This is a genomic window from Citrobacter sp. Cf118 (assembly GCF_030334095.1).
GTDB lineage: Bacteria > Pseudomonadota > Gammaproteobacteria > Enterobacterales > Enterobacteriaceae > Citrobacter > Citrobacter freundii.
The window spans coordinates 1-115,343 of sequence record NZ_JAOWES010000080.1; the positions used below are offsets into that span (position 1 = coordinate 1).

The 115,343-nt window shown below is 52.6% G+C and carries 105 protein-coding genes, 1 tRNA gene and 1 riboswitch (1 of these 107 running past the window's edge); of the genes, 54 read left to right on the forward strand and 52 right to left on the reverse strand.

Features of this window, described 5'->3' with window-relative positions; genetic code table 11:
* Positions 1 to 55 precede the first annotated feature (55 nt).
* Positions 56 to 1,153 carry a glycerol dehydrogenase gene (locus OGX67_RS09025; protein ID WP_003024745.1) on the forward strand — a complete coding sequence of 366 codons (1,098 nt, stop codon included), beginning with the start codon at positions 56 to 58 and terminating at the stop codon, positions 1,151 to 1,153.
* Between the two features lie 91 nt (positions 1,154 to 1,244).
* Positions 1,245 to 3,170, forward strand: a complete 1,926-nt coding sequence (gene dhaR / locus OGX67_RS09030; protein ID WP_193863309.1) for a dihydroxyacetone kinase operon transcriptional regulator DhaR — start codon at positions 1,245 to 1,247, stop codon at positions 3,168 to 3,170.
* On the opposite strand, the gene OGX67_RS09035 is transcribed toward dhaR, so the two are convergent.
* From OGX67_RS09035 to OGX67_RS09050, 4 genes are read right to left on the reverse strand one after another with little or no spacing between them, the layout of a single operon-like run.
* Positions 3,148 to 3,678 (reverse strand): cob(I)yrinic acid a,c-diamide adenosyltransferase, encoded by a 531-nt coding sequence (locus OGX67_RS09035; RefSeq protein WP_003841452.1) that lies wholly within the window; start codon positions 3,676 to 3,678, stop codon positions 3,148 to 3,150. The two genes, dhaR and OGX67_RS09035, sit on opposite strands and share 23 nt — an antisense overlap.
* Complete coding sequence (locus OGX67_RS09040; protein ID WP_032950260.1) at positions 3,679 to 4,032, reverse strand: glycerol dehydratase reactivase beta/small subunit family protein; 354 nt, start codon at positions 4,030 to 4,032, stop codon at positions 3,679 to 3,681.
* Positions 4,033 to 4,048: 16 nt separating this feature from the next.
* A complete protein-coding gene (gene dhaT, locus OGX67_RS09045; protein WP_003024734.1) occupies positions 4,049 to 5,212 on the reverse strand; it encodes a 1,3-propanediol dehydrogenase in 1,164 nt (387 codons plus the stop codon).
* Positions 5,213 to 5,234: 22 nt separating this feature from the next.
* Complete coding sequence (locus OGX67_RS09050) at positions 5,235 to 5,663, reverse strand: GlcG/HbpS family heme-binding protein (protein ID WP_257651750.1); 429 nt, start codon at positions 5,661 to 5,663, stop codon at positions 5,235 to 5,237.
* Between the two features lie 392 nt (positions 5,664 to 6,055).
* Here OGX67_RS09050 and OGX67_RS09055 point away from each other — a divergent pair, with 392 nt between their 5' ends.
* The 5 genes from OGX67_RS09055 to OGX67_RS09075 all read left to right on the forward strand — a co-directional run bounded on the left by OGX67_RS09055 (position 6,056) and on the right by OGX67_RS09075 (position 11,007).
* Positions 6,056 to 7,723: a propanediol/glycerol family dehydratase large subunit gene (locus OGX67_RS09055; RefSeq protein ID WP_048217121.1), complete on the forward strand. Its 1,668-nt coding sequence runs from the start codon at positions 6,056 to 6,058 to the stop codon at positions 7,721 to 7,723.
* 11 nt (positions 7,724 to 7,734) lie between these two features.
* A complete protein-coding gene (locus tag OGX67_RS09060) occupies positions 7,735 to 8,319 on the forward strand; it encodes a propanediol/glycerol family dehydratase medium subunit (RefSeq protein WP_003024724.1) in 585 nt (194 codons plus the stop codon).
* A gap of 2 nt (positions 8,320 to 8,321) precedes the next feature.
* Entirely contained in the window at positions 8,322 to 8,750 is a 429-nt protein-coding gene (locus OGX67_RS09065) for a diol dehydratase small subunit (RefSeq protein ID WP_257651749.1), read from the forward strand.
* Between the two features lie 10 nt (positions 8,751 to 8,760).
* A complete protein-coding gene (locus OGX67_RS09070; protein ID WP_257651748.1) occupies positions 8,761 to 10,602 on the forward strand; it encodes a diol dehydratase reactivase subunit alpha in 1,842 nt (613 codons plus the stop codon).
* An 81-nt stretch (positions 10,603 to 10,683) separates the two neighbouring features.
* Positions 10,684 to 11,007, forward strand: a complete 324-nt coding sequence (locus tag OGX67_RS09075; RefSeq protein ID WP_110249007.1) for a DUF1889 family protein — start codon at positions 10,684 to 10,686, stop codon at positions 11,005 to 11,007.
* Between the two features lie 220 nt (positions 11,008 to 11,227).
* Here OGX67_RS09075 and OGX67_RS09080 read toward each other — a convergent pair.
* Positions 11,228 to 11,303: transfer RNA gene (locus OGX67_RS09080), tRNA-Ile, on the reverse strand.
* A gap of 125 nt (positions 11,304 to 11,428) precedes the next feature.
* Between OGX67_RS09080 and mug the strand changes: the two genes are divergently transcribed.
* Positions 11,429 to 11,935: a G/U mismatch-specific DNA glycosylase gene (mug, locus tag OGX67_RS09085; protein ID WP_048218614.1), complete on the forward strand. Its 507-nt coding sequence runs from the start codon at positions 11,429 to 11,431 to the stop codon at positions 11,933 to 11,935.
* A 30-nt stretch (positions 11,936 to 11,965) separates the two neighbouring features.
* Here the strand turns inward: mug and OGX67_RS09090 are convergent, their stop codons facing one another.
* The 5 genes from OGX67_RS09090 to rpsU form a co-directional block, all read right to left on the reverse strand.
* Positions 11,966 to 13,963 carry a TonB-dependent receptor domain-containing protein gene (locus tag OGX67_RS09090; RefSeq protein ID WP_106875579.1) on the reverse strand — a complete coding sequence of 666 codons (1,998 nt, stop codon included), beginning with the start codon at positions 13,961 to 13,963 and terminating at the stop codon, positions 11,966 to 11,968.
* Positions 13,964 to 13,973: 10 nt separating this feature from the next.
* Positions 13,974 to 15,023, reverse strand: a complete 1,050-nt coding sequence (yncE, locus tag OGX67_RS09095; RefSeq protein WP_071696308.1) for a 7-bladed beta-propeller protein YncE — start codon at positions 15,021 to 15,023, stop codon at positions 13,974 to 13,976.
* Positions 15,024 to 15,184: 161 nt separating this feature from the next.
* The gene (gene rpoD / locus OGX67_RS09100; protein WP_286526355.1) at positions 15,185 to 17,044 is read right to left on the reverse strand and encodes an RNA polymerase sigma factor RpoD; all 1,860 of its coding nucleotides are present in this window, start codon (positions 17,042 to 17,044) and stop codon (positions 15,185 to 15,187) included.
* A gap of 243 nt (positions 17,045 to 17,287) precedes the next feature.
* Positions 17,288 to 19,033: a DNA primase gene (gene dnaG / locus OGX67_RS09105; RefSeq protein WP_003024697.1), complete on the reverse strand. Its 1,746-nt coding sequence runs from the start codon at positions 19,031 to 19,033 to the stop codon at positions 17,288 to 17,290.
* Positions 19,034 to 19,270: 237 nt separating this feature from the next.
* Positions 19,271 to 19,486: a 30S ribosomal protein S21 gene (gene rpsU, locus OGX67_RS09110; RefSeq protein WP_001144069.1), complete on the reverse strand. Its 216-nt coding sequence runs from the start codon at positions 19,484 to 19,486 to the stop codon at positions 19,271 to 19,273.
* A gap of 236 nt (positions 19,487 to 19,722) precedes the next feature.
* On the opposite strand from rpsU, the gene tsaD reads away from it, so the two are divergent.
* Complete coding sequence (gene tsaD, locus OGX67_RS09115) at positions 19,723 to 20,736, forward strand: tRNA (adenosine(37)-N6)-threonylcarbamoyltransferase complex transferase subunit TsaD (RefSeq protein ID WP_003024694.1); 1,014 nt, start codon at positions 19,723 to 19,725, stop codon at positions 20,734 to 20,736.
* A 37-nt stretch (positions 20,737 to 20,773) separates the two neighbouring features.
* On the opposite strand, the gene ureG is transcribed toward tsaD, so the two are convergent.
* The 10 genes from ureG to ttdA all read right to left on the reverse strand — a co-directional run bounded on the left by ureG (position 20,774) and on the right by ttdA (position 28,845).
* Positions 20,774 to 21,391 carry an urease accessory protein UreG gene (ureG, locus tag OGX67_RS09120; protein ID WP_003024692.1) on the reverse strand — a complete coding sequence of 206 codons (618 nt, stop codon included), beginning with the start codon at positions 21,389 to 21,391 and terminating at the stop codon, positions 20,774 to 20,776.
* A gap of 9 nt (positions 21,392 to 21,400) precedes the next feature.
* Positions 21,401 to 22,072, reverse strand: a complete 672-nt coding sequence (locus OGX67_RS09125) for an urease accessory protein UreF (protein WP_257651788.1) — start codon at positions 22,070 to 22,072, stop codon at positions 21,401 to 21,403.
* Complete coding sequence (ureE, locus tag OGX67_RS09130; RefSeq protein WP_257651789.1) at positions 22,072 to 22,530, reverse strand: urease accessory protein UreE; 459 nt, start codon at positions 22,528 to 22,530, stop codon at positions 22,072 to 22,074. Before ureE ends, OGX67_RS09125 begins: the two co-directional genes overlap by 1 nt.
* Before the next feature lie 8 nt (positions 22,531 to 22,538).
* The gene (gene ureC, locus OGX67_RS09135; protein WP_257651790.1) at positions 22,539 to 24,242 is read right to left on the reverse strand and encodes an urease subunit alpha; all 1,704 of its coding nucleotides are present in this window, start codon (positions 24,240 to 24,242) and stop codon (positions 22,539 to 22,541) included.
* Entirely contained in the window at positions 24,235 to 24,555 is a 321-nt protein-coding gene (locus OGX67_RS09140; RefSeq protein ID WP_003024680.1) for an urease subunit beta, read from the reverse strand. The genes ureC and OGX67_RS09140 overlap by 8 nt, the downstream gene beginning before the upstream one ends.
* Before the next feature lie 9 nt (positions 24,556 to 24,564).
* Positions 24,565 to 24,867 (reverse strand): urease subunit gamma, encoded by a 303-nt coding sequence (locus OGX67_RS09145; RefSeq protein ID WP_003024678.1) that lies wholly within the window; start codon positions 24,865 to 24,867, stop codon positions 24,565 to 24,567.
* Positions 24,868 to 24,877: 10 nt separating this feature from the next.
* Positions 24,878 to 25,702, reverse strand: a complete 825-nt coding sequence (locus OGX67_RS09150; protein ID WP_257651825.1) for an urease accessory protein UreD — start codon at positions 25,700 to 25,702, stop codon at positions 24,878 to 24,880.
* Between the two features lie 121 nt (positions 25,703 to 25,823).
* A complete protein-coding gene (locus OGX67_RS09155; RefSeq protein WP_032950139.1) occupies positions 25,824 to 27,287 on the reverse strand; it encodes an anion permease in 1,464 nt (487 codons plus the stop codon).
* Between the two features lie 47 nt (positions 27,288 to 27,334).
* The gene (gene ttdB, locus OGX67_RS09160) at positions 27,335 to 27,940 is read right to left on the reverse strand and encodes a L(+)-tartrate dehydratase subunit beta (RefSeq protein WP_032937359.1); all 606 of its coding nucleotides are present in this window, start codon (positions 27,938 to 27,940) and stop codon (positions 27,335 to 27,337) included.
* Positions 27,937 to 28,845, reverse strand: coding sequence for a L(+)-tartrate dehydratase subunit alpha (gene ttdA / locus OGX67_RS09165; RefSeq protein WP_016150995.1), 909 nt, complete (start codon positions 28,843 to 28,845; stop codon positions 27,937 to 27,939). Before ttdA ends, ttdB begins: the two co-directional genes overlap by 4 nt.
* A gap of 212 nt (positions 28,846 to 29,057) precedes the next feature.
* Between ttdA and ttdR the strand changes: the two genes are divergently transcribed.
* Positions 29,058 to 29,999, forward strand: coding sequence for an L-tartrate utilization transcriptional activator TtdR (gene ttdR, locus OGX67_RS09170; protein ID WP_032950138.1), 942 nt, complete (start codon positions 29,058 to 29,060; stop codon positions 29,997 to 29,999).
* Positions 30,000 to 30,030: 31 nt separating this feature from the next.
* On the opposite strand, the gene plsY is transcribed toward ttdR, so the two are convergent.
* Positions 30,031 to 30,648, reverse strand: coding sequence for a glycerol-3-phosphate 1-O-acyltransferase PlsY (gene plsY, locus OGX67_RS09175; protein WP_003024662.1), 618 nt, complete (start codon positions 30,646 to 30,648; stop codon positions 30,031 to 30,033).
* A gap of 106 nt (positions 30,649 to 30,754) precedes the next feature.
* Here plsY and folB point away from each other — a divergent pair, with 106 nt between their 5' ends.
* Together folB and bacA are read left to right on the forward strand one after the other, a co-directional pair.
* On the forward strand, positions 30,755 to 31,123 hold the full coding sequence (folB, locus tag OGX67_RS09180; RefSeq protein WP_003838117.1) for a bifunctional dihydroneopterin aldolase/7,8-dihydroneopterin epimerase: 369 nt from the start codon (positions 30,755 to 30,757) through the stop codon (positions 31,121 to 31,123).
* 86 nt (positions 31,124 to 31,209) lie between these two features.
* Positions 31,210 to 32,028 (forward strand): undecaprenyl-diphosphate phosphatase, encoded by an 819-nt coding sequence (bacA, locus tag OGX67_RS09185; RefSeq protein WP_049015216.1) that lies wholly within the window; start codon positions 31,210 to 31,212, stop codon positions 32,026 to 32,028.
* Between the two features lie 61 nt (positions 32,029 to 32,089).
* Here bacA and OGX67_RS09190 read toward each other — a convergent pair whose 3' ends face one another.
* Both OGX67_RS09190 and OGX67_RS09195 read right to left on the reverse strand, forming a co-directional pair.
* The gene (locus OGX67_RS09190; protein WP_003024653.1) at positions 32,090 to 33,331 is read right to left on the reverse strand and encodes a multifunctional CCA addition/repair protein; all 1,242 of its coding nucleotides are present in this window, start codon (positions 33,329 to 33,331) and stop codon (positions 32,090 to 32,092) included.
* Between the two features lie 61 nt (positions 33,332 to 33,392).
* The gene (locus OGX67_RS09195) at positions 33,393 to 34,013 is read right to left on the reverse strand and encodes a TIGR04211 family SH3 domain-containing protein (protein ID WP_003024650.1); all 621 of its coding nucleotides are present in this window, start codon (positions 34,011 to 34,013) and stop codon (positions 33,393 to 33,395) included.
* A 241-nt stretch (positions 34,014 to 34,254) separates the two neighbouring features.
* Here OGX67_RS09195 and OGX67_RS09200 point away from each other — a divergent pair, with 241 nt between their 5' ends.
* The 3 genes from OGX67_RS09200 to hldE all read left to right on the forward strand — a co-directional run bounded on the left by OGX67_RS09200 (position 34,255) and on the right by hldE (position 40,015).
* Complete coding sequence (locus OGX67_RS09200; protein WP_003838121.1) at positions 34,255 to 35,556, forward strand: CYTH domain-containing protein; 1,302 nt, start codon at positions 34,255 to 34,257, stop codon at positions 35,554 to 35,556.
* Between the two features lie 125 nt (positions 35,557 to 35,681).
* On the forward strand, positions 35,682 to 38,522 hold the full coding sequence (gene glnE / locus OGX67_RS09205; RefSeq protein ID WP_003846303.1) for a bifunctional [glutamate--ammonia ligase]-adenylyl-L-tyrosine phosphorylase/[glutamate--ammonia-ligase] adenylyltransferase: 2,841 nt from the start codon (positions 35,682 to 35,684) through the stop codon (positions 38,520 to 38,522).
* 59 nt (positions 38,523 to 38,581) lie between these two features.
* A complete protein-coding gene (gene hldE / locus OGX67_RS09210) occupies positions 38,582 to 40,015 on the forward strand; it encodes a bifunctional D-glycero-beta-D-manno-heptose-7-phosphate kinase/D-glycero-beta-D-manno-heptose 1-phosphate adenylyltransferase HldE (RefSeq protein WP_003838125.1) in 1,434 nt (477 codons plus the stop codon).
* A gap of 92 nt (positions 40,016 to 40,107) precedes the next feature.
* Here hldE and OGX67_RS09215 read toward each other — a convergent pair whose 3' ends face one another.
* Together OGX67_RS09215 and OGX67_RS09220 are read right to left on the reverse strand one after the other, a co-directional pair.
* Positions 40,108 to 41,775 (reverse strand): flotillin family protein, encoded by a 1,668-nt coding sequence (locus tag OGX67_RS09215; RefSeq protein ID WP_071696301.1) that lies wholly within the window; start codon positions 41,773 to 41,775, stop codon positions 40,108 to 40,110.
* 24 nt (positions 41,776 to 41,799) lie between these two features.
* Positions 41,800 to 42,429 carry an OB-fold-containig protein gene (locus OGX67_RS09220; RefSeq protein WP_257651791.1) on the reverse strand — a complete coding sequence of 210 codons (630 nt, stop codon included), beginning with the start codon at positions 42,427 to 42,429 and terminating at the stop codon, positions 41,800 to 41,802.
* A gap of 260 nt (positions 42,430 to 42,689) precedes the next feature.
* Between OGX67_RS09220 and glgS the strand changes: the two genes are divergently transcribed.
* Positions 42,690 to 42,896 carry a cell surface composition regulator GlgS gene (gene glgS / locus OGX67_RS09225; protein WP_019077704.1) on the forward strand — a complete coding sequence of 69 codons (207 nt, stop codon included), beginning with the start codon at positions 42,690 to 42,692 and terminating at the stop codon, positions 42,894 to 42,896.
* Positions 42,897 to 42,928: 32 nt separating this feature from the next.
* Here the strand turns inward: glgS and ubiK are convergent, their stop codons facing one another.
* The gene (gene ubiK / locus OGX67_RS09230; RefSeq protein WP_003024618.1) at positions 42,929 to 43,225 is read right to left on the reverse strand and encodes a ubiquinone biosynthesis accessory factor UbiK; all 297 of its coding nucleotides are present in this window, start codon (positions 43,223 to 43,225) and stop codon (positions 42,929 to 42,931) included.
* Between the two features lie 132 nt (positions 43,226 to 43,357).
* Positions 43,358 to 43,507, forward strand: a riboswitch (FMN riboswitch).
* Between the two features lie 107 nt (positions 43,508 to 43,614).
* On the opposite strand from ubiK, the gene ribB reads away from it, so the two are divergent.
* Positions 43,615 to 44,268, forward strand: coding sequence for a 3,4-dihydroxy-2-butanone-4-phosphate synthase (ribB, locus tag OGX67_RS09235; RefSeq protein WP_003828424.1), 654 nt, complete (start codon positions 43,615 to 43,617; stop codon positions 44,266 to 44,268).
* Between the two features lie 55 nt (positions 44,269 to 44,323).
* On the opposite strand, the gene OGX67_RS09240 is transcribed toward ribB, so the two are convergent.
* The 8 genes from OGX67_RS09240 to zupT all read right to left on the reverse strand — a co-directional run bounded on the left by OGX67_RS09240 (position 44,324) and on the right by zupT (position 54,232).
* Positions 44,324 to 45,397 (reverse strand): fimbrial protein, encoded by a 1,074-nt coding sequence (locus OGX67_RS09240; RefSeq protein WP_071684667.1) that lies wholly within the window; start codon positions 45,395 to 45,397, stop codon positions 44,324 to 44,326.
* Entirely contained in the window at positions 45,394 to 46,125 is a 732-nt protein-coding gene (locus tag OGX67_RS09245; protein WP_071696299.1) for a fimbrial biogenesis chaperone, read from the reverse strand. Before OGX67_RS09245 ends, OGX67_RS09240 begins: the two co-directional genes overlap by 4 nt.
* 13 nt (positions 46,126 to 46,138) lie before the next feature.
* On the reverse strand, positions 46,139 to 48,586 hold the full coding sequence (locus OGX67_RS09250) for a fimbria/pilus outer membrane usher protein (protein WP_286526362.1): 2,448 nt from the start codon (positions 48,584 to 48,586) through the stop codon (positions 46,139 to 46,141).
* A 67-nt stretch (positions 48,587 to 48,653) separates the two neighbouring features.
* Entirely contained in the window at positions 48,654 to 49,217 is a 564-nt protein-coding gene (locus OGX67_RS09255) for a fimbrial protein (protein ID WP_049015230.1), read from the reverse strand.
* 427 nt (positions 49,218 to 49,644) lie between these two features.
* Positions 49,645 to 50,316, reverse strand: coding sequence for a protein-disulfide oxidoreductase DsbI (dsbI, locus tag OGX67_RS09260; protein WP_204583273.1), 672 nt, complete (start codon positions 50,314 to 50,316; stop codon positions 49,645 to 49,647).
* Positions 50,317 to 50,330: 14 nt separating this feature from the next.
* Entirely contained in the window at positions 50,331 to 50,999 is a 669-nt protein-coding gene (locus tag OGX67_RS09265; RefSeq protein WP_003024608.1) for a thiol:disulfide interchange protein DsbA/DsbL, read from the reverse strand.
* Positions 51,000 to 51,022: 23 nt separating this feature from the next.
* Positions 51,023 to 52,819 (reverse strand): arylsulfate sulfotransferase AssT, encoded by a 1,797-nt coding sequence (gene assT, locus OGX67_RS09270; RefSeq protein WP_204583274.1) that lies wholly within the window; start codon positions 52,817 to 52,819, stop codon positions 51,023 to 51,025.
* Between the two features lie 639 nt (positions 52,820 to 53,458).
* Positions 53,459 to 54,232 (reverse strand): zinc transporter ZupT, encoded by a 774-nt coding sequence (gene zupT / locus OGX67_RS09280; RefSeq protein ID WP_003024600.1) that lies wholly within the window; start codon positions 54,230 to 54,232, stop codon positions 53,459 to 53,461.
* A gap of 147 nt (positions 54,233 to 54,379) precedes the next feature.
* On the opposite strand from zupT, the gene ygiD reads away from it, so the two are divergent.
* Positions 54,380 to 55,168: a 4,5-DOPA-extradiol-dioxygenase gene (gene ygiD, locus OGX67_RS09285; RefSeq protein ID WP_003846311.1), complete on the forward strand. Its 789-nt coding sequence runs from the start codon at positions 54,380 to 54,382 to the stop codon at positions 55,166 to 55,168.
* An 85-nt stretch (positions 55,169 to 55,253) separates the two neighbouring features.
* Here the strand turns inward: ygiD and OGX67_RS09290 are convergent, their stop codons facing one another.
* From OGX67_RS09290 to tolC, 3 genes are all read right to left on the reverse strand, one after another.
* Positions 55,254 to 56,414: a glutathionylspermidine synthase family protein gene (locus OGX67_RS09290; protein WP_003024594.1), complete on the reverse strand. Its 1,161-nt coding sequence runs from the start codon at positions 56,412 to 56,414 to the stop codon at positions 55,254 to 55,256.
* A 5-nt stretch (positions 56,415 to 56,419) separates the two neighbouring features.
* Positions 56,420 to 57,097: a DUF1190 family protein gene (locus OGX67_RS09295; RefSeq protein WP_003024591.1), complete on the reverse strand. Its 678-nt coding sequence runs from the start codon at positions 57,095 to 57,097 to the stop codon at positions 56,420 to 56,422.
* Between the two features lie 157 nt (positions 57,098 to 57,254).
* Positions 57,255 to 58,733, reverse strand: a complete 1,479-nt coding sequence (gene tolC, locus OGX67_RS09300; protein ID WP_085951568.1) for an outer membrane channel protein TolC — start codon at positions 58,731 to 58,733, stop codon at positions 57,255 to 57,257.
* Between the two features lie 199 nt (positions 58,734 to 58,932).
* Here tolC and nudF point away from each other — a divergent pair, with 199 nt between their 5' ends.
* The 5 genes from nudF to parE are packed head-to-tail and all read left to right on the forward strand — an operon-like array spanning position 58,933 to position 63,338.
* A complete protein-coding gene (gene nudF, locus OGX67_RS09305; protein ID WP_003024585.1) occupies positions 58,933 to 59,565 on the forward strand; it encodes an ADP-ribose diphosphatase in 633 nt (210 codons plus the stop codon).
* Positions 59,562 to 59,984 carry a DUF1249 family protein gene (locus OGX67_RS09310; RefSeq protein ID WP_003024582.1) on the forward strand — a complete coding sequence of 141 codons (423 nt, stop codon included), beginning with the start codon at positions 59,562 to 59,564 and terminating at the stop codon, positions 59,982 to 59,984. Before nudF ends, OGX67_RS09310 begins: the two co-directional genes overlap by 4 nt.
* A 24-nt stretch (positions 59,985 to 60,008) precedes the next feature.
* Positions 60,009 to 60,836: a 3',5'-cyclic-AMP phosphodiesterase gene (gene cpdA / locus OGX67_RS09315; RefSeq protein WP_003838143.1), complete on the forward strand. Its 828-nt coding sequence runs from the start codon at positions 60,009 to 60,011 to the stop codon at positions 60,834 to 60,836.
* Positions 60,836 to 61,417: an esterase YqiA gene (gene yqiA / locus OGX67_RS09320; RefSeq protein WP_003024575.1), complete on the forward strand. Its 582-nt coding sequence runs from the start codon at positions 60,836 to 60,838 to the stop codon at positions 61,415 to 61,417. The genes cpdA and yqiA overlap by 1 nt, the downstream gene beginning before the upstream one ends.
* 28 nt (positions 61,418 to 61,445) lie before the next feature.
* Entirely contained in the window at positions 61,446 to 63,338 is a 1,893-nt protein-coding gene (gene parE, locus OGX67_RS09325; protein WP_003024571.1) for a DNA topoisomerase IV subunit B, read from the forward strand.
* Between the two features lie 107 nt (positions 63,339 to 63,445).
* On the opposite strand, the gene OGX67_RS09330 is transcribed toward parE, so the two are convergent.
* The 4 genes from OGX67_RS09330 to qseB form a co-directional block, all read right to left on the reverse strand.
* Complete coding sequence (locus OGX67_RS09330; protein ID WP_003024557.1) at positions 63,446 to 63,760, reverse strand: putative quinol monooxygenase; 315 nt, start codon at positions 63,758 to 63,760, stop codon at positions 63,446 to 63,448.
* Positions 63,761 to 63,790: 30 nt separating this feature from the next.
* Complete coding sequence (locus OGX67_RS09335) at positions 63,791 to 64,372, reverse strand: NAD(P)H-dependent oxidoreductase (RefSeq protein WP_071696292.1); 582 nt, start codon at positions 64,370 to 64,372, stop codon at positions 63,791 to 63,793.
* 109 nt (positions 64,373 to 64,481) lie between these two features.
* Positions 64,482 to 65,831: a quorum sensing histidine kinase QseC gene (gene qseC, locus OGX67_RS09340; RefSeq protein WP_204583275.1), complete on the reverse strand. Its 1,350-nt coding sequence runs from the start codon at positions 65,829 to 65,831 to the stop codon at positions 64,482 to 64,484.
* Positions 65,828 to 66,487: a quorum sensing response regulator transcription factor QseB gene (gene qseB, locus OGX67_RS09345; protein WP_003024547.1), complete on the reverse strand. Its 660-nt coding sequence runs from the start codon at positions 66,485 to 66,487 to the stop codon at positions 65,828 to 65,830. The genes qseC and qseB overlap by 4 nt, the downstream gene beginning before the upstream one ends.
* Positions 66,488 to 66,637: 150 nt before the next feature.
* Here qseB and OGX67_RS09350 point away from each other — a divergent pair, with 150 nt between their 5' ends.
* The 4 genes from OGX67_RS09350 to ftsP all read left to right on the forward strand — a co-directional run bounded on the left by OGX67_RS09350 (position 66,638) and on the right by ftsP (position 71,830).
* Positions 66,638 to 67,036, forward strand: coding sequence for a YgiW/YdeI family stress tolerance OB fold protein (locus OGX67_RS09350; RefSeq protein WP_003024544.1), 399 nt, complete (start codon positions 66,638 to 66,640; stop codon positions 67,034 to 67,036).
* Positions 67,037 to 67,154: 118 nt separating this feature from the next.
* The gene (gene parC / locus OGX67_RS09355) at positions 67,155 to 69,413 is read left to right on the forward strand and encodes a DNA topoisomerase IV subunit A (RefSeq protein WP_286526366.1); all 2,259 of its coding nucleotides are present in this window, start codon (positions 67,155 to 67,157) and stop codon (positions 69,411 to 69,413) included.
* A gap of 195 nt (positions 69,414 to 69,608) precedes the next feature.
* Complete coding sequence (gene plsC, locus OGX67_RS09360) at positions 69,609 to 70,346, forward strand: 1-acylglycerol-3-phosphate O-acyltransferase (protein ID WP_003024540.1); 738 nt, start codon at positions 69,609 to 69,611, stop codon at positions 70,344 to 70,346.
* Positions 70,347 to 70,417: 71 nt separating this feature from the next.
* On the forward strand, positions 70,418 to 71,830 hold the full coding sequence (ftsP, locus tag OGX67_RS09365) for a cell division protein FtsP (RefSeq protein ID WP_003024538.1): 1,413 nt from the start codon (positions 70,418 to 70,420) through the stop codon (positions 71,828 to 71,830).
* Positions 71,831 to 71,846: 16 nt separating this feature from the next.
* On the opposite strand, the gene OGX67_RS09370 is transcribed toward ftsP, so the two are convergent.
* Positions 71,847 to 73,322: a TrkH family potassium uptake protein gene (locus OGX67_RS09370; RefSeq protein ID WP_003024535.1), complete on the reverse strand. Its 1,476-nt coding sequence runs from the start codon at positions 73,320 to 73,322 to the stop codon at positions 71,847 to 71,849.
* Between the two features lie 199 nt (positions 73,323 to 73,521).
* Between OGX67_RS09370 and OGX67_RS09375 the strand changes: the two genes are divergently transcribed.
* Positions 73,522 to 75,693: a YgiQ family radical SAM protein gene (locus OGX67_RS09375; RefSeq protein WP_003024532.1), complete on the forward strand. Its 2,172-nt coding sequence runs from the start codon at positions 73,522 to 73,524 to the stop codon at positions 75,691 to 75,693.
* A gap of 103 nt (positions 75,694 to 75,796) precedes the next feature.
* Here OGX67_RS09375 and OGX67_RS09380 read toward each other — a convergent pair whose 3' ends face one another.
* The 4 genes from OGX67_RS09380 to yqhD form a co-directional block, all read right to left on the reverse strand.
* Positions 75,797 to 76,252 (reverse strand): HIT family protein, encoded by a 456-nt coding sequence (locus OGX67_RS09380; RefSeq protein ID WP_071696290.1) that lies wholly within the window; start codon positions 76,250 to 76,252, stop codon positions 75,797 to 75,799.
* Between the two features lie 44 nt (positions 76,253 to 76,296).
* Complete coding sequence (locus tag OGX67_RS09385; protein ID WP_048218597.1) at positions 76,297 to 77,751, reverse strand: DASS family sodium-coupled anion symporter; 1,455 nt, start codon at positions 77,749 to 77,751, stop codon at positions 76,297 to 76,299.
* Between the two features lie 188 nt (positions 77,752 to 77,939).
* Positions 77,940 to 78,767 carry a 2,5-didehydrogluconate reductase DkgA gene (gene dkgA / locus OGX67_RS09390; RefSeq protein ID WP_257651797.1) on the reverse strand — a complete coding sequence of 276 codons (828 nt, stop codon included), beginning with the start codon at positions 78,765 to 78,767 and terminating at the stop codon, positions 77,940 to 77,942.
* A gap of 104 nt (positions 78,768 to 78,871) precedes the next feature.
* Positions 78,872 to 80,035, reverse strand: a complete 1,164-nt coding sequence (gene yqhD / locus OGX67_RS09395; RefSeq protein ID WP_071696288.1) for an alcohol dehydrogenase — start codon at positions 80,033 to 80,035, stop codon at positions 78,872 to 78,874.
* Positions 80,036 to 80,229: 194 nt separating this feature from the next.
* Between yqhD and OGX67_RS09400 the strand changes: the two genes are divergently transcribed.
* Positions 80,230 to 81,129 (forward strand): AraC family transcriptional regulator, encoded by a 900-nt coding sequence (locus OGX67_RS09400; protein WP_003024513.1) that lies wholly within the window; start codon positions 80,230 to 80,232, stop codon positions 81,127 to 81,129.
* 69 nt (positions 81,130 to 81,198) lie between these two features.
* Here OGX67_RS09400 and yghB read toward each other — a convergent pair whose 3' ends face one another.
* Positions 81,199 to 81,858 (reverse strand): DedA family general envelope maintenance protein YghB, encoded by a 660-nt coding sequence (yghB, locus tag OGX67_RS09405; RefSeq protein ID WP_003024510.1) that lies wholly within the window; start codon positions 81,856 to 81,858, stop codon positions 81,199 to 81,201.
* Between the two features lie 131 nt (positions 81,859 to 81,989).
* Positions 81,990 to 83,177, reverse strand: a complete 1,188-nt coding sequence (gene metC / locus OGX67_RS09410; protein WP_257651798.1) for a cystathionine beta-lyase — start codon at positions 83,175 to 83,177, stop codon at positions 81,990 to 81,992.
* A 250-nt stretch (positions 83,178 to 83,427) separates the two neighbouring features.
* Between metC and exbB the strand changes: the two genes are divergently transcribed.
* Positions 83,428 to 84,162: a tol-pal system-associated acyl-CoA thioesterase gene (gene exbB, locus OGX67_RS09415; RefSeq protein ID WP_003024507.1), complete on the forward strand. Its 735-nt coding sequence runs from the start codon at positions 83,428 to 83,430 to the stop codon at positions 84,160 to 84,162.
* 6 nt (positions 84,163 to 84,168) lie between these two features.
* Entirely contained in the window at positions 84,169 to 84,594 is a 426-nt protein-coding gene (exbD, locus tag OGX67_RS09420) for a TonB system transport protein ExbD (protein ID WP_003024505.1), read from the forward strand.
* Between the two features lie 77 nt (positions 84,595 to 84,671).
* Here exbD and OGX67_RS09425 read toward each other — a convergent pair whose 3' ends face one another.
* Positions 84,672 to 85,079 carry a cytoplasmic protein gene (locus OGX67_RS09425; protein ID WP_071696287.1) on the reverse strand — a complete coding sequence of 136 codons (408 nt, stop codon included), beginning with the start codon at positions 85,077 to 85,079 and terminating at the stop codon, positions 84,672 to 84,674.
* Position 85,080: 1 nt separating this feature from the next.
* On the reverse strand, positions 85,081 to 85,485 hold the full coding sequence (locus OGX67_RS09430; RefSeq protein WP_257651799.1) for a hypothetical protein: 405 nt from the start codon (positions 85,483 to 85,485) through the stop codon (positions 85,081 to 85,083).
* Positions 85,486 to 85,589: 104 nt separating this feature from the next.
* On the opposite strand from OGX67_RS09430, the gene OGX67_RS09435 reads away from it, so the two are divergent.
* A complete protein-coding gene (locus OGX67_RS09435) occupies positions 85,590 to 86,093 on the forward strand; it encodes an ESA_00282 family adhesion-associated protein (protein WP_003024499.1) in 504 nt (167 codons plus the stop codon).
* A 70-nt stretch (positions 86,094 to 86,163) separates the two neighbouring features.
* Here the strand turns inward: OGX67_RS09435 and OGX67_RS09440 are convergent, their stop codons facing one another.
* Positions 86,164 to 87,204: an aldo/keto reductase gene (locus tag OGX67_RS09440; protein ID WP_003024497.1), complete on the reverse strand. Its 1,041-nt coding sequence runs from the start codon at positions 87,202 to 87,204 to the stop codon at positions 86,164 to 86,166.
* A gap of 155 nt (positions 87,205 to 87,359) precedes the next feature.
* Here OGX67_RS09440 and yghX point away from each other — a divergent pair, with 155 nt between their 5' ends.
* The 11 genes from yghX to hybG all read left to right on the forward strand — a co-directional run bounded on the left by yghX (position 87,360) and on the right by hybG (position 97,228).
* Positions 87,360 to 88,247 (forward strand): YghX family hydrolase, encoded by an 888-nt coding sequence (yghX, locus tag OGX67_RS09445; RefSeq protein WP_257651826.1) that lies wholly within the window; start codon positions 87,360 to 87,362, stop codon positions 88,245 to 88,247.
* 215 nt (positions 88,248 to 88,462) lie between these two features.
* Positions 88,463 to 90,103, forward strand: coding sequence for a methyl-accepting chemotaxis protein (locus OGX67_RS09450; protein WP_003024493.1), 1,641 nt, complete (start codon positions 88,463 to 88,465; stop codon positions 90,101 to 90,103).
* A gap of 84 nt (positions 90,104 to 90,187) precedes the next feature.
* A complete protein-coding gene (locus OGX67_RS09455) occupies positions 90,188 to 90,475 on the forward strand; it encodes a DUF2623 family protein (protein ID WP_003024490.1) in 288 nt (95 codons plus the stop codon).
* A 189-nt stretch (positions 90,476 to 90,664) separates the two neighbouring features.
* Complete coding sequence (gene hybO / locus OGX67_RS09460; RefSeq protein ID WP_003024486.1) at positions 90,665 to 91,783, forward strand: hydrogenase 2 small subunit; 1,119 nt, start codon at positions 90,665 to 90,667, stop codon at positions 91,781 to 91,783.
* Positions 91,784 to 91,785: 2 nt separating this feature from the next.
* Complete coding sequence (gene hybA / locus OGX67_RS09465; RefSeq protein WP_003828357.1) at positions 91,786 to 92,772, forward strand: hydrogenase 2 operon protein HybA; 987 nt, start codon at positions 91,786 to 91,788, stop codon at positions 92,770 to 92,772.
* Entirely contained in the window at positions 92,762 to 93,940 is a 1,179-nt protein-coding gene (gene hybB, locus OGX67_RS09470) for a Ni/Fe-hydrogenase cytochrome b subunit (protein WP_003024479.1), read from the forward strand. The genes hybA and hybB overlap by 11 nt, the downstream gene beginning before the upstream one ends.
* Positions 93,937 to 95,640, forward strand: coding sequence for a hydrogenase 2 large subunit (gene hybC / locus OGX67_RS09475; RefSeq protein ID WP_003024476.1), 1,704 nt, complete (start codon positions 93,937 to 93,939; stop codon positions 95,638 to 95,640). Before hybB ends, hybC begins: the two co-directional genes overlap by 4 nt.
* On the forward strand, positions 95,640 to 96,134 hold the full coding sequence (locus tag OGX67_RS09480; protein WP_257651801.1) for a HyaD/HybD family hydrogenase maturation endopeptidase: 495 nt from the start codon (positions 95,640 to 95,642) through the stop codon (positions 96,132 to 96,134). The genes hybC and OGX67_RS09480 overlap by 1 nt, the downstream gene beginning before the upstream one ends.
* Positions 96,127 to 96,615: a hydrogenase-2 assembly chaperone gene (hybE, locus tag OGX67_RS09485; protein WP_003846342.1), complete on the forward strand. Its 489-nt coding sequence runs from the start codon at positions 96,127 to 96,129 to the stop codon at positions 96,613 to 96,615. The genes OGX67_RS09480 and hybE overlap by 8 nt, the downstream gene beginning before the upstream one ends.
* Positions 96,608 to 96,949, forward strand: coding sequence for a hydrogenase maturation nickel metallochaperone HypA (hypA, locus tag OGX67_RS09490; protein WP_003024462.1), 342 nt, complete (start codon positions 96,608 to 96,610; stop codon positions 96,947 to 96,949). The genes hybE and hypA overlap by 8 nt, the downstream gene beginning before the upstream one ends.
* Positions 96,950 to 96,979: 30 nt before the next feature.
* Entirely contained in the window at positions 96,980 to 97,228 is a 249-nt protein-coding gene (gene hybG, locus OGX67_RS09495) for a hydrogenase maturation factor HybG (protein WP_003024459.1), read from the forward strand.
* Between the two features lie 88 nt (positions 97,229 to 97,316).
* On the opposite strand, the gene yghU is transcribed toward hybG, so the two are convergent.
* Positions 97,317 to 98,183: a glutathione-dependent disulfide-bond oxidoreductase gene (gene yghU, locus OGX67_RS09500; RefSeq protein ID WP_137349766.1), complete on the reverse strand. Its 867-nt coding sequence runs from the start codon at positions 98,181 to 98,183 to the stop codon at positions 97,317 to 97,319.
* Between the two features lie 217 nt (positions 98,184 to 98,400).
* Here yghU and OGX67_RS09505 point away from each other — a divergent pair, with 217 nt between their 5' ends.
* From OGX67_RS09505 to OGX67_RS09555, 11 genes are all read left to right on the forward strand, one after another.
* A complete protein-coding gene (locus OGX67_RS09505) occupies positions 98,401 to 100,689 on the forward strand; it encodes an FdhF/YdeP family oxidoreductase (protein WP_268046642.1) in 2,289 nt (762 codons plus the stop codon).
* Positions 100,690 to 100,842: 153 nt separating this feature from the next.
* Positions 100,843 to 102,705 carry a bifunctional glutathionylspermidine amidase/synthase gene (gene gss / locus OGX67_RS09510; protein WP_103856756.1) on the forward strand — a complete coding sequence of 621 codons (1,863 nt, stop codon included), beginning with the start codon at positions 100,843 to 100,845 and terminating at the stop codon, positions 102,703 to 102,705.
* 466 nt (positions 102,706 to 103,171) lie between these two features.
* Entirely contained in the window at positions 103,172 to 103,669 is a 498-nt protein-coding gene (gene tssB, locus OGX67_RS09515; protein ID WP_257651803.1) for a type VI secretion system contractile sheath small subunit, read from the forward strand.
* 65 nt (positions 103,670 to 103,734) lie between these two features.
* On the forward strand, positions 103,735 to 105,264 hold the full coding sequence (tssC, locus tag OGX67_RS09520; protein ID WP_268046644.1) for a type VI secretion system contractile sheath large subunit: 1,530 nt from the start codon (positions 103,735 to 103,737) through the stop codon (positions 105,262 to 105,264).
* A gap of 23 nt (positions 105,265 to 105,287) precedes the next feature.
* On the forward strand, positions 105,288 to 106,625 hold the full coding sequence (gene tssK, locus OGX67_RS09525; RefSeq protein ID WP_268046646.1) for a type VI secretion system baseplate subunit TssK: 1,338 nt from the start codon (positions 105,288 to 105,290) through the stop codon (positions 106,623 to 106,625).
* 5 nt (positions 106,626 to 106,630) lie between these two features.
* Positions 106,631 to 107,272, forward strand: a complete 642-nt coding sequence (gene tssL, locus OGX67_RS09530; RefSeq protein WP_003024441.1) for a type VI secretion system protein TssL, short form — start codon at positions 106,631 to 106,633, stop codon at positions 107,270 to 107,272.
* Between the two features lie 3 nt (positions 107,273 to 107,275).
* On the forward strand, positions 107,276 to 108,931 hold the full coding sequence (locus tag OGX67_RS09535; RefSeq protein WP_268046649.1) for an OmpA family protein: 1,656 nt from the start codon (positions 107,276 to 107,278) through the stop codon (positions 108,929 to 108,931).
* Between the two features lie 16 nt (positions 108,932 to 108,947).
* Positions 108,948 to 109,439: a type VI secretion system tube protein TssD gene (gene tssD, locus OGX67_RS09540; protein ID WP_003024437.1), complete on the forward strand. Its 492-nt coding sequence runs from the start codon at positions 108,948 to 108,950 to the stop codon at positions 109,437 to 109,439.
* A 162-nt stretch (positions 109,440 to 109,601) separates the two neighbouring features.
* Positions 109,602 to 112,226 carry a type VI secretion system ATPase TssH gene (gene tssH, locus OGX67_RS09545; protein ID WP_257651805.1) on the forward strand — a complete coding sequence of 875 codons (2,625 nt, stop codon included), beginning with the start codon at positions 109,602 to 109,604 and terminating at the stop codon, positions 112,224 to 112,226.
* Between the two features lie 76 nt (positions 112,227 to 112,302).
* The gene (locus tag OGX67_RS09550) at positions 112,303 to 112,950 is read left to right on the forward strand and encodes an Ssp6 family T6SS pore-forming effector (RefSeq protein WP_003024432.1); all 648 of its coding nucleotides are present in this window, start codon (positions 112,303 to 112,305) and stop codon (positions 112,948 to 112,950) included.
* Positions 112,951 to 113,245: 295 nt separating this feature from the next.
* A protein-coding gene (locus OGX67_RS09555; RefSeq protein ID WP_286526379.1) for a type VI secretion system Vgr family protein crosses the window boundary here: on the forward strand, positions 113,246 to 115,343 show its 5' portion. Its footprint extends 410 nt past the window's final position; the window shows 2,098 of its 2,508 coding nt (coding positions 1-2,098); the start codon lies at positions 113,246 to 113,248; its stop codon lies off the right edge, out of view.

Genomic DNA, 115,343 nt, shown 5'->3' on the forward strand with positions numbered 1-115,343 from the left:
GGTTAACGCCAGGGCTCACCATGTAAAAACATGTACTTATTTGAGGATGAAAGGAATGCTAAAAGTTATTCAATCTCCAGCCAAATATCTCCAGGGTCCTGACGCTTCCACCTTGTTTGGTCAATACGCTAAAAATCTGGCGGACAGCTTTTTTGTGATTGCGGATGACTTCGTGATGAAGCTGGCGGGAGAGAAAGTACTCAACGGCCTGCACAGCCACGACATTAGCTGCCATGCGGAACGCTTTAACGGTGAATGTAGCCATGTTGAAATTAATCGACTGATTGCCATTCTGAAACAGCACGGTTGTCGCGGCGTGGTTGGGATTGGCGGCGGGAAAACGCTGGATACTGCCAAAGCGATTGGTTACTACCAGAAGCTGCCGGTGGTGGTGATCCCGACTATCGCGTCTACCGATGCGCCAACCAGCGCGCTGTCCGTTATCTATACCGAAGCCGGTGAGTTTGAAGAGTATCTGATCTACCCGAAAAACCCGGATATGGTGGTGATGGACACTGCGATCATTGCCAAAGCGCCGGTACGTCTGCTGGTGGCCGGGATGGGCGATGCGCTCTCGACCTGGTTTGAAGCGAAAGCCTGTTATGACGCCAGAGCGACCAGCATGGCGGGCGGACAGTCCACCGTGGCGGCGCTGAGCCTGGCGCGCTTGTGCTATGATACCCTGCTGGCGGAAGGCGAGAAGGCACGCTTTGCTGCGCAGGCTGGCGTGGTGACCGATGCGCTGGAGCGTATTGTCGAAGCTAACACTTACCTCAGCGGCATCGGCTTTGAAAGCAGCGGTCTTGCAGGGGCGCATGCGATCCACAACGGCTTTACGATTCTGGAAGAGTGCCACCATTTGTACCACGGTGAAAAAGTCGCCTTTGGTACGCTGGCGCAACTGGTGCTGCAAAACAGCCCGATGGAAGAGATCGAAACCGTGCTGAATTTCTGTCAGAAAGTCGGCCTGCCGGTAACGTTAGCGGAAATGGGCGTGAAAGAAGACGTTGACGGCAAGATCATGGCCGTGGCGAAAGCGACCTGCGCAGAAGGTGAAACCATCCACAATATGCCGTTCCCGGTAACGCCTGAAAGCGTACATGCCGCTATCTTGACGGCAGATCTGCTGGGACAGCAGTGGCTGGCGCGTTAATCAGTCGTCGGTAGGTTTTTATCCGGCATCTTCTCCCCCTCTGACAGTTTCTGCCGGAGGGGTTGTCTATGGTTAAACAGCGGAAAGGGATATGACGGCGCACACGCATAGCATCGGGAAGGAAGTCTCTTCAGTCATTGCCCAGTCATGGCATCGTTGCAGCAAGTTTATGCAGCGGGAAACCTGGCAGGCGCCGCATCAGGCGCAGGGACTGACCTTTGAGTCGATTTGTCGTCGCAAGACGGCGTTGCTGACGATTGCTCAGGCTGCGCTGGAAGATGCCTGGGAGTTTATGGACGGCCGCCCGTGCGCGCTGCTGATTCTGGATGAATCAGCCTGTATTCTCAGCCGTTGCGGCGATCCGCAGACGGTAGAACAGCTGGCGGAGCTTGGGTTTCGTGACGGCAGCTACTGTGCAGAAAGCATCATTGGCAGTTGTGCCCTGTCGCTGGCGACGATGCCGGGCCAGCCGACAAAAACCTCTGGCGAGCAGCATTTTAAACAGGCGCTGCATCCGTGGTCGTTCTGCTCGACGCCGGTCTTCGATAACCATGGTCGACTGTTCGGCTCCATCTCGCTATGTTGTCTGGTGGAGCATGAGTGCGTTTCTGATTTATCCCTGACGCTGGCGATTGCCAGAGAAGTCGGCAACTCTTTGCTGACCGACAGCCTGCTGGCTGAATCCAACCGCCATCTGAACCAGATGTACGGGCTGCTGGAGAGTATGGATGATGGTGTGATGGCCTGGAACGAACAGGGCGTATTGCAGTTCATCAATGCGCGAGCGGCGCTGCTTTTGCATCTCGATGCGCAGGCCAGTCAGGGGAAAAACATTCACGATCTGCTCAATCTCCCCATGCTGCTGCGCCGGGCGATCAAACATGCCCGCGGTCTGAATCACGTCGAAGTTACCTTTGAAAGCCAGCATCAGTTTGTTGATGCCGTCATTACCCTGAAGCCGATTGTTGAGGAGCAGGGCAACAGCTTTATTCTGCTGCTGCATCCAGTGGAACAAATGCGCCAACTGATGACCAGCCAGCTCGGCAAGGTGAGCCACACCTTTGAGCAGATGTCGACTGACGATCCGGAAACCCGCCGCTTGATCCATTTTGGACGCCAGGCAGCGAGGGGGAGTTTCCCGATCCTGCTGTGTGGGGAAGAGGGTGTTGGTAAAGAACTGCTGAGTCAGGCCATTCACAATGAAAGCGAGCGCGCCAGCGGGCCGTATATCGCCGTGAACTGTCAGTTGTATGCCAACAGCGTACTGGGGCAGGATTTTATGGGCAGTGCGCCCACCGACGATGAAAATGGCCGGTTGAGCCGTCTTGAACTGGCGAACGGCGGCACGCTGTTTCTGGAAAAAATTGAATATCTGGCACCGGAGCTGCAATCCGCGCTGTTACAGGTGATCAAACAGGGGGTGTTAACCCGCCTGGATGCCCGTCGGCTGATTCCGGTGGATGTCAAAGTGATCGCCACCACCACGGTTGATCTCGCCAATCTGGTGGAGCAAAACCGCTTTAGCCGTCAGCTGTATTATGCGCTGCACTCTTTTGAGATAGTGATCCCACCGCTGCGGGCGCGGCGCAGTAGTATTCCCTCGCTGATTTATACGCGGCTGAATAGCCTGAAAAAACGCTTTTCATACAGTTTGAAGATCGACGACGACGCGCTGGCGCAACTGGTGGCCTATTCGTGGCCGGGCAATGACTTTGAGCTGAACAGCATTATCGAAAACATCGCCATCAGCAGTGATAACGGCCATATTCGGCTGAGCAATCTACCGGATTATTTGTTTGCCGAACGTCCAGGTCTGGAGACGGCGTCTTCACTGCTGCCTGCTAGTCTGACGTTTACCGCTATCGAAAAAGAGGCGATTATCCATGCTGCCCGCGTCACCAGCGGGCGCGTGCAGGAGATGTCGCAACTGTTGAATATCGGTCGCACTACCTTGTGGCGCAAGATGAAGCAGTACGACATTGATGCCAGCCAGTTTAAGCGCAAGCATCTGGACTAGTTTCTTCAATTCTCGCCATCGAGAACAGCGCGTCTGACAGTCGGTTGATATAACGCCTGGGTTCATCGCGTAACGTTAGCGATCTGCTCATCGCGATGAGGACCCGCTCCAGTCGGCGCGTCAGGGTTCGCGCAACGTGTAGCTGTGCCGATGCGAGATTTTTCCCCGGAATAACAAACTCTTTGAGCGGGCCGCTTTGCGCCATATTACGGTCAATAAGCTGCTCCAGCGCCTGAGTATCCTCTTCACCAATACGCTGTTGTAAGCGAGCGAGTCCTTTCTCATCGCTGGCGAGTTCCGCACCCAGAACAAACAGCATTTTCTGTATGGCGTGCAGATCCTGGCGTAGCCCGGCCTGACGCGTGCTGGCATAGCAGACGCCAAGTTGGGAAATCAGTTCATCCACCGTGCCATAGGCCTCAACGCGGATGTCGTCTTTGTCGATACGGCTGCCGCCAAACAGTGCGGTCGTGCCTTTATCGCCGGTTCGGGTGTAGATGCGGTACATTTATTTTATCTCGCTGAAGGGAAGCACTTTGACCAGTTGACCAGCATTAGCACCGAGGACGCGGAGCCGGGCTGCACCGGCGCGGATATGACCACGGATCAGCGCCCGATCCTCGGGCAACTGGGCGTGGGTTAACGCAATATCACCCGTGGCGTTAAGACCCAGACCGACACGTAGCGTTGAGCTTTTGGCCGCAAGTTTGCTCAATGCCAGCGCGCAGTCATGCTCGTCGCAACAGATTGCCCGGCAAGGGACGCCTTGCTCTTCCAGCCCCCAGCACAGCTCATCAAGCACGCGGGTATCCTGCCAGCGCGAGTGATAAAACAGATGTACGCCCGGTGATGAAAGTGACATTGCGCCCCCTGTACTATCAGAATGCCTGACGGAAGATCTCGGCAATTTCTTTCTCGTTCCCTTTGCGCGGGTTAGAGAAGGCGTTGCCGTCCTTCAGCGCCATTTCCGCCATGTACGGGAAATCGGCTTCTTTAACGCCCAGATCGCGCAGATGCTGCGGAATGCCGATGTCAGCGGAGAGACGGGCAATGGCGTGGATGGCCAGTTCGGCGGCATCCATGGTGGAAAGTCCGTCAGTATTTTCGCCCATAAACTCTGCAATGTCGGCAAATTTTTCCGGGTTAGCGATCAGGTTATAGCGCGCCACGTGCGGCAGCAGTACGGCATTCGCCACGCCGTGCGGCATGTCGTACAGACCGCCAAGCTGATGCGCCATCGCGTGAACGTAGCCGAGGTTGGCGTTGTTGAAAGCCATACCCGCCAGCAGAGAGGCGTAGGCCATGTTCTCGCGAGCTTTCAGGTTGCTGCCCAGCGCTACGGCCTGACGCAAGTTGCGTGCGATCAGGCGAATAGCCTGAATAGCGGCAGCGTCGGTGACCGGGTTGGCATCTTTGGAAATATAGGCTTCCACGGCGTGGGTCAGGGCGTCCATACCGGTCGCGGCGGTCAGCGGGGCGGGTTTGCCGAGCATCAGCAGCGGATCGTTAATGGAGACCGACGGCAGGTTGCGCCAACTGACAATCACAAACTTCACTTTAGTCTTGGTATTGGTCAGCACGCAGTGGCGGGTGACTTCGCTGGCGGTACCGGCAGTGGTATTCACCGCAACGATCGGCGGCAGCGGGTTGGTCAGGGTTTCAATCCCGGCATAGCTGTAGAGATCGCCTTCGTGAGTTGCCGCGATACCGATGCCTTTACCGCAGTCATGCGGGCTACCGCCACCGACGGTAACGATGATATCGCAATGCTCTTTGCGAAAGACTTCGAGACCGTCACGCACGTTGGTGTCTTTGGGGTTAGGTTCAACGCCATCAAAAACCACCACGTCAATGCCCGCTTCACGTAAATGGGCGAGGGTTTTATCTACCGCGCCGTCTTTAATGGCCCGCAGACCTTTATCAGTAACCAGCAGCGCTTTTTTACCGCCTAACAGTTTGCAGCGTTCGCCGACAACGGAAATAGCATTGGGGCCAAAGAAGTTCACATTTGGCACCAGGTAATCAAACATACGATAGCTCATAATATACCTTCTTAGATTTAAATTATAATTCAGAGAAACAATTCAGTGCGGTTTCTGCTAATAATCTGTCTTGTTCCACGGTGCCGCCACTAACGCCAACGGCACCAATTAATTTACCGTTTAATATGACAGGTAAACCGCCGCCGAAAATAACAATGCGCTGTTGGTTGGTAAGCTGCAAACCATATAGCGAAGCACCAGGTTGTACCGCATCGGTAATTTCATGGGTACCCTGGCGCAGGCAGCAGGCGGTATACGCTTTATTAAGAGAGATATCACAGCTGGTGACAAACGCATCGTCCATGCGTTGCATTAGCAGCGTATTCCCACCGCGATCCACCACGGAAAAGACCACCGGAACGCTGATCTCAAGCGCTTTAGCCTCAACGGCCTGCGCCATTTTTTTTGCAGACGCCAGCGTAATGGTGGCAATTTGTTGGCTCTTATTCACAGTTTCTCCTGAAAATGTTGTAGGGCTGAGGTCACGAAACATATCGCGCAACAGCTATTTTTATCATTGGCTTTACCTTATTTTCTCGCCGCACGTTATTAAGTCAATAGGGCGAAAATTTCAAAGATATTAAATTCACCTTCCCGGTTTTGCGTTTATTGATAATGATCATTTAACCTCGTCACAATTCACGATGGATATTCCTGAATTGCGTTTCAATATGAAACGATGCGTTTTTATTAGGTACCAAATTGGAACGAAATTAATTTTATTTTTTTATTGTTCTGCTCATTTAGAGTTCGACCATTGCTGATGAAAGGCGAATGACGGGTGTTGTGTCCCCGGCAATGCGGCCCGGCGTCCCTATTTTTTATCTTTTGAGTCAATAAATCATGAGAAGATCAAAACGATTCGAAGTACTTGCGAAGCGGCCTGTAAATCAGGATGGGCTGATTGGCGAATGGCCTGAAGAGGGGCTGATCGCCATGGAAAGCCCCTACGATCCAGCGTCGTCGGTGAAGGTGGAAAATGGTCGTATTGTTGAGCTGGACGGTAAGAGCCGCGCCGAGTTCGACATGATCGACCGTTTCATTGCCGACTACGCCATTAACGTGGCTGAGGCCGAGCACGCCATGCAGCTCGACGCGCTGGAGATCGCCAGAATGCTGGTGGATATCCACGTCAGTCGGGAAGATATTATTGCCATTACCACTGCCATCACCCCGGCGAAAGCGGTGGAAGTGATGGCGCAAATGAACGTGGTGGAGATGATGATGGCGCTGCAAAAAATGCGTGCCAGACGCACGCCCTCCAACCAGTGCCACGTGACCAACCTGAAAGATAACCCGGTACAGATTGCCGCCGACGCTGCTGAAGCGGGGATCCGTGGCTTTTCCGAGCAGGAAACGACGGTTGGCATCGCCCGCTACGCGCCGTTTAACGCCCTGGCGCTGCTGGTGGGTTCCCAGTGCGGTCGTCCTGGTGTGCTGACGCAATGTTCTGTTGAAGAGGCCACGGAGCTGGAGCTGGGCATGCGTGGGCTAACCAGTTATGCCGAAACGGTGTCGGTGTATGGTACAGAATCGGTGTTTACCGACGGTGATGACACGCCGTGGTCCAAAGCGTTTCTCGCCTCGGCTTATGCATCGCGTGGCTTGAAGATGCGCTACACCTCCGGCACTGGCTCGGAAGCGCTGATGGGCTATTCCGAAAGTAAATCGATGCTATATCTGGAGTCGCGCTGCATTTTTATCACTAAAGGCGCGGGCGTACAGGGGCTGCAAAACGGTGCGGTCAGCTGCATCGGCATGACCGGCGCTGTGCCTTCGGGGATCCGCGCGGTGCTGGCGGAAAACCTGATTGCCTCAATGCTCGACCTTGAAGTGGCCTCCGCCAATGACCAGACCTTTTCTCATTCCGATATTCGCCGTACTGCCCGCACCCTGATGCAGATGCTGCCGGGTACCGACTTTATCTTCTCCGGTTACAGCGCGGTACCCAACTACGACAACATGTTTGCCGGGTCGAACTTCGACGCTGAAGACTTCGATGATTACAACATCCTGCAACGCGATCTGATGGTTGACGGCGGTCTGCGTCCGGTGACTGAAGAAGAAACCATCGCTATACGCAATAAGGCTGCACGCGCCATTCAGGCGGTGTTCCGCGAACTGGGCCTGCCGCTGATTAGCGATGAAGAAGTGGAAGCCGCTACTTATGCTCACGGCAGCAAAGATATGCCTGCGCGCAATGTAGTGGAGGATCTGGCGGCCGTGGAAGAGATGATGAAGCGTAATATCACCGGGCTGGATATCGTCGGCGCGTTGAGTTGCAGCGGTTTTGAAGATATCGCCAGCAATATCCTCAATATGCTGAGACAGCGTGTTACTGGTGATTACCTGCAAACGTCGGCCATTCTGGATCGCCAGTTCGACGTCGTCAGCGCCGTCAACGACATCAATGATTATCAGGGACCTGGTACCGGCTATCGCATCAGTGCCGAACGCTGGGCGGAAATTAAAAATATTGCGGGCGTGGTTCAGCCCGGCTCGATCGAATAAGGCGGAACACTGTGGAATGCACAACTGAACGTAAGCCGGTTTTCACCTTACAAGTGAGCGAAGGCGAGGCGGCTAACGCGGATGAACGCGTGGATGAAGTGGTGATTGGCGTCGGCCCGGCCTTTGGCAAGCACCAGCATAAAACCCTGATTGATATGCCTCACAACGCGATTCTGAAAGAGCTGGTTGCTGGCATCGAAGAAGAGGGATTACATGCGCGGGTAGTGAGGATCCTGCGCACCTCGGATGTTTCTTTTATGGCATGGGATGCGGCAAACCTCAGCGGCTCAGGCATCGGGATTGGCATCCAGTCGAAAGGAACCACGGTGATTCATCAGCGCGATCTGCTGCCGTTAAGCAACCTCGAGCTGTTCTCTCAGGCTCCGCTGCTGACGCTGGAAACCTATCGTCAGATTGGTAAAAACGCCGCGCGATATGCACGCAAAGAGTCGCCTTCGCCGGTGCCAGTGGTCAATGACCAGATGGTGCGCCCTAAATTTATGGCCAAGGCCGCGCTGTTTCATATCAAAGAAACCAAACACGTGGTGCAGGATGCTGCGCCTGTCACGTTGCATATTGCACTGGTAAGGGAATGACCATGAACGACAACATCATGACTGCGCAGGATTACCCATTAGCGACCCGCTGCCCGGAGAAAATCCAGACGCCTACCGGCAAGCCGCTAACCGACATTACTCTTGAGAATGTGCTGGCGGGCCGCGTAGGACCGCAGGATGTGCGTATTTCTCAGCAAACGCTGGAGTACCAGGCGCAGATTGCCGAGCAGATGCAGCGTCATGCCGTGGCGCGCAATTTTCGTCGTGCGGCAGAACTGATTGCGATTCCGGATGCCCGCATTCTGGAGATCTACAACGCGCTGCGGCCGTTTCGTTCTTCGTTCGCCGAGTTGCAGGCCATTGCCGATGAACTGGAACACACATGGCATGCCACGGTGAACGCCGGGTTTGTCCGCGAATCGGCAGAGATATACCAGCAGAGAAATAAGCTGCGTAAAGGCAGCCAGTGACGGAGGCAGCATGCCGTTAATTGCAGGGATCGATATCGGCAACGCCACCACCGAGGTGGCGTTGGCGCAGGATGGCCGGTTTATCGGCAGCGGGATTGTCGCCACGACCGGTATGAAAGGCACGCGGGATAATATCGCCGGGGTAGTCGCGTCCCTGCAGCAGGCGCTGAATAACACGCCGTGGTCGCTGCAGGACGTAGCAAAAATTTGCATCAACGAGGCCGCACCGGTGATTGGCGATGTGGCGATGGAAACCATCACTGAAACCATCATTACCGAATCGACGATGATTGGTCATAACCCGCAAACGCCCGGTGGCGTTGGCGTGGGCATGGGAACCACCATCGCCGTGGAGAAGTTGGCGGCGTTGAGCGAGGATCGATTTGCCCAGGGCTGGATCCCGTTGGTAGGTGAGGAGATGGATTTCCTTGAGGCGGTTTGGTTTATCAATGAAGCGCTGGATCGCGGCGTCAATGTGGTGGCGGCCATCCTGAAAAAAGATGATGGCGTGCTGGTGAATAATCGCCTGCATCGGCCAATGCCGGTGGTTGATGAAGTCACTCTGCTGGAGAAGGTGCCGGAAGGTGTTCTGGCGGCGGTGGAAGTGGCGGCCCCAGGACAGGTGGTGCGGGTGCTGTCGAACCCTTACGGCATTGCGACCTTCTTTGCCCTGACGCCCGAGGAAACGCAAACTATCGTCCCCATCGCCAGAGCGCTGATTGGCAACCGTTCCGCCGTGGTGCTGAAAACCCCGCAGGGCGATGTGCAATCAAGAGTGATCCCGGCGGGTAAGATCTTTATCCGTGGTGAAAAGCGTGGCGGTGAAGCCGACGTAGCGCAAGGCGCGCAGGCCATTATGCAGGCGATGAGCGCCTGCGCGCCCGTGCGCGATATTGCTGGGGAAGCTGGTACGCACGCAGGCGGCATGCTGGAGCGGGTGCGAAAGGTGATGGCCTCGCTGACCGGTCATGACATGAACACGGTGCATATTCAGGATCTGTTGGCGGTCGATACATTTATTCCGCGTAAGGTGCAGGGCGGCATCGCCGGAGAGTGTTCAATGGAGAACGCCGTGGGCATTGCGGCGATGGTGAAAGCCGATCGCTTACAGATGCAGGCCATCGCCAGTGAGCTGAGCGCCCGGTTAAACACTCTGGTTGAGGTTGGTGGCGTGGAGGCCAACATGGCTGTAGCGGGGGCGTTAACAACGCCTGGATGCGCTGCGCCGCTGGCAATCCTCGATTTAGGCGCAGGATCTACCGATGCAGCCGTCATCAATAGCGATGGCGTAGTGAAAGCGGTACATCTGGCCGGGGCGGGGAATATGGTCAGCCTGTTGATTCAAACAGAGCTGGGCTTAAGCGATGCATTTCTGGCGGAGGAAATTAAAAAATACCCGCTGGCAAAAGTGGAGAGCCTGTTCAGCATTCGCCATGAGAACGGCGCGGTAGAGTTTTTCCGCGAACCGCTCAGCCCGTCGGTGTTTGCCAAAGTTGTGTATTTGAAAGAGGGCGAGCTGATCCCGGTAGATAACCAGACCTCGCTGGAAAAAATACGTCTGGTGCGCCGACAGGCCAAAGAGAAGGTTTTTGTGACCAACTGCCTGCGCGCGTTACGCCAGGTGTCACCCGGTGGATCTATTCGCGATATGACTTTTGTGGTGCTGGTAGGCGGTTCTTCTCTGGATTTCGAAATCCCGCAGATGATCACCGATGCGCTGGCGCATTACGGCGTTGTCGCCGGGCAGGGCAATATTCGAGGTACCGAAGGGCCGCGTAATGCGGTGGCAACCGGACTGGTTTTAGCCGGAGATGCAAAAAATAGCGCAGAAAACAGTCGCGCAAGCGTTTAGCTGCGGGGTAAGTCAAATAAAGGCGATGTTCTCTTTGATATCCCGGCGGAGTTGGGTACATAGTATAAATGTGTCTCTCACGTGGTTAATTTTAAGGATAAGAGCATGCCAACAGCAATTGAGAAAGCATTGGATTTTATTGGTGGTATGAACACTTCGGCGTCAGTACCCCATTCAATGGATGAAAGCACCGCTAAGGGAATCTTAAAGTATTTGAATGATTTAGGTGTGCCAGCGAGTCCGGAAGTTGTGATGGCACGGGGTGAGCAGGAGGGATGGAATCCCGAGTTCACGAAAAAAGTGGCCGGATGGGCAGAAAAAGTTGCCTCCGGTAACCGCATCCTTATCAAGAACCCAGAGTATTTTTCAACCTATATGCAGGAGCAGCTCAAAGAGCTAGTGTGAGCTGACTATCGAATAAAACTCTAACGGACGTTTCCATCTCTGGATGGCGGCGTCCAAATGGAATGCCAGCGATATGGGCTGGCGTATCGCATGATATATCCTTATTCCCTCGCCATCCCCCGCTACGCATTCAGAGCCATCCAATTATTGGCTTTGCCAACAATTGCATATATTTCCAATAACAAAAAGGACCTGCGATTTCTCGCAAGTCCTTGAAGTCTGGTGGCCCCTGCTGGACTTGAACCAGCGACCAAGCGATTATGAGTCGCCTGCTCTAACCACTGAGCTAAGGGGCCGTGGCGGTGGATTATAAAGTAACTCCGCGTTGCAATCCAGACATAAGCGTACGGATGCTGTTTTTATAAACAATGTATTTTCAGTCCGTTATACTTGTTCCTCTGATGTATTGTTCGGAGTAATTATGGTTAAGGACATACTGGCACCGGGGCTGCGGGTGGTGTTTTGCGGCATCAATCCGGGGTTATCTTCCGCAGGTACAGGATTCCCCTTTGCACACCCCGCTAATCGCTTCTGGAAGGTTATCCATCAGGCGGGGTTTACCGATCGCCAGCTTAAACCTGAAGAGGCACAGCATCTGCTGGACTTCCGCTGCGGCGTGACTAAGTTTGTCGACAGACCAACGGTGCAAGCCAATGAGGTAAAGCTACAAGAGATGCGTAGCGGCGGTCGTCTGCTTATTGAGAAAATAGAAGAGTATCAGCCAGCCGCGCTCGCTATCCTCGGGAAGCAGGCATTTGAGCAGGGGCTTAGCCAGCGTGGGGCGCAGTGGGGAAAACAGACGCTGACCATTGGCGCGACGCAAATATGGGTATTGCCGAATCCCAGCGGGTTAAGCCGGATCACGCTGGATAAACTGGTAGAGGCGTATCGGGAAGTGAATGTGGCGTTGAAGGCGCGCGGCCTGTAACTGCCGGAGCCTTAGGCTCCGGCGTCACTGTCAGAACTCGAAGCGTGCGCCCATGTTGTAGCGGCGTCCTTCCACGATGGAAGACTGGTTATAGGACGTTTTGTAGATTGGGTTCACGTCGAACAGGTTATAAACCCCCGCCATCAATGTGATGCTCTTGTTGAGATGGTAGCGTGCCCCTAAATCGACCAGCGCATAGGCGTCGGTTGACGTTGATTTGCCGATGTCAGGCGTATTGCTGCGCCAGCTGGCTTTGCTCCACAGTTCAAGATCGTTAAGTGCATTCCATGTCAGAGACAGGTTGGCCATGCTCGTCGGGAACTCGTTCAGTGCCTCTCCTTTGTACTGACCGCTCTTTTGCTCGCTGTGGGTATAGGTGTAGTTCGCGTTCGCTTTCAGCGCGGTAGTGACCTGCCAGTCGCCGTTCAGCTCCAGGCCATAGATTTCCGCGTCGCTGACGTTGAAATACTGCGAGACTTCTTCCGCTTCATACCCGTTGTAAATGCACTTCTGCGTGGCCGTTGCGGTACAGATGGTGTAGTCGCTGATCTTGTCCTTGAATTTGGTGAAGAACACGGTTGCATCCAGTGCCAGTGTGTCCTGTTGCCAGTAGACGCCCAGCTCGGTGTTGACGCTCTGCTCAGGTTTCAGGTCATCGTTACCGATCCCAATGAAGGAATACGGATACGAACCGTAGACGCTGGTGAAACCTTCATTGTTCTCACGCAGGTCCGGTTTTTTATAGCCCGCCGATACGCCGCCCTTCAGCGCCCAGCTTTCGTCAATCGTCCAGTTACCGTAGAGTTTTGGCGTGACGTGGTAGCCAAAGTAGCTGTCGTGATCGAGACGCGCCGAGGTGGTGAGGGTGAAGTCCGGAACCATCATCCAGGCATCTTCCGCGAAGATGGCCCAGCCGTCACGGGTGATCTTGCTGACCGGCGTTATGCCCGGCACTTCTTTGTTTTCGATGCCGAAAGTGTCGTCCAGCTCATTACGAGTGAAGTTGATCCCCAGCGTCAGCTTGTGGTCGCCCAGCGTAAAGGTGTTCGCGCTGTTGGCTTCATAGTTTTTCTGCTTAATGAACTGCGAACTCATGCCCGGCACACGATACTCGGTTTTAGCGTTTTCGTAGCTGATGAAGTTCTTCACTTCCAGCAGATCGTCGCCGTACCAGGCATGCTGCGCAAGTGAAGCGGCATCGCGGTCAAAGTCCCATTGCCAGGCTTTATCATTGTGTGATTTTACCTGATGCCCTTTGACGACGTTCAAATCCCACAGTTGGGTGTCGGTCGGCGACATGTTGATGGTGGCATCCAGATTGCCAGCCTGGTGCTTCACAAAGCGCTCATCGGAGATGCTGTCGTCATCACGGCGATCAAGATAATCCGCCGCTACGCTCACTCCGAGCTTGCTGGGGATAATTGGCCCCATCAGGAAGACATTAGTCTGGTTGGTGTTACCGTACTCGCTCTTCTCTTGCAGGAAGTAGTTATCTTCCAGCACACCCGTCCATTTATCGAGGTTGTAGCCTTTTTTGGTGATGACATTGACCACGCCGCCGATGGAGTCAGAGCCATACAGTGAGGACATCGGTCCGCGAATCACCTCGATTCGCTCGATAGCAGCAAGCGGCGGTAAAAAGGCAGCCTCTGTCCCGATATGGTGTCCGTAAGGACGCGATTCGCGGGTGCCTTGTTTGATGCCGTTGACCATGTAGGAGGTATAGGTCGAGTCCATGCCGCGCATCTGCACATCGCCTGTGGCAAGGCTACCGTTGCCATTACCCACCAATACGCCGGGCATCTCGCGAAGGGCTTCGGTGACGTTCTGGTTAGAGCGGGTGTTCAGTTCTTTCTCGCCGACGACGGAGATGGTCGCCGGTGCCTCACGGCGTTCCTGTGCGAAACCGGTGGCGGTGACCACCAGTTGATCTTCATTATCTGGTGTGGTTTCTTCGGCGAAAACAGTCGCCGGGAGGCTGGCAAGGGCGAGCGAAATCGCCAGCGCGGTACGAGTCTGGTTAATCACAACGCATTCCTCAGAACTGGGTTAAATCGAGCTTGAGTACATAGTCAGCCTTGTTGGCTTTTTCATCCTGCTTCACGCTAACGAAGAGCGTTTTGCTGTCAGGAGAAAGCACCATGCTGTTTGGCATTGCTGCCGTTTTGATGGTGTGCTTCAGGCTGTAAGTGTTGGCATCGATAACGCTAATCTGACGGGCATTGCGATGGGTAACATACACTTCGTTGCGGGCAGGGTTATAGACTGCAGCGATAGAGTTTGGCGTGGGAACGCGGTGAACAATTTTACCGCTGCCCAGTTGGACTACCAGCACGTCGGCGGTGTTGGTATCGGCGATAAATCCGACGCCTTTGGCCGTGTTCAACGCGATGTTCAGGAAGTAATGCTTCGGCTCGGAGGGGTCAACCTTCACACGCGACAGAACCTGCGACGTTTTGCCATCCAGGGTAACAAGTTCGCCTTTGCCAGTGACGGCGTAAACTTTATCGCCAGCTTCATCAACGGCGAAACCGACCGGATCCATCCCTTTGAGGGCGTGTAATAGTTTCTGGTTATGCGTGTCGACAACCCACAGCACACCTTTATTTTCACTGCCAATACCGGAGACATACAGACGGTGGTGCTTCTTGTCGAGCACCACTTCACGAACGTGGGCTTTATTTTCTTCGTCTGCAAGCTGAAGCATTTTCACTTCTTTATGGGTGCGGGTATCCAGCAGGGTCAGTGAGCCATCCAGCGCATTACCTAGCCAGAGAATGTGGTTAGGTTCATCCAGTGAGACCGCAAAAGGACGGCGTTCGGTGGCGATCCGCTCATCGACTTTTAATGATTCAGTTGAAAACAGGAACACTTCACCGGCGGTTTTATCTTTGTCGAAAGAGGGGGCAGAGGCTGCATAGATAGCCTGTTGTCCGGCGTCATAAGCCAGTTCGTAAACGCCATGACCAAGCGTCTGAGAGGCGAACTGATCCTCAGTAAAGTCTTTTGCCAGGGCTGAACCGGTATAAAGTGCCAGTGAAATCGCAAGCGCGCAGAGGGACTGATTTTTTAATGTTTTTAAATTCATGTCATTTTTCTTTACAGTTGTTTACGAAAAGAAAAATGATAATGAAAATAAATATCATTTACAATTGCATGTATGGGCAATGCCCCCTACCAATTTTTGTACACTGCGGAAAATCCCAAAAAAAAAGCTCCCCGGAGGGAGCTTCTTAATAACAGAAACGATTAATCGTCGAGGAAGCTACGCAGTACTTCAGAGCGGCTCGGGTGGCGCAGTTTACGCAGCGCTTTCGCTTCGATCTGACGGATACGTTCACGGGTAACGTCGAACTGTTTACCGACTTCTTCCAGCGTGTGGTCGGTGTTCATATCGATACCGAAACGCATACGCAGAACTTTCGCTTCACGGGCGGTCAGGCCAGCCAGAACGTCGTGCGTTGCGGCACGCAGGCTCTCGGTGGTCGCAGAGTCCAGCGGCAGCTCGAGGGTGGTATCCTCGATGAAATCACCCAGATGCGAATCTTCATCGTCGCCGATCGGCGTTTCCATGGAGATAGGCTCTTTAGCGATCTTCAGCACTTTACGGATCTTGTCTTCCGGCATCAGCATACGTTCAGCCAGTTCTTCCGGCGTAGGCTCGCGGCCCATCTCTTGCAGCATCTGACGGGAGATACGGTTGAGCTTGTTGATAGTCTCAATCATATGTACCGGGATACGGATGGTACGCGCCTGATCCGCGATCGAACGGGTGATCGCCTGACGGATCCACCAGGTTGCATAGGTGGAGAACTTGTAACCACGACGGTATTCAAACTTATCAACCGCTTTCATCAGACCGATGTTACCTTCCTGAATCAGATCCAGGAACTGCAAGCCACGGTTGGTGTATTTTTTAGCGATAGAGATAACCAGACGTAAGTTCGCTTCAACCATCTCTTTTTTCGCACGGCGGGCTTTCGCTTCACCGATGGACATGCGACGGTTGATATCTTTAACCTGCTCGATGGTCAGGCCGGTTTCTTCTTCAATCTGCTGCAGTTTCTGCAGGCCGCGGTGAACGTCATCTGCCACATCGTGCAGTTTTTCAGACCACGGTTTGTTCATCGCGATTGCCGCGTTGAACCAGGTTTCGCTGGTTTCGTTGCCAGTGAACAGGGTGATGAAGTTTTTCTTCGGCATTTTGCACTGCTCAACGCAGAGCTTCATGATCAGACGTTCCTGAGTACGCACGCGGTCCATCATGACGCGCATGCTGTTTACCAGGTAGTCGAACTGCTTCGGCACCAGGCGGAACTGTTTGAACACTTCGGACAGCTTCTGAATTTCTTCCTGCGCGGCAGCATGGCTGCGGCCTTTCGCTTTGATGGTGTCGCGAGTGATTTCGTACTGAGTACGCAGTTCACCGAATTTTTCACGCGCTAACTCAGGGTCGATGCTGTTGTCATCATCGCTGCTGTCGTCGTCGCCATCTTCTTCATCTTCGTCTTCATCTTCGTCTTCATCGTCATCCATCTCTTCCTGAGAGAGTTCAGAACCGACGTGGGTCGCCGTTGGCGCCATGTCTTCTTCCGCGTTTGGATCGACAAAGCCAGTGATCAGATCGGAAAGACGTGCTTCTTCAGCTTCTACGCGATCGTACTGCTCAAGCAGGTAGGTGATAGCTTCCGGGTATTCGGCAACGGAGCATTGAACCTGGTTAATCCCGTCTTCGATGCGTTTAGCGATGTCGATTTCGCCTTCGCGGGTTAACAGTTCAACGGTACCCATTTCACGCATGTACATGCGGACCGGGTCAGTTGTACGACCGATTTCGGACTCAACGCTGGACAGAACCTGGGCAGCCGCTTCTTCCGCGTCTTCATCGGTGCTGTTGGAGGTTTCAGCAAGCAGCAGATCATCGGCATCAGGTGCTTCTTCCATCACCTGAATACCCATGTCATTGATCATTTGGATGATGTCTTCGATTTGATCTGAATCGACGATATCTTCCGGCAGATGGTCATTGACCTCGGCATAGGTCAGATAGCCTTGCTCCTTACCACGTTGGACAAGAAGCTTCAGCTGTGACTGCGGGTTTTGCTCCATAAGACGGTATCCACACTTAATTCGTTTGATTGGTGTTGGGCGGTAAAACCGCCAACGGCAAAACGAGGGCATACTTATATTTTGCCGCTGCCTCTCCGTGCGGCTGTCGGGGGCTTCCCGATCGATATTCGGCAGTTAAGCCGTTAAATACTTCATCTTTCACGTTGTCTCTGCGTTAGCTGCGTTCGTTTACTTGCTGCCTTGATACAACGCGAATGATTTTGTCTTTGTTTTGTCTTTCTCTTATTTCTTGGCCAGTTCCTGGTTCAGCGTCCAGAGTTCCCGGCGTTCTTCGCTGCTTAAACCGTGTGTGCGCTCACGAGCTATCAACTCTTCCTGGCGCAGTTCAAGCATCGAATCAAACATATGGTTGAGTGAGTCGGTGAAGGTTTTTTCTGCGATATCTTTATCTGCTATATCGTCCCACATCGACAGTTTTTCAAGGGTCGCAGCATCATTTGTGCCACGATAGTGTTCTAAAAGTTGCCCGGTGGTCAGACCTGGCTGAGCCAGACAAGTGTTGACCAGTTCTCTGAATAAGCCAAGTCCAGGCAGCTTATTGCTATCCAGTGCGCCTAACGGTGGAACCAGCGGGGCGAGCTCCGGGTTCTGCACCAGCAACCCTATAAGTATACGCATGGTCGTACGTTTTAGCTGTGGAACAGGGCGGGAAGCCCCATTTTCTGCCAGTTTTGGCATTAAACGTTCAAGCTGGCTGTCATCCAGAATGCCGAGCTTGTTTCCCAACTCCTGTCGCAGGTAAATGCGCAACGTTTCGCCTGGTACCTGAGTAATCAGCGGTAATGCCAGCGTGCTGAGCTGTGCGCGTCCGTCTGGGGTACTCAAATCCACCTGCGGCAACAGGCTGTTAAATAAAAACGCAGAGAGCGGCAGCGCCTGCTCCATCCGCGCTTCAAAGGCCTCTTTCCCTTCTTTGCGCACCAGCGTATCGGGATCTTCGCCGTCAGGTAAAAACATAAAGCGTAGCTGGCGTCCGTCTGTCATATAGGGCAGTGCGGTTTCCAGCGCGCGCCATGCTGCGTCGCGTCCGGCACGGTCGCCGTCGTAACAGCAAATTACGTTGTTCGTTGCGCGGAACAACAGTTGGATGTGATCGGCGGTGGTTGACGTCCCAAGGGATGCCACGGCGTAATTAATGCCGTATTGCGCCAGCGCCACCACATCCATATAGCCTTCTACCACTAACAGGCGCTGTGGATCGGCGTTATCCTGCTGGGCTTCATAAAGACCATACAGCTGGCGACCTTTATGGAAAATATCGGTTTCCGGGGAGTTCAGATACTTCGGCAGGGCATCGCCCAGCACGCGTCCACCAAAACCAATGACCCGACCACGTTTGTCGCGGATGGGGAACATCACCCGTTCGCGGAAGCGATCGTAACTGCGTCCCTGATCGTTGGTGACCAACATCCCCGCATCAACCAGCGATTTGCGATTTTCAGCATTGCCGCCAAACCGTTTCAGGACGTTGTCCCAGCCGGGGGGCGCAAAACCAATAGCAAAACGGGTGATAACGTCGCTACTTAATCCTCGCTTTTCCAGGTACTGGCGCGCAGGGGTAGCGGCGGGTTGCATCAAAGACTGTTGATAAAAAGTGTTCAGGCCATCCATCAATTGATAAAGGCTTTGCCGTTGATGGCGCTCTATCTGACTGGGGCCACTGCCTGCTTCATAGGGCACTTCAAGGTTGTGCATTGCGGCCAGTTCTTCGACGGTTTCCACAAACTCGAGCTTGTCGTAGTTCATGAGAAAGTCGACGGCGTTGCCATGCGCGCCACACCCAAAGCAGTGATAAAACTGTTTTTCACCGTTTACGGTGAAAGAGGGGGTTTTTTCGTTATGAAACGGACAGCACGCGTGATAATTTTTGCCCTGCTTTTTCAGCTTTACCCGCGCGTCGATGAGATCGACGATGTCGGTTCTTGCCAGCAGGTCATTGATAAAAACGCGAGGAATTCGTCCAGCCATAAGCCCCTGTTTTTTGATGACTCATATACACAAAATCATTCAGGATGCATCAAGGCGGCAAGGAAGCGAATCCTCAGGAGCGTACATCAGTACGTGACTGGGGTGAGCGACTGCAGCCAACACTGAGGCAGCTTGAATGATGACGTGTATAAACGAAAATAAGCCGCGCATTCCTTCCGGAAGCACGGCCTTACAACTACAACTCAGTCTGAATTGAGAGCTTTGGCTCTCAATGGATTAGTACAGACGAGTACGGCGTGCGTTTTCGCGAGCCAGTTTCTTCGCGTGACGTTTCACAGCAGAAGCTTTAGCGCGCTTACGTTCGGTAGTCGGTTTTTCATAGAACTCACGACGACGAACTTCCGCCAGAACACCTGCTTTTTCGCATGAACGCTTGAAGCGACGCAGTGCTACGTCGAACGGCTCGTTTTCACGTACTTTAATTACCGGCATGTAACTCTCACCTTTAATAAATTCGGTTTGCCGCTGGCATCAACGCCAGCTTATTTCAAAATGGTGCGGAATTTTACTGCAATTGCTGCTGCTTTGTAAAGCACCGACGCGATTTTGAAAGGGACTTTTATAAGGACAAGGAGTATACACGAGCGGAACTCCTGGGGCGAACAAAGTTTTACATCAACCCGCATTGGTCCTACACTGCGCGGTAATAGAGCGAGGTAAAACAAGTCATGCGTGTACTGGGTATTGAAACATCCTGCGATGAAACCGGCATCGCCATTTACGACGATGAAAAAGGTCTTTTAGCCAACCAATTGTATAGTCAGGTGAAATTACACGCTGACTACGGCGGCGTAGTGCCAGAACTGGCCTCGCGCGATCACGTACGTAAAACCGTACCGCTGATCCAGGCCGCGCTGAAAGAGGCGGGACTGACGGCAAAAGAGATCGATGCGGTGGCGTATACCGCAGGTCCTGGTCTGGTTGGCGCGCTGCTGGTTGGCGCAACCGTAGGACGTTCGCTGGCGTTCGCCTGGGGCGTACCGGCAATTCCTGTGCACCACATGGAAGGGCATCTGCTGGCGCCAATGCTGGAAGATAATCCCCCTGCGTTCCCGTTCGTCGCGCTGCTGGTTTCTGGCGGGCACACGCAGCTGATCAGCGTCACCGGTATCGGTCAGTATGAATTACTCGGCGAATCGATTGATGATGCTGCTGGCGAAGCGTTCGACAAAACCGCCAAGCTGCTGGGGCTGGATTATCCTGGCGGTCCAATGTTGTCAAAGCTGGCCTCGCAAGGCGTTGAAAAACGTTTTGTCTTCCCGCGCCCGATGACCGATCGTCCGGGGCTGGATTTCAGCTTCTCCGGGCTGAAAACCTTTGCCGCGAATACTATTCGTAATAACGAAAATGACGATCAGACGCGCGCAGATATTGCTCGTGCCTTTGAAGATGCGGTAGTTGATACGCTGATGATCAAGTGCAAACGCGCGCTGGATCAAACCGGTTTTAAACGTCTGGTGATGGCGGGGGGCGTGAGCGCGAACCGTACGCTGCGCGCAAAACTGGCCGAGATGATGCAAAAACGTCGTGGCGAAGTATTTTACGCGCGTCCGGAATTTTGTACCGACAACGGGGCGATGATCGCCTACGCGGGCATGGTACGTTTTAAAGCAGGCGCAACGGCGGATCTTGGCGTAACCGTGCGCCCACGCTGGCCATTGGCGGAATTACCGGCGGCGTGATTTTTTGCCCGGTGGCGTAATGTTACCGGGCAAGACGCTACATCCGCAGCATTCCTTTCTCTTCCAGAAACGCGATAATTTTTTCCAGACCCTCTCCGGATTTTAAATTGCTGAACGTCCACGGACGCTCGCCGCGCATACGCAGGGTATCGCGTTCCATCACCTCCAGCGAGGCGCCGACGTAAGGGGCCAGATCGGTTTTATTGATAACCAGAAAATCGGATTTAGTGATCCCTGGACCGCCTTTACGCGGGATCTTCTCGCCTTCGGCAACGTCGATCACATAGATCGTCAGATCCGCTAATTCCGGACTGAAGGTGGCGCTCAGGTTATCGCCACCGCTTTCCACAAAAATCAGATCCAGATTGCCGAATTTCTCGCTCAGCGCCTCTACGGCAGCCAGATTCATCGACGCATCTTCGCGGATAGCAGTATGCGGGCAGCCGCCGGTTTCCACACCGACGATCCTGTCTGGCTCCAGTGCGCCCGCCTCGGTGAGAATGCGCTGATCTTCTTTGGTGTAGATATCGTTGGTCACCACCGCCAGTTGATAGCTGCTGCGCATGGATTTGCATAACGCTTCCAGCAGCGCCGTTTTGCCGGAACCGACCGGGCCGCCAACGCCCACACGCAGGGGATGCTTGTAGTTACTCATTTTTTCTCCTCAGGAGCGGAATAATCGGGAATATTGGGTTTCATGCCGGGCAGACGCGATAGCGGCCAACGGCGTTGCGGAGCCGAGACTGGCGTCAGGCGTCGCCAGCGCCTGTGCCAGACCCTGCGCATAGCGATCGCAGAGCGCAATAATCAAACGCTGGGCCGCCTGTTGTCCAAAAGGAACCAGCTTGACGCCAGCCATCACAGCGCTCTCAATCCAGCTGTAGCCGAGGCTTAACGCCAGTTCGGTCAGGGGAATTCTCCACTGCACGGCCAGCCAGGCCATGCCGCAGAGTTGGCTGTCGGCGAAGAGAGTGCGCCACTCTCGCGAGCAATCCGCCTCCCAGTCGGTGACCAGCCGCGTAAACGCCGCGCCCCGACTGCGTTCTTCATCCCGCAGTTCGCGGGTTTCCCGGCAGGCCAACAGGTAAGCGCTCCAGCGGCGTGCGGCGTCGAGATCGTCCTGCTCGCAGGCGCGATACAGTCTCGCCAGCAGCGGTAGGTCGACGGTAAAAAAGTTCTGCTCCATCTGCTGAATTTGCCAGGCAGAGAAGTCATCGATGCTTTTCACCCAGCCAATCTCCACCGCCCACTCCAGACCCTGGGACCAGGTAAACGACCCCACCGGGAGTGCGCTGCTGGCGAGCTGCATCAGACGCAGTTGTTGGGTGTTATGCATCAGTGCGCATGGCCGTGATGATGCCCGTGTGATTCACTGGCATAAGCGCCTGCTTCCGGTTCAAACGGCAACTGGGCGAACGTCACCTCGAGGTTGAACTGGCGCAGCATGGCGTCCAGCACATGATCGTGGTGGTAGCGCAGCTCATCGGGCAGAATTTGCAACGGAACGTGGCGATTGCCGAGGTGATAACAGGCTTTGGCGAGCAGGAAAGGATCGGCGCAGCGCACCACGGAAACCAACTCCGGCGCGGCGATCACTTCGATCACCTCGCTGCCATCGTCGGTGGTCAGCAGGTCGCCACCGCGTAACAGCAAACCGCGCGGTAGCATCAGCCCGGCTTCGCGACCGTCGTTCAGCGCCACTCTGGCACGACTTTTTACCCGCATATCAATGGGTAGCGTGACGCTTGCGGTGACGTGGTGAGCGTGGTCAAGGCGTTGGGTCAGGTAGATCATCGTCACTCCTAAAACAGAAAATAGCGTTGTGCCATCGGCAAAACGTTTGCCGGTTCGCTGGTAATCAGTTCGCCATCAATACGCACCTCGTAGGTCTGAGCATCGACGGTGATATTGGGTTGCAGGTCGTTGTGGATCATGTTGGCCTTTTTCACTGTTCTGCAGCCTTTAACGACGGCGATGGCGCTTTGCAGGTTGAGCTGCTGCGCGATGTTTTGCGCATCAGCGGCCTGCGAAATAAAGGTCAGCCGGGTGTGATGCCGCGCTGCGCCAAGTGCGCCGAACATCATGCGGTAATGCACCGGCTGTGGGGTGGGAATCGAGGCATTGATGTCGCCCATCGGCGCACAGACGATCATCCCGCCTTTAACGATCGTCGCTGGTTTTACGCCAAAGAAGGCCGGTGACCACAGCACCAGATCGGCCAGTTTGCCGGGCTCAACGGAGCCGACTTCATGGGCGATACCGTGGGTTAGCGCCGGATTGATGGTGTATTTGGCGACGTAGCGTTTAACGCGCAGGTTGTCGTTGTCGCCGGTTTCTTTTGCCAAAGGTCCACGCTGCGCCTTCATACGGTGTGCCACCTGCCAGGTGCGCAGGATCACTTCGCCCACGCGCCCCATTGCCTGTGAATCGGACGAGGTCAGGGAAAAGGCGCCAATGTCATGCAGCACATCTTCGGCAGCGATCGTTTCCCGGCGAATGCGCGATTCGGCAAAGGCCACGTCTTCGGAGATATCCGGATCGAGATGGTGGCAAACCATCAGCATGTCGAGATGCTCGTCGATGGTGTTGATGGTATAGGGCAGCGTCGGGTTCGTAGAGGAGGGCAGGATATTCGGATGCGCGCAGGCGGTGATGATATCCGGCGCATGACCGCCGCCCGCGCCTTCGGTGTGAAAAGTATGAATGGTGCGATCGCCAATCGCCGCCAGCGTATCTTCCACGAAACCGGACTCATTGAGCGTGTCACTGTGCAGCGCGACCTGGATGTCCATCTCGTCGGCCACGGTCAGTGCGCAGTCAATAGCGGCGGGCGTGGCACCCCAGTCTTCATGGATTTTCAGGCCAATTGCGCCCGCGGTGATTTGCTCGCGCAAGGCGTCAGGATTTGAGCCGTTACCTTTGCCCAGTAAACCGATGTTAACTGGTAACGTGTCTGCCGCCTGCAGCATGCGTGCGATGTACCACGGACCCGGCGTACAGGTGGTGGCGTGAGTGCCCGCGGCCGGACCGGTGCCGCCGCCGATCATCGTCGTCACGCCGGAAACCAGCGCCTCTTGCGCTTGCTGTGGGCAGATCCAGTGAATATGCGTATCCACACCGCCTGCGGTGACGATCTTGCCTTCCCCGGCGATGACTTCAGTTCCCACGCCTATCGGGATCGTAACGTTGGGCTGAATATCGGGATTACCTGCCTTGCCGATGGCGAAGATCCTGCCGGCTTTGATACCAATATCCGCTTTCACGATCCCCCAGTGATCGACGATCAGCGCGTTGGTTATCACCAGATCCACACATGCATCGGCGCGCATTTGCCCCTGGCCCATGCCGTCGCGGATCACTTTTCCGCCGCCGAATTTGACCTCTTCACCGTAGGTGGTGAAGTCTTTTTCCACTTCGATCCACAGGTCGGTATCCGCCAGGCGCACTTTATCGCCGGTGGTTGGGCCAAACATGTCGGCGTACGCCTGCCGGGAAATGTCACTCATTATCTGCCTCCAGCGCGCCCATCACTTCGCTGCGAAAACCCACGATCCTTTGTGCGCCAGCAACGCGCACCAGTTCGACTTCGCGTTTTTGTCCTGGCTCAAAACGCACCGCTGTGCCCGCAGCAATGTTCAGACGAAAGCCGCGTGCGGCCAGCCTGTCAAAGTGCAGCGCCGGGTTCACTTCGAAAAAGTGATAGTGCGATCCCACCTGGATGGGCCTGTCGCCATGATTTTCCACCACGATCGTGCAGATCTCTCGCCCCTGATTAAGTGCGATACTGCCTTTTGCGATCTGATATTCACCTGGGATCATTGCCGCTCCTTAGACGATCGGATTGTGGACAGTGACCAGCTTCGATCCGTCCGGAAAGGTGGCTTCAACCTGAATATCCGGGATCATTTCCGGTACGCCTTCCATCACCTGATCGCGGCGCAGCACGTGACGCCCGTCCTCCATCAGTGCGGCCACGGTTTGCCCGTCGCGCGCCCCTTCCATGATGAAAGCGCTAATCAGCGCCACCGATTCCGGGTAGTTCAGCTTCAGCCCGCGGGCCAGGCGACGTTCCGCCACCAGCGCGGCGGTAAACAGCAACAACTTATCTTTTTCTCTGGGGGTCAGTTCCATAAGGGTTCTCTTAGGTTTGCCAGATTCGCGGGAGTACAGGCGTTTTATGTGTCAGCAGCGGGCGCAAAAATTGCCAGATGTCACGCATAACGCGCTGAACAACCAGGTTGTCGTTAGCAAGAAAACGGATTGTCAGCAGCGAGTCGTTAAGCGTTGCCCCGGCGTAATCGCCAAGCGCCATAAGCCGCTCCCGCGTGCCCTCCAGCATGTGTTCGTTGGCCGGATAACACAGCAACGTGCCGACCCAAGGATGATGCGCGACGCCGCTCAGATTCCCCTCCTGCAATATCAAGCGTTCTATCAGCAGCGGCAGCCCATCTCGCCACACTTCCAGGCGATTTTGCAGCATGCCGTGGCTGAAAGTTTCCTGCATAACCGGTCGGCCAAGACACAGCAGATCCCAGGCCAGCAGGCGGCTTGCGGATGTCAGATGAAAGACGGTCTGAATAGCGGCGTTGGCGCCGGGAAAGAGGATCGTATCCTGCGGCAGCCACTCCAGCGTGGCGTGCGAGGCGAGGGTAAAATGCTGGCGCAGCAATGCCTGCGGCCCTCGGCTGCGATAAAACTTGCCCGCGCCGGGCTGGGTGATTAACGCATGGCTGTTTTCGTCGAGTGTGACGGCAATATGAAGCTCATCCCCGCCAACGATCCCCGCAGGTGGATGCAGCAAATAGAGGTGGCAGACGTCTTCTTCCGGGTAAAACGGGCGCTGAACCGTCAATGGACCATGATGACGCGCCGAGGCGAGCACCGTTTTGTGCCCGGAGCAGGAAAAATGCAGTTCCAGTTCGGCCTGCCAGCCCCGTGTGAGTGTCTCGTGCGCAACCGTGTCCAGAGCGTTTCCCCTATCAGCATGAGGGTGTTTGCATACAAAAAAGTATGCCTCAGCGCATCGGGAAATCGATCATATGAGAAGCTTATGGATAAAGGGGCGACAATACGCCGCCCAAGGGAGATTACAGCAAAACGAGGGGCATCCAGACCAGACCGGTGATCACCAGCAGCACGAGGAAAATCAGGCCAAAAATAGCGCCGAGCCGCCAGTAATCCACCGTTGGCAAATAACCGCTGCCGTAGTAGATAGGGCTAGGACCGGTGGCGTACGGGGTCAGAATGCTGCCCAGACCAATGGCGGCGCCGACCATCAGGCAGAAGACCGGTAGCGGGATTTCCGGCATTGCCAGCGCGGCGGCAATCATCATCGGCGCGAGGGCAGAGGTATACGCCGTGGCGCTGGCAAAGAAGTAGCGCAGCAGATAGAACACCACGATCAGCGCCACCATCACCATCATCGGCGAATAGCCGCTCAGTCCTCCCGCCAGCAGTTTGCCGAACCAGGTGATAAAACCGGTGTTATTGAGCCCAGTGGCGAGCGTTATCAGCGAGGCCAGCCAGAAAAAGACGTTCCATGCGGCTTTATTGCTGACGATGTCATCCCAGCTAATGATGCGTAGTACCAGCATCAACGCCACCACGCTGTATCCGACCATTGCGGCGTCAATGTAGTCGCCGCCGAAGATCCACAGCACCAGCGCGCCGACCATCAGTACCAGCATCTTTTTCTCGCGAGCGCAGAGCGGTCCCATCGCTTTTAGCTCTGTATCCGCCCAACGTGGAACCTGATCGCCGGATTTCAGCACCGGTGGATACAGCAGGTACGCCAGCCACGGCACGATCAGCACCAGTAAAATGCTCAGCGGCAGCATGCCTAAGAACCAGTCGCCCCAGCTCAGCGCCGTATGGGACGCGCCTTTCATCAGGCCGATCAACAGCAGGTTCGGTGCCATCGCCGTTAAGAAAATAGCGCTGGTAACGCAGTCAGCGACAATGCCCATCCACATGATGTACGAGCCAATGGAGCGTGAACTGGCGCTATTGGGCTGCGAGTTATACAGCGGCGGCAGGTTGCGGATAATCGGGTAGATTATTCCGGCTCCGCGCGCGGAGTTGGAAGGCGTGACGGGAGCGAGGATAAGTTCGGAGAACATCACCGCATAGCCGAGAAATAACGTCCGGTGCCCCATCTTTTTCACCAGCATCAGCGCGATTCGCCGACCAAGGCCGGTTTTCTCATAGCCGGTACCAAACATAAAGGCCGCGAAGATCAGCCAGATGACCGAGTTTGAGAATCCAGATACCGCCCACGACAGCGATTTGGCGGTAAATTTAAAACCGTCCTGCGCGAGTTGCTCCGGACTGAACAGCAGCCACGGTGAAAGGACTGCGATGATCGAAATGCCAATCATCGCCACCACCGCGCCCGGTACAGGTTCCAGAATAAGCCCGACAATCACACCGGTAAAGACGGCAAAATAGAGCCAGGTGTGACTCTCAAGACCGGTGGGGACGGGCAGAACAGCAATAATGGCGATGACCACCAGCGGAGCCAGGTATCGCCACCAACCAGCTAAAGGTGCCATTGTTGTATCCCTGCGAAGAGGGAGAGGCGTTCGCCCCTCCGGGAGGGTTATTTGATGTAGTGCACGTGCTCGCAGATTTCTTCGACGATAGGATCGCGACGTTCAGCGAACAGCTTTTTGTTTTCGGCAATCAGGTTATTACCGTGAGTATCGATGGAAACGATCAGCGGGCCGAACTCTTTTACCCGGCATACCCACAGAGATTCCGGCATGCCGAGTTCGGTCCAGTGTACCTCTTCAATTTCTTCAACCTGAGTAGCCGCCACGACCGCACAGCCAGCCGGGAAGATGACGTGCAGCGCTTTGAACTGTTTGCAGCCTTCTTCCGTCAGCGGCCCCATGCCGCCTTTGCCGACCACCAGCTTGACGCCCGTCTGCTCGATAAAGTCTTTCTCAAACGCTTCCATACGCATGCTGGTAGTTGGACCGACGGAGACCATCTCCCATTTTTCACCGTTCTTACGGACGATCGGGCCCGCATGGAAAATGGCTTTGCCGTTCAGGTCATAAGGAATCGGGCGCTTCAGTTCGATCAGGCGACGGTGGCAAACGTCACGGCAGGTCACCAGCGTGCCGGTCAGGTAAATGACATCGCCAACGCGAATGTCTGCCAGATCTTCGGCTTTGATCGGGGTTGTGAGGATCTTTTTCATAACGCGCTCCGGGTGTGAGACAGGTTTTCGAAGGAGAGGTCGGCATGAACCAACAGCGTACCGCGACGATGCGCCCAGCAGCCGGTAGAGACGGCAACGCCTATAGTCGACGGGTGGCGTGCGGCGGATTCGATATGCACGCCCATCACTGAGCTATTCCCGGTCAACCCTTGCGGCCCAATGCCCAGACGGTTAAGTCCTTCTTCCAGGCGCAGTTCCAGTTCTGCCGCTTTTGGGTTTGGATGGCGTGATCCGATTGGGCGCAGCACCGCTTTACGAGAAAGCACGGCAGCGGTTTCGACAGAGGTGGCAATACCCACGCCCACCAGCACCGGAGGACAGGCGTTAACTGCCAGCGTGGAGATATTTTCGAAGACAAATTTCACCACGCCTTCATAGCCTTCAGAAGGCATTAATACTTTCGAGCGCCCCGGCAGCGTACAGCCGCCGCCTGCCATGTAGACTTCGATTTCCGCGTCATCGTTATCAGGGATGATGTCCCAAGTGACCCACGGCACACCGGTACCGGTATTTTTTCCGGTATTCACTTCGTCAAAAATCTCAACCGCGTTATGGCGCAGCGGCGCTTTTACCGTGGCATCTTCAACAGCCTGCTTCAGAATGCTTTGCAGTTCGCCAAGTAGCGGAAAACGGGAACCGACCTTCACGAAGAACATAATCTCCCCGGTGTCCTGACAGGCAGGGCGGTTCAGGTCGATAGCTTTCTGCATGTTGTCAAACATGGTGTGGTAGATGATTTTACCCATCGGCGAGGTTTCGCCTTCACGCAGCTGTTTTAATTTATCCACAACATCGTCAGGCATGCGGGTAGAAATCATGGCGGTAAAGTCGGCGACAATGTTCGTCAGCGTAGTTATCGCATGTTGGTTATTTTGATTGCTCATCTTATTAACTCCAGTTCTTTTATTTGTCTGGAAATAAATTCTCCGCCACAAACTACCACTAAAAATGTGGTTTTATATTATTTGGCACTGTGAATATCTAATTAACAGTTCGTGAATGATGTCCAGATAAGGCAATAAAAATTGCGCCAGGGCAGGGTTTAATACGTATGGGAGAATTACACTGCGGTTAATCACATTACGGATTACCGATCATGCTGAATACGTATCCCCTGGCGAAAGACCTACAGGTGCTGGTTGAAATTGTTCATAGCGGCAGCTTTAGCGCCGCCGCTGCGACGCTGGGCCAGACGCCAGCGTTTGTGACGAAGCGCATTCAGATCCTCGAGTCCACGCTAGGGGCTACGTTGCTAAGCCGCTCGGCGCGCGGCGTGGCGCTAACGGAGAGTGGCCAACGTTGCTATGAACACGCGCAAGCGATCCTCGCAGGTTATCAACATTTGGTCGATGACGTTACGCAACTCAAAACGCGTCCGGCAGGAATGATTCGTATCGGCTGTAGCTTTGGTTTTGGGCGCAGTTATATTGCACCGGCAATTACAGAATTGATGCACAGCTATCCTGAATTACAGGTACATTTTGAACTTTACGATCGGCAAATTGATTTGGCGCAGGATAATATCGATTTGGATATTCGTATCAATGATGAAATTCCTGATTATTATATTGCTCATTTGTTAACGAAAAATAAAAGGATATTATGCGCAGCACCGACGTATTTACAAAAATACGGTGAGCCGACGACGTTACAGGAATTAATTCGGCATGATTGTCTGGTCACCAAAGAACGGGATATGACTCACGGGGTGTGGGAACTGGATAACGGTCAGGAGAAAAAGTCGGTTAAGGTAGCGGGACATCTTTCTTCTAACAGCGGTGAGATTGTGCTGCAGTGGGCACTACAGGGAAAAGGGATCATGCTGCGTTCTGAATGGGACGTACAACCGTTTCTGGCCAGCGGCGAGCTGGTGCGTGTGCTGTCGGACTATGCGCAGAGCGCTAATATCTGGGCGGTTTATCAGGAGCCGCTGTATCGCAGCGTGAAGCTTCGCGTGTGCGTGGAGTTTCTGGCGACGTGGTGTCAGAACCGATTAGGCAAACCGGTGGAGGGGTATCACATCCCCGAGGCCGGATAAGACGCCGACGCGTCGCTATCCGACAATAAAATCACTCGGGGTCTTTTTCGCGTTTTTTCTTTAGCTTGGTCCAGATCTTCGGCTCCTGACGACGCCACAGACGCTGAATGTTGTCATGGTGACGAAGCAGAATTAAGCACGACAACATGGACACCGGAAAAGTGAACTGGGGATTGAACCACCAGACGTAAAAAGGGGCGATCAGCGCACTGACGATAGCGCCTAACGACGAATAGCCGCTTAACAGGACGGTTAGTAGCCAGGTTCCGGCCATCACACCAGTTAAGTCCCAGCCAATCGGCGCAATTGCGCCAAAGGCGGTGGCAACGCCTTTTCCACCTTTAAAGCCGAAAAATACCGGCCAAATGTGTCCCAGACAGGCGGCGATTGCGATCAATCCCAGCCAGAAGGGGCTGACGCCTAGCGCATAGGCACCCCAGACGGGTAACATACCTTTCAGGACGTCGAAAATCAGTACCGCGACGGCGGCTCCCTTGCCACCGATGCGCAGCACGTTTGTCGCGCCCGGATTCCCAGAGCCGCTGTCGCGCGGGTCCGGCAATCCAGCAAGGCGGCATACCAGAATAGCACTGGAAATTGAGCCACAGAGGTACGCGAAGATAATCATTCCAGGCGCGATTGCACTCATAAGCTGTTCCGTTTTGAAAATGTCGTGTAAAACGCTACTTCTGTGGATAATACGCATATTTCGCCGGAAGTGGTATCCGGGTTAGCCAAAAAGCAGGCAGGTCGTGATGGATATTGTATTTATAGAGCAACTTTCTGTAATCACCACTATTGGTGTTTACGACTGGGAACAAACGATCGAACAACGGTTGGTGTTCGATATCGAAATGGCATGGGATAACCGCAAATCAGCTAAAAGCGATGATGTGGCTGATTGCCTGAGCTATGCTGATATTGCTCAAACGGTTGTTAATCATGTGGAAGGTGGGCGTTTTGCGCTGGTAGAACGTGTGGCGGAAGAGGTGGCGGATTTGCTACTTAACCGCTTTAATTCACCGTGGGTGCGGATCAAACTCAGCAAACCTGGCGCGGTAGCCCGTGCGGCAAACGTCGGGGTCGTCATTGAGCGTGGCAATAATCTGAAAGAAAATAATTAATTTAATAATTTCTAAATCAAACGGGTATAAAAGAGTCCTTTCGTCGGCTCTTTTTTGCCGTGTTTTCTCTATCTAGGGGTTTATTAATGAGTGATATGCACTCGCTGCTGGTGGCGGCAATTTTGGGTGTGGTCGAAGGATTGACGGAATTTTTACCCGTTTCCAGTACCGGCCATATGATTATTGTTGGCCACCTGTTGGGTTTTGAGGGTGATACCGCAAAAACATTCGAGGTGGTGATCCAGTTGGGATCTATTCTGGCAGTGGTGGTGATGTTCTGGCGACGTTTGTTTGGCCTGATCGGCATTCACTTCGGCAAGGCCCCGCATGAAGGTACTGGCAAAGGTCGGCTGACGCTGGGGCATATCCTGTTGGGGATGATTCCGGCGGTTGTACTGGGACTGGTGTTCCACGACACCATCAAGTCGCTGTTTAACCCGATCAACGTGATGTATGCGCTGGTGGTGGGTGGTGTACTGCTGATTGCCGCAGAATGCCTGAAGCCGAAAGAGCCGCGCGCGCCGGGTCTGGATGATATGACCTATCGCCAGGCGTTTATGATTGGCTGTTTCCAGTGTCTGGCGCTGTGGCCGGGTTTTTCTCGCTCAGGGGCGACGATTTCTGGCGGTATGCTGATGGGCGTGAGCCGTTATGCGGCTTCTGAGTTTTCATTCCTGCTGGCGGTGCCGATGATGATGGGCGCGACGGCGCTGGATCTCTACAAGAGCTGGTCGTTCCTCAGCGCATCAGATATCCCAATGTTTGCAGTCGGTTTTGTGACGGCGTTTATCGTGGCGCTGGTCGCGATCAAAACCTTCCTGCAACTTATTAAGCGTATTTCGTTCATTCCGTTTGCGATTTACCGCTTTATTGTGGCGGCTGCCGTTTACGTCGTGTTCTTCTGATGACTTACCGTGGTGCCGGATGGCGGCGTTTCGCCTTATCCGGCCTACGGGTGATATTCGTTCAGGCGGTGGGTTTAGGACACCGCTTCTCCTTCCAGTTGGCCACCGCCGCAATGCGACGCCGGGTCAGTTCCTCGCGAATAGCCTGACCTTTGAATCCCGCTTCCACGACATCTTTCGTGGGAACCGCCTGTGCAACCAGCCAGGCTTCACGCAACAGCCTGCCTTGTGGGTAATCCGCCGCTTCAAAACCGGTTCGCCCACGCACGTCGGCCTCGCTGGTGAGGGCGATTTGCTCCACGCGCTGCGGTTTGCGCCATGCATCGATGGAATCAAACAGCTTAACGATGGTTTTCGGTTGCAGGATCGGGAAGGTATGAATCAGGTCGTGGAACTCGGCCACCAGTTTGGCTAAATCACGGATGTCATTCGGCACGCGCAGGCGCTGACACAGTTGCTCGACCAGCTTAACACCCGCCGGACCGTGGCCATGATGGCGCGGCCATAGCGCTTTAGGCGTTAATGCTTTGCCAAGATCGTGGCACAGCGTGGCAAAACGCACGTCGACCTCCGGGCTTAACATGGCTGCCATCGACAGCGTCATCAGCGTGTGAATACCGGTATCAATTTCCGGGTGCCACTGCGCGGGCGCGGGAACGCCGAACAGAGCATCCACTTCAGGAAACAGAACGTGCAGTGCGCCGCAGTCGCGCAGGACCTGAAAAAATACCTGTGGGTTGCGGGTGGTTAAGGCGCTTTCCGTTTCTTTCCACACGCGCTCTGGCGTCAAGTGTTCCAGCTCGCCAGCGGCGTTCATATCGCGCATCAGCGTCATGGTTTCGTCGGCAATACGAAAGCCAAGGTGCGCATAGCGGGCAGCAAAGCGCGCTACGCGCAGCACGCGAAGTGGATCTTCGCTAAAAGCCGGGGAAACATGACGCAGCAGGCGGTTTTCCAGATCATCGCGTCCGTTATACGGGTCGATAATCTCCCCGTTGTCATCGCGGGCCATTGCGTTGATGGTCAGGTCGCGCCGCTGAAGATCGGCCTCCAGCGTCACATCTGGCGCGGCGTAGCAGGTGAATCCGGTATATCCCGAACCTGATTTGCGTTCAGTACGCGCCAACGCATACTCTTCCCGGGTTTGCGGATGCAGAAACACGGGAAAATCGCGGCCTACCTGTTGGTAACCCGCGTCGAGCATTCCTTGCGGCGTGGCACCGACAACGACCCAATCTTTATCTTTAATCGGTAGCCCTAATAACGCATCCCGAACAGCACCACCGACCAGATAAATCTTCACGCCACTTTCCTTTTGAAAAAAATATCCCTTAATCATATGTCAGTGTGGCGGAGAAGGCGATTCAGTTCATCCAGCGATCTTTGCGTTTACGGCTTGGGATCATGTGTGGCAGAACCAGACCGAGCAGCAGACCAAGACCCAGCACGCCGCCGCCATACATAAACCATTGCATGATGATAGTACGCTGCTTGTCATCAAGCTGAAGGTTGGCTGCGCTCACCTTCTTTTGCGCCACGATAAGTTCGTTCTTCAGCTTCTGGTTTTCTTGTTTCAGCCCGTCAATCACGCTGTCGCTCTGCGCTACCTTTTGCTGCATGTCGGCGGTACGCTGATTCCATGTGGTATCGATATTATTGAGCTTATCGGTCAAGATCTTAACCTGGTTTTCCAGGTCGGGAACGCGGGTACGCAGGCTCGGCGTACTGTTCAGCTCTTTCAGTGGGATCCAGGCGGTACGTCCGGTGCTGTCTTTCACCTGAGCGTAATTAGTATTGGCATCGGTCTGTAATAGCGTGACTTCCTCGCCGGCGTTAACCGTACCCACGAGGCGATAATTATCTCCCGGACCGCTGCGGACCCAGGTGTTCAGTTCGTCAGAGACATAGCGCTTTTCTTCGGCATGAGAGACTGCAGTGGCGCTAAGTGCGAGTAAAGTTAATCCAATCAGGCGTAATTTTGGCATCAGGCTGTCGTTATTGTCATAGAAAGTGGAACGATAGTAGTGGCATCAGTGTCTCTACGCAAAGCATTCGACATCAATCGGAATCATCTGTGTCCTTTTTGCCACCACTCGAAACTTTTACGCCCGTCAAATTGCTCGTTGCATGGCAATTTGGCGCAAAATACTATCTACTGACCATAAAGAACGAACTTAGTTCGCAGTCAGTTTTCTCAACTGTGACATAACCCATAAGTACAAGACCATGGCCCAGGAAATCGAATTAAAATTTATCGTTAATAGTGACGCTGTCGATGCGCTACGTGAACGTCTGAATACGCTGGGGGGAGAGCATCATGCACCCAGCCAGTTACTGAATATTTACTACGAAACGCCGGATGCGTGGTTGCGTGGTCACGATATGGGGCTGCGTATTCGCGGTGAAAACGGTCATTACGAAATGACCATGAAAATTGCCGGACGCGTGACGGGCGGTCTGCATCAACGACCGGAATTTAACGTTGCGCTGGACGCGCCTGAGCTGGATCTCGCCTTGTTCCCAACGGAAGCCTGGCCTGATGGCAAACTGCCCGCTGAACTTGCTTCTCAAGTGCAGCCGTTGTTCAGCACCGATTTTTTCCGTGAGAAATGGTTGGTTGATGTTGATGGCAGCCGGATTGAAATGGCCCTCGATGTGGGGGAAGTGAAAGCGGGCGAGTTTGCAGAACCTATCTGTGAGCTTGAACTTGAACTGCTAAGCGGCGATACCCGTGCGGTACTGAAGCTGGCAAACCAGCTGGTTTCGCAAACCGGTTTACGCCAGGGCAGTTTGAGCAAAGCCGCGCGCGGTTATCATTTGGCCCTGGGGAATGCGCCGCGCGAACTCAAACCGACGCGGATTTTGAAGGTTCCGGCGAAGGCGAGCATTGAGCAGGGGTTGGAAGCGGCGCTGGAGCTGGCATTATCACAGTGGCAGTACCACGAAGAGCTGTGGGTACGCGGCGTTAAAGGGGCGAAAGCCGAGGTGCTGGCGGCAATGGGGCTGGTGCGTCACATTCTGATGTTGTTTGGCGGTAATGTGCCACGAAAAGCGAGCGCTCACTTACGTGATTTGCTGACCCAATCGGAAGCGATCATTGCGTCGGACGTTTCTGCTATTTCGGCGGTTTACAGTACGCAAACGGCAATGGCCAAGCTGGCGCTGACCGAATGGCTGGTGACCAAAGGATGGCAGCCGTTCCTGGATGCGAAGGCGCAGGGCAAAATTGCCGACTCCTTTAAGCGCTTCTCTGATACCCATCTTTCACGCCATGCCGCTGAGCTGAAAACCGCTTTTGCGCAGCCGTTGGGCGATCAGTACGCCGATCAGCTTCCACGTTTGACGCGCAACATTGATAGCATGCTGATGCTGGCGGGATACTACGACGAAAATGTCGCATCAGAATGGATCGCTACTTGGCAGGGCTTACGTCGCGCCATTGCGGCCAACCAATATATTGAAATTGAACACTTCCGCAACGAGGCGATCGCGCTGGAACCGTTCTGGCTGCACAGCGGAAAACGATAATCAGGGCCGAGGCCGGGATGCCTGATGGCGCTGCGCTTATCAGGCCTACGCGATGTGTGTAACTGTCATGTAGGTCGGATAAGGCGAAAAGACGCATCCGGCACCATTCAAAGGATAACCCGTAAATGAAGCAGCTCTCTTCACCGTTACAGCAGTACTGGCCGACCGTTGTTGAGCGGCTGCCAGCAGCAATATCTGAGTCCTCGCTTAGCGTTCAGGCGAAGTCAGTACTTACATTCAGTGATTTTGTCCGTGACAGCATTATTGCCCATCCCGAATGGCTGGCTGAGCTGGAAAGCACTCCACCCCTGGCGGATGAATGGCAACACTATGCCAACTGGTTACAGCAAGCATTGGCTGACGTTAGTGACGAAAACACACTGATGCGTGAGTTACGCCTGTTTCGCCGTCGCATTATGGTGCGTATCGCCTGGGCACAGACGCTGTCGCTGGTGACCGAAGAGAGTATTTTGCAGCAGCTAAGTCATCTGGCTGAAACGTTGATCGTCGCCGCGCGCGACTGGTTGTACGCAGCCTGCTGTCGCGAATGGGGTACGCCGTGTAATCCTGAAGGTGTTGCGCAGCCGCTGCTGATTTTAGGCATGGGGAAACTCGGCGGCGGCGAGCTGAATTTTTCCTCCGATATCGACCTGATTTTTGCCTGGCCGGAACACGGCAGTACACAGGGTGGGCGCCGCGAGCTGGATAACGCGCAGTTCTTTACCCGTATGGGCCAGCGGCTTATCAAAGTGCTGGATCAGCCCACAATGGATGGGTTTGTCTATCGGGTGGATATGCGTTTACGCCCGTTTGGCGACAGCGGCCCGCTGGTGCTGAGCTTCTCCGCGCTGGAGGATTATTATCAGGAACAAGGGCGCGACTGGGAACGCTATGCGATGGTTAAAGCCCGCATTATGGGCGATGCCGACGGCACATACGTCAGCGAGCTTCGTGCCATGCTGCGGCCTTTTGTCTTCCGTCGCTATATTGATTTCAGCGTGATCCAGTCGCTGCGTAACATGAAAGGGATGATTGCGCGTGAAGTACGCCGTCGTGGCCTGAAAGACAACATCAAGCTGGGGGCGGGCGGCATTCGTGAAATCGAATTTATCGTGCAGGTATTCCAGCTGATTCGCGGTGGGCGCGAGCCATCGCTGCAATCCCGCTCGCTGTTACCGACGCTTAGCGCCATCAATGCGCTGCACTTGCTTTCTGATACCGACGCGGAACAACTGCGCGCAGCCTATCTCTATTTACGCCGCCTGGAAAACCTGCTGCAAAGTATCAATGATGAGCAGACTCAGACGCTGCCGGGTGATGAACTGAATCGCGCGCGGCTAGCGTGGGGGATGAACGTTGATGACTGGCAGCAGTTAACCGATGTGCTGACCAATCATATGGACAACGTACGCCGGGTATTTAACGAGCTGATTGGCGATGACGAGGCCGAAACCCAGGAAGAGTCGCTCTCAGAACAGTGGCGCGAATTGTGGCAGGATGCCTTACAGGAAGATGACACCACGCCAGTGCTGACGCATCTGGCGGATGACGATCGGCGGCGCGTGCTGTCTCTGATTGCTGATTTCCGCAAAGAGCTGGATAAACGCACTATTGGCCCACGCGGACGACAGGTGCTGGATCATTTAATGCCGCATCTGCTGAGCGATGTCTGTACGCGTGACGACGCCTCAGTCCCGCTGTCACGCATTACACCGCTGCTGGTGGGTATTGTGACTCGCACGACCTATCTGGAACTGCTGAGCGAATTCCCCGGGGCGCTGAAGCATTTGATTTCGCTCTGTGCGGCTTCGCCGATGGTCGCCAGCCAGCTGGCGCGGTATCCGTTGTTGCTCGATGAACTGTTGGATCCGAATACCCTGTATCAACCTACCGCGACGGACGCCTACCGTGATGAGCTGCGCCAGTATTTGCTGCGCGTGCCGGAAGATGACGAAGAGCAGCAACTGGAGGCACTGCGCCAGTTTAAGCAAACGCAGCTACTGCGTATTGCCGCGGCTGATATCGCCGGCACGCTGCCGGTGATGAAGGTGAGCGACCATTTAACCTGGCTGGCGGAAGCGATTATTGATGCGGTAGTCCAGCAGGCGTGGACGCAGATGGTTGCTCGCTACGGCCAACCTACCCATCTTGGCGAACGTGAGGGGCGCGGTTTTGCCGTCGTCGGCTATGGCAAACTGGGCGGCTGGGAACTGGGTTACAGTTCGGATCTTGATTTGATCTTCCTGCATGATTGTCCGATGGACGTGATGACGGACGGTGAGCGTGAGATTGACGGGCGACAGTTCTATCTGCGTCTGTCGCAGCGCATTATGCACCTTTTCAGCACCCGCACCTCGTCCGGTATTTTGTACGAAGTGGATGCGCGGCTGCGTCCATCCGGCGCGGCGGGAATGCTGGTGACATCAACCGACGCTTTCGACGATTACCAGCGCAACGAAGCCTGGACATGGGAGCATCAGGCGCTGGTGCGTGCTCGTGTGGTATATGGCGACCCGCAGTTGACCTCTCAGTTTGATGCGATTCGTCGCGATATCATGACCCTCGTCCGTGATGGGAAAACCTTGCAGACTGACGTGCGTGAAATGCGTGAGAAAATGCGCGCCCATTTGGGCAATAAGCATCGGGATCGTTTTGATATTAAAGCGGATGAGGGTGGCATCACAGACATTGAGTTTATTACGCAGTATCTGGTGTTGCGCTATGCGCATGAAAAACCGAAGCTGACGCGCTGGTCGGATAATGTGCGCATTCTGGAATTACTGGCGCAAAACGACATTATGGACGAGCAGGAAGCGCTGGCGCTTACCCGTGCTTATACGACGTTGCGTGATGAACTTCACCATCTTGCGTTGCAGGAACTTCCGGGCCATGTGGCGCTGGAGCACTTTGACGCTGAACGTACGCTGGTGCGTGACAGCTGGCAGAAGTGGCTGGTTGCCGAGTGAAGTGTGCTATTATCGCGCGCAAATTTTAAGACCCTCAGAGAATCTCTCAGGAGACAGGAATGAAAGTAACGCTGCCAGAGTTTGAACGTGCAGGAGTCATGGTTGTCGGTGATGTGATGCTGGATCGCTACTGGTACGGCCCTACCAGCCGTATTTCACCTGAAGCGCCGGTTCCGGTGGTGAAGGTCGATACCATCGAAGAACGTCCCGGTGGCGCAGCAAACGTGGCGATGAACATTGCCTCTCTGGGCGCAAATTCCCGTCTGGTGGGTTTGACCGGTATCGACGACGCGGCGCGTGCACTGAGCAAAACGCTGGCGGATGTGAACGTAAAATGCGATTTCGTGTCCGTGCCGACGCATCCGACAATCACCAAACTGCGCGTGCTTTCCCGCAACCAGCAGTTGATTCGTCTGGATTTTGAAGAAGGTTTTGAAGGCGTGGATCCGCAGCCGCTGCACGAGCGTATTAACCAGGCGCTGGGTTCTATTGGCGCTCTGGTGCTCTCCGACTACGCCAAAGGCGCGCTGGCAAGCGTGCAGCAGATGATTGCGTTGGCGCGTAAGGCTGGCGTGCCGGTACTTATCGATCCGAAAGGGACCGATTTTGAACGTTACCGCGGCGCAACGCTGCTAACGCCCAACCTGTCTGAGTTTGAAGCGGTAGTGGGTAAATGCAAAAGCGAAGATGAACTGGTTGAGCGCGGCATGAAATTGATTGCTGATTTCGACCTTTCCGCACTGCTGATTACCCGTTCAGAACAGGGGATGACGTTGCTGCAACCGGGCAAATCGCCACTGCATATGCCGACGCAGGCGCAGGAAGTGTATGACGTGACCGGTGCGGGCGATACGGTAATCGGCGTGCTGGCGGCGACGCTGGCGGCGGGTAACACACTGGAAGAGGCGTGCTATTTTGCCAACGCTGCAGCCGGTGTTGTGGTCGGTAAACTGGGAACCTCCACCGTTTCTCCGATTGAACTGGAAAACGCGGTGCGTGGTCGGGCTGATACTGGTTTTGGCGTGATGAGCGAATCTGAGCTGAAACAGGCCGTTGCCAGCGCCCGCAAGCGCGGTGAGAAAGTGGTGATGACTAACGGTGTGTTCGACATCCTGCATGCGGGCCACGTTTCCTATCTGGCAAATGCGCGCAAGCTGGGCGATCGCCTGATCGTGGCGGTAAACAGCGATGCGTCGACCAAACGTCTGAAAGGAGAAACGCGTCCGGTCAACCCGCTGGAACAGCGCATGATCGTGCTGGGCGCGCTGGAATCCGTCGACTGGGTGGTCTCTTTTGAAGAAGATACACCGCAGCGTCTGATCGCCGGCATCCTGCCGGATCTGCTGGTCAAAGGCGGTGACTATAAGCCAGAAGATATTGCGGGCAGCAAAGAGGTATGGGCGAACGGCGGTGAAGTGCTGGTGCTGAACTTCGAAGATGGCTGCTCAACGACCAATATCATCAAGAAGATCCAGAAAGACAGCGATAAATAACAATTGGAATGTTTGTCGGATGGCGGTGTCCGGCCTACGAGGTTGTAGGCCGGATAAAACGCGTAAGCGTTGCCATCCGGTATTTCTGTTTCTTATTCTTCAGTCGTTTTCTCAACAGGCTGTGGACTGTTTTTCAGCGGATCGGCCAGTGCCGACAGCGAACCACCGGACAAACCAATTTCATTTAACAGCGAGTCAATCAGCGGCGCTTGTGTACGATAGGCAAGGGCGGCGGATAATGCCTGCTCAGCCAGATTCCCTCCGGTTACGTTACCTGCGGTCACTTCACCGACGGCGCCGCCACGATTCAGACCATCAACCTGGATAATCTTGATCCCATCGATAGACTTCATTGGCTCAACGGATTTCTCAATGACTGCTGGCAGGGACTGCAGCAGGGCCAGCTTAAATTTCAGACTGGTCTGTTCGTCGGAAAGCACGTTGATGGCATCGTTCAGCGCACGCTGGGCTTCGGCTTCCGCCAGACCTTTTTTTCGCGTGGCTTCGGCCAGTTCCACAATTGCCGCCGCCTGCAATTCTGCGGCTTCTTTTTCCGCTTTTGCCCGGACGGTCAGTTCAACCGCCTGGGTTTCTGCATCCTGCGCTGCGGCAATCAACGCCACCTGTTTGGCACGATCCGCTTCTGCGGTCTGGCGGGTGGTTTCTACGTTCTGCTGGGCGCGAACCGCTTCGGCTAGCGCATCGTTAGCGCGTGCTTCAGCCTGAGACTGCTGTTCAGACTTGGCGGCAATGGCGATGGACTTGGTCTGGTTGGCGATCTCCGTTGCCTGTTGCTGTTCGATCTCTTTGATGCGAACTTCACGCTCGGCCTCGACTTTTCTGGATCGCACCGCCTGTTCGCGCTCGATTTCTGTTTCCTGAATCTGCCGTTCGGCAAGAATGCGCGTCTGCTCAGCTTCACGATGACGTTCGGCTTCGAAGGCGGCAATTTTGGCGTTTTGCTCGGCCGTGCGGGTCTTCACCTGCTGCTCCTGCTCGAGCGTCATGAAGGCTTCCTGCTGTTCGATCTCCAGCTTGCGCGACAGCGCATCACGGTTTTTCTCACGAACGGCAACTTCTACGTCCTGCTCGACTTCGTTACGTTCGCGACGACGGCGTTCTGTTTCCTGAGTCAGCTTAGTCAGACCCTCGGCATCAAAGGCGTTATTCGGGTTGAAATGAACTTTTTCGGTCTGGTTAAAGTTGGTGAGTGAAACGCTCTCCAGTTCCAGGCCGTTTTTGGACAGGTCTTCCGCGACGGTATTTTGTACGCCCTGAACGAAGTTTTCACGCGTATCCTGCAGTTCATGCATGGTCATCTGCGACGCAGTGGCACGTAGGGCATCAACAAACTTATCTTCTATTAGCACACGTAAATCCTCTGGTGACAGTGTTCGCTGTCCCAACGTCTGTGCGGCGGTAGCAATCCCTTCAACAGACGGTTTTACACGCACGAAAAAGGCGACGACGACATCCACGCGCATACGGTCTTTGGTGATGAGACTGTCGACAGTCGAACGGCTCACCTCAAGTTTGAGGGTGTTCATGTTGATAGGAATAATTTCGTGGAAGATAGGCATGACAATTGCGCCGCCGCTCATCACCACTTTTTGTCCGCCAAGGCCGGTACGCACAAACGCCTGTTCAGCTGACGCGCGGCGATACAGGCGGGCAAAGATAATCCCGATAATTACTAAGATGACCACCGCCACAATGGCGGTAAACATCCATGAAGGTAACATGCCAAAAACATCATCCATTGTGTTATTCCCTTAAAGTAAAAATTACAAAACATTTGGCCAGGGGTTTAGCTCGGCCAGGTAACGCGTTGCGGAGAGTCGGCAGATAATCAGCACCTTGTCTCCTTTTTTGAATTCTTTGCCCGCTTCAGGCTCCAGCAGCACATAGTGAGTCTGCCCGAACTTATCGGTAAATTTGCCTTCGCAGGGGGTTCCAGCACTTGCGGAATGTCCGGTAATAATCGCCATGCTGCCGATAAATTCATCTTCAGCGAGGGCGGTGGTTTCATCCCGCGGCAGCCAGGGAGCAATGATTTTTCCGCTGTAATGCACGGCGAAGACGGCAAGAATAAAACTCACCGGAGCAAGCAGCAGGTTGCTGAGCGGTGCTTGCCACAGCGTGACCCAGCCATGCTGAAGGAGGATACCGAAGAGTCCAAAGAAGCCAGCGAGTAAACACAGCACGATCAGTGCCGGGATCCGCCCGATATTGAGATAGTGAAGCGCCTGGCCGATATTGCCGGAAGTCAGGGCATCGTAATGTTCGAGGTGAGCATCAAGCGCACCTGAAAGAAAATGGCCAAAAATAAGAGAGATGATTTCCAGTAGGCCAATCAACAGTACAAATGAAATAGCAAACAGGTAGGGGCTGTTGTAATCCGTGAATAATGCCAAGTTGTTTCCTCCTGTTACTGCGTTCCCTGTCCGTGTCAAAAGTAATGGTTTTACCTCTTACTTTTACATGACGTTACAATAACATGCGTTACCCTGGTCTTTAATCCGAAAAGGGGCTCATCCCCCTCTTAGATTTCGTAGGAAACTGTGAAGCAGGCGGTTTTTTTGCGCACAATATGTACAGAATAACTTCGTATCCAGGGAAATACTGAAATTAGAAAAAGCATATGGCCTTAGCAGATATTCAATAACTGGAGGGTATGCTCATGAACAGCAATATGTATTCAATGAACAATTTCGATTTCCTGGCCCGTAGTTTTGCCAGAATGCAGGCTGAGGGCCATCCCGTTGATATCCAGGCGATAACCGGGAACATGGATGAAGAACATCGAAGCTGGTTTTGCAAACGCTATGCGCTGTACTGCCAGCAGGCGACGGAAGCCAGGAAGCTAGAACTGGAACACTAACAGAAAAACGGGCCTTGCGGCCCGTTGTCGTTTTACTCTTGCGGATCGACTGACGGGATCGCGGGGGCAGGTTTAACTTCTGCCGTTTTTTCACGCGATTCCAGCTCAGTCAGACGTTGCTCAAGCAGCGCCAGCTTTTCACGTGTGCGCAATAAAACCTGAGTCTGTACATCGAATTCTTCACGGCTTACCAGATCCAGACGGGTCAGCTGTGACTGCAGCGTTTGACGAATTTTCTTCTCGACGTCTTCGCCAAACTCGCGGATCCCTTTCGGCATCGACTCGTGAACCTGACGAGCAATCTGCTCAATTTTTTTCGGGTCAATCATTGTGGTTTCCCTGAACTGGTACGTGTTGCTGCCTATTGTAGTGCGAACTGGCACAGGCATAAACCAGAATTGTGTGAAGCTAAGACGAGTAAAGGCGTTGATGAAGGTAATCAATAGCGTTATAGTTAACTCGCTTATTCTCAGGGCGGGGCGAAATTCCCCACCGGCGGTAAATCAACTGATGTTGAAAGCCCGCGAGCGCTTTTTGTTACGGCAAAAAGGTCAGCAGATCCGGTGTAATTCCGGGGCCGACGGTTAGAGTCCGGATGGGAGAGAGTAACGATCCAGTCGGGCATGGACCCGCTCACGTTATTTTTTTGCCGCTTAGACGGTACTCCTAAGACTGCCCTGATTCTGGTAACCATAATTTTAGTGAGGTTTTTTTTACCATGAATCAGACGCTACTTTCCTCTTTTGGTACGCCTTTCGAACGTGTTGAACATGCGCTGTCTGCGCTGCGTGAAGGACGCGGTGTAATGGTGCTTGACGACGAAGACCGTGAAAACGAAGGCGATATGATTTTCCCGGCAGAAACCATGACCGTAGAACAGATGGCGCTGACCATCCGTCACGGTAGCGGTATTGTATGCCTTTGCATCACTGAAGACCGACGTAAACAGCTCGATCTGCCAATGATGGTGGAAAATAATACCAGCGCTTACGGTACCGGTTTTACCGTGACCATTGAAGCCGCAGAAGGCGTGACCACCGGCGTTTCCGCAGCAGACCGTGTTACTACGGTGCGTGCGGCAATTAAGGATGGCGCTAAACCTTCCGATCTGAACCGTCCGGGGCACGTGTTCCCGCTGCGTGCTCAAGCTGGTGGTGTGTTGACCCGCGGTGGTCATACTGAAGCGACCATCGACCTGATGACGCTGGCAGGGTTTAAACCGGCAGGCGTGCTGTGCGAACTGACCAACGACGATGGCACCATGGCGCGTGCGCCAGAGTGCATCGAATTTGCCGGCAAGCATAATATGGCGGTGGTGACTATCGAAGACCTGGTGGCTTACCGTCAGGCGCACGAGCGCAAAGCCAGCTAATCGTACAGTGCCATGGTGAAGAAAAGCCGATGCAATGCCATCGGCTTTTTTTTGTTTAGTTGTAGTTAATTTTAAATAACACTACCGTTTCAAATGGTCCGGTCTGAACGGCCTCGCCAGCGACTTGACTTAACTCTGCTTGATAACTTTTCTCTCTGGTCAATAATTCCGTATCAAATTCGGCATACTCTGCGTACGCGTTGTAGGTGGAGAGTGTATTATCTTCCATATTACGGATTTTTAATTGCAAGCCATTCCCTATTCTCAGTGAAGTATCATCTTCTGCTAATTCTTCAGTAGTATAGAATGAAGATGAAACTTTGAATGTATCAGTACATCCACTGTCTGCATTTAAATTCTTTATAGTCTTGATGGAGAAACTTTTGGTCATGGTTTTGGCATTGATTTCCATATTATTAAAGGTGCCAAAGTCAATGGTCTGATTTTCCGGATAGATGTTGAATTTTACGCTACAGTCCAGTACTCGAATTTGATCTAATCCAGTGACATGATATTTCAGGTTAGCGGCATCCGGGCTGACGTTGATACCACCAACACCATCAAACTGCACAAGAATATAATCGCCGATACTACTGGTGTAGTCATGGGGAGGCATAGAGATGACTTTTACATACAGGCGCATTCGTGCGATAAACGTTCTCGAGTAGTGTGTATCTTCCGCATTACCTGAGCAAAGATAATGTTCCCAACCGCTGGCTTTGATTTGCGCCGGGTTATAGATCTTCAGTTTCTGATTATCAATACACTGGTGGGTATCAATACTGATAGCACCTTGCGTCGCGTCATAATCAACGCCTTCGTAGGTGACACCTAACTGGTAGTAGGTATCATTGACAGAAGCATAGGGGTTAACCCAGGCATAGGCGTTTTCACCGCTATATCCATCATCGGAAGTGGCGTTATCACAGTACACGGGAATTTTTATATCGTTGCTTTCCCATATTTTGTCCCCGGGTTTGGCGTTGTTAGGGACTGCAAACGGTTCGATAGCGGTATAACCTTCAACAGGACCTCCGGTGGCTCCCAGATAGCAGTGAACCGCCAGCGCTGAACGAAAAGGGAGCGCGATGAATATTAACAGCAGAAATAACCGTAGCGTGCGGATCATTTTCTGGCCTCCGGCACGATAAGATCGCATTGACCATGGCATTTCACGTTCAGCATGCGCAGTCCGCCATAATCATCCATATATCCTAGTGCGAACGCATTTCCGTTATAACCGCCGGCATTTAATGTGACAGAGGAAAAAGGGGCAATCATCTTACTGCTAAAGCCTGACAATTGGCTTTTGCTGTCTTTGCCAAAAAAAGCCAACGTAATGTAGTAGGCGGTAGGATTATTAACCAACAGCGTATTTCCCTGTTGGCTAACTTTGAGCTGAAGTTCAACTTCAGTACCCGGCTTTTTCTTCAAAGCCGCTGGACGCCAGAACAATTTCAATCGAGATTGCAGGGCCATCTGCACAATGGCATTGCTTCCCTTATTTTCTGGCGCAGGCGGAATTTCACGGACATTAAAATAGAACAGCGTTTCCCGATCCTGAGGTAGTGAGCGAGCTTTATCCTGCTTAACGATCCTCACTTGTGAAATTGCGCTGGGATTTAAGCGTTGGATTGGAGGCAGGGCAACCAGAAAGGTGTCGTCCTTATTACCTTTTTCATCTTCAATCCATGAATAGGCCAGATAGGGCAGCTGCTCGCTCTGGTTTTCGATTTTCAGGCTGCTGGCCTTTTCGTTGCCGTTAAATATTATCCGCGTTCTGTCAGGTTGAATTGCCGCCTGAGAGGTGAGTGATAAGGCGAGTAGTACTATTGGCAATTTTTTAAATAATGTCATTTTTCATCCTTAATTAATGACAAGGTAAAATAAGGTTTTGCGTGGTGATATCCAATGTGTCTGGTAATGCGAAGGTGCATGCCTTTTTATCACCCCATTGAACTGTAAAGTGTTGCCCACTGTCGACACCACCAAGCCAGGCATGACCTTCTTCACTGACCATTCCTACTTCGGTATTGCTGGCAATATGCCGAACGATCGCGCCAAGTGGCGGGTAGTCTCCATTTTCCATTCTGATGGCGACGGTAATATTTTTGCCTGCACGGGATATCAGCGCTTTGTAACCGATAGCTCCTTCCGTCCAGGTTTGGCGGGTGATCGTTTCATCAACGGTAACGCCGTCAGGGAGATCGTTCATGTTGACGGCGATGGTTGAGGGTTGATAACTGGATATCATCGGTACAACCGCATAGCCGAGGCGGTTGGTGCGATTGCTATCTCCCTGAACAGGTATATCGGCCACGCCATCTGTACCGATCATAACTCGAGGTTCATTACCAAAACTGCGACGATGCAAGGCAATACCTTTGCCCGTGGCGGTCATTGAACCGCTCCAACTGGCGCTGACAGAGGTGTAGTCGCTGGCAGCATAGCTTCCGGAGAACTGTAGTTCGCCCGCAGGGGTAGTATGCTGGTAGTTGCCCCTGAATTGCGCGCCGTTATCTGGCTTGTCGGTGGCGGTTCCTGCGGAAACGCCCCAGGTATTACGGGGATCGGAGGAATCATTCCATGAGAGAGTGTTAGTGGTGTTGCTGCTATTGCGCATGTCGTAATTCAACCGCCGACCAAAGTCGAAGGGAACGGAGAGCGAAACATAGACCTGCTTATCGTTATCACTCTCTTCGTAATGCGTTGTGCTGAAGGATGTCGATAGCGATAAACCTTTCCAGTCACCGATATCGAAATTAAATCCGGCAGTTACGGATGCGGTAGTAGAGCTGTCGCCATCCCACCATTGCTGGCGTAGTGCGCTGACGTACAAATTCATCCGCAAAGGATCGATCGGCTGGTTGAAGGCGATGCTTACGGTCTGCTTTTCGTCCTGCGTATCAGCATTGTTGTACTGATGGGCGATAAAGTTGGCATAGCTATGAAATTCACGTTCGGAGAAACGATATGCCGCAAGTGAAATCTGGCTGTTTGTCGCATCAAAGCGTTTGCTGTAGTTCAGTCGGTAACTGAGACCGTTTTCTTGATGACCATCATCGAAAGTGCTGCTGGCACGTGTAACGTCAAATGAAAGTGCGCCCAGCCATAGCATATTCTGCCCAATGCCGAGTGCCGCAGAGCGATAATCGCTGCCTCCTGCGAGGATCCCGCCATACAGCGAGGTATTGGACAATATTCCCCACGAGGCTTCTCCATTGGCAAAGGTCTCATCGATCACATAATGCGAGATGTCCGGACGTGCACGGCCTGCCGCGATTTTGTAACGGACCTGCCCCTCGCGGGTCAAGAAGGGCGTGGATGCTGCAGAAACCTGAAATGTATTGGTTCTGCCATCTTCCTCGGTGATTTTAACATCTAGCGTACCCTGTACCGATTGGTTGAGATCGGTAATGACAAAGGGGCCAGGGGCAACCTTTGTTTGATAAATCACGCGACCGGAGTGGCTGACGGTGACGGTTGCATTGGTTTGTGCGAGACCGCTGATTTGTGGGGCATAGCCACGTAATTCCCACGGTAGCATGCGGTCATCACTGGCCAGAGCAGCGCCATTATAGGAAAAACCATCAAAGATATTTGAGCTTAAATCCGTCTCGCCCAGCGTGAGTTTGGCACCCAGTGAAGGGAGTGGGCGAAAAAGATAGGTTCGCGAAATGCTCCGTGTTGTTTGAGTGTTTTCGTCGTTGCGATTTTGGCTTACCTGGTAATCGCTACGTAAGCGCCATGCGCCCATATTCAGGCCAGCAGCACCGTAGGAGTTTATATTTTCTGTACTTTTACCCCGATCGGGACGATAAGTGCTGGCAAATAAGTTGTAGTCGAAGAGCAAGCCATTTACACCGTGATCCCAGGTGGATGGCGGCATCCAGCTCTCTGATTTCCATGCCATTAATACTTGCGGAATACTAATATCCAGGTGTTGATTCGCAATGTCTAGCGTAAACGCAATGTCGGCGTATGCGGTGAAATCTACGCAATTGTTCTGCATTGGCAGGGAACGTAAAATTTTCTCTTTTAACCCCAATTGCTCGGCAAGATCGGTAGGAATACAGACTGCAACACCTTCACCTTTTTCCCCCCAGCTCAGTTGGCGGCCAGAGGAGATTTGGTTTTTATTCACAGCAATTGTGACAAAGTAGTTCCCAGGGGCAATTGAGAAATCATCTTTTAGTAGTGAGAGATCCACACTGCTACGCATGGATTTATCCAGTACATTCAGGTTGAATTCGACGGCCAGAGTGGAAAATGACAACAGTAGCCCACATCCATAGGCCACGACCTTGCAGGTATTCATGGCAATCCTTACCTATACCCAAGCGTTGCAAGTGTTATAGGGTGGCCATCCGGCCACCATTATGTGACTACTTATAGGTAAGTCTGTAGGTTGCCGTCGCGGCGACAGCGCCCACGGTGACATCCGTTGCGCCAATTTTTTCCATATAGGCTTGGAATGGAAGGATTTGAGTCGCTGATCCTGCACTTAGATCAATGGTTTTTGCGGTCCCCAGAGTAATCTTCGTGCTTGTTTTGTCCAGAAGGCGTACGCCAACATTTGTTGCACCACTGGCAAAAGTATTGCTAAGCAGGCTGGTATCTTCAGTTGTAACGCTGTCACTGTTAAATGTGACATCAACTTTGGACACAGGTACATCGCTGCCATTATTTGAGTGTGGCAGATCGCAATTGACTAAGTGAAGGCTGGAGTCAACCGCATCAGAATGTCCGTTAGTATTGATATAGCTGGCAGGAACTTCACCCAGCTCAACCTGCTTGTCAATATCGTCAGGTTCAATGGCGCAAGGGGCATTAATAATGGTACCCGTGAAGGTTATTTTGCCGCTACCACCGTCAACATCGGCGAAGGCACTGGTGGTAGTTAATGTGGCGATAGCCACGGCTAATAACGTTTCTTTGCCTAGTTTCATACAATCATTCCTTTAGTAATATACAATATCCTTTATGCTTAAGTCGAAATAATAGGTTTTTTAAAATATTATATCACCAGGATATTTTGTTTTTGCGTGATATTCGGAATTTGACCCGGTATTGATTAAGTTTTGTGTATATATATTTCGATGTTGCAATTTGCATTGCATTTGATGAGAGAATGAATGGTGTTTTATTATTATTTTTCGTGGTGTTGACTCTAAGGTGGTTATTGTAAAACTGTGATTTAGATGAGTTTTTTTCTGCAAATCAGAGTATATAAATATTGATTTATTATTGTTTGCGCCAAATAATTTGCGTTTTGTATGATTTGAACCGAAGGGAAGCAAGCAGCAGGATTGTATAACCATCGTAAAAAAAGCAGAAATCTGAATACAGACTTCTGCTTTGGTTTTTCCATTCAGGTTATTTGGCCCTGGCCAGTTTCAATGCCCATGCGCCGCTCATTATCACCAACAGTAATAAACATAAGCCAAAGGCTAGCAGGCATGCCTGCGCCATGTTCATAAATTGCCACGGTGGAAGCAGATACCAGCCTTCAGACTGTTGGTATAGATCGATAAACCACTTTTGCGTACTGCTGAGTGCCACGCCATCAGGCACTATGGGGGCATCATAGCCGCAATCTCCAGTGGGTTTAAACCACTCCGGAGCCCAGTTTGCCAGCGGCAAATTGAAAGGGAATGTCGGATCGGTGGAACACCCCTGGACGCCAAACAGCGAATCCGGGCTATGTACCGCATGATGAATATCATTGAGTTTGAGCGAGAACTTAATGCCCATGATGCTGCCGTAAAATGCCGCAATGCAGCCAATAAGCTTCAGAACAACATTTTTAGGGTTTATTGCCGCGATCAATCCACCGAAAACCATCACAAACATGGCAAAGCGAATGTAGACACACTGCTCGCAGGGGGCCATATAGAGATAGATTTGGAAAAACGAGTGGGCCAATATTATTAACCCGCCCATCGCGCAGGCCATCAGTAGCCACAGAAAGCGCCGTTCCTGCCATCTCACCAGCGTATCAACCGGCGTGGTACGTAAGTCCCGCCACCATCCTTTTATGAAAACCATAGCCTCGTCCCTGTTTATTTTGTCGCCAGCTCTCTGACAAGCTCAGCCATGGAGTCAATGGATTTGATACTCTTGGTGTAGATCAGGTATTTACCGTTAACGACGTAAGCCGGAACCCCCTGAATTTTGGCGACGTCATATGCCGCTTTCCATTTCTCCAGCGTTTGCTGAACAGTGGGATCTTGTAGCGCGGCGTCAAAATCTGCCTGGCTCATGCCTGCAGCATCCAGGCCTGTTTTAATGAATGCGGCCGGATCTTTACCATCTGACCAGCGCTCTTTCTTGTCGTGGTAAGCAGCGTAATAAGCAAATTTCGCTTTTTTGAACTGTGATTTGGCATCAAATAATGAAATCCCTGCTGCCTGATCTTTAGCAATCATTACTGCAAAAACTTCACTGGCCTGTTTACCATATTCCCCTTTGGTTTCAAGATGAAATGGTGTGAAGGTGACGAGATCGGCCACTTTTTCAGAAACCGGGCCAGTCACGGCTTTATCATATTTGTAACAGAACGGACAGGCGTAGCTGAATACTTTTATTAACGTCTTATCAGCATTAGGAATCGGTTTCTCCAAAACCATATAATCAGTGCCTTCTGTAAAAGCTGAGGCGGCAAACGACGAGGCAAGTGCGGCGGTTAATACCACGCTTTTAAATAATGAAGTAATCCATTTAGATGACATAATTAATCCTTAATCTAACGATATTATTTAAACATTTGTTGTGGGTGAACCAGTAATGCGCGGTAGTGCGTTTGGTTTGGCTTATCTGAAAGGACATCAATTTCGACTTTGACTTCTTTAGTCTTATAGTCAATTTCGTTGATTTTGCCGATGGTTGGTTGTCCAACGTCAAATAAATTAATAGAACCACCAAATCCAAACATGGTGTCGCGGTCTTTCTGATATTCGATAACCGAGGTGATGGGACTATAGAAATCGTAACCGCGTTCTTTGCCGTATTCCCAAATTTGCTGAACGGTTCCTTTTTTCTCGTCAACTTTATATTCGACGAAACGGGAATATTTCATCGTCGGCAATGCCGGTTGTTCGAGCCCACGACCATCGCCGTTGTCAAAGATGGTTAATGTCCCTTTGCTCGAGATCCATGCGGTGTGTTGGGTGTAGGTAAAATCGAAATCAGTATTCTCGCACTTACCGTTTTCGTCACATTTTAGCGCGTTGCCCTTATCATCAACCGGTTTTAACAGCTTGCTTGCCAGCGCCTTATTCCAGCCTTTCGACGGAGCGAGGATCCATTTCACCTGTTTATCGCGACCGATTTTGACGACGCCCTGATGGCGGGAAGAGATAATAATGGAGTCATCTTTGGCATCATAAGCAATGGAGTTAACGTGCGCCCAGTTACGACCTGCACCCACTCCGAGGGCGTCACCGTAAGGAGTATCTGGCTCCAGTTTCGCCTGTTGACCGGCATGAGCGAGGTCAACGTTGACGCATACCGCGCCTGCGTCCAGTGCACCCAGAAGCGCATCACGCATCGGATCGAGTATCTTTGTCAGATCCCACACATCAACCACACGACCGGACTTGTCTACTTCAATTATCTGATCGCGGATGGTTTGCACATGGATGCCATCTTCTTTGCGATAATCGCGTTTGCCCACGCGAAGCAACACGGTGTCGTTGATTGTTTCGATCGATTCATGCGACGCGTCGAGGAAGCCGCGCGGTAGCTTATGATCGGCCAGAATCTGCCCCATCATATCGAATTCGTACCAATGCTGACCCTGAACGGCTGTGAAGGTACCGCGCGGCGTTTCCCGGATACCCATCAAGTAACCGCGCTTATTGATATCCATGTCATGGCCATCGTAAAAGGTATCTTGATCCAGCCACCAGCGGTATTCACCTTCCGTATCGACGATAAAGGTGAAGGGGGCAATGTCAAAGGGTAATGCCCCGCCCGCAGGACCCGCATCCAGGATGCCGGCATTTTTGTCTTTTTCACCATGCCAGTGGAATTCCGCCCCCTGTGCGGTGAAAGTATGGGTATTCACCAGATAGAGACGGTCTTCAAAACCAGGCGCTACCTTAATAACTTTCGTTTGCTGTAAATCGGAAATAGAACGGTTATCCATGTAGTGATTAACGATGGCGGACGTTTGCACCACATAATCATCCTTCATGGCTTTGCCATTTTCTTTATATTCAACGGTGACCTTATTAGCAAACTTTTGATAAAGACCAAAAATAGGCACGCCGTCATAGGTTGCTAACGACTCTTTGCCAACTGTATAAGTAACAGGAACTCCTTTCTCGCCTTTGCCATGAACGGTGACTTTAACATCTGAAATAACGTGACTATCTAATTCAACCAGTGCGGTAAGCGGGGCGTTTCCATAAGGATCAACGACTATAGCGCCCAGCTTCCCTGCGGGTTGGGCGGGTTGAAAACCTGCAGCAAACGAATTTCCAACGGTTAATCCAAACGTCAGTGCGAGTGTGCCAGCGAGAAGTGTTTTTCGGTATTGTCTAAACATGGATATATCTCCTTATATTAACTTTAAATATAATTCCACTGAATATATTATGTTTTTACGATATGGCTAAAAATGAAAATGGTACTACTGATGTCACTTTTATTGTGGGTATATAAATATTGATGAAGTGTATTATTCTACAAAATCTAATTTTTATTGTTTTCTGGATAGTATGAGTGAGGTATTTTAAGGACAATGTTTATTATTGCTTAGTGTGATCTCGTCGACAGAGTTTTATTTTTTATAACTGTTTTAGCTATTGGCATAGCTGCTGGTTTATATGATCGAAATCATATATTTGTTTCTGAAATATGCCACTATAGGGGTATGTCAGAATAAGTTTATGTAAAATTTTAACGTTAAATGTTTAATGATGTTAAATGTTAAGGGTAAAAGAATGTTTATTGCCTGGTATTGGATCGTATTAATTGCACTCGTTGCATTGGGTTATTATTGCCATATGAAGCGTTATTGTCGGGCATTCCGACAAGACAGAGACGCATTGCTTGAGGCGCGAAACAAACTCTTCCGACGTTCTGGTGAAGATAACAGCGTGATTAAGGAACAGGAATAGTCCTTCACGTTCTGCTATGGATGAGCGGATGCTGTAAAATAGCAGGGTGGCATCCGCCCTCTGGATTATCCGATTCCCATGGACTGGAGGATGACGAGACTTAACCCCATCACCGACATTCCGCACAGGACCCCATAGCTGGGATTATTATTTGGGTCGATCTCTTTTGCCAGTGGCATCAATTCATCGACTGACAGCGCCACCATAATACCCGCGACTGCCGCCATTATTGCCGCCATCACCACAGGCGAGATGAGACTCCCCAGAATTAACCACGCCAGTACGCCGCCCAGTATTTCCGCCATGCCCGAGATCCCGGCCCAGAATATCGCCGTACGTTTGGAGCCCGTTGCTGCATAGACCGGACCTGCAACGGCTAATCCTTCAGGAATATTGTGTAATGCGACGGCAAGCGCAATACCAAAGCCCAGCTCGAGGTTGCTGCTGGCGGTAACAAACGTCGCAATCCCTTCCGGAAAATTGTGCAGGCTGATGCCGAGCGTTAATAAAATCGCGGTGCGTTTAATGGATCCGGGTAGAGGCTGCGTTGTTTTTTGTACCAGATCCTGAGGGTGCGCATGCGGCAATAGACGGTCCAGGCCAAAGTAGCCCAGCAAGCCGACGATAAACATTCCGTAGCCCAGAACTGGCGACATGCCTTCAGCGGCCAGCGCAGCAGGTAGCATTTCCATTAGAGAGATCAGTAGCATAATCCCGGCAGCGAAGCCTAAAGAAAAGGCGAGAACGCGGTTGGAAGGCTTTTGCCCTAACACGCCGAGAAATGCGCCGATAAACGTGGCGGCACCTGCCAGTAAAGTCAGAAGTAAAGGTACTGACATCGACAAATAAAACTCCTTATCAATCTGCTTTCCGGACTGGATCGTCAAAATAACTGATGATCTTCATCATGGTTATCTGAGTTCTTCATCAACCGAATAAGCGTATTGTAATGGTATCAAAATGACTCCCTCAGTAAGGATATCATCATGTCTTCAACTCGTATGCCAGCATTGTTTTTGGGCCACGGTAGCCCGATGAATGTTCTGGAAGATAACGTTTATACCCGTGCCTGGCAGCAACTGGGGGAAACGTTGCCGCGTCCGAAAGCCATTGTGGTGGTCTCGGCGCACTGGTTCACCCGTGGAACGGGTGTGACAGCGATGGAAGCGCCTAAAACGATCCACGATTTCGGCGGTTTTCCGCAAGCGCTGTATGACACCCATTACCCAGCGCCCGGTTCGCCTGAACTGGCGCAGCACCTGGTTGATTTACTTGCTCCTGTACCCGTCGCGTTAGACAAAGAGGCGTGGGGTTTTGACCACGGTTCCTGGGGCGTACTGATCAAGATGTACCCGAATGCCGACATCCCGATGGTGCAGTTAAGCATCGATAGTACAAAACCGGCGGCCTGGCATTTTGAGATGGGCCGCAAGCTGGCGGCACTGCGTGATGAGGGTATTATGCTGGTGGCCAGTGGTAACGTGGTGCATAACCTGCGTACTGCGCGTTGGCACGGTGAGAACACGCCATATCCGTGGGCAACCTCATTCAATGATTATGTTAAGGCTAACCTGACCTGGCAGGGACCGGTTGAGCAGCACCCGCTGGTGAACTATCTCGATCATGAAGGTGGATCGTTGTCGAACCCGACGCCAGATCACTATCTGCCGCTGCTGTATGTTCTCGGGGCATGGGATGGTAAAGAGTCTGTTACGATCCCTGTAGATGGTATCGAGATGGGAAGTTTAAGTATGTTGTCGGTGCAGGTTGGGTGATGAACGCCCGATGGCGCTACGCTTATCGGGCATTAAGTTCGTGCCGTAGGCCGGGTAAGGCGGAGCCGCCACCCGGCACTCTCAATCATTCGACAAAAATATGCGGATAGAAACGTGAAAGATCCTGCGTGATCAACGCACGGTCTTCACGAATGCCGATCCCTGCGGGTTGATCGTTGATCAGCCAGCTGCCAATCAGCATATAGCTGTCGCCAAACTTCGGTAGCTGATGGAACTGCTGCACGATCATGCCTTCTTCACCGTACGGTCCTTCCACGGATTCGATCGTTTTACCGTTCTCAATGATGGAGACGTTAGCTCCCTCGCGCGAGAAGATCGGTTTGACAACGAATTTATCCATCTGCGGGTAGTCGTCTTCGGCGAAATATGCTGGCAGAAGGTTCGGATGATTCGGGAACATTTCCCATAACAGCGGTAACAGTGCTTTGTTGGAAATAATGCTCTTCCAGGCGGGTTCCAGCCAGCGAACGCCAGCGTCTTCCAGCTTGGTGGAGAACATTTCACGCAGCATGAATTCCCACGGATAGAGCTTGAACAGGTTAGCGATCACCTGATCCTGCATATCGGTGAATTGGCCTTTTTCACCAAGACCAATATCTTCTACATAGAGGAATTCTGTAGCGATCTCTGCTTCGGCCGCGCAATCCTGCAGATACTGGATCGTACCGCGATCTTCCACCGTATCACGACAGCAGGTCAGATGTAGCAGTTGAAAACCATACTGTTCACGCAGCTCGGTGAAACGCTCGATCAGCTTTTCCTGCAGACTGTTGAACTGATCGCTGCCTTCCGGCAGGTTGCCCGCATTGAGCTGATCTTCCAGCCAGATCCACTGGAAAAACGCGGCTTCGTACAGCGAGGTTGGCGTATCAGCGTTGTTTTCCAGCAGTTTGGGTTCACCGGTTCCATCCCACGCCAGATCGAGACGTGAATACAGCGACGGTTGCTGTGTCAGCCAGGACTGGCGGACAAAACCCCAGGTATGCTTCGGAATGCGAAACTTGGTCATCAGCTCATCGCTGGCAATGACCTTTTCCACCACTTTGAGGCACATTTGATGTAGCTCTGCGGTGACCTCTTCCAGCTTTTCAACCTGAGCAAGGGTGAGTTTGTAGTACGCGTCTTCACACCAGTACGGCTCGCCGTACATAGTGTGAAAATTAAAACCGTATTCGGTGGCTTTATCGCGCCAGTCCGGGCGCTCAACAATACTGACTCTTTCCATGACGATCAGCCACCCATTGAACGTGTGGTGGTGCCGCTTGCGCTACGCTGCATGGTGCTCTGTTTGGCCACAGACTCACCAAATCCGCCGCGGGTTACGGTAGAGGTGGTGGCTGGTTTCGGTGCCATAGCGGTTTTCGGTACGGTCATGGTGCGACCCGGCGTTGCTGCGCCGTAGTTTTTACCGCTGGCATCTGTGTATTTGCCGTAAGCCGGGCTGGCCGGGTTTTTCGAGCTAAACAGCGGTTGCTGAGCGCCCATTCCGCCACCCATCAGTCGGCCCATCATGTAGCCTGCCATCAGTGGCATCCAGAAGCTGCCGCTGCTTTGATTCTGCGCCTGAGCCTGACCTTCACCGGTCGGCGCCATACCTGCTTGCGCAGGAGCCTGCTGGCACTGGCCTTCGCCGAATTCAGCGATACAGTCTTCACGAGTGGCGTATTTTGGCGCGGTACGTTCAGCTTCTTTCAGCGCATTGTTAAACGCGGTAGTACATTCGGCGCTTTTACCTGGATTCGCTGCAGAGCAGTCGTCAGCGTTTTGATAAAGCGAAACCGTTTCGTCACTCTTTTCACAGCCCGCGAGCATAAACACTGCGGTAACTGCCAGGGCGACAGGAGTCAGATGGCGCGCGCTCCAGCTTTTGCGGAACGAGGCGTGATGTATAGATTTTGTCCGTTTCATTTTTGTCTTCCAGGACCCAGTGGTAAACACAGTAAATAATGCTCAGGATAGAGGATGACTGGTCGAAATTGAAGCGGGAAGAGGCGAGAATGCGCAGGAAGGGGCGGATCTTTACGTTGTCTTACGTTCAGACGGGGCCGAAGCCCCGTCATCAGCATCAGTTACGGAACGGGTTGTTGCCGTTGCTGCTGGTTGAACGTGCTGCTGTCGGCTGAGCCGCAGGCAAATTGCCAGTGCCGTTAAAGTCATTCACGGCGGCATCTTGTTGTGGATTTTGCGGTGCCACGGTATCCGGCGTTGTGGATACAGGTTTACCCAGCGTATTGTTCAGTGCCACCAAATCCTGCTCGTTCAGCGTACCGAGCGCAGATTTGACGTTTAACTGATTGATAAGATAGGTATAACGCGCATTAGCCAATTGTTGTTTGGCGTTGTACAGCGTGGTGGTGGCATCCAACACATCCACAATGGTACGTGTACCTACGGAATAACCGGCTTCCATCGCATCCAATGAGCTTTGAGCAGAGACAACCGCTTGTTTGTACGCGTTAATGCTACTAATAGAAGCATTAATGTTGTTGAATGAAGAACGAACGGTCTGCACCACGCTGCGGTGTGCGCTTTCCAGTTGTTCACTCGCGCCAACAAAGTTGTACTGCGCTTGTTTCACCTGCGAGTTAACCATCCCGCCCTGGTACAGCGGCAGCGAGAAGCTCAGACCGATTTTGTTCTGGCCCATGTTGCTGTCGTCATACTGGGAGCTGTTGGTTTTAGATCCGCTGTACGAGGTGTCAGATACCCCGGTAGAGGCGGTTAAATCTAGCGTTGGTAAGTGACCATCCTGTGCCTGACGAATCTGCTCACGCGCCAGATCCTGGCTTAAACGCGCCTGCAATAAAGTCAGGTTGCGGTTTTCCGCTTCTTTCAGTAGCGCATTCACCGCCTGCGGTTTGTTGGTTTTAAAACCATCAACGTTCAGCGAAGCCAGTTCCGGGTAATAGTTACCGGTCACCTGACGCAGCTGTTCTACCGCGTTATCCAGATTGTTACGCGCGGTCACTTCGTTCGCCAGCACGGTGTCGTATTGTGAACGGGCGTTCTGCACGTCAGTGATGGCGACCAGACCAACGTTAAAACGCTGAGTGGTCTGATCTAACTGACGATAAACCGCATCTTTCTGTGCCTGGGTGTAAGACAGCACATCAATCGCGTTCAGTACGTTAAAATAGGCCGTAGCGGTATTCAGGATCAGCGTTTGCTGATCGGTCTGATACGTTACGTCCTGGATGCCCGCTGATTTTTCTTGCAGCGTCAGGGCACGCCATTTAGACATGTCGAACAGCGTCTGAGTCAATTGTAATGACGCGCTGGTGGCGTTGGAGTTGACGCCGTTTGCATCACGGTAGCCATTGCTGTAGGTGTAATCGGCACCTAAACCCAGTTGCGGCAGTAATGGACTACGCGCTTCGTTAATTTTTTCGAATGCAGCATCGCGATCGGCGGCGGATTTACGCAATTCCGGGTTGCTCAGGCGTGCTTGCTGATAAACCTGCATCAGGTTTTCTGCCTGGCTCAAAGTACTGAACCCCGACAGGCTCAGGCCGATAAGGATGGGGAGCAATTTCTTCATTTGCATTCCTTGTTGTGAAGCAGTATTTAGCGCTGATCAAATTGTAAAAATATTTGCTGATTCTAGCAGAATCCGCCACTGCAAAAAGTTGGCGTTACGTGCCATACGGCGTTAATTTGCATCAATTTAACACAAGGGCGTTCAAACATCAGTCAAACGACCTTGAAATTCACATTTTAATCACTATTGGTTTCAGGACAGCACAATGCGTAAACCAGACAACTTGCCAATGACTTTCACTAAAAATGATGTAGAAATTATTGCACGAGAAACGCTATACCGCGGTTTTTTTTCACTGGATCTTTATCGGTTCCGCCATCGCTTGTTTAACGGTGGTATGAGCGGTGAGGTAAAGCGCGAAATTTTTGAGCGCGGACACGCGGCAGTCTTGCTACCCTTTGACCCTGAGCGGGACGAAGTTGTACTGGTCGAGCAGATCCGTATCGCGGCGTTTGATACCAGCGAAAGCCCGTGGCTACTGGAAATGGTAGCCGGAATGATCGAAGAGGGCGAAACCGTTGAAGATGTGGCCCGTCGTGAAGCGATGGAAGAAGCCGGACTGGACGTTAAACGTACGAAACCCGTTCTGAGCTATCTGGCAAGCCCTGGCGGCACCAGTGAGCGCCTGTCTATTTTAGTTGGCGAAGTGGACGCTACGACCGCGAGCGGAATTCATGGTCTGGCTGATGAAAACGAAGATATTCGTGTTCATGTGGTGAGCCGGGAGCAGGCTTATCAATGGGTAGAAGAGGGGAAAATCGACAACGCGGCTTCTGTCATCGCCTTGCAATGGTTACAGCTGCACTATCAAGAGTTAAAAACTGAGTGGAAAAAATGAAGCGTTACACACCTGACTTCCCTGAAATGATGCGCCTGTGCGAAACCAACTATTCGCAATTGCGCCGCCTGCTGCCACGTAATGATGCAGCCGGTGAAACAGTGAGCTATCAGGTAGCAAACGCACAATATCGGTTAACGATCGTTGAATCGACCCGATACACTACGCTTGTCGCGATCGAACAAACGGCGCCGGCCGTCACATACTGGAGCCTGCCGTCATTGACCGTGCGCCTGTATCATGACGCGAGGGTGGCTGAAGTGTGTTCAAGTCAGCAGATCTTTCGCTTCAAAGCGCGGTATGATTATCCAAATAAAAAGTTGCATCAACGCGACGAAAAGCATCAAATTAATCAGTTTCTGGCCGACTGGCTACGGTACTGTTTAGCACATGGAGCGATGGCGATTCCGGTTTATTAGCGTCGTGAAACCTAAGGACACCATTTGGAAAGCCTGTTAACCCTTCCTTTGGCTGGTGAGGCCAGAGTCAGGATCTTACAAATTACAGACACTCACCTGTTTGCCGAAAAGCATGAAACGCTGCTGGGTGTGAATACCTGGGACAGTTATCAATCCGTACTGGATGCCATACATGCAGAGTCGCCTGAGTACGATCTGATCGTCGCGACGGGTGATTTGGCGCAGGATCAATCCGCTGCGGCCTATCAGCATTTTGCTGAGGGCATCGCAAGCTTTCGTGCGCCCTGCGTTTGGCTACCGGGCAATCACGATTTTCAGCCGGCAATGTACAGCGCGCTGCAGGATGCGGGAATTTCCCCTGCCAAGCGTGTTTTCATCGGCGAACAGTGGCAAATTTTGCTGCTCGACAGCCAGGTGTTCGGCGTTCCCCACGGTGAATTAAGTGAATTCCAGCTCGAATGGCTGGAGCGTAAACTTGCTGATGCACCAGAGCGTAATACCTTGCTGCTTCTGCATCATCATCCTCTGCCTGCGGGCTGTAGCTGGCTCGATCAGCATAGCCTGCGCAATGCCGCTGAGCTGGATAACGTGCTGGTGAACTATCCACGCGTGAAGTATCTGCTGTGCGGGCATATTCATCAGGAACTGGATCTGGACTGGAACGGACGCCGTCTGCTGGCGACGCCGTCGACCTGCGTGCAGTTTAAGCCGCACTGTTCCAACTTCACATTGGATACCATCAGCCCCGGCTGGCGGACGCTGGAGCTTTTTGCTGACGGGACGTTGCAGACTCAGGTACGTCGTCTGCAGGGTAATCGGTTCCACCCTGATACCGCTTCAGAAGGCTACTGATGTCTACGCTTCTCTATCTTCACGGATTTAATAGCTCTCCTCGTTCGGCGAAGGCGTGTTTGCTGAAAAACTGGTTGGCGGAGCACCATCCGCACGTTGAGATGATCGTACCGCAGTTGCCGCCGTATCCGGCCCAGGCCGCAGAGATGCTGGAATCGATCATTCTTGAACATGGCGGAGAGTCGTTGGGGATTGTCGGTTCCTCATTAGGTGGTTATTACGCCACCTGGCTGTCGCAATGTTTTATGCTGCCGGCAGTGGTGGTGAACCCTGCTGTACGGCCTTATGAACTGCTGGTCGACTATCTCGGTCAAAACGAGAACCCCTACACGGGGCAGCAATATGTGCTAGAGTCACGCCATATTTACGATCTTAAAGTCATGCAGATTGACCCGCTGGAAGCGCCGGATTTGATCTGGCTGCTCCAACAAACGGGCGATGAAGTGTTGGACTACCGCCAGGCGGTGGCGTATTACGCCTCCTGCCGTCAGACAGTTATTGAGGGCGGAAACCACGCATTCACGGGCTTCGAAGATTATTTCAACCCGATTGTCGATTTCCTTGGACTGCACAGTTTCTGACGATCAATTCGAATTGCTTATTTAAACCATGACGCAAACTTATAACGCTGATGCCATTGAGGTACTCACTGGGCTTGAGCCGGTACGCCGTCGCCCTGGGATGTACACCGATACGACCCGTCCGAACCATCTTGGACAGGAAGTGATTGATAACAGTGTGGATGAAGCACTGGCGGGCCACGCGAAACGCGTGGACGTGATCTTACATGCCGACCAGTCTCTGGAAGTCATTGATGACGGACGCGGCATGCCAGTAGACATTCACCCTGAAGAGGGCGTTCCGGCGGTTGAGCTGATCCTCTGTCGTCTGCACGCGGGCGGCAAGTTCTCCAACAAGAACTACCAGTTCTCCGGTGGTCTGCACGGTGTGGGGATCTCCGTTGTTAACGCCCTGTCCAAACGTGTGGAAGTGAACGTACGCCGCGATGGGCAGGTATACAACATCGCGTTTGAGAATGGCGATAAAGTGCAGGATTTACAGGTTGTCGGTACCTGCGGCAAACGCAATACCGGAACCAGCGTGCACTTCTGGCCGGATGAAAGCTTCTTTGACAGCCCGCGTTTTTCTGTTTCGCGCTTAACGCACGTACTGAAAGCCAAAGCGGTACTGTGCCCGGGCGTTGAGATCACCTTCAAGGATGAGGTCAACAACAGCGAACAGCGCTGGTGCTACCAGGATGGTCTGAATGACTATCTGAGCGAAGCGGTGAATGGCCTACCGACTCTGCCGGAAAAACCGTTTATCGGTAATTTCAGCGGTGAGACGGAGACAGTGGACTGGGCGCTGCTCTGGCTGCCGGAAGGCGGTGAGCTGCTGACCGAAAGCTATGTGAACCTGATCCCAACTATGCAGGGCGGGACGCACGTCAACGGTCTGCGTCAGGGTCTGCTGGATGCGATGCGCGAGTTCTGCGAATACCGCAATATTTTGCCGCGTGGCGTGAAGCTGTCGGCGGAAGATATCTGGGATCGCTGTGCTTACGTGCTGTCGGTAAAAATGCAGGATCCGCAGTTTGCCGGACAAACCAAAGAACGCCTCTCTTCGCGTCAGTGTGCGGCGTTTGTTTCTGGCGTGGTGAAAGATGCCTTCAGCCTGTGGCTGAACCAGAACGTACAGTCCGCCGAACTGCTGGCTGAGATGGCGATTTCCAGCGCCCAGCGTCGTCTGCGCGCGGCGAAAAAAGTGGTGCGTAAAAAGCTGACCAGTGGTCCGGCGCTGCCGGGTAAACTGGCGGACTGTACCGCGCAGGATCTTAATCGCACCGAATTGTTTCTCGTCGAAGGTGACTCCGCAGGCGGTTCCGCCAAACAGGCGCGCGATCGTGAATATCAGGCGATCATGCCGCTCAAAGGTAAGATCCTTAATACCTGGGAAGTCTCTTCCGATGAAGTTCTGGCTTCGCAGGAAGTGCACGATATTTCGGTGGCGATCGGCATCGATCCGGACAGCGACGATCTGAGCCAGTTGCGTTACGGTAAGATCTGTATCCTGGCGGATGCGGACTCCGATGGTCTGCACATCGCCACGCTGCTGTGCGCACTGTTTGTGAAGCACTTCCGCACGTTGGTGAAACACGGTCACGTGTACGTGGCGCTGCCGCCGTTATACCGTATCGACCTCGGTAAAGAGGTGTATTACGCGCTGACGGAAGAAGAGAAAGCGGGCGTACTGGAGCAGTTAAAGCGCAAGAAAGGTAAGCCGAACGTGCAGCGCTTTAAAGGACTGGGTGAAATGAACCCGATGCAGCTTCGTGAAACCACGCTGGATCCGAACACCCGTCGCCTGGTGCAGCTCATTATCGATGATGAAGACGATCAGCGTACCAACGCAATGATGGATATGCTGCTGGCCAAGAAGCGTTCTGAAGACCGTCGTAACTGGTTGCAAGAGAAAGGCGACCTGGCGGATCTTGAAGGCTAATTGCATGTAGAAAAGCCGGAGAGGGGCGTAAAATGCCTTATCCGGCTCTCATCTGACGAAGCGATTATATGCCGGATAGCAAAGCGTCACCCGGCAAATCGACAACCTTAAATACCCGACTCCAGAATACGAATATTCATGTCCAGCACGTCACCTTTCACGGCTTCGCTGTAGGCTTTCATATGCGGGGTCTGCAAATGCGCTTCAAGATGCGCGATGCTTTCCCACTGCTCAACCATCACGATTGAATCTGGTGCTGTGGTCTGAAAACTCACACCTGCGGCATGATCCACCATCGGCGCATAGCCGTGGCAGCCTTCTTCTTTCAGTACGGTCGGAACGATTTTAGCAAACTGATCCAGTACCGCCTGGCGGTGATGTTGACCTGGACGTGTACGGATTTCTGCAATAACGGTAAGCATGGTTAACTCCTTCTAATTCCAGGTTACCAGTTAACCAAAAATTTCGGTCAGATGCTTGCGATATTCTGCGATATAACGCGGGACGTCCGGCATTTTAATCACGTCATTGGTGATAAAGGTCGGCAGCGCTTCCATTCCCAGGAACTGGTTTGCTTTATGGAACGGGAGATAGACGCCATCAACACCAACGCCATGGAAGAACTGGTCTTTTTCAGTGAAGGCTTCCATCGGTGCGTTCCAGGTCAGGGACAGCATGTATTTTTTGCCCTGAATCAGCCCGCCGGAGCCATATTTTTTAGAGGCATCTGAACGTGTGCGGCCATCGCTGGCGTACAGCGTGCCGTGACCTTCGGTAAACACGTCATCGATGTATTTTTTCACGGTCCACGGTGCGCCCATCCACCAGCCAGGCATCTGCCAGATAATCGTATCGGCCCAGACGAAATTCTGCACTTCTGTTTTTACGTCATAATCGCTGTCCGCGCGTACGACTTTAACATCATGCCCGAGGTCGCGCAGGATACCGTCCGCGACCTCGGTCAGGGTGTCATTCAGTTGACCATTAGAATGGCCAAATTTTTTCGCCCCGTTGATAATCAGAATGTTGCTCATTTTGTGTCCTCAAGAAAATACGTTTGAGGACGATTTTACCCCCACCAGCGGTGCGGTGAAATTAGCAAAATGTGCAAAGTCTTTTGCTATTTGAGCAATAATAATGCAGTTACCAACTGACCTTAGCTTCAAAGCCACCTTCCGAAGCGTTGCCAAACGAGGCTGACATTCCATGCAGTGTTGCGATACGGCGGACAATTGACAGGCCGAGACCGCTGCCGGTCACGCTTTGTCCTGGTGGACGATAAAAACGTTCACCGATGTGTGTAAGTACCTCCGGCGCAACGCCTGGACCATTATCTTTGACGCTGAAATTGCGGGCGTTGAGCGTCACTTCCACAATGCTCCCCTGCGGACTGTAGCGAATGGCATTATCCAGCAGATTTCGTACCATCAGGCTCAGCAACAGCGGCTGTCCTGTGCGCATAATATTGTGTGCGTTAATCTGCAAACGTACGTCAATGTGCGCCTGCTGGGCCGGGTGGTAGATATCCATCACCGCGGATTGCAGTAGCTCCTCCAATGAAATTTCCGCCACATCCTGAAGATTATCGAGGGAGTCGAGGCGCGAAAGCGTCAGGAGCTGATCGACCAGTCGGGTGGCGCGTTCAATTCCCGCATGTAGCTGCGCCAGCGCTTTTTCCCGCGTTTGCGGGTCGTCGTCTGACAGTTGCACCACTTCGGTTTGCACCTTCAGCGCGGTCAACGGACTGCGCAGCTCATGGGCGGCATCAGAAGTGAAGCGGCGTTCACGCACCATCATTGAGTGGATGCGGGTAAACAGCTGATTTAGCGATTCAACCAGCGGGCGCACTTCGTTTGGCACACCTTTCGGGTCGAGCGGCTCTTCTGATTCCGGGGCGCGCCAGCGCAGAGCTTGCGCCAGTTTTTTTAGCGGCCTGAGTTCGCGACTCAGCATGGCCACCAGGATCAGCAACATCAGCGGCAGCGCAACCAGCCACGGGGTTAATTGTGCAGTAAGGATCGACAGCGCCATATCCTCCCGATATTCCCACTCCTGGCCCACCACAATGCGATATTTTCCATCAGCGGAATTCAGCCACAGGAAGCGCCAGGAATCGCTGTCGCCCCTGAGTTGGCCGTCGCTAAACCCTTCCCGGCTGTAGCTGTAGGGAATATCCTGGCCATTATCGCCATCGTGTAGCACCATTTTGCCGTCGGTGGAGTAGATGGCAAACGCCAGTGCGTCGTCATCAATATGGCCATGCTTCAGTTTCTTTGGCGTGCGGGCCATATTGCTTGAGGTGGTGACATCGCTGATATCCAGCGTGCTAAGCCGCTTGGCGAACAGCATCAGCTGGGTATCAAACAGCTCATCGACATTATCGGTAGTCTGCCTCCAGGCCACAAAACTGGATACGGCCCAGGTGGCTGATGCCAGAATCAGAAAAATAAGCGTTAGCCTGACGCGCAGGCTGAGGCGTTGTGTGAGTTTCATGCGTCACCCAGGGTGTAGCCAATGCCATGCACGGTACGGATAAAGTCGCTGCCGAGCTTACGGCGTAAGTGATGAACGTGGACCTCAACCGCATTGCTGGAGACATTTTCGTCCCAGGTATACAGTTTTTCTTCAATCAGTTTGCGGGGCAGGACGCGACCTTTGTTGCGCATCAACAGTTCCAGCAGTGCGAACTCTTTAGGTTTGAGTGACAAAGGTTCACCCGCCGCCGTGGCGACCAACGCGCCGGGATCGAGCGTTACCTGGCCATGGCGCAATGTGTTGCTGGCCTGGCCGCTGGCACGACGCACCAGCGCCTCCAGTCTGGCAGCAACTTCGATCAGCGCAAAGGGTTTACACAGATAGTCATCTGCGCCCAGGCGCAGGCCTTCAACGCGTTCCGCCAGCGCGTCGCGAGCGGTCAGAATCAGTACCGGCTCCTGCTTCCCGTTAGCTCGCCATTCGCGCAAAATGTCCCGTCCGTCTATGCCTGGCAGTGTCAGGTCGAGGATTACCGCATCATAAGGTGCGCTGTAGAGTGCTTCTTTCCCCTGGCGACCTTCGGTAAACCAGTCAATGCTGAAACCCATTTTACTCAGACCTGTTTTCAGGCCATCGCCAATCAACGTGTCATCTTCGATCAGTAAAATACGCATATGTTCTTCCCTGCGATAACTCATTTGCAGTCAGTAAACCTGTGGCTACAGTCTCTGTACAGTAAAAAAAGTATCTTTTTTTGCCTTAAGAACTTGTTAAGGATTAACTTATTTAATAGTCGTAAACCAACATGAAAGGGAGACATGACGATGAAAAAATTAGCTGCAATGGTTGCCGTAATGGCACTGTGTTCCGCACCTGTTCTGGCAGCTCAGCAGGGCGGCTTCTCTGGGCCAACGACAACCACTACGCAGAGCCAAAACGGCGGATTTGTCGGCCCGAACGGTAGCAGCACGACAGTAGAAAGCGCCAAATCACTGCGTGATGACACCTGGGTTACCCTGCGCGGGAACATCGTTGAGCGTATTTCCGACGACCTGTATGTGTTTAAAGATGCGACCGGCACGGTGAATGTGGATATCGACCACAAGCGCTGGAACGGCGTAACCGTCACACCGCAGGATGTGGTTGAAATCCAGGGTGAAGTGGATAAAGACTGGAACTCCGTTGAAATCGACGTGAAACAGATTACCAAAGTTGCTAAGTAATCCCCATCAGGGCCGCGTCCGCGGCCCTTTTCTTTGTGACTCAACACGCCAGATAGGGTAGTATCTGCGGCAATATTGCCCTTCAATAGAGGGGTACAAAGTTGAGGAACCACGATTAATGAGCGATATGGCAGAGCGCCTGGCGCTGCATGAATTCACGGAAAACGCCTATCTGAACTATTCCATGTACGTCATCATGGATAGGGCGTTGCCGTTTATTGGCGATGGTTTGAAACCCGTTCAGCGTCGCATCGTGTACGCGATGTCCGAACTGGGGCTGAATGCCAGCGCCAAATTTAAAAAATCCGCCCGTACCGTCGGTGACGTGCTGGGTAAATACCATCCGCACGGCGACAGCGCCTGCTATGAAGCGATGGTGCTGATGGCGCAGCCGTTCTCTTACCGTTATCCGTTGGTTGACGGGCAGGGGAACTGGGGGGCGCCGGACGATCCGAAATCCTTCGCGGCGATGCGTTATACCGAATCCCGCCTGTCTAAATATGCGGAAGTCCTGCTGGGTGAACTCGGTCAGGGCACGTCGGACTGGGTGCCGAACTTTGACGGCACCATGCAGGAGCCGAAGATGCTGCCTGCGCGTCTGCCAAATATTCTGCTCAACGGTACGACCGGTATTGCCGTTGGTATGGCAACGGACATTCCGCCGCACAACCTGCGTGAAGTGGCAAAAGCAGCGATTACTCTGATTGAGCAGCCGAAAACGACGCTGGATCAGTTGCTGGATATCGTGCAGGGGCCGGATTACCCGACCGAAGCGGAGATCATTACCTCGCGCGCGGAGATTCGTAAGATTTACGAAAACGGACGCGGCTCCGTACGTATGCGTGCGGTATGGACGAAAGAAGACGGCGCGGTGGTGATTTCCGCGCTGCCACATCAGGTTTCCGGGGCAAAAGTGCTGGAGCAGATCGCTGCTCAAATGCGCAATAAAAAGCTGCCGATGGTAGACGACCTGCGCGACGAATCGGATCACGAAAACCCGACTCGTCTGGTGATTGTCCCGCGCTCCAATCGCGTGGATATGGAGCAGGTGATGAACCACCTGTTTGCCACCACCGATCTGGAAAAAAGTTACCGCATAAACCTGAACATGATCGGTCTTGATGGTCGTCCGGCGGTGAAAAACCTGCTGGAGATCCTCACCGAATGGCTGGCGTTCCGCCGCGATACCGTGCGCCGCCGCCTGAATTATCGTCTGGAAAAAGTGCTCAAGCGCCTGCACATTCTTGAAGGCTTGCTGGTGGCGTTCCTCAATATTGACGAAGTAATCGAAATTATTCGTCATGAAGATGAACCTAAGCCAGAGCTGATGTCGCGGTTTGGTATTTCTGAAACCCAGGCTGAAGCCATCCTTGAGCTGAAATTGCGCCATCTTGCCAAACTCGAAGAGATGAAAATCTGCGGCGAGCAGGATGAACTGGCGAAAGAGCGCGATCAGTTGCAGGCCATTCTGGCATCTGAACGTAAAATGAATAACCTGCTGAAGAAAGAGCTGCAGGCTGACGCTGAGGCCTATGGCGACGATCGTCGTTCTCCGCTGCAGGAGCGCGAAGAAGCGAAGGCGATGAGCGAGCACGACATGCTGCCGTCTGAGCCGGTGACTATTGTGTTGTCCCAGAGGGGCTGGGTGCGTAGCGCGAAAGGCCACGACATCGATGCGCCGGGATTAAGCTATAAAGCGGGCGACAGCTTTAAGTCGGCAGTGAAGGGTAAGAGCAATCAGCCGGTGGTGTTCGTGGACTCGACCGGTCGCAGCTATGCCATCGATCCGATTACGCTGCCGTCGGCGCGCGGTCAGGGTGAACCGCTGACCGGGAAGCTCACTCTGCCGCCGGGCGCGACGGTTGAGCACATGCTGATGGAGGGCGATGATCAGAAACTGCTGATGGCATCGGATGCGGGCTACGGTTTTGTCTGCACCTTCAATGACCTGGTAGCACGTAACCGTGCAGGTAAGGCATTGATTACGCTGCCAGAGAATGCGCGCGTCATGCAGCCGGTGGTGATTGAAGATGAAACCGATATGCTGCTGGCGATTACTCAGGCTGGTCGCATGTTGATGTTCCCGGTGAGCGATTTACCGCAGTTGTCGAAAGGCAAAGGGAACAAGATCATTAATATCCCTTCAGCGGAAGCGGCGAAAGGCGAGGATGGTCTGGCGCAACTTTACGTGCTGCCGCCGCAGAGCACGCTGACTATCCACGTCGGTAAGCGCAAAATCAAACTGCGTCCCGAAGAGTTGCAGAAAGTGACCGGCGAGCGCGGCCGTCGCGGCACGCTAATGCGTGGTCTGCAGCGTATCGACAGCATTGAGATTGACTCGCCTCGACGCGCCAATCACGGCGACAGCGAAGAATAACGCTACCGTCCGGCTCTCCCTGTTAAAGCCCAGGGAGAGCCAACGTTAAAAATTCCCGTGAAACCGTTGTTTATTCGTGCGTTGCGATTAACAATACGCTTTTCCAGAGAGCCGCCCTTAACAAAGCCCTAACCTGATACCGCGTGATGAATCAGGTGACGTAAAATGCCAGGCTCTTAGGCCTTAGAGGTTGTTATGCTATATATTTTTCGTTTAATTATTACTGTTATTTACTGCGTTCTGGTCTGTATTTTCGGTTGCATATACTGTCTGTTCAGCCCGCGAAATCCAAAACACGTTGCAACGTTCGGTCATATGTTTGGCCGCCTGGCTCCCCTTTATGGTCTGAAGGTCGAGTGCCGCATGCCGGCAGACGCGCAGAACTATGGTAATGCTATCTATATTTGTAACCATCAGAACAACTATGACATGGTTACTGCTGCGAATATCGTTCAACCGCCGACGGTGACGGTGGGTAAAAAAAGCCTGCTGTGGATCCCTTTCTTCGGGCAGCTGTACTGGTTAACCGGTAACCTGTTGATTGACAGAAATAACCGCGCAAAAGCGCACAGCACCATTGCTGCCGTGGTGAATCATTTCAAAAAACGCCGCATTTCTATCTGGATGTTCCCGGAAGGAACGCGTAGCCGCGGTCGCGGTCTGCTTCCGTTTAAAACCGGCGCGTTCCATGCTGCGATTGCTGCTGGTGTCCCGGTCATTCCGGTATGCGTTTCCACAACCTCGAACAAGATAAAATTAAACAGACTCAATAATGGTCTGGCGATTGTCGAGATGTTGCCGCCGGTGGATATTAGCCACTTTGGCAAAGATCAGGTTCGTGAACTGGCAGCACATTGCCGCACGCTGATGGAACAAAAAATCGCAGAGCTCGATAAAGAAGTTGCTGAGCGGGAAGCCGCCGGTAAGGTTTAATCCGCGCAATTCGGGTTTTTTACAGGAAATGACTTCCTGCGTGTTAATAGCCAGTTTTTTATGGAGTTTATATGTCATTCAGTCGGCGTCAGTTCATTCAGGCATCGGGGATCGCACTGTGTGCAGGTGCTGTTCCGCTGAAGGCTAATGCTGCCGGTCAGCAACAACCGTTACCTGTGCCTCCGCTACTGGAATCCCGCCGGGGGCAGCCGCTATTTATGACGCTGCAACGTGCGCACTGGTCCTTTACACAAGGCACGCGCGCACCTGTCTGGGGAATTAACGGCCGCTACCTGGGACCGACAATTCGCGTCTGGAAAGGGGATGACGTCAAGCTTATCTACAGCAACCGTCTGACTGAGAATGTCTCGATGACCGTCGCCGGGTTACAGGTACCAGGCCCGCTGATGGGCGGCCCGGCGCGCATGATGTCCCCGAATGCTGACTGGGCGCCGGTGCTACCGATTCGCCAGAATGCCGCCACGTTGTGGTATCACGCCAATACGCCAAATCGTACTGCTCAGCAGGTCTATAACGGCCTTGCCGGGATGTGGCTGGTTGAAGATGAAGTGAGTAAATCACTGTCTATTCCCAACCACTATGGCGTGGATGATTTTCCGGTCATTATCCAGGACAAGCGGCTGGACAACTTTGGCACGCCGGAATACAGCGAGCCCGGCAGCGGTGGCTTTGTCGGTGATACGCTGCTGGTCAATGGGGCGCAAAGCCCGTATGTCGAAGTCTCCCGCGGCTGGGTGCGCTTGCGTTTACTGAACGCTTCAAACTCGCGTCGTTACCAGTTGCAAATGAGCGATGGCCGTGCGCTGCATGTGATTTCCAGCGATCAGGGCTTTTTACCTGCGCCCGTTTCGGTGAAACAGCTCTCGCTGGCGCCTGGCGAGCGTCGTGAGATCCTGGTGGATATGACGAACGGTAATGAGGTCTCTATCACCTGTGGCGAGGCAGCCAGTATTGTCGACAGGATCCGCGGGTTCTTTGAGCCTTCCAGTATTCTCATCTCCACGCTGGTGCTGACTCTGCGTCCAACGGGGCTTCTGCCGCTGGTGACTGACAGCCTGCCAATGCGCCTGCTGCCAACGGAAATCCTCAGCGGTTCGCCGATTCGCAGCCGTGATATCAGCCTGGACGATGACCCTGGCATCAACGGTCAGCTGTGGGACGTCAATCGTATGGATATTACCGCTCAGCAGGGCTCCTGGGAGCGCTGGACTGTGCGGGCGGATATGCCCCAGTCCTTCCATATTGAAGGCGTCTCGTTCCTGATCCGTAATGTGAATGGCGCGATGCCGTTCCCGGAAGACAGAGGCTGGAAAGATACTGTCTGGGTTGACGGCCAGGTTGAATTACTGGTTTATTACGGACAGCCTTCCTGGGCCCATTTCCCGTTCTACTTTAATAGCCAGACGCTGGAAATGGCAGATCGTGGCTCAATCGGACAGATGTTGGTGAACCCGGCGCCGTAATGCGCCGGGATTTCCGTTATGCCCGCCAGAACATGCGCGAGAACAGGATCAGAATGGGGTAAATCTCCAGACGCCCCATGATCATGGCCGCGCACATCAGTAGCTTTGCTTCCTCATTTAAGGTGCCAAATGTCGTGGCGGTGACGCCAAATCCTAGCCCCATATTGTTGATGCAGGCGGCGACGGTGGCAAAAGAGGAGAAGAGATCGTAGCCCATCAGATTGAGCGCCCAGATAAAAAAGCTGGTGAACAAAACGTAGAGAAAGAAAAAGCTCCATACCGAACGCACCACCCGGTCGCTTACCACGCTATTGCCCACTTTAATGTTCAACAGGGCACGGGGATGCGCGAGCTGGTGTAACTCCTGACGGCACTGCTTGAACATAATCAAAAAACGCAGCACCTTAATCCCCCCGCAGGTCGATCCCACACAACCGCCGAAGAAACTGGCGCTGAGCAGCATGAAGATCGTGTGCGAAGGCCACTGCGCGTAATCCGCCGTCGACAGGCCATTATCTGTCAGCATCGAACTGGCCAGAAAAAAAGCATGCACCAGGCTGTCCGTTAATCCGTACATGCCTGCCCGCCAAACTTGCCAGGTGGCGATCAGAGTGACAACCAACGCAATAAGCAAAAAGAAACGCAGTTCGGCATTACGACGAAAGGGTTTGAAGGTACGTTTCACGATAGCCACGTACCAGAGGGTGAAGTTAAACGCAGACAAAAGGGAAAACACCCCAGCGACCAGCTCGATCGCATGGCTGTTATAGAAGCCGATGCTTTCACTGCGAGTGGAAAATCCGCCGAGAGAAACCGTCGACAGCCCGTGGCATAAGGCATCGAAGAACGACATCCCGGCAGCCCAGTAGGCCAGGGTACAGATAAGACCCAGAATGACATAGGTCAGCCACAGCGTACGTGCAGTATCAGCAAGTCTTGGCGTGAGGCGTTCTTCTTTAAAAGGGCCCGGCATTTCAGACTGATACAGCTTCATGCCGCCGATACCCAAAAGCGGTAATACCGCCACGGCGAGGACAATAACACCCAGGCCACCAATAAAATTGAGCTGAGCCCGATAGTAGAGATACGACTTCGGCATGGCGCTGACGTCGCCAATTACCGTTGCGCCCGTGGTGGTAATCCCGGAAACCCCTTCAAACAGGGCATCCGCAAAGGAGAGGTTTAAGCCATCGTCCATCCACATCGGCATCGCGCTGATAAACGAAAACAACAGCCAGAACAGGACGATAATAACGAAACCATCCCGTGTTCGCAGTTGAATACCCGCATGTTTGGTTGCCAGCCACGCTCCGCCGCCGAGGGTGAAGAAAGTCATAAATGTGCTGAAAAAAGCGAACAAACTCCGCTCTTTGTTTAACAAAGCGATGGCCATCGGTGGCAGCATAGAAAAGCTGTAGAGAAGAACCAGAAACCCACACAGGTGAACAACAACCCGTAACTGGGAAATATGCAGTGAATCGTTGAGTCGCAATGAAAAATCCCCCGCCGAAAAAGAGTTATCTCAGCTGGCCGGCATGGTGTTAATTATGATTGATAAAAATGAGCGTCGTAAAATTTAACAATTTATATAACTTTCTACTGCCCTGGTTCAGACTCCACTTCATTTCTTGTCGACATACAGCGTATAATCCCCGGCCTTTGATTATTTTTTTACCATTTTTGGAAGCATTATGAGCGCAATATCCCTGATCCAGCCGGACAGAGACCTTTTCTCCTGGCCGCAGTACTGGGCTGCCTGTTTTGGCCCGGCACCGTTTTTGCCGATGTCACGCGACGAAATGGACCAACTTGGCTGGGATAGCTGCGACATCATTCTGGTTACCGGCGATGCATACGTCGATCATCCCAGCTTTGGCATGGCAATATGCGGCCGTATGCTGGAAGCGCAGGGCTTTCGTGTAGGGATTATCGCCCAGCCTGAGTGGAACAACAAAGACGATTTTATGCGTTTGGGTAAACCGAACCTGTTCTTTGGTGTGACCGCAGGCAACATGGACTCGATGATCAACCGTTACACCGCAGATCGCCGACTGCGTCATGACGATGCCTACACACCAGACAACGTAGCAGGTAAACGCCCGGACCGCGCCACGCTGGTCTATACCCAGCGTTGTAAAGAAGCATGGAAAGATGTGCCGGTTATTCTCGGCGGCATTGAGGCCAGCCTGCGCCGTACCGCGCACTATGACTACTGGTCTGATACCGTTCGTCGCTCTGTTCTGGTGGATTCCAAAGCCGACATGCTGATGTTCGGCAACGGCGAACGTCCGCTGGTGGAAGTGGCGCATCGTCTGGCGATGGGCGAAACCATCGATCAGATCCGCGACGTGCGTAACACCGCGATTATGGTTAAAGAAGCGCTGCCGGGCTGGAGTGGGGTGGATTCCACGCGTCTCGACACGCCGGGCAAGATTGATCCGATCCCGCATCCGTACGGCGAAGATCTGCCGTGTGCTGACAACAAACCGGTCGCACCGAAAAAGCAGGAAGCGAAAGCGGTAACCGTACAGCCGCCGCGTCCGAAACCGTGGGAAAAAACCTACGTGCTGCTGCCGTCCTTTGAAAAAGTGAAGGGCGATAAAGTGCTGTATGCGCATGCGTCGCGTATCCTGCACCACGAAACCAACCCTGGCTGCGCGCGTGCGCTGATGCAAAAGCACGGCGATCGCTACATCTGGATCAACCCGCCAGCTATTCCGCTGTCTACCGAAGAGATGGATAGCGTCTTTGCGCTGCCGTACAAGCGCGTGCCCCACCCGGCGTATGGCGACAGCCGCATTCCGGCCTATGAGATGATCCGTTTCTCGATCAACATTATGCGTGGCTGCTTTGGCGGCTGTTCGTTCTGTTCGATCACCGAGCACGAAGGCCGCATCATCCAGAGCCGCTCTGAAGACTCGATCATCAATGAAATCGAAGCCATTCGCGACACCGTTCCAGGTTTTACCGGCGTGATTTCGGACCTCGGCGGCCCAACGGCGAACATGTATATGCTGCGCTGTAAGTCACCGCGTGCGGAGCAGACCTGCCGTCGTCTGTCATGCGTCTATCCGGATATCTGTCCGCATATGGACACCAATCACGAACCGACGATTAACCTTTATCGCCGGGCGCGTGATTTGAAAGGCATTAAAAAGATTCTCATTGCTTCCGGTGTGCGCTATGACATCGCGGTTGAAGATCCGCGCTATATCAAAGAGCTGGCGACCCACCACGTTGGCGGCTATCTGAAGATTGCGCCAGAGCATACTGAAGAAGGCCCGCTGTCGAAGATGATGAAGCCGGGGATGGGCAGCTACGATCGCTTTAAGGAGTTGTTCGATACCTACTCTAAACAGGCGGGTAAAGAGCAGTACCTGATCCCGTACTTCATCTCCGCGCACCCGGGTACGCGTGACGAGGATATGGTGAATCTGGCGCTGTGGCTGAAACAACGTCGTTTCCGTCTGGATCAGGTGCAGAACTTTTATCCATCGCCGTTGGCGAACTCCACAACCATGTATTACACCGGGAAAAACCCGTTGGGTAAAATTGGTTATAAGAGTGAAGACGTGGTGGTGCCGAAAGGTGATAAGCAGCGCCGTTTGCATAAAGCCCTGCTGCGTTACCACGATCCAGCTAACTGGCCGTTAATCCGCCAGGCGCTGGAAGACATGGGTAAAAAGCATCTGATCGGCGGTCGTCGTGAATGTCTGGTTCCGGCGCCTACGCTGGAAGAGATGCGCGAAGCACGTCGCCAGAATCGTCATACCCGTCCGGCGTTGACCAAGCACACCCCGGTGGCGCATCAGCGCCAGACCCCTGCCGCAAACAAAAAACGCGGGAAAGTAGCGGGACGTTAATTTGCTTTGCCCGGTGGTGAAATGCTTATCAGACCTACGAACAGCACAGTTTTGTAGGCCGGATAAGGTGCTTGCACCGCCATCCGGCAGAAGTGCTCAGTATTTATGCCTCACGAATTCTGGCCGCTAATGCGGCCAGCTTTTCGTCATCCGCCCGTTCATGATCGTGTGATGACAGATACCCTTCATATTGCTCGAAAAATTTGGTCTGCCGCGACTCAATCGGTTTCCAGTGAGTTAGATCGCCAGTGCCGTGCATGGGGCTTAATTTGCTGTGCACATGGTCTACGCCGAAACCTTCGAAGAACATCCCCGTACGACTGACATCCGGGAAAGCCTTATCCAGTTTCTTAGCCACTTTTTGGGTTGCCATCATCAGGTCAGCCAACGCCTGCGGCGGCATATCGAAGGCATAGCTGGGGTAATGCTTTTTCGGGATCACCACGGTAAAACCGTCGGTGTTCGGGAAAATCGACAGAAAAGCCAGATGGTGCTCGTCTTCCCAGACCTTATGGCAGGGTGCTTTACCTTCAACAATTTGACAGAAAATACAGGTCATTCCTTTTCTCCGCAGGTAAGGTGATTCGTCAGGGCGCAGTTAGTTTAGTACAGACCCAACACCTTCCACCACATCAGACCTACGGTGATAAACACCGCCTGGTTAAACAAGCTAATGATAAATCCTGTGCGCCACCAGACGCCCGTTGGAACGTACCCGGCACCAAACAGGATTGGACCGCGAGCGTGGGTGTACTGGGTGAGTGAGCAGTACAAACTGCTGGTGAAGGCCAGCATTAACGCCGTGGGGGCTGCGGGGATATTCAGATGCAGGCCGACGCCGAGGAAAACGGCGTACAGCGCGGCAATCTGTGCATTACCGCTGGCAAAAAAGTAGTGGGTATAGAAGTAGGCGGCATTCAGCAGCAACAGGACGATCACCCAACTGGTACCGTGCATAGTACTGCTCAGGCTATCGCCGATCAGATTGCCAAACCAGGTAGTGAAACCTAGTTTTTTCAGCTGGTTCGCCATCATCAGCAGCGCGGCAAACCAAATCAGCGTGTCCCATGCGCCTTTCTCGCTTTTCACATCTTCCCAGCTCAGAACGCCGCTTAGCAATAAAATGGACAGTCCCACGAACGAGGCAGTAGTGGCGTCGACGCCCAACGTATCGCCAAAAATCCACAGCACCAGCAGTACGCCGACGGTAACCAGCATCAGCCATTCGCCGCGAGACATACTGCCCATTTCAGCCAGCTCTTTGCGCGCCAGGTTCGGGGCATCTGGCGTGTGCTTTATTTCCGGGCGCACGATCCAGTAGACCAGCAGTGGAACCAGCAGTAAGGACACAAGGCATGGCAGCAGCGCCGCCATAAACCAGCTGCCCCAGGTCAGCGTGACGCCCGCATTGGCCGCCAACTTCACCGCCAACAGGTTGCCGGTATAACCGGTCATAAAGAGCGCGGCGGTGACGTCGTTGACGTTGCCAATGCAGGTGATAAGAAAGGTACCGATTTTACTGCGGGACTCATCTTCCGGGTTCGAATGGAAACTGCGTGCCAGAGAGTCGGCAATCGGATAGATGACACCGCCGCAGCGTGCCGTATTACTCGGCATTGCCGGGGAGAGGATCAGATCGGCAAAAGCCAGACCATAGGCGAGTCCCAGCGTGCGCTTGCCGAGCAGACGGATCATCTGCAGCGCAATGCGTCGTCCGAGGCCAGTTTTGATAAAACCGCGGGCAATCATAAAAGCCACGACGATAAGCCAGATAAGTGAACTGTTCAGTTCGCTTAGCGCTGTGGTGATAGCGCCGCTGGCGGTTTTATCCCCGGCCGCATAGGCGAGTGCAAAAACCGTAATCCCAATAATGCCGACCGCGCCGATGGGTAAAACTTTTGCCACGATAGAAGCAATCGTCGCAACGAAGATAATTGCCGAATGCCAGGCTGGCGCACTTAACCCGGATGGAGGGGGAAGTTGCCATAGCCCGGCAGAAATGAATGTTATAAGAATTAATGGGAGCCATTTGACTCCATTACCTTTTTTCTCAGTCACGGTTACGCACCTATGGATATGGTGAATGTATTCATCAAATAAATATATTTATTTAATAATTAACAGGTTATGTTGCGCAATGCTGCTCCAGTGACTGCAAGAAATACAACAATATATGTGCGTGAATTGTTTCCTGATATTTCAAATCAGTAAAGGCCCGACGAGAGTGTCGGGCTGGAGGGAAGGGGTTAACCGCCGAACTGGTCCGGGTCTGGCCCCAGACGCTTGCCCTGATCGAGTTTCGCGATTTCGCCTAATTCATCTTTATCCAGGCGGAAGTCCCAGACGTTAAAGTTTTCTGCGATACGCGCAGGGGTGACCGATTTCGGAATCACCACCAGGCCGCTATCCAGATGCCAGCGGATGACAATCTGCGCCGGTGATTTGCCATATTTCTCTGCGAGGTCACGGATTATCTTTTGATCGAAGACGTCTTTGCCGCCCTGCGCCAGCGGGCTCCAGGATTCGGTCTGGATTTTATGTGTGGCGTTCCAGGCGTGCAGCTGGCGCTGCTGCATGAGCGGGTGAAGTTCTATCTGATTAATCACCGGAAGTACGCCGGTTTCATCCATCAGTCGCTGGAGATGGTTGATCTGAAAGTTGCACACGCCGATGCTCTTAATCAGCCCTTCTTTTTGCAGGTCGATCATGTTTTCCCACGCTTCAACGTAGTGTTCGATCGCCGGAACTGGCCAGTGCATCAGGTACAGATCGAGGTAATCAAGCTGGAGTTTCTCCATGCTTTCGAGCAAGGCTTCCCGGGGGCGTTTCTGGTCATCATTCCACAGCTTGGTGGTAATGAATAACTCTTCCCGTGGCACGCCTGCGTCACGTATTGCTTTGCCGACACCTTCTTCGTTTTTGTACGCTGCCGCGGTATCAATTGAGCGATACCCCACTTCCAGCGCTTTATGAATGGCAGTGATGACTTCTTCGTTGCTTGCCTTCCAGACCCCCAGGCCCAGTTGCGGCATGACGTTACCATCCTGTAGTTTGATAATGGTTGGAGTGGTCATAATTCCTCCCCTTAATGACTGTCACCGGAACATATTCCGGTGACATAGGTGTGACTTAAGTCTGGTATAAATACCCAAAAACGAAAGGCGGAGGTTAAAAAACCTTAGCGGGCAGCTTCGTAAATCCGACGGCTGACCTCAAGCGTAATGTCCTGATGTTCGCCCAGTTTCGTACCGCCATGCGCTTGCAGTTTTTCCAGCAGCGCCGGGATGGAGCTACCGTCCAGACCGTAGTCAGACAGGCGAGTCGGTACGCCCATTTGTTCGAAGAAAGCGCGGGTTGCGGCAATGGCGGCGTCGATGCGCTGGTCATCGCTTCCTTCGGTGATATTCCAGATACGCTCTGCGTATTGCAGCAGTTTGGCACGCTTGGTATCACGTTTTTCATTCCACAGCGCTGGCAGAACGATGGCCAGTGTTTGAGCATGATCCAGACCGTGCATTGCAGTCAGTTCATGACCCAGCATATGCGTTGCCCAGTCCTGCGGTACCCCTGCGCCAATCAGACCGTTCAGCGCTTGGGTTGCCGCCCACATGACGTTCGCACGCACGTTGTAGTTTTCCGGTTCCTGCAAGGCTTTCGGACCTTCTTCTACCAGTGTGAGCAGAATGCCTTCGGCAAAGCGATCCTGAATTTTCCCGTCGACCGGATAAGTCACATACTGCTCAACGGTATGAACGAACGCATCCACGACGCCGTTTGCAACCTGACGTGGCGGCAGGGTGTAGGTGTAAACCGGATCCAGTACGGCAAATACTGGCTGCACAAACGGGGTCATAAAGGCCAGTTTATCGCCGGTGGTTTTACGCGAAATTACCGCGCCGGAGTTAGATTCAGAGCCGGTTGCGGGCAGGGTTAATACGGAGCCCATCGGGATGGCGCTTGTTACGTCATTGCCGTGGGTTTCCAGAATACGCCATGGGTCTACGCCGTCCGCGTACTGTGCAGCAGCCGCGATGAATTTGGTGCCGTCCAGCACGGAACCGCCGCCTACTGCCAGCAGAAACGTCACTTTCTCATCACGCACGATTTTTACCGCGTTCATCAGCGTTTCATAAGACGGATTTGGCTCGATACCGCCAAACTCCAGCACGTCCAGGCCTTTCAGCGAGTCCTGAACCTGTGCCAGGACACCTGTTTTTTTCACGCTGCCGCCGCCGTAAGTAACTAGCACGCGAGCGTCCTGAGGAATTTGATCGCGCAGCTCAGCAATCGCGCCTTTACCAAACAAAATACGTGTTGGGGTATGGAGATTAAAGTTGTTCATTACTCGTTCCCTTTGGTGGGTAATAAAAGAGGGCAGAAGAGTGTCTGCCGGATGATGAACATTGTGGTCGCCCGCCGCGCTGCTCTCAATGCTCATTTCTGCCGATGTCTTGCCCATTTCTACAGACTGCTGGAGAAAACGGATAAATCTGCGCATTATGTCAGGGTCGAAAAACGATAATGAAATGGTGCCCCATGAACCGTGATGAGATCTGCCTTCTGCTGACAGATAAAATTAAGCATCTGAAAAACAATGAAAATAAACTCAACGAACTGCTGCCAGATGTCCGCCTGCTACACGGTACGGAGCCGGCGGCGCGTACACCAGTCATGTATCAGCCAGGCATCATATTTCTCTTTTCGGGACATAAAATTGGTTACATTAATGAGCGCGTCTTTCGCTATGACGCCAACGAATACCTGCTGCTAACCGTACCTTTACCCTTCGAATGTGAAACGTATGCGACGCCGGAGGTTCCTCTGGCCGGTATTTACCTGAATGTCGATATCCTGCAATTGCAGGAGCTGTTGATGGACATTGGGGAAGACGAGCTGTTCCAGCCGGCTATGGCTGCCAGTGGGATTAACTCTGCGACGCTCTCAGACGAAATTCTCTGTGCTGCTGAGCGCCTGCTGGATGTGATGGAGCGACCGCTGGATGCGCGTATTCTGGGGAAACAGATCATTCGCGAAATCCTCTACCATGTGCTGACCGGGCCGCGCGGTGGCGCGTTACTTGCGCTGGTAAGTCGCCAGACGCATTTCAGTTTGATAAGCCGGGTACTCAAGCGGATTGAAACCAAATACACCGAAAACCTCAATGTAGAACAGTTGGCGGCAGAGGCGAACATGAGCGTATCGGCGTTTCATCATAATTTTAAAGCGGTGACCAGTACCTCGCCGCTGCAATATCTGAAGAGCTATCGCCTGCATAAAGCACGGATGATGATGATCCACGATGGAATGAAGGCCAGTGCGGCTGCAATGCGCGTCGGCTATGAGAGCGCATCGCAATTCAGTCGGGAGTTCAAACGTTTCTTTGGCGTAACGCCGGGGGAAGATGCGGCAAGAATTCGTATGATGCAGGGGAGTTGATTTCTTGTCGGCTTTAAAGCTGTGCGCCATCAATGAAATGCCGGAGTGACTCCGGCATACGGCTAATACTCAGGCGCTACAGTATTTTTTTTTAATCACCACGAACAACGTTCCCAACAGACCTGCGGTTAACAGAGCAATCGGCAGGATCATTAAAAAGGTCATCACCTGATCTTCATGACGTTTGACGAACGGGATCATACTCAGCGCATAGCCGAAGCTGGTGACGACGGTGACCCACAGCAGTCCGCTCAGCCAGTTAAAAAACTGGAACCGACGGTTAGGAAGCCCTGAAATGCCCGCCATCGTTGGCAGCAAGGTACGGACGAACGCCAGGAAACGCCCGGCAAGCAGCGCCATCAACCCGTGTTGGTCAAACATGCAGGTAGCGCGTTGATGGTATTTTTCAGGTAATTGCGCCAGCCAGCCTTTCACCGTGCGCGTGTTGCCCAGCCAGCGTCCCTGAATGTAGCTCAGCCAGCAACCCAGACTGGCGGCGGCAGTCAGAATAGCTATGGTAGGTAAAAAACTCATCACGTCCTGAGCGATCAGCGCCCCTGCCAGCAATAACAGGCTGTCTCCGGGTAAAAAGGAGGCGGGCAGCAGGCCATTTTCTAAAAACAGTGTGGCGAACATGACGAAGTACACCACGCTCACAACGTGTGGATCCGCCAGTGCGGCAAAATCGTGTTGCCAGAGCGCGGAGACAATATCTTGAATGACTACCATGGACTTTCCTGTGGAACAGCGTTTATGTGTGGATTGTACTCCTGAATTGTCCGGGATGCCTTGATCCCGGACGCAACAATTGCAGACTTTTCCACCAGAAGTGTCTGCATATATGTCCATCTGTGGCAATTTTACTCGATTCGGGCAAATCCTGCGGCCAAATCGGCAATCAGATCGTCAACATTCTCTAAACCGATATGCAAACGGATGAGCGTTCCGCTGAAGTCCACCTCGCCTTGCGGACGGATTGCCGCAATGTGTTCCGGCTGGTTGGCGAGAATCAGCGACTCAAAACCGCCCCAGGAGTAGGCCATGCTGAACAGGCTGAAGTGATCCAGATACGCGGCCAGCTCCTCATTATTGAGTTTCTTATTCAATACAAAGGAGAACAGGCCGCTGCTGCCGGTGAAATCACGCTTCCAGAATTCATGTCCTTTACTGCCGGGCAGTGCCGGGTGGTTCACGCGGGCGACCTGCGGATGGCTGGCCAGCCACTCGGCGACCTTTAAGCTGCTTTCATGGTGCTGACGCAGGCGTACACTCAGCGTACGCAGCCCACGACTGGTCATATAGGCGGTATCGGCGTCCAGCATTTGCCCCATCAGATACGCATTTTCGCGAAGTTGACCCCAGCAGCGGGCGTTAGAGACCGCCGTGCCGACCATGCCGTCGGAATGGCCAATCAGATATTTGGTGCCTGCCTGAATAGAAATATCGATGCCATAATCCAGCGCTTTGAACAGCACCCCGGCAGCCCAGGTGTTATCAATCATGATGATTGCGTCAGGTGCTACGCTTCTGACGGCGGCAACAATAGCCGGAACATCATGCACTTCCATGGTGACAGAGCCGGGCGACTCCAGAAATACGACTTTGGTGTTCGGCTGCATGTGCTTCACAATATCGGCGCCAATCAGCGGATCGAACCAGCCGGTGGACACGCCGAGCTTGCCGAGAATTTTGGTGCAGAAATCCTGACTGGGTTCATAGGCGGTATTGGTCATCAGCACATGATCGCCTTGCTCCACAAAAGCGAGGATGGTGTTGGCAACGGCAGCCGCACCGCAAGGGAACAAGGCGCAACCCGCGCCGCCTTCCAGTTCGCACATCGCTTCCTGCAGAGAGAAATGCGTCAGGGTTCCGCGACGTCCATAGAAAAGCGCACCGTTGGCACGGTTGTGTGTGGCCTGCTTTTTGGCCTCCACGGTGTCAAACACCAGCGAAGAAGCGCGCTGGATCACGCTATTTACCGAGCCCAGCGTGTATTTTTTACTGCGTCCTGCGTGAACGAGCTTGGTTTCAAGTTGCTTATCTGCCATGTTGTCTTACCTGTTTTTATACGTCTGGATGTCTAAACTACCATGAATCAAAGATGACGCATCCTGCAGAACGGTTATACAGTAGAAAATAATCTCAAAATGCTTCTGGTGACTTTTTTACTGCGTAAGCGCAAGGAAAAGAAACCAAAGGTGCGGCAATATGTAAATAGTAATGAGAACGACTATCAATTCGACGTCGTTTTGATATCATTACGCTCAGATTTTGTGATTTGCGTCCTGGAGATACAGAGTGGGTAATAATTTGATGCAGACGGATCTTTCCGTCTGGGGTATGTATCAGCACGCCGATATCGTGGTTAAGTGCGTGATGATTGGGCTGATTTTGGCGTCAGTGGTCACCTGGGCTATTTTCTTTAGTAAGAGCCTTGAGTTCTTTACTCAGAAACGCCGCCTTAAGCGTGAACAGCAACTGCTGGCGGAAGCCCGCTCTTTAGATCAGGCAAGTGAGATTGCCGCAGGATTCGATGGCAAAAGCCTGGGCGCACAGTTGATTAACGAAGCGCAAAACGAGCTGGAACTTTCAGAAGGCAGTGACGATAACGAAGGCATTAAAGAGCGTACCGGCTTCCGTCTGGAGCGTCGCGTCGCGGCAGTAGGTCGTCATATGGGGCGTGGTAACGGATACCTGGCCACCATCGGGGCTATCTCTCCATTCGTCGGTCTGTTCGGTACCGTATGGGGCATCATGAATAGCTTCATCGGGATTGCACAAACTCAAACGACCAACCTGGCCGTTGTTGCGCCGGGTATCGCAGAAGCGCTGTTAGCGACCGCAATCGGTCTGGTCGCAGCAATTCCAGCGGTTGTTATCTACAACATTTTCGCACGTCAGATTGGCAGCTATAAAGCGATGCTGGGTGACGTCGCGGCACAGGTGCTGTTACTGCAAAGTCGCGATCTGGACCTGAACGCAAGCGCATCCGCGCATCCGGTACGTGCAGCGCAGAAATTACGTGTAGGATAATGTTCCATGGCAATGAGCTTTAATGAAAACCTGGATGATAACGGTGAAATGCATGAAATCAACGTGACGCCGTTTATCGACGTTATGTTGGTTTTATTGATCATTTTTATGGTGGCCGCACCGTTGGCAACGGTGGATGTGAAAGTGAATCTTCCTGCCTCCACCAGCACGCCGCAGCCGCGTCCGGAAAAACCGGTTTACCTGTCTGTTAAAGCCGATAAAAGTATGTTTATTGGCAACAATCAGGTGACGGATGACACCATGATTAGCGAGTTAAATGCACTGACAGATGGGAAGAAAGACACCACCATTTTCTTCCGGGCAGATAAAACCGTTGATTATGAAACCATGATGAAGGTTATGGATACGCTGCATCAGGCGGGCTTCCTGAAGATTGGTCTGGTTGGCGAAGAGACTGTGAAAGCGAAGTAATCCTCCTCATTGCCGGGTAATGGTTGTCGCCTTACCCGGCGTGCCTCTCCTGATTCAACTCTCTCGCATACCTGTTCTTATCTGTTCTCGTCTAACGCGACCGTGGTTATCCTGGTGGGTTCGTAGTTCCCTTCAGACAGCTTTCGTGTCAGGCGTAAGGTGGCTGTTTCCCGCGCGAGTATATGCTGGTAGGTGCTTTCCAGTCGGGCCATGATTTTGTCCCGCAGTTCTGGTTGCTGCTCCATAATGGCTTCGATCGCGGCACCGTAGATCTCTTCTTTAGCCTGTAGCGTGTAAATTTCACGCCGATTTTGCCATTTCATCCGCACCAGTGCAGCGGGAATAGAAACTATCTCCTGAGCAACGCTTTCCAGCGTCGCGTTTTTATTGGCAATCAACACGGCTAAATTTTGCTTTAAGACAAACTCATCGCTTTTATGGTTATCTAAAGACAAATAAACATTGTTATCCTCAACATCTTTCATTTTATTTCTCTTCCAGAGAATAAAAAATAGGGTCGCTGGTTTCACTCGTAATTAAATTAAGCCAAATTTTGTTGCCCTGTTCATTTATGATGGCTGTTTTTTGAGTCAAAATTTTACTTAATTCTTGTGCGTTAATATCGCCTTCTGCTTGTAGTGAATTGAGCAGGCGAGAGAATGACTCAATTTTTGCTGCACGAAACAGACGCTCTTTTAAATGACGATCGCACTCTTCAAATAGCATATTTCGTGACTGACCGGTAGCTGTTGAGCTAATCAAAATATCGGATTCGTAATCGCTTAATGTTCTCTTTCCCTGAGTCAAATTTTCACTATTATCTACGGGATTGGTATTGGTAGCGGGGCTGGATAAGTGAAAGTGCGAGGGAACAAGATGCTCGGGAAGCATGTTGAAATATCCTTTGATGCCAATGATATGTTGTTTTAAATAAACCAGGCCGCGTTGACAATAGCATGGCGTAATTTTAAAATCAAAAAAAATGGAGCCAGTATATGAACAGTATATTTTATTCTGTTATTACCCTGCTATTGCTGACCTGCGGGGTACTTTTGTTAATGCGCAGTGCAAATAAAAACCGACATGCCGAAAATGGGCACTCTGAAAACCAGCCGGAAATGCTGAGTAAAGAAGAAGGCGAGGACCATTTCTCGGTATTGATGAATTCGATTACGCCGGTCTGGTATTGGCGCGTTAATCACGAATATATCGATTTTATCCACTCCACGATCAAGCGGATGACAATGGTGGAGTTGAATGAGACACCTGGATTATTTGATGCGCAGCGGCGTTGTAGCGATCTCAACTCTGCGGTGTATAAATATTACGACAATATTAAAAAGCGCTGTTTGAGCGGTGAGAAGGTCCCGCATGCCGACCTGGACGTGCTCAACCTGCGTCAGTGTTTTAGGGAGTTCAGTCTGGAGGCTTATCCCGCGCTTGTCGCGCTGGTGTGGCCGGAGTATCAACGCCCGGAGATCAAAGCGGAAGAGGTGTGAAGGGGACTGTTTGGCCCGTATTACGTGCCGGGGAGGCTAACGCTGCCACCCGGCACGATATTACATACGGCTATTTGTCAGATGAGGCCTGCCACAGGTTCAGCTTACCGTCCGCGACGTGCTTATCGATCTGCGCCAGTTCTTCGGTGCTGAACGTCAGGTTCGCCAACGCCTGAACGTTTTCCTCCAGTTGCTCCGGTCGACTGGCGCCAATTAATACCGAAGTCACCCGGTTGTCTTTTAGCAGCCAGCTTAAGGCCATTTGTGCCATCGACTGTCCACGCTGTTGCGCCATCTCATTGAGCAACCGCAGGCTGTTAAGATTCTCTTCCGTCAGCATATTTTCCGTCAGCCCACGAACTTTTTTCCCTTCACGCTGCATGCGTGAACCTTCCGGAATGCCGTTGAGGTATTTCCCCGTCAGTAGTCCCTGAGCCAGTGGCGTAAAGGCGATGCAGCCCATGCCATTGGATTCCAGCGTATCCAGCAGGCCGCTGCTGTCTACCCAGCGGTTAAGCAGGTTGTAAGACGGCTGGTGGATCAGCAGGGGAATTTTCCATTCCCGCATCAGCTCGGCCATTTTTTGCGTACGCTCTGGCGAATAGGATGAGATGCCGACATACAGCGCTTTGCCGCTCTGTACGGCGTGGGCCAGGGCTGAGGCGGTCTCTTCCATTGGCGTATTTTCGTCGACGCGGTGCGAGTAGAAGATATCGACATAGTCGAGGCCCATGCGTTTCAGGCTCTGATCGAGGCTGGCGAGCAGGTATTTGCGCGAACCGCCAGAACCGTATGGCCCTGGCCACATGTCATAGCCTGCCTTTGTGGAGATAATCAGTTCATCGCGATAGTGTGCAAAATCCTCGCGCAGTAATCGGCCAAAATTCTCTTCTGCGCTGCCTGGTGGCGGCCCATAGTTATTGGCTAAATCAAAATGCGTGATGCCTAAATCAAATGCTTTACGCAACAGGGCTCGCTGTGAATCCAGCGCCTGAACGTGCCCAAAACTGTGCCATAAACCCAGCGATAGCGCGGGTAAGCGCAAACCGCTGCGCCCACAGTAGCGATAGAGCATCTGCTCGTAACGTTCAGGATTGGCAAACCAGGCCATGAGATCTCCTTAGTGCAGGTGAATTTCGAAACAACGTTTCTATTCTAGCGGGTTCACGGTGAATATCCCGTTCACCAGGTCACACTGAGATGAAAAACTGGGCAAAAACAGGTCACTGTGCTTTGCTTAAAAAAACATCAATCAGGAGTGCGACGATGCCGCGTTTGACTGCCAAAGATTTTCCGCAAGAACTGCTCGACTACTATGACTATTACGCTCATGGCAAAATAACGAAACGCGAGTTTCTCAATCTGGCAGCGAAATATGCAGTGGGTGGCATGACGGCATTGGCCTTATTCAATTTATTGAAACCCAACTACGCTCTCGCAACGCAGGTAGAATTTACCGATCCCGATATTCTGGCGGAATATATTACCTATTCCTCGCCTGAAGGACATGGTGATGTGCGGGGGTATTTGGTTAAACCTACGAAGGTGACGGGAAAAGTTCCGGCGGTGGTGGTAGTGCATGAGAATCGTGGGCTGAATCCGTATATTGAAGATGTGGCGCGACGGGTGGCGAAGGCGGGCTTTATGGCACTCGCGCCTGATGGGTTAAGTTCGGTAGGGGGATATCCAGGCAATGATGATAAAGGTCGGGAATTGCAGCAGCAGGTTGACCCCGTAAAGTTAATGAACGACTTTTTTGCCGCCATTGAATTTATGCAGCATTATTCAGGGACGACAGGAAAGGTAGGTATCACCGGATTTTGCTATGGTGGTGGTGTGTCGAATGCCGCAGCTGTGGCTTTCCCTGAACTGGCCTGTGCGGTGCCTTTTTATGGGCGTCAGGTTCCTGCATCAGATGTCCCTAAAATAAGCGCGCCTTTATTACTGCACTATGCGCAATTAGATACCCGAATTAATGAGGGATGGCCTGCATATGAAGCGGCGCTAAAGGCGAATAAGAAAGTCTATGAAGCATATATCTACCCCGGTGTTAATCATGGCTTTCACAATGATTCTACCCCCCGTTATGATAAAGCTACCGCTGATTTAGCCTGGGAACGTACTCTTGCGTGGTTTGACAAATATTTGCGATAGAAAACAATAGATTATTTAATGCTTTTAATTAATTACCTGAATAATAATGCTACCTAATTTCATTAGCATTCATATTGATATAGGGCGGAGAGATAGTGGATGTACTTAAGAAAGTAAAAAAATAAAGAACGCATTATATCTTCTCTACTGCCTGCCGATAACAAGGATAAGTATCGCCTGATGGCGAATTCCTCATCAACGGCAAGGAAATTATTATGCGTTTGCTGAAAAACTTCACTATTCGTATTGTCATGTTGGCAATACTGGGACTTTTCTGCCTGCTCTGGTCGGGCGTGGGTTTATTCAGTCTTCATTCGTTATCAAAAATATCTGAAGGCAATGATATTGACCGCCATCTTGTCCATCAGATGACGGTTCTCAGTCAGGGTAACGATCAGTACTTTCGCTTCGTAACGCGCTTAAGTCGCGCCATGGATGTCAAAATGAGCGGCGGAACGCCTGATTTTGCGCCGGCGCAGCAGTCCCTGGAGAATATGAGTAAAAAACTCCAGGAGATGAAAACATTGTCTCCAGGCCCCATGGATCCGGAAGTTGCCGCGGCGGTACTGACGAAGTGGCAGGCGCTGCTGGACAATGGCGTGATCCCGCAAATGCAGTTGGCAAAGCAGGGCACGCTCACGGCCTTTGCGGAACATGCCAGTACCATAACGCCAGCGCTGAGCCGTGAATTTGGCGCCAGTGCCGAACGTTTTAACGCCACGGCAGGAGAGCGGCTTGATACCACCCGCGTGATGGTCGATGGCAAAACGTCTATCATCCGGACGTTAATTATTACTGCCGTTATCCTCGGTATTGCCCTACTGTTCTTTACCGACCGTTACCTCGTCGCCATGATGGTGAAACCTCTGGGACGCATCCGTCAGCAGTTCCAGCAGATTGCGCAGGGCGATCTCAGCCATCCCATTGAAGATTTTGGGCGTAACTGCGTGGGCCAACTGGTGCCGTTACTGTGCGCGATGCAGGACAGCCTGCGCGAAGCCGTCAGTACCATCCGTTCAGGTAGTGACAACATCTGGCGAGGGGCGACGGAAATTTCCACCGGTAATAACGATCTCTCCTCACGTACTGAAGAGCAGGCCGCGGCGCTGGAAGAGACCGCTGCCAGCATGGAGCAACTGACCGCAACGGTAAAACTGAACGCTGAAAATGCGCGTGAAGCCAGCCAGCTTGCCGATACGGCCACAGAAACGGCAGGTAAAGGGAGCACGCTGGTTTCAGAAGTGGTTGAGACGATGGATGGTATTGCCGCCAGCTCTAAACAGATCGCGGAAATCACGTCAGTTATTAATAGTATTGCTTTCCAGACCAATATTCTGGCGCTGAACGCCGCAGTTGAAGCTGCCAGGGCAGGCGAGCAGGGGCGCGGTTTTGCCGTCGTTGCCGGTGAAGTACGCAACCTTGCCAGTCGCAGCGCCGGGGCGGCGAAAGAGATTGAGACGCTGATTGGCGAGTCATCTCGTCGTGTCGATCAGGGGGCTCGTCTGGTTAAAGAAACGGGATTAACCATGGAGGCAATTCTGCGCGGTGCCACCGAAGTGACGGTTATCATGAAGCAAATTGCCTCAGCCTCGGAAGAACAGAATAAGGGCATCTCGCAGGTGAGCGTGGCGATCACGCAGATGGACAGCGTAACGCAACAGAACGCTGCATTGGTAGAGCAAGTCTCCGCCGCTGCCGTGGCGTTGGAACGACAAACAGAGGAACTGCAACGCTCGGTGCAACAGTTCCGCCTCTCAGCGAATGATGTGCAATACGCCGCTGCTAATACTGCTTCCCCTTCAGCAGACAGCAAAACGTCTGCGGCAGCTAAAACGGATGAATGGGTGTCCTTTTAAGCTGGCATAAAAAGTTCGTGATACCTCTGGTCTTTGCTCAAAAAATCGCTATATAATTTATTATATAGCGATTGGAGGTTATGCATGGACAACCATTTTGGAAAAGGCCTGATGGCCGGATTAAACGCCTCAAGTGCGGACAGTGCACGCTCAGTGGCGAATTTTTGTGCGGATTATAAGCGTGGTTTTGTGTTGGGATTTTCACATCGCATGTTTGAAAAAACGGGCGATCGACAGCTTAGTGCGTGGGAGGCGGGCATCCTCACGCGTCGCTATGGCCTGGATAAAGAGATGGTGATGGATTTCTTTAAAGAGAACCAGTCCAGTACAACAATTCGGTTTTTCATGGCTGGCTATCGGCTCGAAGCTTGATCCGAAAGGGGTATTCCGTTGCTTTAATTAATTACACTATTGACCAACACCTTCGTTTTGTTGCTCCGTCGAAGTAATATATCGCACATAACCATATAAAAAGTGTGGTAATGGCGCGCCGATCGCAATATGCAACATGCGAATGGTGCAAAATAAAAAGCCAGGTCTTCGCAACGGAATAACTATAAAATGACTGGAGATAACTCTCTCATCAATTCGAGCGGCATTAATCGCCGTGATTTCATGAAGCTTTGTGCAGCACTGGCCGCTACCATGGGGCTCAGTAGCAAAGCCGCCGCAGAAATGGCCGAATCAGTTTCTCGTCCTCAGCGCCCACCGGTTATCTGGATTGGTGCTCAGGAGTGTACGGGTTGTACTGAATCGCTGCTTCGCGCGACACACCCTACAGTGGAAAACCTCGTTCTGGAGACAATCTCTCTGGAATACCATGAGGTGCTCTCTGCCGCCTTCGGCCATCAGGTTGAAGAGAACAAACATAACGCTCTGGAGAAGTACAAAGGGCAATATGTTCTGGTAGTGGATGGTTCTATCCCACTGAAAGATAATGGCATTTACTGCATGGTTGCCGGTGAGCCGATCGTGGATCACATCCGCCGGGCCGCAGAAGGCGCAGCCGCTATCATTGCCATCGGCTCTTGCGCCGCGTGGGGTGGTGTTGCTGCCGCTGGCGTTAACCCAACGGGTGCCGTCGGCCTGCAAGAAGTTCTGCCAGGCAAAACCATCATCAACATCCCCGGCTGTCCGCCGAACCCGCATAACTTCCTCGCAACGGTCGCCCATATCATCACTTACGGTAAGCCGCCGAAGCTGGATACCAAAAACCGTCCGACATTCGCCTATGGCCGTTTGATTCACGAGCACTGCGAACGTCGCCCGCACTTCGATGCTGGTCGTTTTGCGAAAGAGTTTGGCGATGAAGGCCACCGTGAAGGTTGGTGCCTCTACCATCTGGGCTGTAAAGGGCCAGAAACCTACGGCAACTGTTCAACGCTGCAATTCTGCGACGTTGGCGGCGTGTGGCCGGTGGCTATTGGTCACCCTTGCTACGGCTGTAACGAAGAAGGCGTCGGTTTCCATAAAGGTATTCACCAGCTTGCTCATGTGGAAAACCAAACGCCGCGTTCCGAGAAGCCTGACGTCAATATGAAAGAAGGCGGTAATGTATCTGCCGGAGCGATTGGACTGCTGGGTGGCGTAGTAGGACTGGTTGCCGGCGTCAGCGTGATGGCGGTACGTGAACTGGGGCGTCAGCAAAAGAAAGATAACGCTGACTCACGGGGAGAATAACCGTGAACAGACGTAACTTTATTAAAGCAGCCTCCAGCGGGGCATTGCTGTTGGGCGCAGCGCCGTCCATCAGTCATGCGGCTGCAGAAAACCGTCCGCCGATCCCGGGTTCTCTTGGGATGCTCTATGACTCGACGCTGTGCGTAGGCTGCCAGGCCTGTGTCACCAAGTGTCAGGATATCAACTTCCCGGCCCGTAACCCGGAAGGCGAGCAAACCTGGTCGAACAACGACAAACTGTCTCCGTATACCAATAACATCATCCAGGTGTGGCGTAGCGGAACAGGCGTGAACAAAGACCAGGAAGAAAATGGCTACGCATACATCAAGAAACAGTGCATGCACTGTGTTGATCCGAACTGCGTTTCCGTTTGCCCGGTCTCCGCGCTGAAGAAAGATCCGAAAACCGGCATCGTCCATTATGACAAAGACGTCTGCACGGGCTGTCGTTACTGCATGGTCGCCTGCCCGTACAACGTGCCTAAGTACGACTACAACAACCCGTTTGGTGCGCTTCACAAATGTGAACTGTGTAACCAGAAAGGCGTTGAGCGTCTGGACAAAGGCGGTTTGCCGGGTTGTGTTGAAGTGTGCCCAGCCGGTGCGGTGATTTTTGGTACCCGTGAAGAGCTGATGGCTGAGGCGAAAAAACGTCTCGCGCTGAAGCCTGGCAGCGAATACCACTATCCGCGTCAAACGGTGAAAGCAGGCGATACCTATCTGCATACGGTACCGAAGTACTACCCACACCTGTACGGTGAGAAAGAAGGTGGTGGTACGCAGGTTATGGTGCTGACGGGTGTTCCTTACGAGGATTTGGATCTGCCGAAGCTGGATGATCTTTCAACCGGTGCGCGTTCCGAACATGTTCAACATTCCCTGTACAAGGGCATGATATTACCCCTGGCTGCGCTGGCGGGCTTAACCGTGCTGGTTCGTCGTAACACGAAAAACGACCATCACGATGGAGGAGACGATCATGAGTCATGATCCTAAACCGCTGGGCGGAAAAATAATCAGCAAACCGGTCATTATTTTTGGGCCGCTTATCGTCCTGTGTATGCTCCTGATCGTGAAGCGTCTGGTCTTCGGACTGGGCTCAGTCTCCGATCTGAACGGCGGTTTCCCATGGGGTGTATGGATCGCGTTTGACCTGTTGATTGGTACTGGCTTTGCGTGCGGCGGTTGGGCGCTGGCTTGGGCGGTGTATGTTTTCAACAGAGGACAATACCATCCGCTGGTACGTCCGGCGCTGTTGGCGAGCCTGTTTGGCTACTCGCTGGGTGGTCTGTCAATCACCATCGACGTCGGTCGTTACTGGAACCTGCCGTATTTCTACATTCCGGGCCACTTCAACGTGAATTCGGTACTGTTCGAAACGGCGGTCTGTATGACCATCTATATCGGCATCATGGCGCTGGAATTTGCTCCGGCTCTGTTTGAACGTCTGGGGTGGAAAGTTTCTCTCAAGCGTTTGAATAAAGTGATGTTCTTTGTTATTGCCCTCGGCGCGCTGCTGCCAACCATGCACCAGTCTTCAATGGGGTCATTGATGATTTCTGCGGGTTATAAGGTGCATCCGCTTTGGCAAGCTTATGAAATGTTGCCGCTTTTCTCGGTATTAACCGCCTTTATTATGGGCTTCTCGATCGTCATCTTTGAAGGCTCACTGGTACAAGCGGGGCTGAAAGGTAACGGTCCGGACGAGAAAAGTTTGTTCATCAAGCTGACGAACACCATCAGCGTGCTGCTGGCGATTTTCGTGGTTCTGCGCTTTGGCGAACTGATCTATCGCGACAAGCTGTCGTATGCGTTTGCAGGCGATTTCTACTCAGCCATGTTCTGGCTTGAGGTCGTGCTGATGGTCTTCCCGCTGGTGGTGCTGCGCGTCACTAAGCTGCGTAATGACTCGCGCATGCTGTATCTGTCTGCGCTGAGCGCATTGCTGGGTTGTGCAACATGGCGTCTGTCCTATTCGCTGGTGGCGTTCAATCCTGGTGGTGGCTACCACTACTTCCCGACCTGGGAAGAACTGTTGATTTCTATTGGTTTTGTGGCTATTGAGATTTGTGCATACATCGTACTCATTCGTCTACTGCCGATACTTCCTCCTTTAAAACAAAACGATCAAAATCGTCATGAGGCGAGCAAAGCATGAGCCAGAGAATTACTATTGATCCGGTAACCCGTATTGAGGGTCATTTACGCATCGACTGCGAAATCGAAAATGGCGTGGTATCTAAAGCATGGGCTTCCGGTACCATGTGGCGCGGCATGGAAGAGATCGTGAAAAACCGCGATCCGCGCGATGCCTGGATGATTGTGCAGCGTATCTGTGGCGTTTGTACGACCACTCACGCTATCTCTTCCGTTCGTGCAGCAGAAAGTGCGCTGAATATTGATGTTCCGGTGAACGCACAGTATATCCGTAACATCATTCTGGCCGCGCACACCACGCATGACCACATTGTTCACTTCTATCAGCTGTCTGCGCTGGACTGGGTGGATATCACCTCTGCCCTGAAAGCTGACCCAGCGAAAGCATCTGCCATGCTGAACGGCGTGTCCTCCTGGCACCTGAACAGCGCAGAAGAGTTCACCAAGGTTCAGAACAAGATCAAAGATCTTGTTGCCAGCGGTCAGTTAGGCATTTTTGCTAACGGTTGCTGGGGTCACCCGGCAATGCAGCTGCCGCCGGAAGTGAACCTGATTGCGGTCGCTCACTATCTGCAGGCGCTGGAATGCCAGCGTGATGCCAACCGCGTTGTGGCGCTGTTGGGCGGTAAAACGCCGCACATCCAGAACCTGGCGGTAGGTGGGGTTGCTAACCCGATTAACCTCGACGGTCTTGGCGTGCTGAACCTTGAACGCCTGATGTACATCAAGTCTTTCATTGATAAGCTGAGCGACTTCGTTGAGCAGGTTTACAAGGTTGATACCGCGGTCATTGCTGCGTTCTACCCTGAATGGCTGGAACGTGGTCAGGGCGCGGTTAACTACCTGAGTGCGCCGGAATTCCCGACTGATGGTAAAAACGGCAGCTTCCTGTTCCCGGGTGGTTACATTACTAATGAAGATCTGTCGACCTATCGTCCGATCACCTCTCACTCCGATGAGTACCTGATCAAAGGGATTCAGGAGAGTGCGAAACACGCGTGGTACAAAGACGAAGCGCCGCAGGCTCCGTGGGAAGGCACAACGGTTCCTGATTACACCGGTTGGTCAGATGACGGCAAGTACTCGTGGGTTAAAGCACCGACCTTCTATGGTAAAACGGTTGAAGTGGGTCCGCTGGCCAACATGCTGTGTAAACTGGCGGCCAAACGCGAGTCTACTCATGCCAAGCTGAATGAAATCATCGCGATTTACACCAAGCTGACCGGTAAAACTATCGAAGTGTCTCAGCTGCACTCTACGCTGGGTCGTATTATTGGCCGTACCGTTCACTGCTGTGAACTGCAGAACGTTCTGCAGGATCAGTACAACGCGCTGATCGTGAACATCGGTAAAGGCGACCATACCACCTTCGTGAAACCGGATATTCCGGCAACGGGCGAATTCAAAGGTGTTGGTTTCCTCGAAGCGCCGCGCGGTATGCTGTCTCACTGGATGGTGATTAAAGATGGCATTATCAGCAACTACCAGGCGGTTGTACCGTCAACCTGGAACTCTGGCCCACGTAACTTTAATGATGAAGTGGGACCGTATGAGCGCTCGCTGGTAGGTACGCCGATTGCCGATCCAAACAAACCGCTGGAAGTGGTTCGTACCATTCACTCCTTCGATCCTTGTATGTCATGTGCGGTGCATGTGGTGGACGTTGACGGGAACGAAGTGGTCTCAGTTAAGGTTCTGTAATGCGGATATTAGTCTTAGGGGTCGGCAATATTTTGCTGACCGACGAAGCCATCGGAGTACGTATCGTTGAGGCATTAGAGCAACGGTACATCCTGCCAGACTTTGTTGATGTTCTGGACGGTGGTACGGCTGGGATGGAGCTTCTCGGCGATATGGCGAACAGAGATCATCTGATCATTGCTGACGCCATTGTGTCGAAGAAAAACACGCCAGGAACGATGATGGTCCTGCGGGATGAAGAGATCCCGGCGCTGTTTACCAACAAAATCTCACCGCACCAGCTTGGCCTGGCCGACGTTTTGTCGGCCCTGCGTTTCACCGGCGAGTTTCCGAAAAAGCTGACGTTAGTCGGCATTATTCCGGAATCACTGGAGCCGCATATCGGGCTAACGCCAACGGTCGAAGCGATGATTGAACCTGCGCTTGAGCAGGTTCTTGCTGCGCTTCGCGAATCAGGTGTTGAAGCGATCCCTCGGGAGACGGCTCATGTCTGAGGAGTTTGTCGGTTTTCAGACGGCCCCGAAGATGCAGATTCAGGCAGCGTTTGAAGAGGTTGCCCGGCGTTCGATGCACGATCTCTCTTTCTTGCATCCGAATATGCCGGTATATGTCTCTGATTTTTCGCTGTTTGAAGGGCAGTGGACGGGGTGTGTTATCACACCCTGGATGCTCAGCGCACTGATTTTCCCTGGACCAGACCAGGTTTGGCCGGTACGTAAAGTCAGCGAAAAAATCGGGCTGCGTCTGCCGTATGGCGAGATGACCTTTACCGTTGGTGAACTGGAGGGCGTATCACAATACCTTTCCTGTTCACTGATGTCGCCGCTTTCGCACAGCATGTCTGCGCAAGAAGGAGTGCGCCTGACTGACGATTGTGCGCGAATGCTGTTATCGCTGCCGGTGAGCGATCCAAATGCGCCGCAGCTCAATCGCCGCGCGCTGCTGCTGGGTCGTCGGAACTGCGAAAATGCATGAGCTGTCCCTTTGTCAGAGCGCGGTTGAGATTGTTCAACAGCAGGCAGAGCAGCACGGTGTCAAACGTGTAACCGGCGTTTGGCTGGAAATCGGGGCGCTCTCCTGCGTTGAAGAGAGCGCCGTGCGTTTCAGTTTCGACATCGTCTGTCAGGGGACGCTGGCGCAAGGGTGTGAGCTGCATATTGATTACAAGCCAGCCCAGGCATGGTGCTGGGATTGCAGTCAGGTTGTGGAAATCACCCAGCATGATGCGCAGTGTCCACATTGCCAGGGGGATCGTCTGCGAGTTGATGCGGGCGATTCACTGAAAGTGAAAAGTATTGAAGTCGAATAACCCATAGGTTGCTATGGGGCGGAGTCAGATATGTGTATTGGAGTCCCTGGTCAGGTTCTGGCCGTTGGTGAAGATATTCACCAGCTTGCGCAGGTTGAAGTGTGCGGCATCAAACGTGATGTCAATATTGCCCTGATTTGTGAAGGTGATACGGCTGAGCTGGTCGGGCAATGGGTGCTGGTGCACGTAGGGTTCGCCATGAGCATCATTGATGAAGATGAAGCTAAAGCCACGTTAGACGCACTTCGCCGTATGGAGTACGACGTCACCAGCGCGTGATTTTATGCCGGATGGCGCAGCGCTTATCAGGCCCGCGCCTTATATGTAGGCCGGATAAGGCGTTTGCGCCGCCATCCGGCATCTTACGTTAACCCTGGCGCTTATCTTCGGTATTGGTATCGAAGTCGCTGGCGTCATGGCGTTCATGAAGCTGCTCGTTCAGCGGTCCGTTGGTACGGTTCACAATACGACCACGCTTAACCGCCGGACGCGCCGCAATCTCTTTTGCCCAGCGCTGCACGTGCTTGTAGCTTCCTGCATCAAGGAACTCTGCCGCGTCGTACACGTTACCCAGAACCACATTGCCAAACCACGGCCAGACAGCCATATCGGCAATGGTGTATTCATCTCCGGCGACAAACTGATGCTGCGCTAACTGTTTATCCAACACGTCAAGTAAGCGCTTGGCTTCCATGGTGAAGCGATTAATCGCGTATTCAATTTTAACCGGCGCATAATTATAGAAGTGACCAAAGCCACCGCCGAGGAACGGGGCAGCACCCTGTAACCAGAACAACCAGTTTAGCGTTTCAGTACGTTTTGCCAAATCCTGCGGCAAGAAATAACCATATTTTTCCGCCAGATAGAGTAGGATTGCGCCAGATTCAAATACGCGAACCGGTGGGTTTTGCGAGTGGTCACGCAGTGCCGGGATCTTCGAGTTCGGGTTCACCTCAACAAAGCCGCTGGAAAACTGATCGCCATCGCCGATGCGGATAATCCAGGCATCGTATTCCGCGCCCTTCACGCCCTGCGCCAGCAACTCCTCCAGCATAATCGTCACTTTCTGCCCGTTTGGCGTACCCAGCGAATAGAGCTGCAGCGGATGCTTGCCAACCGGCAGCGTTTTCTCGTGTGTAGCGCCGGAAATAGGGCGGTTGATATTGGCGAATGCGCCGCCGTTCGATTTTTCCCACGTCCAGACTTTCGCGGGCTGATAGGTATTGTCTGACATAGTGACCTGCCTTCTGAGTGGTTGTTTGATGCAGTGTAGCAGCCAGGTAGAACTCAATTTAACAGATTGGGACTTTATGCCGTTTTGTGCTGAAAGGGGAAGATAAATCTAACCCGTTCATTGTACCTGGCCCGTACTCCATGAAGAGGAAATCATTGTTGCACGGAAATTGCTACCGTATTCACCATCAAAAATTGGCGGTGAATAAGCAGTAATAATGAAAAAGGGTGTTCCAGGAGTAAGCGGTTATCAGGGCCCGGCGGGTGGGTGGGGCGCGGTAAAAGCCGTCACTGCTTCGCTGTTTTCGCAAAAGGCTGTCGCCCGCGATATTATCGCGATGTTTAAAATGAACCAGGTGAAAGGGTTCGACTGTCCGGGCTGTGCATGGCCGGACCCTGGCCATCGGGCACAGATGGAGCTGTGCGAAAATGGCGTTAAGGCGGTTTCCTGGGAGACAACCAACAAGAAAGCGTCACCGGAATTTTTCAGCCGTCATCCGGTTTCCACACTCTGGCACTACAGCGATTATGAACTGGAAAATATCGGTCGTTTGACGCATCCAATGAAATACGATGCAGCGTCCGACACCTGGCAGGCGGTGGATTGGGATATCGCCTTCCAGGAAATCGGCGAGCGTCTGCGCAGTTATGATTCAGCCCAGCAGGTTGAGTTTTACACTTCTGGCAGAACGTCAAATGAGGCGGCGTTCCTGTATCAGCTGTTTGCCCGCGAATATGGCAGCAGCAACTTCCCTGATTGCTCAAACATGTGCCACGGACCGACCAGCGCAGGGTTAACGCCGGCCATTGGCCTTGGAAAAGGAACCGTTGAACTTGAGGACTTTGACCACTGCGATCTGGTGATTTGTATCGGGCATAACCCTGGCACTAACCATCCGCGCATGCTGACCACCTTACGCGACGTTGCCAAACGCGGGGCTAAAATTATCTCCATTAATCCGCTGAACGAAAGGGGGCTTGAGCGCTTTAGCTTCCCGCAAAGCGCGAAAGAGATGTTCACCGGTCAGGCGACGGCGCTGAGCAACGACTACTACCAGGTAAAAATGGGCGGTGACGCTTCGCTGCTCAAAGGCATCATGAAAGCGCTAATCGAAATGGACGAAGCGCGGATCTTATTGGATCAGCAGCCGACGCTCGATCATGCGTTTATCGAAGAGCATACCGCTGGATATGCCGCGTTGTATGATGACTTACGCCAGCGTAGCTGGGCGGAGCTGGAACAGGACTCGGGATTGACGCGCAGTCAGATGGAAGATCTGGCGCACAGCTACAGTAAATCCCGCGCCACGATTGTTTGTTACGGCCTGGGCATCACCCAGCATAAAAACGGCACTGAGAACGTCCAGCAACTGGTAAACCTGCTGCTGCTGAAAGGCAATATAGGTAAGCCTGGGGCGGGAATCTGCCCGTTACGCGGTCATTCTAATGTGCAGGGCGATCGTTCTGTGGGGATCAACGAAGCGGCGTCCGAAGATTTCCTGCAACGCCTTGAGACGTATTTTTCTATCCGTGTTCCGCGTAATCATGGCCGTTCCAGCGTGGAGAGTATTCGGGCCATCGAGCGGGGCGATGCAAAAGCGCTCATCTGCATGGGCGGCAATCTGGCGGTGGCGATGCCCCAGCCGCAGCGTACCTTTGCGGCGATGAAAAATCTGGATCTGCAGGTCCATGTGGCGACCAAACTGAACAGATCGCACCTGCTGCTGGCAAAACATAACTATCTGCTCCCCGCGTTGGGTAGAACCGAGCGCGATCTGCAGGCGACGGGCATTCAGTCTGTGACCGTCGAAGACTCAATGTCGATGGTCCACGCGTCCTGTGGCGCGCTGAAGCCGGCTTCCCGCTGGCTAAAATCCGAGCCCGCGATTGTGGCGGGCATGGCGCGCGCAACGCTGCCGCTTTCGCCGATCAACTGGGAAGCGTTAACCGGGGACTACGCTCTGATCCGTGACGCCATTGAAGCCGTGATCCCCGCATTCCACAACTACAACGCCCGTATTGCCGAGCCGGGCGGATTTCGTATGGATACGCCTGCTTCGCGCCGTGAATGGCGAACGGAGAATGGCAAAGCCAACTTTATCGTCAGCCATCAGCGGGCGGTAGAGCGGGAAAATCAGCCTGCCGATACGCTGATACTGGCGACGCTACGCAGCCACGATCAGTACAACACCACGATTTATGGTATGAACGATCGCTATCGCGGCATTACCGGTCGTCGGGATGTGGTGTTTTTAAGCGCCGAAGAAGCGATGAGCCGCGGTCTGAGCCAGGGTGATGTGGTCAACGTTCAGGCGCTGGACGACAACGGTCAGTCCTGCGCGGATCGCATCATGTACGGCTTAACGGTGGTGATTTACAACATGGCGGCGGGCTCAATTGGCGCGTATTTGCCGGAAGCGAATGTCCTGCTGTCGCTGGATGCGGTGGATACACAAAGTTTGACTCCGGCCTATAAAAGCGTGCCGGTAATCCTTACCCAGGTGTAGTTCCTGTTGTGAATTTTTCGCCTCTGAGCGCCAGTCGCTGCGTTGAGGTGTATGATGATGTCGACCTCTGTCCGGTTAGTGTCGCAGAGCAGGCAATCAGAGCGAAAAATTCACGCCAACCTGCTCAGGCTGTATTGTTTTGAGGTAAGGTGCATGAGCAAAGGAACGACCAGTCAGGATGCCCCATTCGGGACATTATTGGGCTACGCCCCAGGTGGCGTAGCAATCTACTCTTCAGATTACAGCTCCCTCGACCCACGGGACTACGACGATGATGCGGCATTTCGCAGCTATATCGACGACGAATACATGGGCCACAAATGGCAGTGCGTAGAGTTTGCACGCCGCTTTCTGTTCCTTAACTATGGCGTGGTCTTCACCGATGTAGGCATGGCCTGGGAGATCTTCTCCTTACGCTTCCTACGTGAAGTGGTGAATGACAATATCCTGCCGTTACAGGCATTTCCCAATGGTTCACCCCGCGCACCGGTAGCAGGCGCGTTGCTTATCTGGCAAAAAGGCGGCGAATTTAAAGATACCGGCCATGTGGCGGTCGTCACCCAGTTGCTGGAAAACAAAATCCGTATTGCCGAACAGAACGTGCTCCATACGCCGCTGCCTCCCGGACAGCAGTGGACCCGCGAGCTGGAGATGGTGGTTGAAAACGGTTGCTACACCCTGAGGGATACCTTTGACGACACCACCATCCTTGGCTGGATGATCCAGACCGAGGATACTCGTTACAGCCTGCCGCAGCCGGAGATCGCCAGTGACTCACTGAAAATTGGCGGCGCGCGACTGGAAGATAACGGGCAGTTTGACGGTAAATGGCTGGATGAACAGGATCCGCTGCAAAAAGCCTACGTGCTGGCGAATGGGCATGTGATTAATCAGGATCCGCATCAGTACTTCACCATTACCGAAAGTGCCGAGCAGGAGCTGATCAAAGCCACTAACGAGCTGCACCTGATGTACTTGCACGCGACCGACAAGGTGCTGAAAGACGATAACTTGCTGGCGCTGTTCGATATCCCGAAAATCCTCTGGCCGCGCCTGCGCCTTTCCTGGCAGCGTCGTCGGCATCATATGATTACGGGTCGTATGGATTTCTGTATGGATGAACGTGGACTGAAGGTGTATGAGTACAACGCCGATTCCGCCTCGTGCCATACCGAAGCTGGCTTGATTCTCGAAAGATGGGCCGAGCGTGGCTACACAGGGCAGGGACACAACCCGGCTGAAGGGTTGATCAACGAACTGGCGGGTGCCTGGAAGCACAGCCGCGCACGTCCGTTTGTCCACATCATGCAGGATAAGGATATCGAAGAAAACTATCACGCGCAGTTTATGCAGCAGGCGCTGCGTCAGGCCGGGTTTGACAGCAAAATTCTGCGTGGCCTCGATGAGCTACGTTGGGATGATGCTGGTCAACTGATTGACGGTGATGGTCGCCTGGTGAACTGTGTCTGGAAAACCTGGGCGTGGGAAACCGCGATTGAGCAGGTGCGAGAAGTCAGCGAAACAGAGTACGCTGCGGTACCAATTCGTACCGGGCATACGAATCAGGAAGTGCGTTTAATCGACGTGTTGCTGCGCCCGGAAGTGCTGGTCTTCGAACCTCTGTGGACGGTGATCCCTGGCAACAAAGCGATTCTGCCGATTCTGTGGCAATTGTTCCCGCACCACCGCTATCTGCTTGATACCGATTTCACTGTTAATGATGAGCTGGCGCAAACCGGTTATGCGGTGAAACCTATTGCAGGACGTTGTGGCAGCAACATCGATCTGGTGAGTCATCAGGAAGAGCTGCTGGATAAAACCAGCGGTAAGTTTGCCGAGCAGAAGAACATTTATCAGCAGCTTTGGTGTCTGCCAAACATTGCCGGTAAATATATTCAGGTTTGTACCTTCACCGTAGGCGGTAACTACGGCGGTACCTGCCTGCGCGGCGATGAGTCGCTGGTGATTAAGAAAGAGAGCGATATCGAGCCGCTGATTGTGGTGAAGGAAGAGTAATCTTTTGGCATGTTCTTGATTGAAATACGAAAAGCTGGAGTATATCTCCGGCTTTTTTATTTATAGTTAAATTGGTGCTGATTAACTTTAAATAAGTTTCGTGATGTATATATAAGGGCGTAAATATTTTTAAGATTAATGTCTTATAACTTAAATGCATTCGTTTAATGAATATATTCACCAATGATTAATTTTCGTCGCTTGTATCAGATAAATATTTTATTGATTTTAATTTTAAATAATAAACACTAATGTGTTATTTGGTTGATTAGTGATATCGATCAAGTTTTCTCCCGTGGAATATATCGGATTCCGACTGCGTACTAATTATAATCATTAATTGTCATTAACAGTCATTATTGACTGCCCACAGAAATGACGTTGTAAGAAACACGTTGAGCGATTAGAAAATGCTCCGTCAGGAAATGCACAATATCGGCAGGAATCGCCGGTCTGAGAGGGACGTATGGGTGACAGTTTTCAGAATGAAGTGCCGACAGCACGCGTTAATATTAAGTTAGATTTACATACCGGAGGCGTGCAAAAAAAGGTTGAATTGCCGTTAAAACTTTTGACCGTGGGGGATTTCAGTAATGGTAGAGAACAACGACCATTATCGGAGCGCGAAAAGGTTGATATTAATAAGAATAATTTTAATGATGTGTTAGCTAAGTTCTCACCAGTGGTTAATTTGAGTGTTAAAAATACGTTGGCTGGTGATGACAGAAAGGACGATATTAACCTTACCTTTAAAAATATCCGCGATTTCGAACCCGAACAGGTCGCAAGAAATATCCCAAAATTACGCGTTTTGTTAGCTATGCGTAACTTACTGCGTGACCTGAAATCTAACTTACTCGATAACGCCGCTTTTCGTCGCGAGCTGGAAATCATCCTTAAAGATCCGGACTTGAGTCAGGAATTGCGTGATGAACTGGCAACGATGATGCCGGAAGAGATTTAAGGCTATACAGGGTTTCCTCCGCTAAATCGGCAGGAATAGTAAAGGATCATAAAAGGAATATGTTGATGTCTGTTCAGGAACATACCTCTTCAGTCGCGACCACCACGACCAGTGAACGTAGCGTTTATCAATCCCTCTTTGACAAAATTAATCTTGCCCCTGTTTCGACATTAAAAAACGTCGATGCGTGGCAGAGCGATGAAGCGCTATCTGATGCCGCTCCGGCTGAACGCGTGACCGCTGCGATTCAGGTTCTGGTTTCATGTCTGGCGGATGCTGCACAGCCCGTAGAGCGCCTGGATAAAACGCTGCTCGATGAGCAGATTGCTCGCCTGGATAAGCAAATTAGCGACCAGGTTAATGAAGTTATGCACCATGCTGAATTTCAAAAACAAGAATCGCTCTGGCGTGGTTTGCATTCGATGATCACCGGCATCGATTTTCGCCGAAATGTCCGTGTAGAAATGATGGATATCAGCAAGGATGCGCTGCGTGATGATTTTGACGACGCGCCGGAGCTTATCCAGAGTGGGTTATACCGCCATGTTTATATTGAAGAATATGATCAACCAGGCGGCGAACCCATTGCGGCAATGATTTCAGCGTACGAATTTGATAACAGTCCGCAGGATATTGCACTGCTGCGCAATATTTCTGGCGTGTCGGCTGCTTGCCATATGCCGTTTATTGGTGCCGTTGGGCCGAAATTCTTCCTGAAAGAAAATATGGAAGAAGTCGCGGCCATAAAAGACATCAATGATTATTTCGAACGTGCTGAATACATCAAGTGGAAAGCATTTCGTGATAGCGATGATTCACGCTACATCGGGCTGACTATGCCGCGTGTGCTGGGTCGCCTGCCGTATGGCCCAGATACGGTGCCGGTACGCAGTTTTAACTATGTTGAAGAAGTTAAGGGGCCGGATCACGAAAAATATTTGTGGACCAGTGCCTCTTTCTCTTTCGCTGTGAACATGGTGAAAAGTTTTATCAAGAATGGCTGGTGCGTCCAGATCCGTGGGCCACAGGCGGGCGGCGCGGTTAAAGATTTGCCTATCCATTTGTACGATTTAGGTACAGGTAATCAGGTGAAAATCCCGTCTGAGGTAATGATTCCGGAAACCCGCGAGTTTGAATTCGCCAACCTCGGTTTTATTCCGCTTTCTTATTATAAGAATCGTGATTACGCCTGCTTCTTCTCTGCTAACTCGGCTCAAAAACCTGCACAGTTTGATACTCCGGAAGCGACGGCTAACAGTCGGATTAACTCACGTCTGCCGTATATCTTCCTGCTTTCTCGTATCGCTCACTACCTGAAAATCCTGCAGCGAGAAAACATTGGCACGACTAAAGATCGCCGTCTGCTTGAGCTTGAACTTAACAACTGGCTGCGCAGTCTGGTAACCGAAATGACCGATCCTGGCGATGATTTACAGGCATCACACCCGCTGCGTGATGGGCGTGTCGTGGTGGAGGACATTGAGGATAACCCCGGTTTCTTCCGCGTGCGCCTGTACGCTATTCCGCATTTCCAGGTTGAAGGTATGGACGTCAGTCTGTCGTTAGTTTCACAAATGCCTAAGTCGAAATCTTAACGACGCAGCGCACAGGAGGTGCGATGAAGATCTATCGTCCGTTATGGAGCGAGGGGGCCTTTCTGGCTCCCCAGCAGTTTCAGCAACAGACTCGTTGGGATGCCTATGTCGCTGACGTTGTGGCTCACATGTCACTTTCATCACCGTGGGGCGTCATCAGCGCGGAGTTTGACGAAAGTGCGCTAACGGTTTCCCGTTTGAATCCCGTTAATCTGGTGGTGCGCTTCCCTGACGGTACGTTAGTGGATACAGGTATTTCAGATAACCTGCCTCCGGCGTGTGATTTATCGCACCTTACTGGTTACAACAGCGTTGATATCGTGCTGGCATTGCCGCTGCTTTCGGCTAATGGCGGTAACCTTTCATCAGGCAACGGCGTTAGCCGCCCGTGTCGCTGGCAGCAGGAATGGCTGCCAGTGCAGGATCTCGCAGGCCAGGAGCAGACTGATATGGCGGTGCTGCGGCATGCTATTACCCTCCGGTATGCCCACGACGATAACAGCGCTTATCTCACCTGTCCGGTAGCTTGCCTTATTCGTAATGCTCAGGGGCAATGGGAATTAGGGCACGATTTTTTACCACCCTCGCTTTCACTCTCAGCGAGCCCCTCATTAATCAATTCGCTCGGTGATTTGGTACACCGTATCCAGGCCCGTTGTCGCCGCCTGATGGCCTTGCGCCGTGAAAGTAATGAACGAATGGCGGATTTTGCGGTAGCAGACGTTTCATTGTTTTGGCTGCTGAATGCGCTTAATAGCTCGGAGCCTGTTCTGAAAGAAATGCTGCAAAACCCAGGTCGTCACCCCGAGCTTTTGTGGCGGGAGTTGGCGCGGTTAGCCGGCAGCCTGCTGACCTTTTCATTAGAGAATGATGTCAGCGTTGTACCTCCATACCAGCACGCAAATCCGCAGCAGGTATTCCCGCCACTGTTTGCACTGCTGGTGGAACTACTGGAAGCCAGCCTGCCATCTCGCGTTGTCGCGATTGAACTGACGCAGGAGCGGCAGTTCTGGTATGGCGCTCTGTCGGATGCACGGCTGCGTGAAGGCGCTGATTTTTATCTTTCCGTTCGTTCGCCTCTTCCTGCGCATGTCCTCCTGACGCAGTTTCCACATCTGTGTAAAGCAGGAAGTCGGGCTGATGTGTCAGATGTCGTCAATGTGGCACTCAGCGGCATTCCATTAAAACCGCTGACGCATGTACCCGCCGCTATCCCACTACGACTGGAAAATCAATATTTTGCTCTTGAGATTAATCATCCAGCCGCCCAGTCCATGCTGGATGCCGGTAATTGCGCTTTCTATGTGCCGGGAACGTTGGGAGAGATTCAACTTGAGCTCTTTGCAGTATTAAGGGATTGAAATAAATGAATAAGGATATTGATCAGGTGTTCTGGCCAACCTGGCTTGCTGTAAGCCAATTACGCGATGGGCCGGAAGTTGACGATGGGGCTGCTTTCTATCGCCAGGCCTGCCAATGGATTGATTCTGCACGTGAGGCCTTGCGTGATATGGGATACAGCGAACACAGCGTTGAGCACATGCTCTATACGCAATGTGCATTACTGGATGAAAGCGTGTTGAACCGCAACCGTCAGGATAGCGGTTATATCACCTGGCTTGCGACACCTTTACAGGCCCGCTATTTCAACACCACCAATGCCGGGGAAGAACTTTGGGAGCGTATTCGCACCGTTCTGCGCGAGCCCGTTCCTGATACCGCCGTATTAACCTGCTTTTATCGCGCAATCACGCTCGGATTTGTGGGGCGCTATCGTGAGCAAGGTGACGAACGTCGCGAAGATGTTCTTGAGGCGCTGGCGACTCAGGCGATGCCTTTTAAATTAAAGCACGATGCGCCGGTAATTATGCGGGCTTCCGGCTTCTCTGGCGGTAAGCGCCGCTGGTGGCTGGCATGGCTTGTCGGCGCGCTGGCGTTAGGTGCTTTATGGCTCACATTTTCTCATGTCTTACAAGGGCAGATTGCTCAGCTTATTGGGCAGGGTTAAGACATGGCTCAGTTGCGAGGGATCGTGAACTATGTACTGGCGACCGTGCTGGCTTTGTTGCTGGTCTGGGGATTCAGTCCGTTAAGTGCAGGTGTTCGCAGTGGTCTTACCGTCTTTATTTTACTGCTTTCCATTCCTGGAATCGTTTATGGCTGGCGCCAGTATGGTCGGCTGACGTCTGCTCATGACGTTCCGCTCCCTCCAGAGAGTTTCAGTGGGCCTGTTGTGCTGGTATGTGGCGATACTGCCCCCTTGTTTGCCGGACGTGGCGATTCCTGCGAGAGTTCACAGGGCTGGTATTTATCTGTTCAATCCCCAGAGCATTATAGTGCTCTGGTTCGTCAGATAGCTGTGCAGCGTCCGGGGCTTCTTATGCGTGTCTCCGTGATGCTGGCGTTAATCCCGGAACGGCATAATGATGAAGATGCGCTTAAGCACATGCTGCTCAGTTGGCGGCGGGTGGTGACCCAGAGTCGGCGTTGGTTATCTGGTATACCGCCATTTTGGCTGTGTTGTTGGCTGAATTCTCCTCAATGCAATGAGACTGTACGTTGGTTTATTCGCACCCCTCAGGATGCTGAAGTGCAGTCGGCTACAGGATTAGATGATTGTGTTCCTTTCTCATCGCAAGAGCACTCTGCTCGCCATTCTCATCTTACACATGCAGTGTGGTTAGATACTTTACTGGGTTGGCTGAAGAAGGAGCAGGGCGACGCCGAGCGCCATGTTCCGCCACTTTTCTCTGCTTTACGGGTTGTGTGTTTCACCTCATTAGCGGTCTGTGAAAATAATCTGTGGCAACGGCATATCACCGATCGGACAACGATTTCTCCTGCGGTTTCTGCAGCGTCCGAACTGCTGCCTTTTCCTGATTTAGCATTGCCTTTTTTATCCCGCCGCCGGGCGCTGACAGCATTTCAACGAACGTTGGGTATAAGTGGTCTGCTATGCGGCATTTTTGTCGGACTGGCGATGGCATGCAGCTTTATCAATAACCAGCATCTCATCAGGATCACAAACGATCATCTGACGCTATACCGCCATCTTAGCGGCAATCCTGTCGAGCCAAAGATTCAGGCTCAGGATCAACTTCGTCGGGATGCGCAGCGGCTTGATCGCTGGTATCAGCGCGGCGAACCCCTTTCTCTTTCAATGGGATTGTACCAGGGGATGAGATTGATCCCACCTTTGCAGGCCGCAATCAGCGACTGGTTGCCACCTGAAAAACCAAAAGCGATCTCCCCGCAAACCGTGCGTCTCAACAGCATGTCGCTGTTTGATACGGGCAAATGGGCGCTAAAAGCGGGTTCAACAAAAGTACTCATTCGAGCTTTGGTCAATATCAAAGCCAGACCCGGTTGGCTGATAGTCATCGCCGGGCATACCGATGATGTGGGTGACGATAAATCTAATCAACAGCTCTCTCTCAAACGTGCGGAATCTGTTCGCGACTGGATGCGTGATACCGGTGACGTCGCAGAGAGCTGCTTTGCCGTTCAGGGTTACGGTGAATCACGTCCCTACAAAACCAACGATACGCCGGAGGGTCGGGCTGCCAACCGCCGTGTAGAGATCAGTCTGGTACCGCAGGCTGATGCCTGTCGGGTACCGGGAATGAAGAAACCGTCACCGGAAGGCGGTGACGCATTAGCGAAGTAAAAATGGAGAAAAAGTTATGGCAATTCCAGTCTACCTTTGGCTGAAAGACGACGGCGGTGCGGATATCAAAGGCTCTGTTGACGTGAAAGACCGTGTGGGCAGTATCGAAGTAGTGGCTCAGGAACATAACCTGTACATCCCTACCGATAACAACACCGGAAAGTTGACCGGGACGCGTATCCATACCCCATTCCTTTTCACGAAGGAAATCGATGCCTCCAGCCCGTATCTGTATAAGGCTGTAACGACCGGTCAGACCCTGCGCCAGGCAGAGTTCAAATGGTATCGCATTAATGATGCGGGTCAGGAAGTGGAATACTTCAACACCACTCTGCACAACGTGAAAGTGGTGAAAGTAAACCCTGTGATGTACGACATCAAGGATCCGGCTAAAGAGAAGCACAACCACCTGGAGCAGATTGAACTGCGCTACGAGAAGATCGTCTGGACGTATAAGGATGGCAACATTATCCATTCTGACGCCTGGAACGAGCGTACCACCGCGTAATGCACTAACGGATGAGGATTTCCTCATCCGTTTTTTTATGCCCTCTGCTGAGCGTCCGGAGTGGGGGTTAAGCAGAGAGTATCAACGTCACTTATTACCTTATGGGCATTGGATTACGGCCACGGGCGGTAGCATGCCTGAATACAGGGAGTCAGGAACCAAATGGAACACCAGTCAGCAGTGTTATTACGTCGTCTCAACCCCTACTGCGCTCAGGCGCTTGAAGCGGCAGCATCGTTATGCCAGACGCGCGCGCATGCAGAAATCACGCCTGAACACTGGTTACTGAAGTTGCTTGAGCAGGGGGAGGGCGATATTACCGTCATCGCTCGTCGCTATGAATGGGATATCGACAATCTCTGGCAGTCGCTGCTGGCGCATCTGGATGTTCAGCCTCGTTCCGTGAAAAGCCGCCCGCAGTTGTCTGATGCGCTTCTTTCTTTAATGCAACAAGCGTGGCTATGCGCCGCAACGGATGAAAATTCGCAGATACGGGGTGTGCACTTGCTGATGGCGCTGGTAGGCAAGCCGTCATTGCTGAAGTGCGATGGCCTGTGGCCTCTTCTGAGCGCAGGACATACTCAACTGGAACGCCTCCTGCCGCTATTAAATGTCCAGTCTGATGAGCGGCCGGAAAGACAGCAAGAAGCCGCTCTGGCGCAGGTTTCCTTTGATGATGAACCGCGTCCTGGACCGGCTGAATCGATGTTGTCGCCAGCATTACAAGGCGTGCTCGATAAATTTACGCAGGACGTTACCGCGAAAGCGCATGCCGGCGGTATCGACCCGGTATTTGGTCGCGATAATGAAATTCGTCAAATGGTGGATGTGCTGTCCCGTCGGCGAAAAAACAATCCCATTCTGGTTGGGGAACCCGGCGTCGGCAAGACCGCTCTGGTGGAGGGGCTGGCGCTGCGTATTGCGGAAGGTAACGTGCCGGATAGCCTGAAGGCGGTGACGTTACGCACGCTGGATCTTGGGCTGCTTCAAGCGGGGGCTGGAGTGAAAGGTGAGTTTGAGCAGCGGTTGAAAAATATCATTGATGCCGTTCAACAATCACCAATACCGATTTTGCTCTTTATCGATGAAGCACACACCATCATTGGGGCCGGTAATCAGGCGGGAGGCGCAGACGCAGCCAACCTGCTAAAACCCGCTCTGGCCAGAGGAGAATTACGAACCATTGCGGCGACCACATGGAGCGAATATAAACAGTATTTTGAGCGTGATGCTGCGCTGGAGCGGCGTTTTCAGATGGTGAAAGTGGATGAGCCGGATGATGATACTGCCTGTTTAATGCTGCGCGGTCTGAAATCACGCTATGCGGAACACCATGGCGTTCACATCACCGACGACGCGGTTAAAACCGCCGTTACGCTCTCTCGCCGCTATCTTACTGGGCGGCAATTACCCGACAAAGCCGTCGACCTGCTGGACACCGCAGGCGCAAGAGTGCGGATGAGCCTTGATACCGTTCCGGAACCACTGACGCGTTTGAAGTCGGAGATAACTGCGCTTGAAATTGAAAAGCAGGCGTTGCTTGCCGATCTCGCGCTAGGAAATGGTCAGCATGGTGAAAGGCTGGCCAGCATTGAACAGCATGAAAATCGTCTGCTTGTCGAGTTAGATGAACGCGAAACCCAGTACGGTCAGGAATTAGCGCTCACTGAGCAACTGCTGGCCAGCCGCCGTGATATTTCCCGTCAGGCGGAGACGGTTGAATTGCAGCAGCAGCTTAGTGTGCTTCAGCAGGGTCATCCTTTACTGTTTCCGGATGTAGACGCGCGCACTGTCGCAACGGTGATCGCCGACTGGACTGGTGTACCATTATCTTCATTAATGAAGGACTCCCAGACAGACTTGCTGACGCTTGAAACTCAGATGGGAAAACGCGTTGTCGGGCAGGATTATGCGCTGAATGCCATCGCGCAACGACTGCGCGCATCAAAAACGGGTCTTACGCCGGAAAACGGCCCGCAGGGTGTGTTTCTGCTTACCGGACCAAGCGGTACCGGGAAAACGGAGACGGCGCTGGCGCTGGCCGAGATTCTGTTTGGCGGTGAAAAATCGCTGATCACCATTAATCTGTCTGAATATCAGGAGCCGCACACCGTGAGCCAGCTCAAGGGCTCGCCTCCGGGATACGTGGGTTATGGTCAGGGAGGGATCCTGACCGAAGCCGTGCGAAAGCGCCCCTATAGCGTGGTACTGCTGGATGAAGTCGAAAAAGCGCATCGCGACGTCATGAACCTGTTTTATCAGGTATTTGACCGTGGTTTCATGCGCGATGGCGAAGGCCGTGAAATTGATTTTCGCAATACCGTTATTTTGATGACCTCCAATCTTGGCGGCGATGCCGTGATGCAGCTGCTGGAAGAACAGCCGGAAGCGGCAGAGCCCGATCTGCATGAACTACTGCGCCCGCTTTTGCGCGACCATTTTCAGCCGGCGCTGCTGGCACGTTTCCAGACCATTATCTATCACCCGCTCAGTGAACCAGCGCTGCGCACCATTGTACAAATGAAGCTGGATCAGGTTAGCCAGCGATTGCAGCGCCACTACGGTATCACCACGACGATATCCGAGAACCTTTTTGATGCCCTGACCGCCGCTTGCCTGCTACCGGATACGGGGGCGAGGAATATTGACAGCCTGCTGAGTCAACAAATCTTGCCAGTGCTCAGCCAGCAGTTGTTAACGTATCTTTCCCGGCAGCAAAAACCTCTGCAACTTACTTTAAGTTGGCGTGATGAAGAGGGAATTGAACTGATATTTGATAGCAAGTGAAAAATAAAACCCAGTGAAAAGACTAGCGCTGGGTTTTATTTTGTATCGGGATATGCGTTGCGCTAAAGGACTATATATGGATGGTGCTAAAGATCTTGCAAAAGATATGCTCGAAGCTATTAATGTTGATGATTCTGGATTTATTGCTGCTTTGGTAAAAGGGCTTATATCATTTCCTGTTAGTATGGGGTATTTGGCCTATGATTTTATGGACACAGAACATCGCAGAGCGAATGAAGATGACAAATACAGGTTTGCCAGACTTATTAATAAGGTGGGATTTAATAAGGAGCTGGTAGATCAGGTTGTTGGAGTTTTTATTGATGATTTTTCTTCTCGACTGGATGTTGCTTTAATGGCAGAAAAAATAGCTGGAAATAGTGCTGGAAGGATGATTTTCTCAGAGCTAACTGGCGTTAAAATTGGGGCTGTTATTTCTAATCGGCTAGTCACGGCATTTTTTTCAGGTGCTGCTATAGGCTCGCTTCTTACGCTGGGAGCGGAAGTATCCAGAGCAATCTATACATCTCGCTATCTGGCTGCAAGGAGTCCAGGTCATTATCAAAAATTGAAAGATATGGGGGACCTGGATCTGCTTTATTTTCTGATAGAAGATCTTGTTTCACCTTTTGAAAAAGCAATTGAATTTCACAATGCAAATTTAGTTTTTTTTAATGAGGTTTGCCAATGTTTTCTGGACGGCTTGGGAAGTTTAGAGAAATAGCCAGATATTTAATGTATTATTTTTCATATCTGGCTGGTAATATCTTATGTATGTTTGGTATTGCCTTTTCTATTTGGTTCTTCTTTATTTCTGACGATGGATTTAGATATTTATGGGGCGCGGGAGGTTTTTTATTGATTGTTTTTGGGTATTTTATGATGAAATTTGGCTGGCCTCACGTACGTAGTAATTGGGATGATTATCTGTGATTTTTATTTAATGGAAAACTGTTTTATTCAGTTTTTATTATGGTTTATAAACGCGTAATTATAGTTTATTAAACGGAGTTAACGCTATGAATATGGAAATAGCATCAGGGCCCACGCTTAACCGCTACAGTTTATCGGTTTCTTCATGCCCGCATGAACTGGATGTGGAACGTTTTGAGGGGCTGGAGCAGTTAAGCGTCCGTTACCATTATTCAGTCCGTTTTACCTGCAGCGCTTCAGAGCTGACTGCCGGTATGTTCCTGAACCAGCCGGCTTTGCTGACCATGAAAGGCGGGGAATTACTGCATGCCCTGCCCGTGAAATTCGTCCACGGCGTGGTGACCCATTTCCGGCGTCTGACGGGGTCGCGCGACCAGGTCAGCCATGAAATCATCATTGAGCCTTATCTCTCCCTGCTGGATAAACAGTTCCGCACGCACCGTTTCTTCATAAACAAATCGGTCCCGGAAGTGGTGAGTGAAATCCTGCAGGAGCACGCCCTGCATGGCTGGGAGTATGAATTCACGCTGACTCAGACTTATCCGAAGCGTGAACAGATAAATCAGTACCAGGAGAGCGACCTGGCGTTTATTGAGCGTCTGCTGGCGGAAGTGGGGATATTTTACTTCTTCACGCTGCAGCCGGACACCCGGACGGAAGTGGTGCATTTTGCAGACCAGCAGAGCGCCTATGAGTTTGATAAACGGCTGGCGCTGAACAGCCCGTCAGGAATGAGCGACAGCGGGGCGGACTCCGTCTGGGGACTGAACATCCTGCACCAGGTGGCACCGGCGGGAGTGACGACAAAAGACTATAACCACCGCGAAGCGCAGAAGGTGCTGCAGTCGGCGAGGGCGGATATCACCGGCGGCGAAGGCGAGGAAATGCGCTATGGCGAGGTGTATCACTACAAACCGCGCCATCTTGAAACCGGGGATGCATTCGATCCGGCGGCGGAAACCGGGAACTTCTGGGCGCGACTGGACCACGAGCGTTTTCTGGCGGAGCAGACGCTGATAACGGGTTTCAGCACGGATGCGGGGTTACGTCCGGGACAGGTGCTGACGATAACCGACAACAGCGTGCCGTCGACGCTGCCGGGCGTGCTGCAGCAGCCGGTGGTGGTCATCCGGGCCGGTTTCAGCGGCAGCAGGAAGGATGCGCTGAGGGTGATGCTGGCGGCGGTGCCGTACAGTGAGACGCAGTGCTGGCGTCCGGCGCTGAAGGCAAGACCGAAGGTTAGCGGCACGCTGACGGCACGGGTCAGCAGCCCGAAGAGCGGGGATATCTACGCGCATCAGACGGCGGAGGGGCTGTACCGGGTGAAGTTCGATGCAGACCAGGACAGCAAACAGCAGGGTTACGAGAGCATGCTGCTGCGCCTGGCCAAACCCTACGGCGGCGACACCTACGGGATTCACTTCCCGCTGATACAGGGCACAGAAGTTGCGGTGGCGTTCCATGAAGGTGACCCGGACCGGCCCTATATAGCCCACGCGCTGCACGACTCCCGGCATCCTGACCACGTGACACAGGCAAACCACACCCGCAACGTCATTCGCACACCCGCGAACAACAAGCTGCGCATGGAAGACAAACGGGGCGAGGAGCACGTCAAGCTCAGCACCGAGTACGGCGGCAAGACGCAGCTGAACCTGGGGCATAATGTGGATGCACAGCGTGCGCTGCGGGGCGAGGGAGCCGAGCTGCGCACAGATGACTGGGTGGCGGTACGCGGCGGGAAAGGGGTTTTAATTAGTGCCTATAACCAGCCGCAGGCTCAGGGAGAGATGCTGGATATGCGTGCTGCAATAGCTGAGTTGCAAAATGCACTCGAGCTGGTTACAGCTTTAGCGAACAGCGCCAAAGTATCAGGTTCACTTGATGCTGATATTGCTTCGCAGCAAGAACTGACGAAAACGCTGGCGCAACTAAAAGGGGCGGGTTTGTTACTGAATGCACCTGCTGGTATAGGTGCGGCCACACCCAAAAATATTCAGCTAACAGCGGGTCATTCTCTAACCGTAACGACAGGTGAGAACGCAGATCTGACGTTGTTTAAACGTCTGACCGTTGCCGCCGGCGAGGCAATCAGTTTGTTTGCCCAAAAAATGGGGATGAAAATTTTTGCCGCCAGAGGAATGGTCGATATTCAGGCACAAACTGATGCCATGCGATTGCAGT

What these genes read in the sequence shown, in the direction of transcription:
- OGX67_RS09025 (WP_003024745.1), top strand. Translation starts at nt 56, where the DNA reads ATGCTAAAAGTTATTCAATCTCCAGCCAAATATCTCCAGGGTCCTGAC.
- dhaR (WP_193863309.1), top strand. Translation starts at nt 1,245, where the DNA reads ATGACGGCGCACACGCATAGCATCGGGAAGGAAGTCTCTTCAGTCATT.
- OGX67_RS09035 (WP_003841452.1), bottom strand. Translation starts at nt 3,678, where the DNA reads ATGTACCGCATCTACACCCGAACCGGCGATAAAGGCACGACCGCACTG.
- OGX67_RS09040 (WP_032950260.1), bottom strand. Translation starts at nt 4,032, where the DNA reads ATGTCACTTTCATCACCGGGCGTACATCTGTTTTATCACTCGCGCTGG.
- dhaT (WP_003024734.1), bottom strand. Translation starts at nt 5,212, where the DNA reads ATGAGCTATCGTATGTTTGATTACCTGGTGCCAAATGTGAACTTCTTT.
- OGX67_RS09055 (WP_048217121.1), top strand. Translation starts at nt 6,056, where the DNA reads ATGAGAAGATCAAAACGATTCGAAGTACTTGCGAAGCGGCCTGTAAAT.
- OGX67_RS09065 (WP_257651749.1), top strand. Translation starts at nt 8,322, where the DNA reads ATGAACGACAACATCATGACTGCGCAGGATTACCCATTAGCGACCCGC.
- OGX67_RS09070 (WP_257651748.1), top strand. Translation starts at nt 8,761, where the DNA reads ATGCCGTTAATTGCAGGGATCGATATCGGCAACGCCACCACCGAGGTG.
- mug (WP_048218614.1), top strand. Translation starts at nt 11,429, where the DNA reads ATGGTTAAGGACATACTGGCACCGGGGCTGCGGGTGGTGTTTTGCGGC.
- yncE (WP_071696308.1), bottom strand. Translation starts at nt 15,023, where the DNA reads ATGAATTTAAAAACATTAAAAAATCAGTCCCTCTGCGCGCTTGCGATT.
- rpoD (WP_286526355.1), bottom strand. Translation starts at nt 17,044, where the DNA reads ATGGAGCAAAACCCGCAGTCACAGCTGAAGCTTCTTGTCCAACGTGGT.
- dnaG (WP_003024697.1), bottom strand. Translation starts at nt 19,033, where the DNA reads ATGGCTGGACGAATTCCTCGCGTTTTTATCAATGACCTGCTGGCAAGA.
- rpsU (WP_001144069.1), bottom strand. Translation starts at nt 19,486, where the DNA reads ATGCCGGTAATTAAAGTACGTGAAAACGAGCCGTTCGACGTAGCACTG.
- tsaD (WP_003024694.1), top strand. Translation starts at nt 19,723, where the DNA reads ATGCGTGTACTGGGTATTGAAACATCCTGCGATGAAACCGGCATCGCC.
- ureG (WP_003024692.1), bottom strand. Translation starts at nt 21,391, where the DNA reads ATGAGTAACTACAAGCATCCCCTGCGTGTGGGCGTTGGCGGCCCGGTC.
- OGX67_RS09125 (WP_257651788.1), bottom strand. Translation starts at nt 22,072, where the DNA reads ATGCATAACACCCAACAACTGCGTCTGATGCAGCTCGCCAGCAGCGCA.
- ureE (WP_257651789.1), bottom strand. Translation starts at nt 22,530, where the DNA reads ATGATCTACCTGACCCAACGCCTTGACCACGCTCACCACGTCACCGCA.
- ureC (WP_257651790.1), bottom strand. Translation starts at nt 24,242, where the DNA reads ATGAGTGACATTTCCCGGCAGGCGTACGCCGACATGTTTGGCCCAACC.
- OGX67_RS09140 (WP_003024680.1), bottom strand. Translation starts at nt 24,555, where the DNA reads ATGATCCCAGGTGAATATCAGATCGCAAAAGGCAGTATCGCACTTAAT.
- OGX67_RS09145 (WP_003024678.1), bottom strand. Translation starts at nt 24,867, where the DNA reads ATGGAACTGACCCCCAGAGAAAAAGATAAGTTGTTGCTGTTTACCGCC.
- OGX67_RS09155 (WP_032950139.1), bottom strand. Translation starts at nt 27,287, where the DNA reads ATGGCACCTTTAGCTGGTTGGTGGCGATACCTGGCTCCGCTGGTGGTC.
- ttdB (WP_032937359.1), bottom strand. Translation starts at nt 27,940, where the DNA reads ATGAAAAAGATCCTCACAACCCCGATCAAAGCCGAAGATCTGGCAGAC.
- ttdA (WP_016150995.1), bottom strand. Translation starts at nt 28,845, where the DNA reads ATGAGCAATCAAAATAACCAACATGCGATAACTACGCTGACGAACATT.
- ttdR (WP_032950138.1), top strand. Translation starts at nt 29,058, where the DNA reads ATGCTGAATACGTATCCCCTGGCGAAAGACCTACAGGTGCTGGTTGAA.
- plsY (WP_003024662.1), bottom strand. Translation starts at nt 30,648, where the DNA reads ATGAGTGCAATCGCGCCTGGAATGATTATCTTCGCGTACCTCTGTGGC.
- folB (WP_003838117.1), top strand. Translation starts at nt 30,755, where the DNA reads ATGGATATTGTATTTATAGAGCAACTTTCTGTAATCACCACTATTGGT.
- bacA (WP_049015216.1), top strand. Translation starts at nt 31,210, where the DNA reads ATGAGTGATATGCACTCGCTGCTGGTGGCGGCAATTTTGGGTGTGGTC.
- OGX67_RS09195 (WP_003024650.1), bottom strand. Translation starts at nt 34,013, where the DNA reads ATGCCAAAATTACGCCTGATTGGATTAACTTTACTCGCACTTAGCGCC.
- OGX67_RS09200 (WP_003838121.1), top strand. Translation starts at nt 34,255, where the DNA reads ATGGCCCAGGAAATCGAATTAAAATTTATCGTTAATAGTGACGCTGTC.
- glnE (WP_003846303.1), top strand. Translation starts at nt 35,682, where the DNA reads ATGAAGCAGCTCTCTTCACCGTTACAGCAGTACTGGCCGACCGTTGTT.
- hldE (WP_003838125.1), top strand. Translation starts at nt 38,582, where the DNA reads ATGAAAGTAACGCTGCCAGAGTTTGAACGTGCAGGAGTCATGGTTGTC.
- OGX67_RS09215 (WP_071696301.1), bottom strand. Translation starts at nt 41,775, where the DNA reads ATGGATGATGTTTTTGGCATGTTACCTTCATGGATGTTTACCGCCATT.
- glgS (WP_019077704.1), top strand. Translation starts at nt 42,690, where the DNA reads ATGCTCATGAACAGCAATATGTATTCAATGAACAATTTCGATTTCCTG.
- ubiK (WP_003024618.1), bottom strand. Translation starts at nt 43,225, where the DNA reads ATGATTGACCCGAAAAAAATTGAGCAGATTGCTCGTCAGGTTCACGAG.
- ribB (WP_003828424.1), top strand. Translation starts at nt 43,615, where the DNA reads ATGAATCAGACGCTACTTTCCTCTTTTGGTACGCCTTTCGAACGTGTT.
- OGX67_RS09240 (WP_071684667.1), bottom strand. Translation starts at nt 45,397, where the DNA reads ATGATCCGCACGCTACGGTTATTTCTGCTGTTAATATTCATCGCGCTC.
- OGX67_RS09245 (WP_071696299.1), bottom strand. Translation starts at nt 46,125, where the DNA reads ATGACATTATTTAAAAAATTGCCAATAGTACTACTCGCCTTATCACTC.
- OGX67_RS09250 (WP_286526362.1), bottom strand. Translation starts at nt 48,586, where the DNA reads ATGAATACCTGCAAGGTCGTGGCCTATGGATGTGGGCTACTGTTGTCA.
- OGX67_RS09255 (WP_049015230.1), bottom strand. Translation starts at nt 49,217, where the DNA reads ATGAAACTAGGCAAAGAAACGTTATTAGCCGTGGCTATCGCCACATTA.
- dsbI (WP_204583273.1), bottom strand. Translation starts at nt 50,316, where the DNA reads ATGGTTTTCATAAAAGGATGGTGGCGGGACTTACGTACCACGCCGGTT.
- OGX67_RS09265 (WP_003024608.1), bottom strand. Translation starts at nt 50,999, where the DNA reads ATGTCATCTAAATGGATTACTTCATTATTTAAAAGCGTGGTATTAACC.
- assT (WP_204583274.1), bottom strand. Translation starts at nt 52,819, where the DNA reads ATGTTTAGACAATACCGAAAAACACTTCTCGCTGGCACACTCGCACTG.
- zupT (WP_003024600.1), bottom strand. Translation starts at nt 54,232, where the DNA reads ATGTCAGTACCTTTACTTCTGACTTTACTGGCAGGTGCCGCCACGTTT.
- ygiD (WP_003846311.1), top strand. Translation starts at nt 54,380, where the DNA reads ATGTCTTCAACTCGTATGCCAGCATTGTTTTTGGGCCACGGTAGCCCG.
- OGX67_RS09290 (WP_003024594.1), bottom strand. Translation starts at nt 56,414, where the DNA reads ATGGAAAGAGTCAGTATTGTTGAGCGCCCGGACTGGCGCGATAAAGCC.
- OGX67_RS09295 (WP_003024591.1), bottom strand. Translation starts at nt 57,097, where the DNA reads ATGAAACGGACAAAATCTATACATCACGCCTCGTTCCGCAAAAGCTGG.
- tolC (WP_085951568.1), bottom strand. Translation starts at nt 58,733, where the DNA reads ATGCAAATGAAGAAATTGCTCCCCATCCTTATCGGCCTGAGCCTGTCG.
- nudF (WP_003024585.1), top strand. Translation starts at nt 58,933, where the DNA reads ATGCGTAAACCAGACAACTTGCCAATGACTTTCACTAAAAATGATGTA.
- OGX67_RS09310 (WP_003024582.1), top strand. Translation starts at nt 59,562, where the DNA reads ATGAAGCGTTACACACCTGACTTCCCTGAAATGATGCGCCTGTGCGAA.
- yqiA (WP_003024575.1), top strand. Translation starts at nt 60,836, where the DNA reads ATGTCTACGCTTCTCTATCTTCACGGATTTAATAGCTCTCCTCGTTCG.
- parE (WP_003024571.1), top strand. Translation starts at nt 61,446, where the DNA reads ATGACGCAAACTTATAACGCTGATGCCATTGAGGTACTCACTGGGCTT.
- OGX67_RS09330 (WP_003024557.1), bottom strand. Translation starts at nt 63,760, where the DNA reads ATGCTTACCGTTATTGCAGAAATCCGTACACGTCCAGGTCAACATCAC.
- OGX67_RS09335 (WP_071696292.1), bottom strand. Translation starts at nt 64,372, where the DNA reads ATGAGCAACATTCTGATTATCAACGGGGCGAAAAAATTTGGCCATTCT.
- qseC (WP_204583275.1), bottom strand. Translation starts at nt 65,831, where the DNA reads ATGAAACTCACACAACGCCTCAGCCTGCGCGTCAGGCTAACGCTTATT.
- qseB (WP_003024547.1), bottom strand. Translation starts at nt 66,487, where the DNA reads ATGCGTATTTTACTGATCGAAGATGACACGTTGATTGGCGATGGCCTG.
- OGX67_RS09350 (WP_003024544.1), top strand. Translation starts at nt 66,638, where the DNA reads ATGAAAAAATTAGCTGCAATGGTTGCCGTAATGGCACTGTGTTCCGCA.
- parC (WP_286526366.1), top strand. Translation starts at nt 67,155, where the DNA reads ATGAGCGATATGGCAGAGCGCCTGGCGCTGCATGAATTCACGGAAAAC.
- plsC (WP_003024540.1), top strand. Translation starts at nt 69,609, where the DNA reads ATGCTATATATTTTTCGTTTAATTATTACTGTTATTTACTGCGTTCTG.
- ftsP (WP_003024538.1), top strand. Translation starts at nt 70,418, where the DNA reads ATGTCATTCAGTCGGCGTCAGTTCATTCAGGCATCGGGGATCGCACTG.
- OGX67_RS09375 (WP_003024532.1), top strand. Translation starts at nt 73,522, where the DNA reads ATGAGCGCAATATCCCTGATCCAGCCGGACAGAGACCTTTTCTCCTGG.
- OGX67_RS09380 (WP_071696290.1), bottom strand. Translation starts at nt 76,252, where the DNA reads ATGACCTGTATTTTCTGTCAAATTGTTGAAGGTAAAGCACCCTGCCAT.
- dkgA (WP_257651797.1), bottom strand. Translation starts at nt 78,767, where the DNA reads ATGACCACTCCAACCATTATCAAACTACAGGATGGTAACGTCATGCCG.
- yqhD (WP_071696288.1), bottom strand. Translation starts at nt 80,035, where the DNA reads ATGAACAACTTTAATCTCCATACCCCAACACGTATTTTGTTTGGTAAA.
- OGX67_RS09400 (WP_003024513.1), top strand. Translation starts at nt 80,230, where the DNA reads ATGAACCGTGATGAGATCTGCCTTCTGCTGACAGATAAAATTAAGCAT.
- yghB (WP_003024510.1), bottom strand. Translation starts at nt 81,858, where the DNA reads ATGGTAGTCATTCAAGATATTGTCTCCGCGCTCTGGCAACACGATTTT.
- metC (WP_257651798.1), bottom strand. Translation starts at nt 83,177, where the DNA reads ATGGCAGATAAGCAACTTGAAACCAAGCTCGTTCACGCAGGACGCAGT.
- exbD (WP_003024505.1), top strand. Translation starts at nt 84,169, where the DNA reads ATGGCAATGAGCTTTAATGAAAACCTGGATGATAACGGTGAAATGCAT.
- OGX67_RS09425 (WP_071696287.1), bottom strand. Translation starts at nt 85,079, where the DNA reads ATGAAAGATGTTGAGGATAACAATGTTTATTTGTCTTTAGATAACCAT.
- OGX67_RS09430 (WP_257651799.1), bottom strand. Translation starts at nt 85,485, where the DNA reads ATGCTTCCCGAGCATCTTGTTCCCTCGCACTTTCACTTATCCAGCCCC.
- OGX67_RS09435 (WP_003024499.1), top strand. Translation starts at nt 85,590, where the DNA reads ATGAACAGTATATTTTATTCTGTTATTACCCTGCTATTGCTGACCTGC.
- OGX67_RS09440 (WP_003024497.1), bottom strand. Translation starts at nt 87,204, where the DNA reads ATGGCCTGGTTTGCCAATCCTGAACGTTACGAGCAGATGCTCTATCGC.
- yghX (WP_257651826.1), top strand. Translation starts at nt 87,360, where the DNA reads ATGCCGCGTTTGACTGCCAAAGATTTTCCGCAAGAACTGCTCGACTAC.
- OGX67_RS09450 (WP_003024493.1), top strand. Translation starts at nt 88,463, where the DNA reads ATGCGTTTGCTGAAAAACTTCACTATTCGTATTGTCATGTTGGCAATA.
- OGX67_RS09455 (WP_003024490.1), top strand. Translation starts at nt 90,188, where the DNA reads ATGGACAACCATTTTGGAAAAGGCCTGATGGCCGGATTAAACGCCTCA.
- hybO (WP_003024486.1), top strand. Translation starts at nt 90,665, where the DNA reads ATGACTGGAGATAACTCTCTCATCAATTCGAGCGGCATTAATCGCCGT.
- hybB (WP_003024479.1), top strand. Translation starts at nt 92,762, where the DNA reads ATGAGTCATGATCCTAAACCGCTGGGCGGAAAAATAATCAGCAAACCG.
- hybC (WP_003024476.1), top strand. Translation starts at nt 93,937, where the DNA reads ATGAGCCAGAGAATTACTATTGATCCGGTAACCCGTATTGAGGGTCAT.
- OGX67_RS09480 (WP_257651801.1), top strand. Translation starts at nt 95,640, where the DNA reads ATGCGGATATTAGTCTTAGGGGTCGGCAATATTTTGCTGACCGACGAA.
- hybE (WP_003846342.1), top strand. Translation starts at nt 96,127, where the DNA reads ATGTCTGAGGAGTTTGTCGGTTTTCAGACGGCCCCGAAGATGCAGATT.
- hypA (WP_003024462.1), top strand. Translation starts at nt 96,608, where the DNA reads ATGCATGAGCTGTCCCTTTGTCAGAGCGCGGTTGAGATTGTTCAACAG.
- hybG (WP_003024459.1), top strand. Translation starts at nt 96,980, where the DNA reads ATGTGTATTGGAGTCCCTGGTCAGGTTCTGGCCGTTGGTGAAGATATT.
- yghU (WP_137349766.1), bottom strand. Translation starts at nt 98,183, where the DNA reads ATGTCAGACAATACCTATCAGCCCGCGAAAGTCTGGACGTGGGAAAAA.
- OGX67_RS09505 (WP_268046642.1), top strand. Translation starts at nt 98,401, where the DNA reads ATGAAAAAGGGTGTTCCAGGAGTAAGCGGTTATCAGGGCCCGGCGGGT.
- gss (WP_103856756.1), top strand. Translation starts at nt 100,843, where the DNA reads ATGAGCAAAGGAACGACCAGTCAGGATGCCCCATTCGGGACATTATTG.
- tssB (WP_257651803.1), top strand. Translation starts at nt 103,172, where the DNA reads ATGGGTGACAGTTTTCAGAATGAAGTGCCGACAGCACGCGTTAATATT.
- tssC (WP_268046644.1), top strand. Translation starts at nt 103,735, where the DNA reads ATGTCTGTTCAGGAACATACCTCTTCAGTCGCGACCACCACGACCAGT.
- tssK (WP_268046646.1), top strand. Translation starts at nt 105,288, where the DNA reads ATGAAGATCTATCGTCCGTTATGGAGCGAGGGGGCCTTTCTGGCTCCC.
- tssL (WP_003024441.1), top strand. Translation starts at nt 106,631, where the DNA reads ATGAATAAGGATATTGATCAGGTGTTCTGGCCAACCTGGCTTGCTGTA.
- OGX67_RS09535 (WP_268046649.1), top strand. Translation starts at nt 107,276, where the DNA reads ATGGCTCAGTTGCGAGGGATCGTGAACTATGTACTGGCGACCGTGCTG.
- tssD (WP_003024437.1), top strand. Translation starts at nt 108,948, where the DNA reads ATGGCAATTCCAGTCTACCTTTGGCTGAAAGACGACGGCGGTGCGGAT.
- tssH (WP_257651805.1), top strand. Translation starts at nt 109,602, where the DNA reads ATGGAACACCAGTCAGCAGTGTTATTACGTCGTCTCAACCCCTACTGC.
- OGX67_RS09550 (WP_003024432.1), top strand. Translation starts at nt 112,303, where the DNA reads ATGGATGGTGCTAAAGATCTTGCAAAAGATATGCTCGAAGCTATTAAT.